Origin of the sequence: Thermophilibacter sp. ET337 (assembly GCF_024733715.1) — a bacterium.
Taxonomy (GTDB): domain Bacteria; phylum Actinomycetota; class Coriobacteriia; order Coriobacteriales; family Atopobiaceae; genus Thermophilibacter.
Genome location: NZ_JANRHO010000003.1, coordinates 107,997 through 223,339 on the forward strand (window position 1 = coordinate 107,997; position 115,343 = coordinate 223,339).

98 protein-coding genes, 1 tRNA gene and 1 riboswitch (2 of these 100 cut by a window edge) are annotated in these 115,343 nt (G+C 67.3%); of the genes, 46 read left to right on the forward strand and 53 right to left on the reverse strand.

Translation table 11 applies throughout. The annotated features are described in order from the left end of the window. The 3 genes from NW198_RS04050 to mscL form a co-directional block, all read left to right on the forward strand. Window positions 1–1,333: the 3' portion of a carboxypeptidase M32 gene (locus NW198_RS04050; protein ID WP_258340105.1), read on the forward strand. The gene continues 296 nt to the left of window position 1, outside the view; the window shows 1,333 of its 1,629 coding nt (coding positions 297–1,629); its start codon lies off the left edge, out of view; the stop codon is at window positions 1,331–1,333. Between the two features lie 62 nt (window positions 1,334–1,395). Continuing rightward, entirely contained in the window at window positions 1,396–1,869 is a 474-nt protein-coding gene (gene dtd, locus NW198_RS04055) for a D-aminoacyl-tRNA deacylase (protein WP_087314773.1), read from the forward strand. A 77-nt stretch (window positions 1,870–1,946) separates the two neighbouring features. After that, window positions 1,947–2,426 carry a large conductance mechanosensitive channel protein MscL gene (mscL, locus tag NW198_RS04060; RefSeq protein ID WP_087314775.1) on the forward strand — a complete coding sequence of 160 codons (480 nt, stop codon included), beginning with the start codon at window positions 1,947–1,949 and terminating at the stop codon, window positions 2,424–2,426. A 413-nt stretch (window positions 2,427–2,839) separates the two neighbouring features. Here the strand turns inward: mscL and NW198_RS04065 are convergent, their stop codons facing one another. Both NW198_RS04065 and NW198_RS04070 read right to left on the reverse strand, forming a co-directional pair. Beyond that, window positions 2,840–3,805: a type I phosphomannose isomerase catalytic subunit gene (locus NW198_RS04065; protein ID WP_258340107.1), complete on the reverse strand. Its 966-nt coding sequence runs from the start codon at window positions 3,803–3,805 to the stop codon at window positions 2,840–2,842. 136 nt (window positions 3,806–3,941) lie between these two features. Further along, on the reverse strand, window positions 3,942–4,223 hold the full coding sequence (locus tag NW198_RS04070) for a hypothetical protein (RefSeq protein WP_258340108.1): 282 nt from the start codon (window positions 4,221–4,223) through the stop codon (window positions 3,942–3,944). 138 nt (window positions 4,224–4,361) lie between these two features. Here NW198_RS04070 and NW198_RS04075 point away from each other — a divergent pair, with 138 nt between their 5' ends. Together NW198_RS04075 and glpK are read left to right on the forward strand one after the other, a co-directional pair. Next, window positions 4,362–5,327, forward strand: coding sequence for a lysophospholipase (locus NW198_RS04075; protein ID WP_258340109.1), 966 nt, complete (start codon window positions 4,362–4,364; stop codon window positions 5,325–5,327). A gap of 1 nt (window position 5,328) precedes the next feature. Further along, window positions 5,329–6,822 carry a glycerol kinase GlpK gene (glpK, locus tag NW198_RS04080; RefSeq protein ID WP_258340110.1) on the forward strand — a complete coding sequence of 498 codons (1,494 nt, stop codon included), beginning with the start codon at window positions 5,329–5,331 and terminating at the stop codon, window positions 6,820–6,822. Between the two features lie 74 nt (window positions 6,823–6,896). Here glpK and NW198_RS04085 read toward each other — a convergent pair whose 3' ends face one another. From NW198_RS04085 to asnS, 5 genes are all read right to left on the reverse strand, one after another. Continuing rightward, on the reverse strand, window positions 6,897–8,123 hold the full coding sequence (locus NW198_RS04085) for a CapA family protein (protein ID WP_258340111.1): 1,227 nt from the start codon (window positions 8,121–8,123) through the stop codon (window positions 6,897–6,899). 125 nt (window positions 8,124–8,248) lie between these two features. Next, window positions 8,249–9,109, reverse strand: coding sequence for a PTS glucose transporter subunit IIA (locus NW198_RS04090; protein ID WP_258340112.1), 861 nt, complete (start codon window positions 9,107–9,109; stop codon window positions 8,249–8,251). Window positions 9,110–9,135: 26 nt separating this feature from the next. Next, window positions 9,136–10,566: a 6-phospho-beta-glucosidase gene (locus NW198_RS04095; protein WP_258340113.1), complete on the reverse strand. Its 1,431-nt coding sequence runs from the start codon at window positions 10,564–10,566 to the stop codon at window positions 9,136–9,138. Window positions 10,567–10,677: 111 nt separating this feature from the next. Further along, a complete protein-coding gene (locus tag NW198_RS04100; protein WP_258340114.1) occupies window positions 10,678–11,166 on the reverse strand; it encodes a MurR/RpiR family transcriptional regulator in 489 nt (162 codons plus the stop codon). Window positions 11,167–11,277: 111 nt separating this feature from the next. After that, window positions 11,278–12,681, reverse strand: a complete 1,404-nt coding sequence (gene asnS, locus NW198_RS04105; protein WP_258340115.1) for an asparagine--tRNA ligase — start codon at window positions 12,679–12,681, stop codon at window positions 11,278–11,280. Between the two features lie 299 nt (window positions 12,682–12,980). On the opposite strand from asnS, the gene pyrE reads away from it, so the two are divergent. After that, window positions 12,981–13,643, forward strand: coding sequence for an orotate phosphoribosyltransferase (pyrE, locus tag NW198_RS04110; protein ID WP_258340116.1), 663 nt, complete (start codon window positions 12,981–12,983; stop codon window positions 13,641–13,643). An 88-nt stretch (window positions 13,644–13,731) separates the two neighbouring features. On the opposite strand, the gene NW198_RS04115 is transcribed toward pyrE, so the two are convergent. Beyond that, window positions 13,732–15,048 carry a polysaccharide deacetylase family protein gene (locus NW198_RS04115; RefSeq protein ID WP_258340117.1) on the reverse strand — a complete coding sequence of 439 codons (1,317 nt, stop codon included), beginning with the start codon at window positions 15,046–15,048 and terminating at the stop codon, window positions 13,732–13,734. Window positions 15,049–15,290: 242 nt separating this feature from the next. Continuing rightward, the gene (locus NW198_RS04120) at window positions 15,291–15,806 is read right to left on the reverse strand and encodes a nitroreductase family protein (protein ID WP_258340118.1); all 516 of its coding nucleotides are present in this window, start codon (window positions 15,804–15,806) and stop codon (window positions 15,291–15,293) included. 85 nt (window positions 15,807–15,891) lie between these two features. Here NW198_RS04120 and NW198_RS04125 point away from each other — a divergent pair, with 85 nt between their 5' ends. After that, the gene (locus NW198_RS04125; RefSeq protein ID WP_258340119.1) at window positions 15,892–18,480 is read left to right on the forward strand and encodes an RNA helicase; all 2,589 of its coding nucleotides are present in this window, start codon (window positions 15,892–15,894) and stop codon (window positions 18,478–18,480) included. Between the two features lie 189 nt (window positions 18,481–18,669). On the opposite strand, the gene NW198_RS04130 is transcribed toward NW198_RS04125, so the two are convergent. The 3 genes from NW198_RS04130 to eda form a co-directional block, all read right to left on the reverse strand. Beyond that, entirely contained in the window at window positions 18,670–19,560 is an 891-nt protein-coding gene (locus NW198_RS04130) for a hypothetical protein (RefSeq protein ID WP_258340120.1), read from the reverse strand. A 485-nt stretch (window positions 19,561–20,045) separates the two neighbouring features. Next, the gene (locus NW198_RS04135; protein ID WP_258340121.1) at window positions 20,046–21,047 is read right to left on the reverse strand and encodes a DUF362 domain-containing protein; all 1,002 of its coding nucleotides are present in this window, start codon (window positions 21,045–21,047) and stop codon (window positions 20,046–20,048) included. Between the two features lie 181 nt (window positions 21,048–21,228). Then, window positions 21,229–21,876, reverse strand: coding sequence for a bifunctional 4-hydroxy-2-oxoglutarate aldolase/2-dehydro-3-deoxy-phosphogluconate aldolase (gene eda, locus NW198_RS04140; RefSeq protein ID WP_258340122.1), 648 nt, complete (start codon window positions 21,874–21,876; stop codon window positions 21,229–21,231). Between the two features lie 131 nt (window positions 21,877–22,007). On the opposite strand from eda, the gene NW198_RS04145 reads away from it, so the two are divergent. Together NW198_RS04145 and NW198_RS04150 are read left to right on the forward strand one after the other, a co-directional pair. Next, window positions 22,008–24,137 (forward strand): ATP-binding domain-containing protein, encoded by a 2,130-nt coding sequence (locus NW198_RS04145; protein ID WP_258340123.1) that lies wholly within the window; start codon window positions 22,008–22,010, stop codon window positions 24,135–24,137. A gap of 166 nt (window positions 24,138–24,303) precedes the next feature. Beyond that, entirely contained in the window at window positions 24,304–25,554 is a 1,251-nt protein-coding gene (locus tag NW198_RS04150) for a helix-turn-helix domain-containing protein (protein WP_258340124.1), read from the forward strand. A gap of 132 nt (window positions 25,555–25,686) precedes the next feature. On the opposite strand, the gene NW198_RS04155 is transcribed toward NW198_RS04150, so the two are convergent. After that, window positions 25,687–26,499, reverse strand: coding sequence for a fructosamine kinase family protein (locus tag NW198_RS04155; RefSeq protein WP_087314806.1), 813 nt, complete (start codon window positions 26,497–26,499; stop codon window positions 25,687–25,689). Between the two features lie 84 nt (window positions 26,500–26,583). Between NW198_RS04155 and yihA the strand changes: the two genes are divergently transcribed. Next, window positions 26,584–27,174 (forward strand): ribosome biogenesis GTP-binding protein YihA/YsxC, encoded by a 591-nt coding sequence (yihA, locus tag NW198_RS04160; protein ID WP_258340125.1) that lies wholly within the window; start codon window positions 26,584–26,586, stop codon window positions 27,172–27,174. A gap of 132 nt (window positions 27,175–27,306) precedes the next feature. On the opposite strand, the gene NW198_RS04165 is transcribed toward yihA, so the two are convergent. The 3 genes from NW198_RS04165 to NW198_RS04175 all read right to left on the reverse strand — a co-directional run bounded on the left by NW198_RS04165 (window position 27,307) and on the right by NW198_RS04175 (window position 32,904). Beyond that, complete coding sequence (locus NW198_RS04165) at window positions 27,307–27,876, reverse strand: manganese efflux pump MntP family protein (RefSeq protein ID WP_087314810.1); 570 nt, start codon at window positions 27,874–27,876, stop codon at window positions 27,307–27,309. Between the two features lie 223 nt (window positions 27,877–28,099). Continuing rightward, a complete protein-coding gene (locus tag NW198_RS04170) occupies window positions 28,100–32,200 on the reverse strand; it encodes an FtsX-like permease family protein (protein WP_258340188.1) in 4,101 nt (1,366 codons plus the stop codon). 2 nt (window positions 32,201–32,202) lie between these two features. Beyond that, window positions 32,203–32,904 (reverse strand): ABC transporter ATP-binding protein, encoded by a 702-nt coding sequence (locus NW198_RS04175; RefSeq protein ID WP_087314814.1) that lies wholly within the window; start codon window positions 32,902–32,904, stop codon window positions 32,203–32,205. Window positions 32,905–33,050: 146 nt separating this feature from the next. On the opposite strand from NW198_RS04175, the gene NW198_RS04180 reads away from it, so the two are divergent. Further along, window positions 33,051–33,596 (forward strand): TetR/AcrR family transcriptional regulator, encoded by a 546-nt coding sequence (locus NW198_RS04180; protein ID WP_258340126.1) that lies wholly within the window; start codon window positions 33,051–33,053, stop codon window positions 33,594–33,596. Between the two features lie 127 nt (window positions 33,597–33,723). Here NW198_RS04180 and NW198_RS04185 read toward each other — a convergent pair whose 3' ends face one another. Then, on the reverse strand, window positions 33,724–34,569 hold the full coding sequence (locus NW198_RS04185) for a DegV family protein (RefSeq protein WP_258340127.1): 846 nt from the start codon (window positions 34,567–34,569) through the stop codon (window positions 33,724–33,726). Between the two features lie 27 nt (window positions 34,570–34,596). After that, window positions 34,597–35,055 (reverse strand): MarR family winged helix-turn-helix transcriptional regulator, encoded by a 459-nt coding sequence (locus NW198_RS04190; RefSeq protein ID WP_087314818.1) that lies wholly within the window; start codon window positions 35,053–35,055, stop codon window positions 34,597–34,599. A 716-nt stretch (window positions 35,056–35,771) separates the two neighbouring features. Here NW198_RS04190 and NW198_RS04195 point away from each other — a divergent pair. Genes NW198_RS04195 through NW198_RS04205 form a run of 3 tightly spaced genes read left to right on the forward strand, consistent with a single transcriptional unit; the run spans window position 35,772 to window position 38,881 of the window. After that, a complete protein-coding gene (locus NW198_RS04195) occupies window positions 35,772–36,347 on the forward strand; it encodes a hypothetical protein (protein WP_087314820.1) in 576 nt (191 codons plus the stop codon). Window positions 36,348–36,392: 45 nt separating this feature from the next. Further along, the gene (locus NW198_RS04200) at window positions 36,393–38,138 is read left to right on the forward strand and encodes an ABC transporter ATP-binding protein (protein WP_258340128.1); all 1,746 of its coding nucleotides are present in this window, start codon (window positions 36,393–36,395) and stop codon (window positions 38,136–38,138) included. Beyond that, on the forward strand, window positions 38,135–38,881 hold the full coding sequence (locus tag NW198_RS04205) for an energy-coupling factor transporter transmembrane protein EcfT (RefSeq protein WP_087314824.1): 747 nt from the start codon (window positions 38,135–38,137) through the stop codon (window positions 38,879–38,881). Before NW198_RS04200 ends, NW198_RS04205 begins: the two co-directional genes overlap by 4 nt. Window positions 38,882–39,072: 191 nt before the next feature. On the opposite strand, the gene NW198_RS04210 is transcribed toward NW198_RS04205, so the two are convergent. From NW198_RS04210 to NW198_RS04220, 3 genes are all read right to left on the reverse strand, one after another. Further along, entirely contained in the window at window positions 39,073–40,050 is a 978-nt protein-coding gene (locus tag NW198_RS04210) for a PepSY domain-containing protein (RefSeq protein WP_258340129.1), read from the reverse strand. A 122-nt stretch (window positions 40,051–40,172) separates the two neighbouring features. Continuing rightward, the gene (locus NW198_RS04215; RefSeq protein ID WP_258340130.1) at window positions 40,173–41,030 is read right to left on the reverse strand and encodes a hypothetical protein; all 858 of its coding nucleotides are present in this window, start codon (window positions 41,028–41,030) and stop codon (window positions 40,173–40,175) included. Next, window positions 41,027–41,770, reverse strand: coding sequence for a sigma factor (locus tag NW198_RS04220; protein WP_258340131.1), 744 nt, complete (start codon window positions 41,768–41,770; stop codon window positions 41,027–41,029). Before NW198_RS04220 ends, NW198_RS04215 begins: the two co-directional genes overlap by 4 nt. A 303-nt stretch (window positions 41,771–42,073) precedes the next feature. On the opposite strand from NW198_RS04220, the gene recQ reads away from it, so the two are divergent. Then, window positions 42,074–43,960 (forward strand): DNA helicase RecQ, encoded by a 1,887-nt coding sequence (gene recQ / locus NW198_RS04225; RefSeq protein WP_258340132.1) that lies wholly within the window; start codon window positions 42,074–42,076, stop codon window positions 43,958–43,960. 30 nt (window positions 43,961–43,990) lie between these two features. Here recQ and thpR read toward each other — a convergent pair whose 3' ends face one another. After that, window positions 43,991–44,518 carry an RNA 2',3'-cyclic phosphodiesterase gene (gene thpR / locus NW198_RS04230; protein WP_258340133.1) on the reverse strand — a complete coding sequence of 176 codons (528 nt, stop codon included), beginning with the start codon at window positions 44,516–44,518 and terminating at the stop codon, window positions 43,991–43,993. Between the two features lie 133 nt (window positions 44,519–44,651). Between thpR and NW198_RS04235 the strand changes: the two genes are divergently transcribed. After that, window positions 44,652–45,983 carry a DNA repair protein gene (locus tag NW198_RS04235; protein WP_204204646.1) on the forward strand — a complete coding sequence of 444 codons (1,332 nt, stop codon included), beginning with the start codon at window positions 44,652–44,654 and terminating at the stop codon, window positions 45,981–45,983. Window positions 45,984–46,111: 128 nt separating this feature from the next. On the opposite strand, the gene NW198_RS04240 is transcribed toward NW198_RS04235, so the two are convergent. Further along, window positions 46,112–47,626: an aminotransferase class I/II-fold pyridoxal phosphate-dependent enzyme gene (locus NW198_RS04240; protein ID WP_258340134.1), complete on the reverse strand. Its 1,515-nt coding sequence runs from the start codon at window positions 47,624–47,626 to the stop codon at window positions 46,112–46,114. A 147-nt stretch (window positions 47,627–47,773) separates the two neighbouring features. On the opposite strand from NW198_RS04240, the gene nth reads away from it, so the two are divergent. After that, entirely contained in the window at window positions 47,774–48,436 is a 663-nt protein-coding gene (gene nth / locus NW198_RS04245; RefSeq protein WP_087314838.1) for an endonuclease III, read from the forward strand. Between the two features lie 149 nt (window positions 48,437–48,585). Here the strand turns inward: nth and NW198_RS04250 are convergent, their stop codons facing one another. Together NW198_RS04250 and NW198_RS04255 are read right to left on the reverse strand one after the other, a co-directional pair. Next, window positions 48,586–51,090 (reverse strand): excinuclease ABC subunit UvrA, encoded by a 2,505-nt coding sequence (locus NW198_RS04250; RefSeq protein WP_258340135.1) that lies wholly within the window; start codon window positions 51,088–51,090, stop codon window positions 48,586–48,588. A gap of 1 nt (window position 51,091) precedes the next feature. Beyond that, the gene (locus tag NW198_RS04255) at window positions 51,092–51,511 is read right to left on the reverse strand and encodes a peptide deformylase (protein ID WP_087314842.1); all 420 of its coding nucleotides are present in this window, start codon (window positions 51,509–51,511) and stop codon (window positions 51,092–51,094) included. Between the two features lie 342 nt (window positions 51,512–51,853). On the opposite strand from NW198_RS04255, the gene NW198_RS04260 reads away from it, so the two are divergent. Together NW198_RS04260 and NW198_RS04265 are read left to right on the forward strand one after the other, a co-directional pair. Next, window positions 51,854–52,429: a tRNA (cytidine(34)-2'-O)-methyltransferase gene (locus tag NW198_RS04260; protein ID WP_258340137.1), complete on the forward strand. Its 576-nt coding sequence runs from the start codon at window positions 51,854–51,856 to the stop codon at window positions 52,427–52,429. 5 nt (window positions 52,430–52,434) lie between these two features. Further along, window positions 52,435–52,875: an acetyltransferase gene (locus NW198_RS04265; RefSeq protein ID WP_258340138.1), complete on the forward strand. Its 441-nt coding sequence runs from the start codon at window positions 52,435–52,437 to the stop codon at window positions 52,873–52,875. Here the strand turns inward: NW198_RS04265 and NW198_RS04270 are convergent. Beyond that, window positions 52,860–53,468 carry an alpha/beta hydrolase-fold protein gene (locus tag NW198_RS04270; protein WP_258340139.1) on the reverse strand — a complete coding sequence of 203 codons (609 nt, stop codon included), beginning with the start codon at window positions 53,466–53,468 and terminating at the stop codon, window positions 52,860–52,862. The genes NW198_RS04265 and NW198_RS04270 overlap by 16 nt on opposite strands. Before the next feature lie 166 nt (window positions 53,469–53,634). Between NW198_RS04270 and NW198_RS04275 the strand changes: the two genes are divergently transcribed. From NW198_RS04275 to NW198_RS04295, 5 genes are all read left to right on the forward strand, one after another. After that, a complete protein-coding gene (locus NW198_RS04275; RefSeq protein WP_258340140.1) occupies window positions 53,635–54,003 on the forward strand; it encodes a GntR family transcriptional regulator in 369 nt (122 codons plus the stop codon). Window positions 54,004–54,038: 35 nt separating this feature from the next. Further along, window positions 54,039–54,944: an ABC transporter ATP-binding protein gene (locus NW198_RS04280; RefSeq protein ID WP_258340141.1), complete on the forward strand. Its 906-nt coding sequence runs from the start codon at window positions 54,039–54,041 to the stop codon at window positions 54,942–54,944. Then, window positions 54,944–55,669, forward strand: a complete 726-nt coding sequence (locus NW198_RS04285; protein ID WP_258340142.1) for an ABC-2 transporter permease — start codon at window positions 54,944–54,946, stop codon at window positions 55,667–55,669. Before NW198_RS04280 ends, NW198_RS04285 begins: the two co-directional genes overlap by 1 nt. Before the next feature lie 116 nt (window positions 55,670–55,785). Beyond that, window positions 55,786–56,532: a S9 family peptidase gene (locus NW198_RS04290; protein ID WP_258340143.1), complete on the forward strand. Its 747-nt coding sequence runs from the start codon at window positions 55,786–55,788 to the stop codon at window positions 56,530–56,532. 79 nt (window positions 56,533–56,611) lie between these two features. Further along, window positions 56,612–57,976: a PFL family protein gene (locus NW198_RS04295; RefSeq protein WP_258340144.1), complete on the forward strand. Its 1,365-nt coding sequence runs from the start codon at window positions 56,612–56,614 to the stop codon at window positions 57,974–57,976. 256 nt (window positions 57,977–58,232) lie between these two features. Here NW198_RS04295 and NW198_RS04300 read toward each other — a convergent pair whose 3' ends face one another. Next, window positions 58,233–58,916 (reverse strand): hypothetical protein, encoded by a 684-nt coding sequence (locus tag NW198_RS04300; RefSeq protein ID WP_258340145.1) that lies wholly within the window; start codon window positions 58,914–58,916, stop codon window positions 58,233–58,235. 624 nt (window positions 58,917–59,540) lie between these two features. After that, window positions 59,541–60,464 (reverse strand): UDP-N-acetylmuramate dehydrogenase, encoded by a 924-nt coding sequence (gene murB / locus NW198_RS04305; RefSeq protein WP_258340146.1) that lies wholly within the window; start codon window positions 60,462–60,464, stop codon window positions 59,541–59,543. Between the two features lie 76 nt (window positions 60,465–60,540). Further along, a riboswitch (FMN riboswitch) is annotated at window positions 60,541–60,681 on the forward strand. Window positions 60,682–60,687: 6 nt separating this feature from the next. Here murB and NW198_RS04310 point away from each other — a divergent pair. The 10 genes from NW198_RS04310 to NW198_RS04355 all read left to right on the forward strand — a co-directional run bounded on the left by NW198_RS04310 (window position 60,688) and on the right by NW198_RS04355 (window position 76,533). Beyond that, window positions 60,688–61,263 (forward strand): ECF transporter S component, encoded by a 576-nt coding sequence (locus NW198_RS04310; RefSeq protein WP_087314868.1) that lies wholly within the window; start codon window positions 60,688–60,690, stop codon window positions 61,261–61,263. A gap of 16 nt (window positions 61,264–61,279) precedes the next feature. Continuing rightward, the gene (locus NW198_RS04315) at window positions 61,280–63,052 is read left to right on the forward strand and encodes an ABC transporter ATP-binding protein (protein ID WP_258340147.1); all 1,773 of its coding nucleotides are present in this window, start codon (window positions 61,280–61,282) and stop codon (window positions 63,050–63,052) included. Then, entirely contained in the window at window positions 63,042–63,845 is an 804-nt protein-coding gene (locus tag NW198_RS04320; RefSeq protein WP_258340148.1) for an energy-coupling factor transporter transmembrane protein EcfT, read from the forward strand. The genes NW198_RS04315 and NW198_RS04320 overlap by 11 nt, the downstream gene beginning before the upstream one ends. A 156-nt stretch (window positions 63,846–64,001) precedes the next feature. Then, entirely contained in the window at window positions 64,002–66,221 is a 2,220-nt protein-coding gene (locus NW198_RS04325; protein WP_258340149.1) for a hypothetical protein, read from the forward strand. Between the two features lie 9 nt (window positions 66,222–66,230). Continuing rightward, a complete protein-coding gene (locus NW198_RS04330; protein WP_258340150.1) occupies window positions 66,231–68,405 on the forward strand; it encodes a toll/interleukin-1 receptor domain-containing protein in 2,175 nt (724 codons plus the stop codon). A gap of 82 nt (window positions 68,406–68,487) precedes the next feature. Then, window positions 68,488–72,234, forward strand: a complete 3,747-nt coding sequence (locus NW198_RS04335) for a phosphoribosylformylglycinamidine synthase (protein ID WP_258340151.1) — start codon at window positions 68,488–68,490, stop codon at window positions 72,232–72,234. Between the two features lie 265 nt (window positions 72,235–72,499). After that, entirely contained in the window at window positions 72,500–73,465 is a 966-nt protein-coding gene (locus NW198_RS04340; RefSeq protein ID WP_258340152.1) for a DMT family transporter, read from the forward strand. A gap of 107 nt (window positions 73,466–73,572) precedes the next feature. Then, entirely contained in the window at window positions 73,573–74,832 is a 1,260-nt protein-coding gene (locus NW198_RS04345) for a serpin family protein (protein ID WP_258340153.1), read from the forward strand. Between the two features lie 92 nt (window positions 74,833–74,924). Continuing rightward, on the forward strand, window positions 74,925–75,500 hold the full coding sequence (locus NW198_RS04350; protein WP_258340154.1) for an RNA polymerase sigma factor: 576 nt from the start codon (window positions 74,925–74,927) through the stop codon (window positions 75,498–75,500). Further along, window positions 75,481–76,533 (forward strand): hypothetical protein, encoded by a 1,053-nt coding sequence (locus NW198_RS04355; RefSeq protein WP_258340155.1) that lies wholly within the window; start codon window positions 75,481–75,483, stop codon window positions 76,531–76,533. The genes NW198_RS04350 and NW198_RS04355 overlap by 20 nt, the downstream gene beginning before the upstream one ends. A 79-nt stretch (window positions 76,534–76,612) precedes the next feature. Here NW198_RS04355 and NW198_RS04360 read toward each other — a convergent pair whose 3' ends face one another. Continuing rightward, entirely contained in the window at window positions 76,613–77,791 is a 1,179-nt protein-coding gene (locus NW198_RS04360; protein ID WP_258340156.1) for an NADP-dependent malic enzyme, read from the reverse strand. 163 nt (window positions 77,792–77,954) lie between these two features. Beyond that, the gene (locus tag NW198_RS04365) at window positions 77,955–78,470 is read right to left on the reverse strand and encodes a hypothetical protein (RefSeq protein WP_258340157.1); all 516 of its coding nucleotides are present in this window, start codon (window positions 78,468–78,470) and stop codon (window positions 77,955–77,957) included. A 123-nt stretch (window positions 78,471–78,593) separates the two neighbouring features. Here NW198_RS04365 and galE point away from each other — a divergent pair, with 123 nt between their 5' ends. From galE to gltA, 9 genes are all read left to right on the forward strand, one after another. Further along, window positions 78,594–79,649 (forward strand): UDP-glucose 4-epimerase GalE, encoded by a 1,056-nt coding sequence (gene galE, locus NW198_RS04370; RefSeq protein ID WP_258340158.1) that lies wholly within the window; start codon window positions 78,594–78,596, stop codon window positions 79,647–79,649. A gap of 11 nt (window positions 79,650–79,660) precedes the next feature. Beyond that, window positions 79,661–80,704: a polyprenyl synthetase family protein gene (locus tag NW198_RS04375; protein WP_087314891.1), complete on the forward strand. Its 1,044-nt coding sequence runs from the start codon at window positions 79,661–79,663 to the stop codon at window positions 80,702–80,704. Window positions 80,705–80,735: 31 nt separating this feature from the next. Next, complete coding sequence (locus NW198_RS04380; protein WP_258340159.1) at window positions 80,736–81,647, forward strand: peptidoglycan-binding protein; 912 nt, start codon at window positions 80,736–80,738, stop codon at window positions 81,645–81,647. A 94-nt stretch (window positions 81,648–81,741) separates the two neighbouring features. Further along, window positions 81,742–81,816, forward strand: a tRNA-Gln gene (locus NW198_RS04385). A 61-nt stretch (window positions 81,817–81,877) separates the two neighbouring features. Beyond that, window positions 81,878–83,272 (forward strand): bifunctional UDP-N-acetylglucosamine diphosphorylase/glucosamine-1-phosphate N-acetyltransferase GlmU, encoded by a 1,395-nt coding sequence (gene glmU, locus NW198_RS04390; protein WP_258340160.1) that lies wholly within the window; start codon window positions 81,878–81,880, stop codon window positions 83,270–83,272. Then, window positions 83,273–84,271, forward strand: a complete 999-nt coding sequence (locus NW198_RS04395) for a ribose-phosphate pyrophosphokinase (RefSeq protein ID WP_258340161.1) — start codon at window positions 83,273–83,275, stop codon at window positions 84,269–84,271. A 112-nt stretch (window positions 84,272–84,383) separates the two neighbouring features. Then, complete coding sequence (gene pth / locus NW198_RS04400) at window positions 84,384–84,956, forward strand: aminoacyl-tRNA hydrolase (protein WP_087314899.1); 573 nt, start codon at window positions 84,384–84,386, stop codon at window positions 84,954–84,956. Window positions 84,957–85,106: 150 nt separating this feature from the next. After that, the gene (locus NW198_RS04405) at window positions 85,107–85,949 is read left to right on the forward strand and encodes a sulfide/dihydroorotate dehydrogenase-like FAD/NAD-binding protein (protein ID WP_087314901.1); all 843 of its coding nucleotides are present in this window, start codon (window positions 85,107–85,109) and stop codon (window positions 85,947–85,949) included. Beyond that, window positions 85,937–87,337 carry an NADPH-dependent glutamate synthase gene (gene gltA / locus NW198_RS04410; RefSeq protein ID WP_087314903.1) on the forward strand — a complete coding sequence of 467 codons (1,401 nt, stop codon included), beginning with the start codon at window positions 85,937–85,939 and terminating at the stop codon, window positions 87,335–87,337. Before NW198_RS04405 ends, gltA begins: the two co-directional genes overlap by 13 nt. A gap of 323 nt (window positions 87,338–87,660) precedes the next feature. Here the strand turns inward: gltA and NW198_RS04415 are convergent, their stop codons facing one another. The 5 genes from NW198_RS04415 to groES form a co-directional block, all read right to left on the reverse strand. Next, window positions 87,661–89,031, reverse strand: coding sequence for a nucleotidyltransferase domain-containing protein (locus NW198_RS04415; protein WP_258340162.1), 1,371 nt, complete (start codon window positions 89,029–89,031; stop codon window positions 87,661–87,663). Between the two features lie 25 nt (window positions 89,032–89,056). Continuing rightward, window positions 89,057–89,623, reverse strand: coding sequence for a helix-turn-helix domain-containing protein (locus NW198_RS04420; RefSeq protein ID WP_258340163.1), 567 nt, complete (start codon window positions 89,621–89,623; stop codon window positions 89,057–89,059). Window positions 89,624–89,795: 172 nt separating this feature from the next. Further along, window positions 89,796–90,884, reverse strand: coding sequence for an ATP-binding protein (locus NW198_RS04425; RefSeq protein WP_258340164.1), 1,089 nt, complete (start codon window positions 90,882–90,884; stop codon window positions 89,796–89,798). Window positions 90,885–91,094: 210 nt separating this feature from the next. Next, a complete protein-coding gene (gene groL, locus NW198_RS04430; RefSeq protein ID WP_258340165.1) occupies window positions 91,095–92,732 on the reverse strand; it encodes a chaperonin GroEL in 1,638 nt (545 codons plus the stop codon). Window positions 92,733–92,777: 45 nt separating this feature from the next. Beyond that, complete coding sequence (groES, locus tag NW198_RS04435) at window positions 92,778–93,068, reverse strand: co-chaperone GroES (protein ID WP_087314913.1); 291 nt, start codon at window positions 93,066–93,068, stop codon at window positions 92,778–92,780. A gap of 292 nt (window positions 93,069–93,360) precedes the next feature. Between groES and NW198_RS04440 the strand changes: the two genes are divergently transcribed. Continuing rightward, complete coding sequence (locus tag NW198_RS04440; protein WP_258340166.1) at window positions 93,361–94,485, forward strand: YobA family protein; 1,125 nt, start codon at window positions 93,361–93,363, stop codon at window positions 94,483–94,485. 47 nt (window positions 94,486–94,532) lie between these two features. Next, a complete protein-coding gene (locus NW198_RS04445; protein WP_258340167.1) occupies window positions 94,533–95,174 on the forward strand; it encodes a hypothetical protein in 642 nt (213 codons plus the stop codon). Between the two features lie 97 nt (window positions 95,175–95,271). Here the strand turns inward: NW198_RS04445 and NW198_RS04450 are convergent, their stop codons facing one another. The 4 genes from NW198_RS04450 to NW198_RS04465 all read right to left on the reverse strand — a co-directional run bounded on the left by NW198_RS04450 (window position 95,272) and on the right by NW198_RS04465 (window position 100,442). After that, the gene (locus NW198_RS04450) at window positions 95,272–97,212 is read right to left on the reverse strand and encodes an NAD(+) synthase (RefSeq protein ID WP_258340168.1); all 1,941 of its coding nucleotides are present in this window, start codon (window positions 97,210–97,212) and stop codon (window positions 95,272–95,274) included. Window positions 97,213–97,448: 236 nt separating this feature from the next. Beyond that, on the reverse strand, window positions 97,449–98,231 hold the full coding sequence (locus tag NW198_RS04455) for an amino acid ABC transporter ATP-binding protein (protein WP_275531471.1): 783 nt from the start codon (window positions 98,229–98,231) through the stop codon (window positions 97,449–97,451). A gap of 3 nt (window positions 98,232–98,234) precedes the next feature. Next, entirely contained in the window at window positions 98,235–99,395 is a 1,161-nt protein-coding gene (locus NW198_RS04460; RefSeq protein ID WP_258340169.1) for an amino acid ABC transporter permease, read from the reverse strand. Between the two features lie 111 nt (window positions 99,396–99,506). Continuing rightward, on the reverse strand, window positions 99,507–100,442 hold the full coding sequence (locus tag NW198_RS04465) for a transporter substrate-binding domain-containing protein (protein ID WP_258340170.1): 936 nt from the start codon (window positions 100,440–100,442) through the stop codon (window positions 99,507–99,509). Between the two features lie 190 nt (window positions 100,443–100,632). Here NW198_RS04465 and NW198_RS04470 point away from each other — a divergent pair, with 190 nt between their 5' ends. Next, window positions 100,633–101,919, forward strand: coding sequence for a serine dehydratase subunit alpha family protein (locus tag NW198_RS04470; protein ID WP_258340171.1), 1,287 nt, complete (start codon window positions 100,633–100,635; stop codon window positions 101,917–101,919). Between the two features lie 66 nt (window positions 101,920–101,985). Here NW198_RS04470 and NW198_RS04475 read toward each other — a convergent pair whose 3' ends face one another. The 14 genes from NW198_RS04475 to rplM all read right to left on the reverse strand — a co-directional run. Then, window positions 101,986–102,480 (reverse strand): methylated-DNA--[protein]-cysteine S-methyltransferase, encoded by a 495-nt coding sequence (locus NW198_RS04475; RefSeq protein ID WP_309147703.1) that lies wholly within the window; start codon window positions 102,478–102,480, stop codon window positions 101,986–101,988. Window positions 102,481–102,580: 100 nt separating this feature from the next. Beyond that, window positions 102,581–105,052 (reverse strand): tRNA (adenosine(37)-N6)-threonylcarbamoyltransferase complex transferase subunit TsaD, encoded by a 2,472-nt coding sequence (gene tsaD, locus NW198_RS04480; protein WP_258340172.1) that lies wholly within the window; start codon window positions 105,050–105,052, stop codon window positions 102,581–102,583. A gap of 163 nt (window positions 105,053–105,215) precedes the next feature. After that, window positions 105,216–105,662, reverse strand: a complete 447-nt coding sequence (locus NW198_RS04485) for a DUF3783 domain-containing protein (RefSeq protein WP_087314925.1) — start codon at window positions 105,660–105,662, stop codon at window positions 105,216–105,218. Then, window positions 105,662–106,249 carry an NADH peroxidase gene (locus tag NW198_RS04490; RefSeq protein WP_087314927.1) on the reverse strand — a complete coding sequence of 196 codons (588 nt, stop codon included), beginning with the start codon at window positions 106,247–106,249 and terminating at the stop codon, window positions 105,662–105,664. The genes NW198_RS04485 and NW198_RS04490 overlap by 1 nt, the downstream gene beginning before the upstream one ends. Before the next feature lie 68 nt (window positions 106,250–106,317). Next, on the reverse strand, window positions 106,318–106,716 hold the full coding sequence (locus NW198_RS04495) for a Fur family transcriptional regulator (protein WP_087314929.1): 399 nt from the start codon (window positions 106,714–106,716) through the stop codon (window positions 106,318–106,320). 107 nt (window positions 106,717–106,823) lie between these two features. Further along, entirely contained in the window at window positions 106,824–107,303 is a 480-nt protein-coding gene (gene tsaE / locus NW198_RS04500; protein WP_258340173.1) for a tRNA (adenosine(37)-N6)-threonylcarbamoyltransferase complex ATPase subunit type 1 TsaE, read from the reverse strand. Next, entirely contained in the window at window positions 107,300–107,923 is a 624-nt protein-coding gene (locus tag NW198_RS04505) for a uracil-DNA glycosylase family protein (protein WP_087314933.1), read from the reverse strand. Before NW198_RS04505 ends, tsaE begins: the two co-directional genes overlap by 4 nt. A gap of 49 nt (window positions 107,924–107,972) precedes the next feature. Then, entirely contained in the window at window positions 107,973–109,133 is a 1,161-nt protein-coding gene (alr, locus tag NW198_RS04510) for an alanine racemase (RefSeq protein ID WP_087314935.1), read from the reverse strand. A 16-nt stretch (window positions 109,134–109,149) separates the two neighbouring features. After that, window positions 109,150–110,760, reverse strand: coding sequence for an NAD(P)H-hydrate dehydratase (locus tag NW198_RS04515; protein ID WP_258340175.1), 1,611 nt, complete (start codon window positions 110,758–110,760; stop codon window positions 109,150–109,152). Between the two features lie 5 nt (window positions 110,761–110,765). After that, window positions 110,766–111,305 carry a holo-ACP synthase gene (gene acpS, locus NW198_RS04520; RefSeq protein ID WP_087314939.1) on the reverse strand — a complete coding sequence of 180 codons (540 nt, stop codon included), beginning with the start codon at window positions 111,303–111,305 and terminating at the stop codon, window positions 110,766–110,768. Window positions 111,306–111,307: 2 nt separating this feature from the next. Then, window positions 111,308–113,158: a glutamine--fructose-6-phosphate transaminase (isomerizing) gene (gene glmS, locus NW198_RS04525; protein ID WP_258340176.1), complete on the reverse strand. Its 1,851-nt coding sequence runs from the start codon at window positions 113,156–113,158 to the stop codon at window positions 111,308–111,310. Window positions 113,159–113,234: 76 nt separating this feature from the next. Beyond that, window positions 113,235–114,572 (reverse strand): phosphoglucosamine mutase, encoded by a 1,338-nt coding sequence (gene glmM / locus NW198_RS04530; protein ID WP_258340177.1) that lies wholly within the window; start codon window positions 114,570–114,572, stop codon window positions 113,235–113,237. A 163-nt stretch (window positions 114,573–114,735) separates the two neighbouring features. Then, window positions 114,736–115,131: a 30S ribosomal protein S9 gene (rpsI, locus tag NW198_RS04535; protein WP_087314944.1), complete on the reverse strand. Its 396-nt coding sequence runs from the start codon at window positions 115,129–115,131 to the stop codon at window positions 114,736–114,738. A gap of 3 nt (window positions 115,132–115,134) precedes the next feature. After that, window positions 115,135–115,343, reverse strand: the end of a protein-coding gene (gene rplM / locus NW198_RS04540) for a 50S ribosomal protein L13 (protein ID WP_087314946.1). Its footprint extends 232 nt past the window's final position; 209 of the gene's 441 nt are visible here — the last part of the coding sequence; the start codon falls outside the window, past its right edge — the gene reads right to left on this strand; it ends in the stop codon at window positions 115,135–115,137.

The window sequence follows — 115,343 nt, forward strand, 5'->3', positions numbered from 1 at the left end:
CTGTGACCCTGCCGTGGCGCCGCTGCTCGGTCGCCTGGAGCAGGAGCCCGAGCTCATCGGCGAGACCCGCATGGCGCAGGTCAAGATCCTCAAGCGCGACCGCGCCTCCCTCGTGGACGTGCCCGCCGAGGAGCAGGCCGCCTTCAGCCGTCTCACCGTCGAGGCCAACGACGTCTGGCGCCGCGCCAAGGCCGCCAACGACTGGGCGTCGTTCGAGCCCTACGTCAACCGCATCGTGGCGTCGCTTCGGCGCATGGCCGAGTTCAAGGACGCCGAGAAGGACCCGTACGACGTCTGGCTCAATGAGTACGAGTGGGGCACCGACCGCGCCTTCTACGACCGCTTCTTCTCGCAGGTGAAAGACTGCGTGGTCCCGCTGCTCGCCGACTGCATGGCCAGCCGCCACAAGCCGAGCCACGCCTGCGTGGAGGGCACCTTCGACGTGGAGCGCCAGTGGCGGCTCGCGGGAGACCTCGCACGTCTCGAGGGCCTCGACGAGGGGGCCCTCTGGATCGGGCGAACCGAGCACCCCTTCACCTGCGGGCTCTCGCGCGACTTTGTCATCGTGACCGGCCACGCCTACCCCGACAACGTGCTCTCCAACGTCTTCTCCATCCTCCACGAGGGCGGGCACGCCCTCTACGAGCAAAACGTCGATGCCGCCTACGCGGGCACCTCGCTTGCCGAGGGCACCTCGATGGGCATGCACGAGGCACAGAGCCGCTTCTTCGAGAACCTCGTGGGCCGCTCCGAGGCCTATGCGCCCACGCTGCTGGCCGTGCTGCGCCGCCACTTCCCGGGGCAGTTTGCCCGCGTGACGGCTCACCAGCTCTACCTTGCGGAGAACTGCGCCGAGCCGGGTCTGGTCCGCACCGAGGCCGACGAGCTCACCTACCCGCTGCACGTCCTCGTGCGCTACGAGATCGAGCAGCTCCTCTTCTCCGGCGAGGCCACCGCGGCCGACGTGCCGCGCCTCTGGGCCGAGAAGTACCGCGAGTACCTGGGCGTAACCGTCCCGGACGACGCGCGCGGAGCTCTGCAGGACACCCACTGGTCCGACGGCTCCTTCGGCTACTTCCCCACCTACGCGCTGGGGTCGGCCTTTGGCGCTCAGCTCAAGGCGGCGATGATCCGCGGCGGCATAGACTTCGAGGCGGTCTGCGCCTCGGGCGACCTCGCGCCCATCCGCTCCTGGCTGCGCGACAACATCTGGCACTGGGGCCGCGCCAAGGAATCCGGCGAGCTCATCGAGGCGGCGTGCGGCGAACCCTTCTCGGCCACCTACTACACCGACTACCTGACCGAGAAGTTCTCCGCCATCTACCGTCTGTAAATTGGGGACGTGTTTTTTCGTTCAGACGTTTTGGGACAGGTTTCCCAGCGGAGGGGCCGCGGATGAGAGCGCTCATACAACGCGTGGAACAGGCGTCGGTCGAGGTGGACGGCGTCGTGACGGGCAGCTGCGGCGCCGGCTACCTGATTCTGCTGGGCGTGGCGCCCCGCGACGACGAGGCCCTGGCGGAACGCCTCTGGCGCAAGGTGTCCGCGCTGCGCATCTGCGCGGACGACGCCGGAAAGACCAACCGCTCGCTGCTTGACACTGGTGGCAGCGTGCTCGTGGTGAGCCAGTTCACGCTCTACGCCGACGCTCGCCGCGGCAACCGGCCGTCATTCACCGGAGCGGCCGGTCCCGATCTCGCCGAGCGCCTCTACGACCGGTTCTGCGACCTCGCCGAGGCAGAGCTGGGCCCAGGGCGCGTGGGCCGCGGAGTCTTTGGCGCGGACATGCGCGTGAGCCTGGTCAACGACGGGCCCTTCACCGTCCTTCTCGACACCGACGAACTGGGCTGGGGCTCAGCCAGGGGTTGACGCGCGCGGCGCAGGTTGGGGCCTGATGATAGACTCGGTGGGCTGCACGTCAAACTTGCTGATAGAAAGGCCCTCGCATGAAGATCGTCGATGAGTTCAAGGAGTTCATCGCCCGCGGCAACGTCATGGACATGGCCGTTGGTATCATCGTCGGTGGCGCGTTCACCGCAATCGTCAACTCGCTCGTGACCAACGTCATCCAGCCGCTGATCACGCTCGTGACCACCGTCTCCAGCACCGCTACCGGCGGCGCGGCCGACGGCGCCACCGAGGCCATCAACAGCCTGCGCTGGCTCGTTCCCGGCACCACCGATCAGTACATCGACCTCGGTGCCTTCATCTCCGCCATCATCAACTTCCTGATCATCGCCTTCGTGGTCTTCTGCATGGTCAAGGGCCTCAACACCATGCGCGAGCGCATGGACGCCCTCGCTAAGAAGGAGGCCGACGAGGAGGCTGCCGAGGAGGCCGCGGCCCCGCACTGCCCGTACTGCCTCGAGGAGGTCAAGGCCGGCGCCACCCGCTGCCCGCACTGCGGCGAGAAGATCGAGGCCTAGGCTCCCCTCTCATTGCACGTTAGCGCCGCCCGGCACCGCGCCGGGCGGCGCTTTTCTATAGGTAGCTCCAAGTTTTCCGTGCAATCCTGTCCTTCAGTCCATATCGCCCGGTACCCGCATGCAAAACCCGCCCTCAATCCATCGGATTTCTGGGGCCCATCAAGCGTCCGGGACCTTCCTCCGAGAAAACCCGCAGGTCAGCTTCATATCAATTTTTATATTTTTATTTCGCCGGCCAAAATGAGCCATTTCTCCATGTCTTGGAGCACGATTTTGTATGAGCGGACCGGGAAAAATGGATTGAAGGGCACTTTTGCACACTTAAGAAGAACGCGGCCCGGGCAACCATGCCCGGGCCGCTTCACAAGACTCGAAACACCATGCTGCCCTAAAGCGGGCGGGCCAGCATAGAGCTACGGAAGGCGCGAGGTCACGAGCGTCATGTCGCCGGCAAACGTGAGCGTGCCGCAGCCGGCAGGCGCGAGGAAGTGCGTGCCGCGCGCGATTTCATGCTCCACCCCGGCCTCGGCGGCGCACACGGTGCCGGAGCCCTCGATCACGCTCACGCACATGAACGGCCACGGCTGCTCCACGTTCTTCTCGCCGGACACGCGCACGCGGTCCACGACGAAGTTGGGGCACTCCATGAGCTCGGTCATGCCGTCGACCTCGGGCGCGGTGACCTCACCGGACGCGGGCGCCTCCATGCCGTAGTCCACCACGTCGAGGCTCTGCTGGATGTGCAGATCACGCGGCTTGCCGTCATCACCAACGCGATCGTAGTCGTAGACGCGATACGTGACGTCGGAGGACTGCTGCGTCTCCAGAATCAGCGTGCCACCCTGGATGGCGTGGACGGTGCCCGGCTCGATGGGGAAGAAGTCGCCCGCGCGGCACGGCACGAGGTTGAGCATGTCTTCCCAGCGGCCCTCCTCGATCATGGCAGCGAGCTCGGCGCGGTCGTGCGCGCGCTGCCCGATCACGATCTTGGTGCCCGGGTCCACGGCGAGCACGTACCAGCACTCGCGCTTGCCCAGGCTGCCGTTCTCGTGCTCGGCGGCGTAGGCGTCGTCCGGGTGCACCTGCACGGAGAGGTTGTCCTTGGCGTCGATGATCTTGACCAGCAGCGGGAAGCGGTCGCCCTCGACGTCGCCGAAGAGCTCGCGATGCTCGTCCCAGAGCTCGGAGAGGTGCTTGCCGTCCCACGCGCCGCCGGCCACGACGCAGTCGCCGTTGGGGTGCGCGCTGATGGCCCAGCACTCGCCGATCGGGCCGTCGGGAATCTCGTAGCCAAACTCGGTCTCGAGCTTGCGGCCGCCCCAGATCTTCCCGTGGAAGATGGGCGTCGGGAAGATGAGGTCGCGCGTGATGTCGGACATGCTTTCCTCCTGCTCAAAGGATGGTTCAGACGATGTCATCTTACCCCGTCGGGCAGGAGGTTGGTGCCGGGCTTGGTGCTCATGTGACACTGGCGTCAGGTTAGTTTGTCAAGTTTGTTGGGAGGCGTCGTCACCCTCACAGGTGAGCGTGCCACCAGCCGTGTCGCCCCTCGCGCGCCTGGGCGTCCTCGGAAGGATGGAAACGGTCGCAAACGTTGGAGGTGCGCAGGTACTCCTCGCCAAACGGATCGATCGTCGGAACGAGACTGCGCGGGTCCTCGGCAAAGTGGTTCCCAGGGCTCGTGTGGACGTGAGGGTCCGTCAGCGTGAAGCCACGGCTGCATGCGCCACGGAACTTGCCGGTCTTCTTGTTGCGCGCAAAGGACGCGAAGATGCAGTCGGTGCAGTGAAAGCCCATGCGAACCCTCCCCTATCGTGCGCTCGAGACGGTATCGTACCCCAACGCGAGCGGCATATTCACGTCGGCGGGCGGAACCTCGAGGCTTGCGGGCAGTCGGACGAGGATACTGCTTACAGGGATTGATCGAGGAGGACCATGGGACATCAAGAGGCCAACCGAGAAGAGCTGAGCTTCCCCTCCGCGGACGGGCGCTCGACCATCCGAGCGCTCCTCTGGCAGCCAAAGCTCGCCGCCGGCGAGCGGCCGCGCGGGGTCGTGCAGCTCCTCCACGGCATGGCCGAGCACGTGGAGCGCTACGACGCGTTCGCAAACATGCTCGCCGAACACGGTCTCGCGGTCTGCGGCGACGACCACATCGGCCACGGCACCTCCTGCGACCCCGACGCCTACGGCTGCCTTCCGGCGCGCGGCGGCGCCGAGGCGCTCGTCGCCGACGAGCACACGCTGCGACGCGTCATGACCGAGCGCATGGGCGCAGACGTTCCCTACCTGCTCTTTGGCCACTCGCTCGGCAGCTATATCGCCCGCGTCTACCTGGCGGCGCACGGAAGGGGCCTCGCGGGCGTGGTCCTCAGCGGAACCGGCACCCTCCCCGTCGCCGTCTCGTGGGCGGGGCATGCCCTCGCGCGCCTCACCTGTGCCGTCCGTGGCGAGAAGTACCGATCAAAGCTGCTCGACGGCATGGGCGTCGGAGCCTATGCGCGAGCCGTCCCCGGCGCATCGGGCTGTGAGTGGCTCAGCCACAACGAGAAGAACGTGGCCGCCTACGTCGCCGATCCCCGCTGCGGGTTCATGTTCTCCGCGGGCGGCTACGCGGCGGTCACCAAGCTCACGGCGCGCGCCTGCTCGCTTTCGTGGGCCCGGCGCGCGCCTCACGACGTGCCCCTGCTCTTTGTCTCCGGCGCGGAGGACCCCGTGGGAGACAACGGCAAGGGGGTGCGGGCCGCGGCGAAGCTCGCGCGCCGCGCCGGGCAAAGGCACGTGGACGTGCGCATCTACGAGGGCATGCGCCACGAGATCCTCAACGAGAAGGACGGCGCGCGCGTCATGGGAGACGTGCTCTCCTGGATCGAGGCGCGGCTCGACGGGAAGGGACGCTAACATGGGCACCGAGAAGTACGTGATCGCGCTCGACCAGGGGACCACCTCGTCGCGTGCCGCGCTCGTCGACCGCGCCGGCCGCATGGTCGACGTCGTCCAGCGCCCCTTCCAGCAGATCTTCCCGCATCCCGGCTGGGTCGAGCACAACCCGCAGGAGATTCTCTTCTCGCAGCTCGGCAGCTGCACGGAGCTCATCGCGCGCCACGGGCTCACCGCGGCAAACGTGGCCGCCATCGGCATCGACAACCAACGCGAGACCACCATCGTCTGGGATCCGGCGACGGGGGCGCCCGTGTGCAACGCCATCGTGTGGCAGTGCCGGCGCACGGCCGAGATGGTCGAGCGGCTCTGCGGCGCGCCCGAGATGAGCGCCACGATCAGGGCGAAGACGGGCCTTCTGCCCGACGCGTACTTCTCGGCGAGCAAGATCGCCTGGATCTTGGAAAACGTTCCCGGAGCGCGCGAGCGCGCCGAGGCGGGTGAGCTGCTCTTTGGCACCGTGGACACGTGGCTTGTCTGGGTGCTCACAGGCGGCCTGGTGCACGCGACCGACCCCACCAACGCCAGCCGCACGATGCTCTACAACATCCACGAGGGTCGCTGGGACGAGGAGCTCCTCGCCCTCTTTGGCATCCCGGCCTCGATGATGCCCGAGGTGCGCCCGAGCTCCGGCCTCTTTGGCGAGACGAGCTACCCGGGGCTTCCTGCCGGCATCCCCATCATGGGCGTGGCCGGCGACCAGCAGGCGGCCCTCTTCGGGCAGTGCTGCTTTGCGCCCGGCGAGGCCAAGAACACCTATGGGACCGGCTGCTTCATGCTGCTCAACACCGGCAGCGAGGCCCGAGCGAGCGAGCACGGCCTCGTTACCACCATCGCCGCCGCGCCGCCGAACGCCACGGACACGCAGTACGCCCTCGAGGGCTCCGTCTTTGTGGCGGGCGCGCTCATCCAGTGGCTGCGCGACGAGCTGGGCATCATTCGCACCGCGGCGGAAACCGAGGCGCTCGCGCAAAGCGTGCCGGACACCGGCGGCGTCTACATCGTGCCGGCCTTCACCGGGCTCGGGACGCCCTGGTGGAAGCCCGACGCCCGCGGCGCGATCCTGGGCCTCACGCGCGGGACCACGCGCGCCCACCTCGCGCGAGCCGCGCTCGAGGCGCTCTCGTACCAGATCTGCGACCTCGCGGACGCCATGGCCGCCGACGCCGGCGGCGCGCTCGACGTGCTCAACGTCGACGGCGGCGCCTCGGCAAACGACTTCCTGATGCAGTTCCAGGCCGACCTGCTGGGGCGGGAGCTGCGGCGCCCCGCCAACACCGAGACCACCTCGCTCGGGGCGGCCTACCTGGCGGGGCTTGCCTCCGGGTTCTGGAGCGGCACCGACGAGCTGCGTGGCCTGCGCGAGACCGACGACGTCTTCCGCCGCACGATGGACCCGTCGCGCGCGGACGCCCTTCTCGCCGGCTGGCACGACGCCGTGCGCCGCGTGCTGTAGAGAGGCGAGACGGTGGGAACGGGCACGTGACAATTCAACCTGTCCTAATTGTCACGCGCCTACCCCCTTTTGGGTCACGCTCGCCAGACGAGCTCTCCCGCGACCGGGTCAAAGTCCTCGCCCAGCCGCTCCGAGCAAAACTCCACGCACCATGCGCGCGAGAAGCCCTCGCAGCCCTCGAAGGCGCGGATGCCGTTTGCCGCGGCAAGCTCCTCGGTGTAGTCCGCCAAGCGTCGGGTGGCGAAGCCCTCCCCCTTCGCCCGCTGCGTGACCAGCGCCGTGAGCCGGCACTCGTCGACGCGCGCGCCCGCGTCCGAGAAGGACGCGCTCACCTGGGCCATGCCGCCCACCATCGTGTCCATGCGGCTCTGGCCCGAGACGAAGTTGCCCACGGACCAGAACACGGGCACCGTCCGCCCGTCCGCTGAGGCCAGCACCTCGAAGGGCTGCAAAACGTGAGGATGGCCGCCGATGATGACGTCCGCACCCGCGTCGGCGAGCGTCTGCGCCCATCCGCGCTGGTCGGCGTTGGGCTCGGCGGCGTACTCGTCGCCCCAGTGCGGGCAGGCAACGATGAGGTCGGCGCCCGCCGCGCGTACGGCGGCGACGTCGGATGCCACGAGCTCCGCGTCCATCATGCGCACGCACCAGGGCTCCGGCAGCGGGACGCCGTTCATGTACGTGGCGTAGTTGAGCACGGCGACCGTGTGTCCCGCGCGCTCGATGACGGGCCGCTCGCCGGCAGCCTCCCGGCTGTCCGCGATGCCCGTGACCAACATGCCCGGATGAGCCGAGCGCCAGTAGGCGAGCTCGGCAGCTATGCCGTCCAGCCCGCGGTCGAGCGCGTGGTTGTTGGCGTGGAGCACCACGTCAAAGCCTGCGCCGACCTCCGCGTCGCCAACCTCCTGCGGGCCGTTGAAGCTGGGATAGCCCGAGAGGCCGAGCGCCTCGCCACCCAGGATCGTCTCCTGACTCACGAGTGCGAGGTCCGCCGCCTCAACGTCATCCGCGACGTGCGCAAAGAGGTGGGCGTAGTCTCGCGTCCCATCCTCGCCAAGGCCGCTCTCCTGCACGCTCGGATGCAGCAGGACGTCGCCGACCGCAAGCAGCGTGAGCCGCTCGCCGCCCTCGGGAGGCTCCGCTCCGGACGCGTCCGCCTCCGCGTGCGCACGGTCAAAGACCGTCCCCGGTGCGCGCCCCGTCTCAGGCGCCGCCGCGTGGGAGCATCCCGCCAGCGCCCCCAGCCCCGCAAGCGCGGCAGCCGAGAAGAGCGAGCGACGTGTGAGCATCATGCGGGCCATGGGGCCCCCTTCGCAAAAGCGGACGTGAGCTCATTGTCTCACACCCCGCCCGCCACACAAAACAAGAGCGCGGCCCCGCCTGCTCGCAAAGGCGGGGCCGCGACCCAAGGAGCTCGGACGCGAGGCTACATGACGACGGTCATCATCTCGTCGCCGTGGGCGACCGCGCGGGAGCCGGAGCACACGAGGCGCTGCATCGCGTCGGGGTTGGTCACGATGACCGGCGTGTCCAGGCAGACGCCGTGCGCGTCAAGGAAGGCGCGGTCGAGCTTCATGAGCGGCTGACCGGCGCGCACCGCGTCGCCCTGGGCCACGAGCGCCGTGATGCCCTCGCCCTTGAGCTCGACGGTATCCATGCCGATGTGAATCAGCAGCTCGATGCCCAGAAAGTCCGTCCCCGCCACGCCCACGAGGCCGGTGAAGTTGGGCTCGAGCAGGGCGGCTCCGATGGCCGCGCCCACGAAGGGGTTGGCGCCGAGCTGGTTGGAGACCGTGTAGCCCAGAAGCACCGGGAAGAAGTAGAAGCAGGCGTTGCCGGCAGCCGAGAGCACCAGGTACGTGGAGCTGGCATCCGAGAGTACGCCAAAGGTCACGAGCAGCGTGAGCAGGGCCTTGACCATGCCCGAGCCGGCCATGACCGGAATGAGGGGCGAGAAGGACCCCGAGATGAGCTTGAGCGCCACATCGGCGGGGCTCTGCTTCTTCTTGGCCGCCGACCCCTCGTTCTTCTCGTCCGCGGACATGCCCGCCGCGTCGAGGACCGCGAGGTGGTAGTCATGCACGGCAGCGCCGATGACTACCTGGAACTGACCGCCGCTCACGATGACCTTGAGGACATACGGGAGCCTCTCGATGGCGTCCTTCTTCGCCTTCGCGTCATCGGCGAGCTCAAAGCGCAGCCGCGTCGCGCAGTGCACGATCGAGCTCACGTTCTCTCGCCCGCCCACGAGCGCGAGGAGCTCTTTACCTTCCTTCTCGTACTTCATGCGTTCTCTTCTTTCTCGGGGTCGGCCTAGAGCTCTTCCCCGTTGGTCTCGATGACGTGGCGGTACCAGTTGAAGCTCCTCTTGCGGAAGCGCCGGCACGTCCCGGTGCCGTCATCGTTTCTGTCCACATAGACAAAGCCGTAGCGCTTGGCGTACTCGCCCGTGGTGAAGCTCACCGGGTCGATGCAGCCCCACACCGTGTAGCCGATGAGGTCCACGCCGTCGATCTCGACGGCGGCCTTGAGCTGCTCGATGTGCGCGCGCAGGAAGTCGATGCGCTCCTGGTCGTCGACCGTGTCATGCTCGTTCAGGGCCTCCACGATTCCGATGCCGTTCTCGACGATGAACTGCGGCAGGCAGTAGCGCTCGTCAAAGGCCTTGAGGATGTAGCGCAGGCCCTTGGGGTCGATCTGCCAGCCCCATGCGTTGGCGACGAGGTTGGGGTTGTCGACCATATGCGGGTCGGAGTAGGCAGTGGACTCGGAGATGTCCGTGGCGGCGACGTGGTTGACCACGTTGCTCATGTAGTAGGAGAAGCCGATGTAGTCCACCGTTCCCGTGGCGAGGTCCTGGCGGTCGCCCTCGGTGATGTCGAGCGGCTCCGAGAGGCCCTCCCACATGCGAGGCGCATAGTGCGGGTAGGCGCCACGGCACATGACGTCGGTGAAGTAGTAGGTGGAGTGCATCGCGTCGGCGGCGAGAAGAACGTCATCGGGGTGACAGCTAAACGGGTAGATCGCGTCCGCGGCGACCATGCAGCCCACCTTGAGGCGCGGGTCGATCTGATGCGCAAGCGCCACGGCGCGCTCCGACGCCACGAACTGATAGTGCGACGCCTGGAACATGGCGCGGCGCGGATCGGCGCAACGCGAGAAACGCACGCCGGAGTTGGTCCAGCCGTAGATGTCGTTGTCGGTGTTGTACTGGTTGTTGATCTCGTTGAAGGTCATCCAGTAGCGCACGCGGTCGTGATAGCGCTCAAAGCAGATGCGGGCGAAGCGCACGAAGAGGTCGATGAGCGCGCGGCTTTCCCAGCCGCCGTACTTCTCGACCAGCGCGAGCGGCATCTCAAAGTGACTGAGCGTCACCACCGGCTCGATGCCATGCGCAACGAGGCAGTCGAAGAGCTCGTCATAGAAGGCGAGGCCCTCCTCGTTGGGCTTGTCCTCGTCGCCCTCCGGGAAGATGCGCGCCCAGGCGATGGAGGTGCGCAGGCACTTGAACCCCATCTCGGCGAAAAGCTCGACGTCGTCGCGGAACGTGTGGTAGAAGTCGATGCCGTTGTGGTTGGGATAGCGCTCCCCCTTGACCACGCCGTCCGTGATCCGGCGCGGCACGCTGTTGGCCCCGGCGGTCATGACGTCGGCCACCGAGAGCCCCTTGCCGCCCTCGCGATAGGCGCCCTCGACCTGATGGGCCGCGAGCGCGCCTCCCCAGAGGAACCCCGCTTGTAGCATACCCTCCTCCTTGTCTTGGAAACACTCGTCAACAAGGATGGTATGTGGTTATCTACCTGCGGAAATATAAGTCCGACAAGATTGGCGCAACGTTATGCGCGGACAGGGGGATCAGGCGCGCGACGCCGTGACAATGCGTCGGCGACCGGCGAGAAGGAAGTTGTGGGAGGCGTAGCTCGCGACGGTCGCGTTAACGTCGCGAGCAAAGAAGTCGACGTAGGTCGTCATGGCGATGCGCGTGGCGATGGCGTCGAGCGCCTCGGGCGAGGCCTTGCGCTTGGTCTCCTCGATGACCTGCGCCTCGAGCACGGCGAGCTTGTTGAGGGCGTTCACAGCCGGCTCGTCGCGCACGATCATGGTGCTCGCCAAATCGAGGCTCTTGAGCTCGGAGACGATATTGACCTTGAACTCGTTGTAGTTCTCGAATCCGAGCTTCTTGCAGAAGCGCAGCACCGCCGTAGGCGAGGTGAGCGTGCGGCGGGCGAGCTCGCGAGACGAGAGCTTGGTGACCTCCTCGGGGTGGTCGAGCACGTAACGAGCGATGGCCTGCTCGTTTTCCGTCAGGCGCTCCGAGGAGCGCAGCGTCTCGAGCGTCTTCACGGGACCCCCTCGGCTCGACGTCCTTCTCGGCACTAGGATAGCCGAGGCCCGGCTCGGCCGAGAAGGTCCTTGGAACAGAAGGGGCCGGCGCGCGGCCGGCCCCAGGCTGAACTAGAAGTCCGCGTTGCCCACGGTGCGCGGGTGCGGGATGACGTCGCGGATGTTGTCGACGCCGGTGAGGTACATGACCATGCGCTCGAAGCCCAGGCCAAAGCCGGCGTGCTGGCAGCCGCCGTAGCGACGCAGGTCGAGGTAGTACTTGTACTGCTCGGGCTCCATGCCCAGCTCCGCGATGCGGCGCTCGAGCACGTCGAGGCGCTCCTCGCGCTGCGAGCCGCCCACGATCTCGCCGATGCCCGGCACGAGGCAGTCCACCGCGGCAACGGTCTTGCCGTCGTCGTTGAGGCGCATGTAGAAGGCCTTGATCGCGGCCGGGTAGTCGGTCACGAAGGTCGGGCGCTTGAAATGCTCCTCGGTGAGGTAGCGCTCGTGCTCGGTCTGCAGGTCAGAGCCCCAGTCGACCGGATACTCGAAGACGTGGCCGGAGGCGGCGGCATCCTGGAGGATCTGGATGGCCTCGGTGTAGGTGACGTGGGCAAAGTCCGAGGTGGCCACGTGGGTGAGGCGCTCGATCAGGCCCTTGTCCACGAACTTGTTGAAGAACTCCATCTCGTCCGGGCAGTGCTCCATCACGTAGTTGATCACGTACTTGAGCATGTCCTCGACGCATGCCATGTCCCCGGCAAGGTCGCAGAAGGCCATCTCGGGCTCGACCATCCAGAACTCGGCCGCATGGCGACGCGTGTTGGAGTTCTCGGCACGGAAGGTGGGGCCAAAGGTGTAGACGTCGCCAAAGGCCAGCGCGAAGTTCTCGGCCTGGAGCTGGCCGGAGACGGTGAGGTTGGCGGCATGACCGAAGAAGTCCTGGGACCAGTCGATCTGGCCCTGCTCGGTGCGCGGCGGGTTCTCGAGGTCGAGCGTGGTCACGCGGAACATCTCGCCCGCGCCCTCGGCGTCGGAGGTGGTGATGATCGGCGTGTTCACGTAGACGAAGCCGCGCTCCTGGAAGAACTGGTGGATGGCGAAGGCCGCCACGGAGCGCACGCGGAAGACGGCGCGGAAGAGGTTGGTACGGCTGCGCAGGTGCTGCTGGGTGCGCAGGAACTCGCGGGTCTGGCGCTTCTTCTGCATGGGGTAGTCCGGCGCGGAGGCGCCCTCCACCACGATGGTCGCGGCCTGGAGCTCAAAGGGCTGCGGGCGATCCGGCGTGAGCGCGAGCGTGCCCGTGACCACGAGGGCCGAGCCCACGCCCGTGGCGGCGATCTCGTCATAGTTGGCGAGCTTCTCGCGGTTCATGACGACCTGCAGGTCCTTGAAGCAGGAGCCGTCGTTGAGCATGACGAAGCCAAAGTTCTTCATGTCGCGGACCGAGCGGACCCAGCCCGCCACGGTGACGGTGGTGCCGCCGATCTGGTCCATGTCGGCAAAGAGCTGAGAGATGTGGGTGCGTTCCACGGAGGTTCTCCTTTTGCGAGACGAGGTTCTTCTCGATATGCCGGTCTAACTCTAGCGCAACGCGCGTGACGGCGCTTGCAGGGCCCGTGGCAAAGGAGCGTCGTGACGCCCGACTGGTAATCTTGCGTGACCAATTATGAGGAAATTGGTCATGTGAGATTACCAGTCTTGGAGTCAGAGGCCGGTCGCATCGCGCAGGTGCCCGCGTGGAAGTGGCTTCTCTCGGACGATGCGGGCGCCGCGGACAAGTAGAATCTAGTTACGCATACGACGCGGCTCGGCCGCCGGAAGGAGAGCATATGGAAGCCTACAAGCGCGAGTTCATTGAGTTCATGGTCGAGTCCAACGTCCTGAAGTTCGGTGACTTCACGCTCAAGAGCGGGCGCAAGTCCCCCTTCTTCATGAACGCCGGCGCCTACGTCACGGGCTCCCAGCTCAAGCGCCTGGGCGAGTACTACGCCCACGCCATCCACGATAACTTTGGCCTGGACTTCGACGTGCTCTTTGGGCCGGCCTACAAGGGCATCCCGCTGGCCGTGACCACGGCCATCGCCCTGCACGAGCTCTACGGCAAGGAGGTCCGCTACTGCTCCGACCGCAAGGAGGAGAAGGACCACGGCGCCGACAAGGGCGGCCTGCTCGGCACCAAGCTCGTCGACGGCGACCGCGTGGTCATGATCGAGGACGTCACCACCTCCGGCAAGTCCATCGACGAGACCTACCCCAAGGTGACCGGCGCCGCCAACGTTGAGATCAAGGGCCTCATCGTGAGCCTCAACCGCATGGAGGTCGGCAAGGGCGGCGTCGTGACCGCCCAGCAGGAGATCCAGGAGAAGTACGGCTTCCCCGTGGCGAGCATCGTGAGCATGGCCGAGGTCGTCGAGGCGCTCGACGGCACCGTCATCACGCCCGAGCTCAAGGCCGCGATCGACGCCTACTACGAGCAGTACGGCGTCAAGTAGCGCGCGACGAGAAGAGATGAGGAGGGCGGGCCGCCAGCAAGCTGCGCTGGCGGCCCGCCCTTTCTTTCAATCCGTCCCAGGTCGAGGGCTACTCCGCCAGGCTCGTCGCCCAGACGCAGTCCTCGGGCATGCGGGCGTTGCCCGCCGCGACGTCTGCCGGAATGCGACTGTCGAGCGCAAAGAGCTCAGAGAGCGTGACGAACTCGTAGCCCTGGCTCTGGAGCTTCTCCAAGATCTTGGGCAGGGCCTCGAGGTCCTGGTCGCGGTTGCCGCCACCGTCGTGCATGAGGATGATCGCGCCGCTCCAGATGCCCTCGGTGCAGTTGCTCACGATCGTGTCGACGCCCGGGAGCTCCCAGTCGAGGCTGTCGAGGTTCCAGATCACGGACGCCGAGAAGTTCCCGCCCGAGTTGACCCATGTCTGGGCGTCGAGCGAGCCGTACGGCGGGCGCAGCGTCGTGGTGTCACCGCCGCCCGCAGAGGAGATCGCGGAGAAGGCGTCGCCGATCTCGGAGCGCAGCGTGTCCGTGTCGATTGCCGTGAGCTGCTCGTGGTTTTGCGTGTGGGAGCACACCTGCGAGCCCTGGGCCTTGATGGCCTGCACGAGATTCTCGCGTCCGGGAATCTGCGAGCCCAGGCAGAAAAACGTCGCGCGGGCACCATGCTCGCTCAGGATGTCGAGGTAGCGCTGGGTGTAGCTGCTGGGGCCGTCGTCGAAGGTGATGGCGACGACCTTGCGGTTGCCCTCCGGGCGCGGGTTGATGCTCTCGAGCTTGACGTTTTGGACGGGCTCGATCACCTCGCCGGCGACCGTCTCGCCCGAGACGTCCCCGACCGTGAACTTCTGCCTGCCGACCTTGCCGTACTGGGAGACAAAGGTGATGGCACCCACGGAGTCGGCGGGCTCGAGCTGGGGCTGGACCTCGCGCTCCTCCTCGTGGGAGGCCTCGACGACGTCGGTGCCGTCACCGATGGTGATCGACTCGTTGCCCGAGGCGCGGAAGGACGCGGCGGCGCCCTCGTCGAGGGTCTCGCCGTCGACCGTGGCGGTGAACGCGGTCCCGCCGCCCTCCTCGAGCAGGTTGCCTCCAACCGAGACGAGGTTGCCCGCCTTGGGGGAGATGCCCTCGTCCTCCATGATCTGCTCGAGCGTCGCGCTGGCGCTCACGTCCACGCCCGTGCCGTTGACGATCACGCGCACGGTGCGGTTGAGCCACATCCAGACGCCGCCCCCCACGATGGCGGCGATGACGAGCAGGGCGAGAACCGCAACCAGACGGCTCTCGCGCGAGGAGCGCCGCGGCTGGCGCGGCCGACGGCCCGGTTGCTGACGACGGGAGGGAGTCTGCGCGCGCAGGTGCGGGGGCGCCACGCGCTGCTGACGGGGATAGTAGTTCTCGCTCATGTGATTCCGTCCGTTCGCGCGGGGACGAGAAGTGCCTTGTGTGGTGTGATTTCCCGCGCCACCCACAGCCTACCATCTTGGACCGCCGCCGTCCGTGACGTTGGCGTCATGTAAACCGAGGGTGACATCTGGGCGCCACCGGTTGGGAGCTTCTGTTAATTGGGGACAGTCCCCAACTTGCTGCTAATTGGGGACTGTCCCCAATTAGCAGAGAGTCCCCGATTGGCAGAAGACTCGAAGGCCTACAGGCGCGAGACGAGCTCCTCGGCGGGACGGCGCTTGAAGTGCATCGCCGCGGGCTCGTCACCCTCCGCGGGATAGCCGAGCGGGAAGAGCGCCACCAGGTCATAGCCTGCCATCTCGGGGAAGGCCTCTTTCACCGCGGGCGCGTCGAAGTGGCCGACCCAGGTGGTCCCCAGCCCAAGGTCGTGCGCGGCCAGCATGATGTGGGTGCCCACGATGGACGCGTCCACGTCGGCGAAGTTACGTCCGTCGTACTTGCGCACCCACGCCTCGTCGGGAGCGGCCCCCAGCACCAAGATCACGCGCGCCCCAAAGGAGAAGCGCGTGAGCCCGGAGAGGCGCTCCACGGCCTCGGGACTCTCCACGACCCAGAGGTGCCACGGCTGCTTGTCCACTGCGGTGGGCGCGGCGACGGCGGCGTCGATGAGCGCCTGGACCTTCTCGTCCTCCACGGGCCGGTCGGCGAATGCGCGACAGGAGTAGCGATCGTGCGCGAGCTGCAGGAAATCGGTCATGGGGACTCCCTCCTCTTGGTGGACACGTCGAGTATACCCGCGACGCACGGGGTAGAATGGAAGGCCCGCGAACGGAGGAGCACGCATGGCAGACGCATCCGCAGCCACGACCATCGATGAGGGGCCCAACGCCCCCGGCTCGCTGGGGAGGCTCATCCCCTGGCCGGACGAGTCAACCTATCCCAACATCCCCGCCGAGGAGGCGCTCGACCTCTTTTTGGGCTGGGTCGAGTCTCGCGGCATCGAGCTCTGGCCCCACCAGGAGGAGGCGCTTCTCAGCCTGGCCGCCGGCGACCACCTGATCTTGGGCACGCCCACGGGCTCGGGCAAGTCGATGGTGGCGCTGGGCATGTGCTTCATGAGCGTGTGCACCGACCGACGGGCCTACTACACCGCCCCCATCAAGGCCCTGGTGAGCGAGAAGTTCTTTGACCTCGTGGAGCTCTTCGGCCGCGAGAACGTGGGCATGATCACCGGAGACGCGGCCATCAACGCGGAGGCGCCGATCATCTGCTGCACGGCGGAGATCCTCGCCAATCAGGCCCTCCGCGAGGGCGAGACGTGCGACGTGGGCTGCGTGGCCATGGACGAGTTCCACTTCTACGCGGACCCGGACCGCGGCTGGGCCTGGCAGGTGCCGCTGCTCACCCTCCCCCACGTGCAGTTCCTTCTGATGAGCGCCACGCTGGGCGACACCTCCTCCATTGCCGCCGCGCTCTCCGAGCACACGGGAGGGCGCACGGTGGACACGATCGCGGACGCACCGCGCCCCGTGCCGCTCTCCTACGAGTTCGTGGACACGGCCCTGGAGGGCACGGTGGAGCTCGCGCTGCGCGCGGGCGAGGCGCCGCTCTACATCGTGCACTTCGCGCAGGACGCGGCGCTGGCGAGCGCGCAGTCCCTGGCGAGCTACGGCGTCTCCACCAAGGAGCAGCGCGAGGCCATCAAGGAGGCGATCAGGGGCACGCGCTTCACCACCACCTTTGGCAAGACGCTCCAGCGCCTGCTCGGCTGCGGCGTGGGCGTGCACCACGCGGGCATGCTGCCGCGCTACCGCCTGCTCGTGGAGAAGCTCGCGCAGCAGGGCCTGCTGCCGGTCATCTGCGGCACGGACACGCTCGGCGTAGGCATCAACGTGCCCATCCACACCGTGGTGCTCACCGCGCTCTCCAAGTTTGACGGACGCCGCATGCGCCACCTCAACGCGCGCGAGTTCCACCAGATCGTGGGCCGCGCCGGACGCGCCGGCTTTGACACCGAGGGCCACGTCATCGCTGAGGCCACCGAGTACGACATCGAGAACGCCCGCGCGCTCGCCAAAGCTGGCGGCGACCCCAAGAAGGCGCGCAAGATCAAGACGAAGAAGCCGCCCGAGGGGTTTGTGGGCTGGAACAAGCAGACCTTCGAACGCCTGGAGGCGGCCGTGCCGGAGCCTCTGCGCCCGCGCATGAAGGTCACCCACTCGATGGTGCTCGCCGAGGTCGAGCAGGGCGGCGACGCCTGGGCGCGCGTGCACAAGCTCATCGAGGACTCCGCGCAGCCGGCCGAGGAGAAGGCCGCACTTGCCACGCGCGCCGACGAGATCTTTGCCACGCTGCTCGACGCCGGCGTGGTCACGCGCGAGGAGGGCCTCGAGGGCGACGTCTGGTCCACCACCGTGGACCTGCCGGACGACTTTGCCCTCGACCAGCCGCTGTCACCGTTTCTGCTCGCCGCGCTGGAGCTTCTGGACCCCGAGTCGGAGACCTACGCGCTCGACGTCATCTCCATGGCAGAGGCCACGCTCGAGGACCCGTTCCAGATCCTGCGCGCCCAGCAGCGCGCCGCGCGCGACCGCGCGATGTCCGAGATGAAGGCCGAGGGCATCGAGTACGACGAGCGCATGGAGCGCCTGCAGGAGGTCACCTGGCCCAAGCCGCTCGAGGAGCTGCTCGACGCCGCCTTTGCCGAGTACTGCGAGAAGGTTCCCTGGGCGCGCGACTTTGCGCTCTCCCCCAAATCCATCCTGCGCGACATGGTGGAGACGGCGAGCGACTTCAAGGAGTACGTAGGCCGCTACGGCATCGCGCGCTCCGAGGGCCTGCTGCTGCGCTACCTCTCCGAGGCGTTCCGCGCCCTCGACCGCACCGTGCCGCTCGACAAGCGGGACGAGCGCCTGAACGACATCATCGCGTGGCTGGGACTTGTGGTGCGCACGGTGGACTCCTCGCTCGTGGACGAATGGGCCGCCGCCGGGGAGAGCTCCGCCGAGGGGCTCGACGCGGCACCGCCGGCCGCCGACGAGGTCGTGCGCGACCGCCGCGGCCTCACGCTGCTCGTTCGAAACGCCCTCTTTGCCCGTGTGCGGCTGGCGGCGTTTGGCAACGTGGACGAGCTGGGCAAGCTCGACGCCGACTGGGGCTGGCGCGCGCCCGTGTGGCAGCGCGCGCTCGATCGTTTCTACGAGGAGCACGAGGAGATCGTGCTCGACGGTGACGCGCGCTCGACCGCGTACTACACGATCGACGAGTCGGACGAGAAGACCTCCCATGTCTGGCGCGTGCACCAGATCTTCCGCGACTCCGATGACGACCGCGACTTCGGCATCTGGGGCGACGTGGACCTCGACGCCACGCAGGACGAAGGCGCCGTGGTGTTCTCGAGCTACCGCGTGGGCTTCGTGGACGACGAGTAGCGGATCACGACGGGTCGGTGCGGAGCATCCCTTTCCGCGCCGACCCGTCGGTGCGCTTCGGATGGAACATTCTCGCGTTGTAGGCAGTTTTTTCGAGCGGTCCCGATAGCCTGCCTTGCATCAACAATATTTCCGCAGGTAAGAGGATCGTCGCTTCGATATCCACTGGGGCCTCTTCTAAAAAACTGCCTACAACGTGAGCTTGGGCAATTTGACGGGCATTGTTCCTCGGAATAGGCGCGCCTCCGGATCGGTCAAGCGAGCATACAGGTCTTTCTGAGCGGCGCGCTCGTCAGCAGTATAGGACCTCTGCTCAATGCCAAACCGCTCCCTCACCATCCAGATGAACGTCTCAAACTTCTCGAACGTTCTCATCTGTCCCCAAGTTGCAGAGACTGTCTTGACCCCCATTGCCTCGAGAACGTTTCTACGCGCCTGCGTATGGTCGTAGCGATACTTTCCCGTATGGTACTCATAACTGTCGTATTCAATGTTTCCGCGAACAGACGGTAAGTAGATGTCCCCCTTGAAGTACTTTTCCCCTACGAGAGGACGAAGTCTCTCGTCAACGTCGATGCGCTGGTTGGCGACTATTTCCGGCATTGCCCAGCCACCATGCTCCGGGGGGAGAACAAAGGTGAGCGCCAGCAGGATTTCCATCGGGGAAGCCGTGCAGGGGACTACATATTGGAGGGCCTTCCGGGCAACGACGAGCCCGTGTACCTTCGAGAGAGAGTCGAGACACGTCCCCATCCTTTCTGGCAGAGTGAGGGTCTCTCGTTTTCCGGCATAATCTCTCCCCTTATCTGATATTGCGAACTCCGCACACAGATGACAACCGATTTCGACCATCCTAGTGAAGTCGCTTGTTGACGCGAGCTGCAGATATGTGAGCTCGGGAGAACAGACGCAGTTTGTGCCCGAAAGCTCGAAGAGCGATCCCGAGGGGAGGCCCGCCTTCCACACATGGGTGACAACGCTCTTGAGGTGGCGCTGGCTGGAGCGATCGGGAACGAGCACGTGCAGCGGGACATCCTCGGAGTAGCCAAAGGGGAGATGCGCTTCCTTAATCTCACTCATGTTTGCGCTCGCCCAGGCAAGATTCTTTCTCTCAGAACCGTTGGGAATGCACTCGTCCCCCGTCTTCGTAAGCCAGTAGCGCAACGCAGACTCATGACTCAAGCAAATTGGCATGTCTACCTCCCAGCTTGATGGGCTCGTAGGAGGCATCCTAATGACAGCGCCGATTTCCCGTCTGCCTCTCCTCTGCACGGGAGCTTCCCTCAATCTGCTACCCCAGCTAAATCGGTCAGGACAATTCACTGAGGCGTCGCGGAGGCGGAAATTGTTTCGGTGAGAGGCGCCCGTTTCGGGGCGTGCGGCTGTTGTAGGCAGTTTTTTGAAAGAGCCCGAGTACAGAGGCAGACCGCAAAGCCTCAGCCTGCACTTTCTCGGCGCATTATGCGTCTCTACAGTACCCTGCCCGAAAAAACTGCCTACAACAGTGGGGGCGCACAGCCCCACTTCCTGCGCACCCCATGGGTAGTAAAGTTATAAGTTAATTTCTAGCCCTCAAAAGGCACCACGTGGGCAACGGCGTCAGCCGGCTGGATGCGCGAGCCACCGTTGTCGAGGTCCACGAGCACGTAGCGGTCGTTGCCCATGCCGAGCTCCTTCATGTAGGAGAGCTGGCGCAGGCCGTGGCGGGTCTCCATGCGCTCCACAAGGGCGTGGCGGTCCTCCTCCCTCATGGCGTAGACCAGGTCGACGCAGGCCTGGTCAATCGCGAGGATGTCCGTGGAGGCGAGGATGCCCACGTTGGGCGTGACCACGGGCTCGGCCGCCGTGCCCTCGCAGTCGCAGGAGACGGACATGTTGCGCATCACGTTCACGAAGGTGATGCGCTCGCCGAAGTGGTCGCACACGGCCTTGGCCGACTCCATCATGCGCTCCATGAACTCCTCGTCCGAGATGTCCCACATGTCGTCGGAGCCGGGCGTGGTGTGAATCTCCTTCTTGCCGATCTTGCCGTCGGCGCAGCCGATGCCGATGTTCTTGGCCGAGCCGCCAAAGCCGCCCTTCGTGTGCCCCTTGAAGTGCGTGAGCACGAACAGGGAGTCGTAGTCGGCCAGGTGCGAGCCCATGTGCACCTCGTCGAACCACTTCCCGCCCGCCACGGGAAAGGGCGTAGCACCGTCCTCGTCCATGATGTCCACGGGCGCGAAGGTCCAGCCGTTGACCTCGAGGGTCGCGCGGTGCTTCTCGGTGGTGTCGCGGTCACCGGCGTAGTAGCTGTTGGTCTCCACGATGGTCGCGTCCGGGAGGTCGGCCTTCAGGAGCTCCGCCACCCACGGGCGCGGGATGATGTTGGGCCCGTGCTGCTCCCCGGTGTGGAGCTTGACGGCCACCTTGCCGGAGACGTTACCGCTCACCTGCTCGTACGCGCGGCGCAGGCCCGCCGCGGAGAGGTCGCGCGTGAAGTAGACGATCGACTCGTTGCCGCCGCGCTCCTCGTAGGGGACGTAGCGCTCGCCGCCGGTGCCGGGCTGCGGGTTCTTCTCGGCCATGATGCCTCCTTGTTTAGAGTTCCTGTGACTCGTAGTATACACTTTAGAGACGTATCGTCACTTGTTTTTCGGCAAACATGAGGACGCCCCGTCAGCAGGCATCGACGGAGCGTCCTCGAAAGAAGAGAGGTTCGGCGCGGCGCATGGCAGAGTCCGCCCCGAAGGGAGGTGGCAGCGGGTACTAGCCCCTGACCTCGCGGACCAGCGCGGCGGCCTCGCGCGTGAGCTCGAGCATACGGTCAAACGCGCCGGCACGGATGAGGTCGGGCTTGACCATCCAGGTGCCGCCGCAGGCAAGAATCGCGGGACACTCCAGATACTCGCGGAGATTGGCGGCGGAGACGCCGCCGGTGGGCATGAAGCGGTGTCCCACAAAGACCGAGGCCAGGGCCTTGATCGTGGCGAGACCGCCGTACTGGGCGGCCGGGAAGAACTTGGTGACCGCAAGCCCCTTGTTCACGAGCGCCGTGACCTCCGTCGGCGTGACGCCCGCCGGCAGCACCGGCACCTCGTTCGCAAGGCACCAGTCCACGACCTCCATGTTGTAGCCCGGGCTCACGATGTAGCGAGCCCCGGCGTCGACGGCGCGACGCGCCTGGTCGAGCGTGAGCACCGTGCCCGCGCCCACGAGCAGCTCGGGACACTTCTCGCTCATCTCGTGGATGGCGTCCGCGGCGCAGGCGGTGCGAAAGGTCACCTCGGCGGAGGGCAGGCCTCCCTCCACGAGCACGTCCGCCACCGGGAGCGCGTCCTCCACGCGGTCGAGCACGACCACCGGGACCACACCGATCTTCTCGACCTGCCGATAAAAGCCGTCCATGTAGCTCATTGCCATCCCTTCCCCCAAACGTGTTTGCCTTGAGTCTAGCGCGCCACGCGACCCCTTTGTCGTTGTGCCCGATCGGCGCTATGGCGTAACATTATTTACTCGATATTCCACGCGGCGGCAGGAGGAGGCGCATGGCCGAGAACCTCGAGAGCGCTCAGGGCGCCCACGCAGACGACCCCATCTTCCAGCAGGAGCAGGCTCACCTCTCCGAGCTCTACGCCAAGCTGCTGCAGATCCGCGACGAGATCTCCGAGGACCTCGAGAGCAACCACCGCGGCGCCAAGCAGGACCTCATCGACATGTCCGAGGAGGTGCGCCTGGACTTTGGCGGCGCGGACGAGACCATCGAGACGCTCGCCGCCATCGAGACGCTCAACTCCGTCATCGACGCCTACAATCAGTACCACGACTTCAACGTGGACAAGCTGCGCCGCGTGATGCTTCTGCTCATGCAGCCCTACTTCGCGAAGGTCACGCTCGAGATGCGCCCGGGCCGCCCGCCGCGCGACGTCTACATCGGCGCCGCGGGCATGACCGACGAGCGCAGCCGCCCGCTCGTGGTGGACTGGCGCTCCCCCGTCGCCGAGACCTACTACAACCAGGAGATGGGCCCCACCTCCTACCAGGTGGACGGCAAGACCCGCACGGTCAACCTCACGCTGCGCCGCCAGTTCGACATCGTGCGCGACCAGCTCAACATGTACTTCGACACCACGATCGCGATTCAGGACTCGCTGCTCCTGGGCGCCCTCAAGAAGCGTCACACCGAGAAGCTCCAGGCCATCACGGCCACCATCCAGCACGAGCAGAACGAGGTCGTGCGCCATGACGACGTGCCCGTCCTTCTCGTCAACGGCATCGCGGGGTCGGGCAAGACGTCGGTGCTGCTGCAGCGCATTGCGTTCCTGCTGTACCGCGAGCGCGCGACGCTCTCCCCGGACCAGGTGTGGCTCTTCACGCCCAACACCGTCTTCGAGAGCTACATCGACACCGTGCTGCCCTCCATGGGCGAGGCCAACCCGCAGACCGTGACCTGGCGCGCGTTCGTGGAGGCGCAGGGGGCCGGCGAGCGCGACCTGGGCCTCGACACCGACCCGGCCTCGCTGCGCCGCCTCGAGGCCGCAGCCGCCGACCTCGTGCTCGAGGCTGACGACCTGCGCGAGATCCGCGAGGGAGACGAGGTGCTGCTCAAGCCGGGGCAGATCCAGGGCGCCGTCGAGAAGTTCTCTCAGTTCCCGGTGGGACCGCGCTTCACCGCGCTCGTGAAGGACGAGCTGCACAGCCGCCTCGAGCGGCGCTTCACGCAGATGTCCAAGAGCGAGGAGCTGCAGGAGGAGATGCTCGAGATGGACATCGAGCAGCAGGTCGAGGTCTTTGGCGAGACCATCTCCCCCGACGACGAGGCGCAGACCATCGAGTACGCGCGCCGCCTCGTGGAGTTTCGCTACGCGGGCGCGCACGAGCGCATCGAGCGGCTCGAGTGGCTGCGCTTTGACCGAATCGGCATGCGCATGCTCGGCGCCAACGCGCTCTCCGCGACGGAGTGGCTGTTCCTGCGGCTCCTCTTTACCGGCACGGGCGACAAGAGCGCGCGCTTCGTCATGGTCGACGAGGTTCAGGACTACACCGAGGCCCAGCTCATGGTGCTTGCGCGTCACTTCTCGCGCGCGCACTTCCTGCTGCTGGGCGACGAGCACCAGGCCATCTTCGAGGGAACGGCCACCTTCGACCGCATCGCGGAGATCTTCCGCGAGACCCACGGCAGCGTTGACGAGTGCCGCCTGCTCACGAGCTACCGCTCCTCCCCGGAGATCACGGCGCTGTTCACCGGGCTTCTCGAGAAGGACGAGCAGCTGCGGCTCACCTCGGTGCAGCGTGCGGGCGTGGAGCCCGTCATCCGCTCGTTCGACGACCGCGAGGAGTACCTCGAGGCCCTGCGCGCCGCGGTGGCCGAGCCCGGCGAGGGCCTCACCGCCGTCGTGGCCGAGAGCGACGCGCGCGTGAGCTGGCTTGCCAAGCAGCTCGGCGACACCGTGACGGTCCTGGGCAAGCACGCGGCGCTGCCCGCGGAGGGCGTGGTCCTGCTGCCGCTGCGCGTGGCCAAGGGCCTGGAGTTCGACCACGTCATCGTGCCCGACGCGCAGGCCGAGGTCTACCCTGACGCCCCTCTCGCGCGCCGGCGCCTCTATACCGCGCTCTCCCGCGCCATGCACCGCGTGACCGTGCTCGCCCAGGGGCCGCTCACCCCGCTTCTGCGATAACGGCACCTACCGGCTGGAGCTGACAGTCACGTCAGGTTGACAGTCACGTCAGGTTATATTGTCACGCCTCAGGCGCGTGACAATATAACCTGACGTGACTGTCAACTCGGCGACCGCAGGGAACGTGAGACAATAGGGCAACAACCGGCGCAGGCGAGGAGGTCCCATGTTCAGCCCCTTCCGCAGCGAGCAGGGCACGCCCAAGACGATCGCCGAGGTCGACTACGCCGACCTCGAGCAGCTGCGTGACCTCGAGGAGGGCTTTGCCCTCGAGCTCAAGCAGACCTTCTCGCCGAGCGTCCGCCGCAAGATCCCCAAGATCGTGGCCTCGTTTGCCAACTCGCGCGGCGGCTGGCTCGTCATAGGCGTCTCCGATGCCGAGAAGGACGTGTGCCCCGTGCCCCGTCCCGGGGCCGACGTGAGCCAGGTCATCGGCGAGCTCTGCCGGCGCCACGTCTCCCCCGCGCCGCGCTTTGTCGCGCGCTTCCTGCCCGACCCCGCCAACACCGAGCAGGGCGTCATCCTGGTGCAGGTCCTCGAGGGGGACTTCCCGCCCTACGTGGCCGACGGCATCGTGGAGATCCGCGAGGGCTCCACGTCCGGTCCCGCCGCGGGCTCCGCGCTCGTCGACCTCTACGACAAGGCCACGCGCCGCCGGCTCGAGGTGCGCGCCTTCTGCAAGCGCACCGTCTACTACCCCATGCCCGACGCCCGGCGCAAGGAGCTGCCGCTCTTCAACCTCTACCTCTTTAGGATGGGGCGCGACTCCGAGGAGGCCTTCTCGCGCGACCGCTCCAACGAGACCGCTGCAGCGATGCGCGTGGCGTTTGGACAGCAGGGGCTCGACTGCCGCATCCAGCACGCCCACGACAGCCTCGTCTTTCGCATCCCCGCACGCGACGAGACCGTGGTGCCTCACTCCGCGATCGAGCTCTTCCCGGACGAGTCGATGAAGCTCTCCGTGCCGGCGGTCCTGCTCGAGGGGCGGGAGCGCGACCGGGCACTTGCCACGATGACGCGCCGCGCGCTCTTCCCGCCCGCCGAGAGAGCGCGCCTCATCGACGCCGCGGCGACGCTCAGCCGCGTGAAGCGCATGGCGACCTTGCTCGATCGCTACGTGCGCGTGCGCGACATCCCCTGGCAGGAGTATGCCGTCGCCTACGAGCTCGAGAACATGGCAGGCGTGACCCTCTGGTCCGACGACGAGACCTATCTCCGCTATGCCGAGAAGCACGGCGTTCTCTACTGCGCGACCACCGACTGCCTCTCGCGCGTACGCTATCTCAGCGACGGAGCGCACGACACCTTCCGCGCGCGCCAGTTTGCGGGGAGCCACTTCTTCGAGGCCTGCGGCCTGCCGCTCGGCTCGCCCGATCCCGAGGACAACGAGCTCGTGGACGCCCTGCTCCGTTCCTGAGCCTGTGAATTGGGGACAGTCCCCGTGCGGTTGACGATCACGCCAAGTTGACAATCACGTCAGGTTATATTGTCAACCGCACGGGCTGACAATCACGTGTGGTTGACAATATAACCTGACGTGATTGTCAACCTATGCGTAGCGACGCGCCATCGCCACCGTCTCGTCCAGATACCAGCCACCAAAGAGCACGCAGTGCAGAAGCAGCGGCGCCAGCTGGTGGAGGCCCACGCGCTCCCGCCAGCCATCCGCAAGTGGCGAGGCCTCGTCATAGCCGAGAAGAACCTCCTCCAGCAGCGGGTGCCCAAAGAGCGCGAGCATCGCGAGGTCCGTCTCAGCATGGCCGCCGTAGGCCATGGGGTCGATCAGGACGCTGCCCGTCGGTGCGGCACGATTGCCGTCCCAGAGCACGTTCCCGGACCAGAGATCGCCGTGAAGGCGTGCGCAGGGCACGCCCGCCGCACGCACGAGCTCGGGCTGCGGCGCATCAAACTCCCCTGCCGTCAACCGCGCGGCCACCCGCTCAAAGAGCCGCAGTTCAGATGGGCCAAACTCACCGCTATCGACAAGGCTGCGCACGTAGTTCATGACGCGATGCTCGGCGAAGAACGCGCCCCAGCTCGCCGCGGCATCCTCGCGCGCCACGTAAGGCGTGCGGGCGCGCCCGCACCACGGCTCTCCCGTCCAGCCCTCCGGGGCGCAGCCGTACCACGACGCGCCCGCGGCATGCATGCGCGCCAGCGCCGCGCCCGTGCGCCGAGCCGCCGCGACCGAGGGCGCCCCGGTCCTCACGCGCTCCTCGACGAGCTGGTCCTCGCTCACGCTCAGCACGCGCACGACGCGGACCCCGCCGTTCTTCTCGGCCTCCGCAAGCCAGCGCAGCGCCGCCGCCTCACCCGGAAGGTTGTCCCCGTACCCAGCGGCCTTCACGAACGTCTCCTGCATCTCCGCCCCCTTTGTGCAGCTTTTCTAGCCTCCTGAGGTCCACGGGTACAATAGTGCCCCAAGCAGACGACCGAAAGGACCATCATGGCCGGCAGCATCAACTATCAGCTCGCGCGCTTCGAGGCGTCGTACGGCACCGTGGCACAGCTTCCCGCCTCCACCACGCCCGAGGTGGCGGTGGCCGGCCGCTCCAACGTGGGCAAGTCGTCGCTGCTCAACAAGCTCTTCAATCGCAAGGGTCTGGTCAAGGTCTCGAGCACGCCCGGCAAGACGGCCAACATCAACTTCTTCGACGTCGACGGCATCCGCTTCGTGGACCTGCCCGGCTACGGTTTTGCCAAGGTGTCGCAGAAGGAGAAGCAGCGTTGGGCCAACCTCATCTCCGGCTACTTTGCGCAGGAGCGCAGCTTCAACCTCGTGATTGCGCTCGTCGACATCCGCCACGACGCCCAGAAGCTCGACCACGAGATGGTCGGGTTCCTGCGCGAGAGCGAGCTGCCCTTCGTGGTGGCGCTCACCAAGGCCGACAAGCTCGGTCGCTCGAAGCAGATGCAGCAGGCCGCGACCATTGCCAAGCAGCTCGGCATCGACCGCGAGCAGGTCGTGATCACCTCGTCCGAGACCGGTCAGGGCATCGACGAGCTCCGTCGCCGCATCGCCGACGCCTGCCTGTGAGCTCGGGGCGGGCTTTCTGCTGATTGGGGATGCAAATTGGGGACGTGTTATTTCGTGCAGACGAAACAACGTCTGCACGAAATAACACGTCCCCAATTTGCATCCCCAATCAGCAGAAAGCCCGCCCCGAGCTCACAGAACGCCGAGGTGCTCGAGCAGGACCTTGAGGCCGATGAGGATCAGCACGACGCCGCCCACGACGCTCGCGGGCTTCTCGTAGCGCGCGCCAAAGAAGTGCCCCACCGCCACGCCCGCAAACGAGAGGCAGAACGTGATGACGCCGATGAGCGAAACCGACGCCACGATGTCCACGTTGAGCGCCGCGAACGAGATGCCCGCCGCCAGGGCGTCGATCGACGTCGCCACCGCCAGCACGAGAAACTCGCGCAGGTCGATGCCGCTCGTGTCCTCGCACCCGCATTCGTCCTCCTCGTGGAAGGCCTCCCAGAGCATCTTTCCGCCGATGAAGGCGAGAAGGACAAAGGCCACCCAGTGGTCGACCGGCTCGATCAGCCACATGAACTGCGTGCCCAGCGCCCAGCCCATGAGCGGCATGAGCGCCTGGAAGCCCCCGAAGAAAAGCGCCAGCACCGCGGCCGTGCGCAGGTTGAGCTTCCGCATCCCCAGGCCGCGGCAGATCGAGACCGCAAACGCATCCATCGACAGCCCCACGGCGATGAGCACCAGCTCGACGATTCCCATGACGTCCCCTCTCCTTGGCGTCAAACAAAAAGACTCGCGACAAGGGCCCTCCCCCTCGTCGCGAGTCTCGTTGATTAAGGCGCGCCAGGCGTTTTCCGCCAGCATGTTGACGTGCCGCACGCCCTAGGGCGTGCCACTACTCCCTCGTGGACGGCCATCATAGCACAGGGGCGCCGCGCAGGGCCGCGGCGGAGCGGGCGCGGCGGGACGGCACGCGCATTGCCTACTCTGCGGACTTGAGGGCGCCGACCATGTCGATGCGGTCGAGCGAGCGATTGGTGATGAGGTTCACGGCCACCGTGAACACGAACGCCAGCACCGCGGAGATCGCGTACGTGAGCGGGTCCACCACCACGTCGAAGTAAAGCGACGGCATCCGCAGGATCCAGGTGAGCGAGCGCGCGAGGGCATAGCCGAGCGGCATGCCGAGCACCACGCCGATGCCCGTGAGGATGAGCGTCTCCTTGTTGATGTAGCTGTGCACCTCGGGTCGCTTGAAGCCCAGGACCTTGAGCGTCGCGAGCTCGCGCTCGCGCTCGGAGATGTTGGTGTTGGAGAGCGTGAAGACCACGGTGAACGCAAGGGCGGCGGCAAGCACGATGACCACGTAGACCACGGTGTTGATGAGCGTGAAGGCGCTCGAGAAGTCGCGCACGAGCTTGGCCGTGGAGACCACCGAAAGCAGGCGGTCGTCCTGCGTGAGGCGCTCGGAGAGCTCGATCTGCTCCTCGCTCGCGCCCGCAAGATGGGCGAGCACGCCGTTCATCTCGCACTTCTCGCCAAATGCGTCCTCGTAGGCGTCCGCGGTCATGAAGATCGTGTTGCTCAGGTAGTTGAGCGCGATGCCATCCACCCGCACGGCCCCCTCGGCGAGCGTGGAGTCCTGCAGCGCCAGCTCGTCGCCCACCGCAAAGCCCATGACCTGCTCGGCGTTCTTGGTGATGACCGCGCCGCCGTCCGTGAGCGCAAGCTCGCGGCCGCCCTCGTCCTCGAGCTGCGCGTAGCCCGCGAGGTCGGCGGCCTCGGACATCACCACGAGCTGCACGGTCTCCTTGTCGTCGCCGTAGCTCACCGTGAGGCTGTCGATGTAGACGCGAATGAGGTCCTCGACCTCGGGGTCGGCCTCGAGGTCGGCCACCACCTCGTCGAGGTCGTCAGCGGAGCTCACAGCCATGAGGTCGTAGCGGGTCACGCCCGCGTCGCCGTACTGGCGAGGCGAGAGCGAGAGCACCGTGTCGCGGATGCCAAAGCCCGTGATGAGCAGCGCAACGCACCCCGCGATGCCAAAGGTCGTCATAAGGAAGCGCCGCTTGTAGCGGAAGAGGTTGCGCGCCGTGACCTTGTTGAGGAAGCTGAACCTGTTCCAGACGGGCGCGATGCGCTCGAGCAGGATGCGCGAGCCCGCGCGCGGCGCCTTGGGCCGCATGAGCTCTGCCGGGGACTCCTTGAGCTCCTGGCGGCAGGTGAGAACCGTCGCGCCCACGATGCCCAGCGCAAAGAGAGCGAAGGCCACGGCAGAGCTCGCCACGTCAAAGCCGTACATGAAGCCCGGCAGCGCATACATGGTCGAGAAGATCGTGAAGATGATGGCGGGCAGCACGACGAAGCCGAGCACGTTGCCCACGATCGCTCCCACGACACAGGCCGCCAGCGCGTAGAGCGCGTACTTGGAGAGGATGCGGCCGCGCGAGTACCCGAGCGCCTTGTAGACGCCGATGAGCCCGCGCTCCTCCTCGACCATGCGCGTCATGGTGGTGAGGCTGATGAGCACCGCCACCACAAAGAACACGACGGGAATCACGGTGCCGATGGCCTCGATCGAGGAGGCGTCGGAGTCCACGCTCGCGTAGCTCGAGAGGCTCGAACGGTCCTGGACGTACCACGTGGCGTCAGGCAGGTCCTCGATCTCGGCGCGCGCGTCGGCGATCTCGGCGAGGGCGTCGTCGTGCTCGGACTCGAAGGTGGCGCGGGCGTCGTCGAGCTCAGCCTGGCCGTCGGCGATCTCTGCCAGGGCATCGTCGAGCTGCTGCTGCGCGTCCGCGAGCTGCTCCAGGGCCTCGGCCCGCTGGCGGTCGAGCTCTGCCTGGCCCTCCTCGAGCTCCGCCCAGCCGTCCGCAAGCTCGCGCTCGCTCTGCTCGAGCGTGGCCTGAGCGGAGACAAGCTGGTCATAGGCGTCGCGCAGGTCCTGCCAACCCTCGTCGATGATGGCCTGCTGCTTGGAAAACTCCGTCTCGGCAGTGGTCTTTGCCTGCTCGATGCCGGCGTCAAGCTGCGCGAGACCGTCGTTTGCCTGAGCGAGGCCCGCCGCGGCCTGGACGCGGCCGCCTGCCAGCGCGGCGGCGCTCTGTTCGCTCGCGGGGTCGGCAGAGCCCAGAGCGATGATCTGCTGGAGGCCCGCCTGCGAGCTCTCGAGGCTCGCAAGCTGCCCCTGGATGGTCTCGACGCCCTGCTGCGCGGCGTCTCGGGAGGCCTGGAGCTCCGCGCGCTGCGCCGTGAGGCCGGTGAGCGTGGCCTGCAGCTGCTCGCGCTGGGCGAGAAGCGCCTCGAGCTCCGGGCTCCTCTGCGGCGCTGCCGCCTCGGCTGCCGCGCCCACCTCGGACCCCTCCGCGCCGGACGCCTCCTCGGGCTCCTCCGCGCCACCCGTCTCGCCGGGAGCTTCCGGCTCGCCCGTCTCGCCCTGCTCGAGCGCCGCTATCTGCGCGTCAATGGCGTCGAGCGCCGCCTGGGTCTGCCCAATGCCCGCGTCGAGCTCTTCGAGCGCGGCGTCGATGGTCGCGATCTGGCCCGTGAGCTCCTCGGCCTGTGCCTGGAGCTGACCGGACATCTGCCCCAGGGACTCCGAGACGGGCGTCAGCGCGGAGGCCGCCTGGCCCATCGCGCCCGCAAACGCGCTGACCACCGTCTCAGCGCTGCTCTCGTCCGCTGTCTGCACCTGCTCCCAGGCCCCGCGCACCTGCGCCGCGACGCCCGAGAGCGCCTCGCCGGCCTCGGGCAGCGAGCCCGCCATCGCGTCGAGCCCGTCGGCCATCTGGGTGACGCTGCCGTCGAGGGTCGCTATGGTCTGCGTCAGGCTGTCCACGGTCGCCTCGACCTCGGCGCGCTGCGCCTCGAGCTCCGCGATCGTCGTGGCGTAGAACTCGTCGCGCGCTGCGTCGAGCTGCGCCTGACCGTCCCTCAGCTGCTGCTCGGCGCCTGGGAGCGCCGCGTTGTACTCCTCGATGCCGGCGGCGAGCTCGGCCTTTCCATCGGCGAGCTGAGCGGCTCCGTCCTCGAGCCGCGCGCGCCCGTCGTCAATCTCCGCCTGGGCGTCGTCGAGCTGGCCCAGCGCGTCGGCGCGCTGCTCGTCAAGCTCTGCCTGACCGTCGGCCACCTCGGCGCGTCCGTCGTCGAGCTCCGCCTGGCCGTCGGCGATCTCCTGTTCGGCATCCGCGAGCTCCTCGAGCGCCTCGGCCTCCGCCTCGTCGACCTCCTCGGTGGCGTCCGCGCGGATGCCCTCCCCGCGCACCCGCTCGCGCTCGCCGCGCGCGTCCTCGACGCGCTGCTTCACGGCGTCGACGATCTGGTCGTACTCGTCGGAGTAGCACAGCGGCTCGCTCGCGCCCTCGACGATGAGATAGGCCACCGTGTACGCCTCGGCCGTCGCGCATTCGGGCGTCACGAAGAACGAGTACTGCGACCCGCCGCTCGAGCGGAACGACATCGTCCCCTCGCCGGCGTTGACGTCCATCGGGTCGAGCACCGACCCCACGATCGTATAGTCGCGGCGCTCGAAGACCTCCGTCGAGCCGGAGTCGAGCGCGTCGAGTCCCTCGCCCTTCTCGCCCGCCGCGGCGTCCTCGTCGTCATCGGCGCCGTGGAAGGTCACCGTGTCGCCGATGGTAAGGCCGGAGTCCTTGAGGTAGCGCTGCGTGACGGCGATCTCGTCCTCGCTCTCGGGCAGGCGCCCCTCGAGCACGAGCGGCTCGTTCATGCCGGAGGGCGAGAGCGCCTTGACGTCGACCTTCTCGGAGACCGAGCCCACCGTCGTGTAGGCCGTCTCCACGTAGCCGCCCTCGGCGGCCTCCACGCCCTCGAGCGCGGCGAGCGCCTCCACGTCCTCGTCCGTGAGGCCGAGGGTGGACTGCACACGCACGTCGAAGAGGCTCTGCTCGTCAAAGAACGCGTCGGCCGAGTTGCGCAGGTCCACGCAGGAGGCGCGCAGGCCCGTGAGCATCGTCACGCCGAGCGCCGTGATCGCGGCGAGCGCCACGAAGCGCTTGAGGCTCCCGCGAACCGTGCGCAGGATGTCGCGCGTGAAGGCGCTCTGTGACGCGGCCGACGACATGGTTACCACTCGATCTCGGCGATAGGCGTGGGATCGTCGTTGGTCGTCATGCTCGTCACGCGTCCGCTCTTGAAGCGGATGAGACGGTCCGCCATGTCCGCGAGCGCCGCGTTGTGCGTGACGATGATGACGGTTATGCCCTCGTTGCGGCACATGTCCTGCAGGAGCTGCAGGATCTGCTTGCCCGTCTGGTAGTCGAGCGCGCCGGTGGGCTCGTCGCACAGAAGCAGCTTGGGGTTCTTGGCCATGGCGCGCGCGATGGAGACGCGCTGCTGCTCGCCGCCGGAGAGCTGCGCGGGGAAGTTGCTCAGGCGCTCGGCCAGGCCCACCTTCGTAAGCGTCTCCGCGGGGTCGAGCGAGTCGGGGCAGATCTGCGTCGCAAGCTCCACGTTCTCGAGCGCGGTGAGGTTGGGCACGAGGTTGTAGAACTGGAAGACAAAGCCCACGTCAGCGCGGCGGTACAGCACGAGGTCGTTCTCGCTCGCACCGGAAAGGTCGCGGCCGTCCACGCGAACGGTGCCCGAGGTGGCGCTGTCCATGCCGCCCAGGATGTTGAGAGCCGTGGTCTTGCCCGCGCCCGAGGCGCCCAGGATGACGGCGAGCTCGCCCTGCTCGACGGTGAAGCTCGCACCGTCGAGGGCGTTTATCTTGGCGGAACCCTCTCCGTAGGTCCGCACGACGTCTAGGAAGTCTATGTAGGCCATGCCGGCTCCGATTGCTCGACAGCGTGTTGTCTAATCGAAGTATACTGGGGTTGGCGGGAGATAAGAACCACCGCTCGACACGCGGCGCGCAAGTGTCGTGGAAAAGGGACCGCTCCCGTTCCGCATTTCCAGAGATGGAGGGCGCCATGAGAAAGCAGCCGCAGGTCACGGAGCAGACAAGGGCCAATCTCCGTCAGGCGTTCTGGAAGCTCTACGCCGAGAGGCCCGTGGAGAAGATCTCGGTCCGTGAGATCACCGACCGCGCCGGCTACAACCGCGCGACCTTCTACCTCTACTACCACGACGTCTACGAGCTGCTGGCAGAGATTGAGGACCAGGTGCTCGGCGTCATTGAGCGCCTGGTGAACGAGCGCCTGCTCAAGGGCGACCGCCTCGACTTCTCCCAGCACATGGGGCTCATCCTGCGTCTGGCCCAGCGCTCGCGCGACTACACGCGCGTCCTGCTGGGCCCGCACGGTGACCCGGCGTTCACCCAGCGGCTCAAGGGCATCCTGAGCCCGCTCATCGACCGCTTCTTCCTTCCCGAGGAGCCTCTCGGCCAGCAGGCGGAGCATATCGTGCGCGAGTTCTACCTCTCCGGCATCGTGGCCACGATCCGCACCTGGACCGCCGAGGAGGACCCCATGCCCATAGAGCAGCTCATCGGCGTCATCGTCAACGTCGTACTATAGGGTCCGCCCGCCAGCCGCCGACCGCCCCCGCGAGCCGGGGACATGCGCGTTGGGGACAGTCCCCTACGCGCATGAGTGGGACAGACATCCCGGAGGCGTCTGTCCCACTAGGAAGAACGAAAACCGGCTAGTTCTTGGCAAAGAACGCGAGCGCGATGGCGCCCGGCCCCACATGCGTGCCGATGGTGGCGCCCACCGAGGTGATGGGCAGGTCCTCCTCGGCCACCTTGCCCTCCCAGATGGCGCGGTTGTCGTCCAGGTACTTCTTCAACAGCTTCTGGGAGAGGCCCGTGTAGCCCAGCAGCACCGGCATCGTGAAGTCGATGCCGTGCTTCTCGACCTGCTGGTGGAGCTGGTTGCGCCCGTTCTTGGAGCCGCGCGCCTTGCCCAGCATCACGACCTCGCCGTCCTCGACGCCCACGACGGGCTTGATGGAGAGCAGCTCACCGATGGCGCCCACGCTCTTGGGGATGCGGCCGCCGCGCTTGAGGTACTCGAGCGTGTCGAGCAACGCGAGCAGGCAGACGCGGTCCACGACCGCCTCAACCTTCTCCGCAACCTCGACGGCGCCCAGGCCCTCGTCGACGAGGCGCAGCGCATAGAGCACGAGAAGGCTCTGGCCGATGGTGACGTTCTTGCCGTCGACCACGTGAACCTCGGGATAGTCCGCAGCGGCGGTGACGGCGCTCTGATAAGTGCCGGAGAGCTTGGAGGAGAGCGTGATCACCACGGCCTCCTCGCCCGCAGCACGCACCCGCTCGAAGGCCTGCTGGTAGGCATACGGGGTGGCCTGGCTCGTTTTGGGCAGCTCGTCGCTCTCGATGAGCAGCTCGTAGAAGCGTTCGTTGGTGAGGTCGACGCCGTCTGCGTACGTGGTCTCGCCAAAGGTGATGCCCAGGGGGAGCACCGTGAGGCGGGAGTCGAGCTCGCCCGGGAGGTCGATCCCGGAGTCGGTGATGATGCGGACGGACATGGCGCTTCCCTTCTGTCGGACGGCGGCCTACTGGCCGTCTCGCCCGTACGTCTTGAGCTTCTCGAGAATGTGGTTGAGCGAATCGTACATCTGCAGGCGCTGACGTGCGGCAAGCCCACCGCCAGCCTCGTCGAGCACTCGGTGAATGATGTCGTCGAGCGGGCGCGCGGCCTCTCGTCCCTTCTCGGTGAGGCGCACCGGGGCACGATATCGGGAGGCATCCTCGTCCTCGGCGTCACCCACCTCGACGAAGCCATCTTCGGCGAGGTGCGCCACGGTGCGCGACATCGCGGCGCGGCTCACGTCGACCAGGCGAGCGAGCTCGGAGGCGGTGAGCCCCTCGGGGTACTTGACCAGGTAGTAGAGGCACATCACGTCCGAGCCGCGAAAGCCCAGGCGCTTGGCCTCTGCCGTCTTGATGCGCTGAATCTCTTTTCCGAGGGCGCTGATGATACCGACGAAGTCCTCGAACCGCGTCCCCCTCACGTTGCCTCTCCCCCTCGTGCTCACACATGTTAACTAATTAACATTATGGCCGAGCACGACCTTGCTTCAAGTGCGGCACGCGATATTCACACGACTCTTGAGGCTGCCCGCTTGCACTTTTGCCTCTCAATCCATATTGCTGCCGGGCCGCAGACAAAACTGTGCTTCGATCCATGAAAAAATGCGCCTCCGCTGAGGGGCTGACCAGAAAAACTGCAGGTCGCGCTTCAGCCACTGTCCCCAATCTCTACCGCAGACCGATCGTTCGCCCATTTTTCCATGGATCGAAGGCGGCTTTTGTTTCTTGAGACGGACGAAAATGGATTGGAAGGCCAAATTGCAGACTTGCGAGCTTCTAGAGACCGCCCAGCACAGCCCACGACCGCGCTCGATTGTTTCGGACCAGAAAACTCCCTTGCGCGCGCGACGGGGCACGCGTATCTTGTCCACAACACATACGTCCCTCGACCAGAAGCGAAAGGAGCGCCGGAGCATGAGCAACGTCGTCAACGTCAACGTTCGCACGTCCATGAACTGGTGGTGGCGCAACTTTTCCTCGCTCGGTCGATGGTGAGTCTCACGCGCCATATCCATTTGCGCTGAAAGGGCTCCCGGAAGACCGGGAGCCCTTTTCTTGTGACGCCATCATCGCCGGCCACCAAAATGCACGCCGACAAGAACCTCGATCAAGAACCTCTCCCAGAAAGGAAGTCACCATGTCCGAGAACACCGCCACCCAGACCGCCGCCCGCACCGTCGCCACCGCCGACCACGGCAAGCTCGACATCCAGGCCCTCGTCCTTCTCGCCGTCCTCCTGGCCGCCGGGTTCATCCTCAACTTCACCGTGGGCAAGGCCATCTCCGGCATCTCCGGAGGCCTCATCAGCCCCGAGTTCATCATCTCCGCCTTCTGCCTTACCATCCTCGTGGTGCGCCCCAACATCGGCCAGGCGCTCGTGATCGGCCTCATCTCCGCCGCCGTCATCCAGGTCACCACCACCTCGCCCTTCATCGACTTTGCCGCCGAGGGCATCGCCGCGATGCTCATGGCGCTCATCGTCGCCGCTGGCATGGCCTCCCCCGCCAAGAAGTTTGTCCCGCTCGCCGGCTCCTTCGTCACCACCGTGGTCTCCGGCGTCATCTTCATGCTCATCAAGATCGCCATGGTCGGCGGCGCGGCCGAGCTCGCCGCGGCGATGCTGCCCGTGGTCCTGCTCACCGGCGTCTTCAACGCCATCCTCGTGAGCGCGCTCTATCTGCCCATCAAGGCCGCCCTCAAGCTCAACGACTAATGGGTCAAAAGGGGACTGTCCCCTTTTGACCTAAGAAAGGTCACCATGGCCCAGCCCTCCCCCATCATCCGGCTCGACGACGTCTCGTTCTCGTACGGCGCGTCCGCGACTCCCGCGCTCGACCACGTCTCCCTCTGCATCGCGCCGGGGGAGTTCGTGGGCGTGATCGGACCCTCGGGAGCCGGCAAGTCCACGCTCGCCGCCGCCCTGTCCGGCGCCATCCCCCATCACTATCGCGGACAGCTCTTCGGGGCCGTGACCGTGGACGGAAGCGACACCTGCGAGGTCACGCTCACGGACATCTCTCGCGTCGTGGGCAGCATCAACCAGGACATCGACGCCCAGATGGTCGCCTCCGTGGTGGAGGACGAGCTGCTCTTTGGCCTCGAGAACTTCGGCGTGCCCCACGACCAGATTCCCGACCGCCTCGCCAGCGCGCTCGAGACCGTGGGCATCGCCGACCTGCGCGAGCGCGAGATCGCGACGCTCTCCGGCGGCCAGAAGCAGAAGGTCGCCATCGCCGCCATGCTGGCGCTGCGCCCGCGCGTGCTCGTCCTCGACGAGCCCACCGCCGCACTCGACCCCGTCTCGTCGAGCACGGTCTTCGAGACGCTGCGCGCGCTCAACCGGGACGCCGGCATCACCGTCGTGGTCATCGAGCAGAAGGTCGCCCTGCTCTGCGAGCACTGCGACCGCATCGTCGTTATGGACCGGGGCCGGGTCGCCTTTGACGGCACGCCGCGCTCGGTCTTCTCGCACGGACGCAACCTCAGGGCGCTCGGCGTGGACAGCCCCCGCGTGGCGCGCATCTCCAACAGTCTCGCCGAGCACGGCGTCATCGAGCCCGGGGCGCCCTGTCTCAGCGTGGCCGAGGCGCGCGACCTTGTGGCCGACCTCGTCCGCGGACAAGCCGCAGGCGAGAAGAACGCGGCGGCAGGCATCCCCGCAAAGCCCCGCACCGCCCTGCCCGCCGACCCCGTGGTCAGCTTCCGCGACGTCAGCTTTGCCTACCCCGGGAGCCGCGCCACCGTGGAGCACCTCAGCTTCGACGCGCGGCCCGGCGAGATCGTGGGCGTCGTCGGACAGAACGGCGCCGGCAAGACGACCCTCACCAAGCTCCTAAACGGGCTGCTCAAGCCCGCCTCCGGCGAGGTGCTCGTAGCCGGCCTCGACACGCGCGACACCCCCACGAGCCGCCTGGCCGCGCACGTCTCCACGCTCTTCCAGAACCCCGACCGCCAGCTCTGCAAGGACACCGTCCTCGACGAGGTCGCCTTTGGGCTCGAGCTCACGGGCGTCGGAGCGGGCGAGGCCCGCGAGCGCGCACGCTCCGTCGCCGAGCGCTTCGGCCTGCCCCTCGACGCCGCGCCCTTCTCGCTCTCCCGCGGACAGCGGCAGATGGTCGCCCTGGCCTCCGTGGTCGTGATGGAACCGGAGGTGGTCCTTCTCGACGAGCCCACGAGCGGCCTCGACTACCGCGAGTGCATGACGGTCATGGAGACGGTGCGCGAGATGGCCGAGAAGGGCTGCGCCGTCGTCATGGTCTGCCACGACATGGAGGTGGTCTCGGATTTTGCCGAGCGCGTCATCGTCATGGCCGACGGGCGCATCCTCGGGCAGGGTCCCGCGGACCAGGTCTTTGCGGACGCCGGGCTCATGGCCCGCGCCGACGTCGAGGCGCCGCAGGTCGTGCGCCTTGCCGCCGAGCTCGCGCGCGACGTCTCGCCCGCCTTTGCGGGGGCCTCCCAGGTCTCCGACATCGTCGACACCGTGGAGGGGATGCTCAAGTGACCAGCGTCATCGACTACGTTCCCGGGGACACCCTGCTCCACCGGCTCAACCCCGTGACCAAGCTCGCCCTGGCCGCCGCCATCATCGCGGCGACGCTGCTGGCGGACACCTACCCGCTGCTGCTCGCCCTTCTCGCCCTCACGTTTGCGCTCGCCGCGTACGCCGGCGTGCCCGGACGGCTTGCGCGCCTGCTCAAGCTCGTGGTGCCCCTCGGCGTGGTGATGTTTGTCTTCCAGCTGCTGTTCACCCGCACCGGTGACGTTGTCTGGGGCTTTGTGACCACCGACGGCCTGCTCACGGGCCCCAAGGTATGTCTGCGCCTCATGGGCGTGGCGCTGCCGCTCGTGCTCATGCTCATGGTGACCAGGCTCACCGACCTCGCAAACGCCTGCGTCGAGGTGCTGCGCGTCCCATATCGCTACGCGTTCACGTTCACCACTGCGCTGCGCTTTGTCCCCGTGTTCTCGCAGGAGATGAACGCGATCATGGAGGCCCAGACCGCCCGAGGCGTGGAGTACGACACGCGCAACCCCATCCGCAAGCTGCGGCTTATGCTGCCTCTCTGCGTGCCACTGCTCGTGAGCTCCGTCGGCCGCACCGAGGCCACGGCGCTTGCCGCCGAGCAGCGCGGCTTCTACCTGCGCACGCGCGAGAGCAGCTACCGACGCTACCCGCTCGTGGCGCGCGACTGGGCGGTCCTTGCCCTCTGCGTGGCGCTCGTGGCCCTGGGCGTGGTGCTGTAGGGCGGGGCCGAGCCGTCCCGGGCGCCACCCCAGCCCGGCGATTTAGTGTACAAAATCAGATTTCACTATCTATATATGCAGGTGATTTTTCCGAACAACTCTGATTTTGTACACTAATCCCCCCCCCGCAAGGGGTGACACAAAACGACCCCGCCCATGAGGACGGGGTCGCGGGGGAGCTGAGGCTCGGGCTAGTCATCGTCGCGGTCGTCATCCCAGTCGTCGTCGCGGTCGTCGCGGTCGTCATCCCAGTCGTCGTCCCAGTCGTCGTCGCGGTCGTCATCCCAGTCGTCGTCGCGGTCGTCGTCCCAGTCGTCGTCGCGGTCATCCAGGTCGTCGCGGTCGTCGTCCCAATCGTCGTCGCGGTCATCCAGGTCGTCGCGGTCGTCGTCCCAGTCGTCGCGGTCGTAGCGGTCCTCGTGCCAGTCATCCCAGTCGTCGCGGTCGTCCCAGTCGTCATTGCCGTCGACGTCGGCCTCGAGGACCTTGCCCGTGCGGGCGTCAACCTCGTACTCATACTCGACGCCTCCAGACGTGAACTCCATCTCGTACACGCCGTCATCCAGCTCGTACTCGTGGTCGTTGAAGCTCGCCTCGGTCAGCCCGAGCTGGGAGAGCACGATGTCCTTCGCCGCATCGAGACCAATGTATCCGCGGTCGTCGAGCTGCTCGGGCGCCACCGTCAGCGCGTCGGAGGCAAGGCCAAAGCCGCCCACCGTTGCGCGCACATCGTCCTCGATTCCCCGCAAGAAGTTCTCCCCGGGATAGCTCGAGCCCTGCTGAAGCTTCACGATGACGTTGCGGTCGTGGCCGTCAACCGTCTGATTGAAGTGCCCTGCCTCGTAGATCTCCTCCACCAGGTCGGAGACGACCTCCCGGCACTGGCGCCCCTCGTAGCCCCCGTATCCGCTCGTCACCCCGCGGCCCTCGTCGTTCACGCCCTCGACCTCAGTGACGAGGCCATCGTCGTCATACTCGATCTCAATCTCGGGATTGACGCTCAGAAGCAGGGTTCCCGCCGCCTGGGACGCCTGGGCGATCGGGGTCTCGCCGGCACCGTCCGCCGTCTGCGTCGCAGCGGGCGTCGTCCCGCAGCCCGCCAAAACCGCCGTGAGGGCGATGCCCATGGTCGCGCCGGTCAGGATGTTCTTCAGGCTCGTGGTCTTCATGGTGTCCTCCTTGGGTCGTAACCTCTGTTTTGCCTTGCAGTGAGAGGTTGCGCGGGCGCCCCACCAAAACCGGGGTCGCTCAGAAAGAAAAATCCGCCAGGCGAGAAGAACGTGCGACGCAGCTAGTCGTCATCGTCGTCCCCATCTTCGTCATCGTCGTCCCCATCGTCGTCATCGTCGTCCCCATCGTCGTCATCGTCGTCCCAGCCGTCGTCATCGTCCTCGTCGTCATCGATGGCCTGGGGAGCTTGTGGCGCGGGCGGATTGGGCGCGGGCGCTGTATCGGTCTCGGGCGGAACCGGCGCGACTCCGTCGTCTTCGTCATCGTCAAGATCGTCAAAACCGTCATCGTCCCAGTCGTCCGCATCGTCAAGGTCATCGTCGTCGGACGCGCCGCCAACCGGCACCCCCGATCCCTCGACCACCACGCGATGGTCGAGGTGAACCTCCAGCTCGATCACGAGCCGGTCCTCGGTCGCCGTCTTCCACTCCTCGTCATCCGATTCGACCGTCAGCTCGATCGTGCCGCCGTCCCCAAGGTAGCCCTGCTCCTCGGCCCTATTTGCCAGGTCGTCCGAGACGTCGTCGATCGTCCTTCCGTAGAACGAGAACCCGCTCACCAGCGCCTCGCCGTCAGCGTTTTCTCCCTCCACGTCCACGACGCGGTCAAAGCGGTTGACCTCCATGCTCACCTCGGGGTTGATACGCATGTAGACGGTGCCAATGGGTAGGCGCCACACGACGCCGCCGGCGATGACGGCGACGACGAGACACGCCGCGGCGGCGATCAGTCCCACGCGCCTGCGCGTCCTTCTCGCCTTCCGCGCCTCAAAGGCGAGCAGCTGACCCTCATCAAAGATGACGACGTCATCGACCTCCTGGCCGACTTCGTATCCGAGGTTGGGAACCCGCACGAAGCGCCCCTCCTCGTCGAGCGCCACGGCATAGCTCGCAGCGCACTCCAAGATCAGGTAGCTCATCGACCGTCACCTCCCCCGCTGCCCACGATTTTGCACAGGTGGCCACGAATTATTTCGAACCCGTTGGTGTAGGCAAGCAGCAGCGCCACGAGGTAGGTTCGATGGCGCTCGAGCGTCTTCTTCTCGACCCCAGAGCCGCGAGCAAGATCGGAAATCGGCAGCTTCTTGGTGGCAAGGAGCCGCTCCAGGAGGCCGGGGTTGGCACGGGCATGCTCGAGCGCCCGCCCGCACGCCTCGAGCGTGCGCTGCTGGCGCGGGCAACTCTCGGTCACGTCAAAGAGCGAGATGCCGAACTCCTTGAGCTGCGCCGTGAACTCCGCGATTTCCGCCCGGCTCGCAAGGCGCGCCTCGCGCTCCGCGATCTCGTCCTTCTCGGCAGCAAGCCTCTCGACAAGCGGGCGGTCGTCCTCGTCGTCGGCCGTCGACCGACGCTCGTCGAGGGAGAGAACCTCGGCGTGACGGCGTTCGCGACGCCTGAAGTCAATCAGGCGGTTCTTGATGCTCAGGGCCGCAAGGGGAAGAAATGCGCCCCGGGATCGATCGTATGACATAACCGCCTCGTGGAAGGCAAACATGGCAATCCCCAGCTCGTCGTCGCGCCCCTCCCGCGGAGGCCGGCCCATGAACTTGGCCGTCTCCGCCTTGATGAACGGAAGGTAGCTTCGCACCAGCTCGTCAGCGGCGCGCGGGTCCCGCTTGGCCGCACGGACGCGAACGACTATCTCCCTGTTCTCTCTCATCGTCTCCCCTCGACAACAGGATGCGAAGGCACCGCTCCAAAACCGGGGTCGTTTGCAGAAAATGCCTGAAAGGTTCAGGTTACCGGCCCCATGCCGCAACAACGTAAGCCCCGTGTAAGAAGCGGCGGGCGGCAAAACCGGGCTCGCTAGTATGCCCTCTCCGCAAGGCTTTTCTCGCCAACTGGGCAAATGCGAGGGAGCAGTCACGAAAGGCATACTAGCGAGCCCAGAGACGACCACAGCGCCTTTCTGTCCGGGCCAAGGCGCATAATGGGGCGAGAAGAACCCGACGACAGGAGCCCCATGGCGGACCTCACGCCCCTCGACATCCTGCGCACCACCTTCGGCTACTCGAGCTTCCGCCCGCACCAGGCCGAGATTGTGGACGCCGCGCTCGCCGGACGCGACGTGCTGGCCGTCATGCCCACCTCGGCGGGCAAGTCCGTCTGCTACCAGGTGCCCGCCCTCGCGCTGGCCGCGCGCACGGGGGGCCTCACGCTCGTGGTCTCCCCGCTCATCTCCCTCATGGCCGACCAGGTTGGTGCGCTGCGACAGACGGGCGTAGCGGCGAGCTTCCTCAACTCCACCCTCTCCGCGGGCGAGCGCGCAAGCGTGCTCCACGGCATCGCCTCGGGCGCGCTCGCGCTTGTCTACGTGGCACCGGAGCGCCTCGACGACCCGACCTTCCTCGAGACCGTCGCCGCGCGCGGCGTTGGCCTGCTCGCCGTGGACGAGGCTCACTGCATCTCGCAGTGGGGCAACGACTTCAGGCCCAGCTACCAGCGCATCATTGAATTTCTCGAGGCACTTCCCGCACGCCCGCCGGTGATGGCGCTCACGGCAACGGCCACGCGCGCCGTGCGCAAGGACATCGCCGCGGCGCTCGGACTCTCCGACCCGTTCACCGTCATCGCGAGCTTTGACCGGCCAAACCTCTCCTTCGCCGTGTCCCGGCCGCGGGGCGGCGCCGAGAAGGACCGGATGCTCGTCGCCTTTGTCCGACAGCGCGCCACGCTCTCCGGCATCGTCTACTGCTCGAGTCGGCGTGCCGTTGAGGAGGTGTGCGACCTGCTGTGTGACGAGGGGCTCGCGGCCACGCGCTACCACGCGGGCCTCCCCGCCGAGGAGCGCGAGCGCAACCAGGAGGACTTCCTCTACGACCGCTCCCGCGTGATGGTGGCCACCAACGCCTTTGGCATGGGCATCGACAAGTCCAACGTGAGCTACGTGGTCCACTACAACCTGCCGCTCAGCCTCGAGAACTACTACCAGGAGGCGGGGCGCGCCGGACGTGACGGCACCAAGGCGGAGTGCCTTTTGCTCTACTCCCCCGGCGACGTGCACACGGCGGAGTTTCTGCTCTCGCGCAGCGAGCCGCGCGAGGGCCTCACGCCCGAGCAGATAGAGACGCTTGCCGAGCGCGACGCCGAGCGCCTGCGCCAGATGGTCTTCTACGCCACCACCACCGAGTGCCTGCGCGCCCACATCCTGCGCTACTTTGGTGAGGAGGCTCCGGCCTACTGCGGCAACTGCGGCAACTGCCTCACGGACTTCGAGGAGGTGGACGCCACCACCGACGCCCTCAAGGTCGTGAGCTGCGTGGCGCGCATCGCCCAGCGAGGACGCAGCGCGGGGGCGTCGATGATCGTGGACGTGCTGCGCGGCTCGCGGGGCGAGAAGGTCCTGCGCCGCGGCTTTGACACCCTCTCGACCTACGGGATCATGGCCGACGTTCCCGCGGCGCGCGTGCGCGCCATCCTGGATGAGCTGGTCTTCCGCGGCGTTCTCGCGCGCACGGGCGGGGACTATCCGGTGATCGCGCTCACGGCGGCGTCGGGAGCGTTTCTGCGCCGCGAGGCCCCCTGGGACGAGCCGTTCGTGCTCAAGGTCGCAAAGGGCGCGCCACGCGTCGAGCGCGCTGTCGCCGCGCCTGCCAAGACCCGCGCCGCGACGGACGTCTCCGAGCTCGACGAGGCGGGTCAGGAGCTCTATGCCCGGCTTTCGGAGCTTCGGGGCGAGCTCGCGCGCGAGCAGGGCGTGCCGTCATACTTCATCTTCTCCAACGCCACCCTCGTGGACATGTGCGCCAAGCGGCCGAGAAACGCAGACGAGCTGCTCGGCGTCTCCGGCGTGGGCGCCAAGAAGGCCGAGCGCTACGGCGAGCTCTTCCTCGAGAAGATCAACGGGTAGTAGCGGGGACTGGGTTGACAGTCGCGACTGTCAACCCAGCTCCACGGTATAGAGCGGCTTGTAGCGAGCGCCATCCGGATCGAGGATGCTGCGGAACAGCGTGACGCGCGTCGCCTCGTCCGGCAGCGGGAAGGCCAGGTCCCCCAGTGCCCCACGAGGCACGCGTGCCCGTCGGGCCAAAGTGACGTGCGGCAGGAAGTCCTTCTCGTCATAGGCAAGCCCGCGGGCGGAAAGCTCCCCGCGCACCCGCGCGGCAAGGTCCATGAGCCGGGGGTCCTTCTCGATGCCCAGCCAGAGCGTGGCGTCACGGGAGCGCCCAAAGGTGCCGAGGCCCGTCGCACGCAGCCGCACGGGGCCCGCGCCCGCGCACGCCGCGTCGAGCGCAGCCATCGCCGATCGCGCCTCCGCCTCCCCCACCTCGCCGAGAAACGCCAGGGTGAGGTGGTGGTTCTCGCCCGACACAAAGCGCCCCGCACACGCGGCCTCGAGCCCGCGCGCAAGCCCCGCGACCTCGTCCGCAAACGCCTCCGGCAGCTCCAGCGCAATGAACGCCCTCATTTCTCCCTCCTTCCTTTCTCACACGGTATCAGAACAAGTGTTGCAGTGTTTGTGACCGACGCGCAAAGGGCAATTGCTGTCCGGCGGACGGGGCATCATGGGATGACGACAAGAACGCGCGTTTGGAGCAAGCATCGTGGAGAGCGCCTACCTCTGCATCGACCTCAAGTGCTTCTATGCCTCGGTCGAGTGCGTGGACCGCGGGAAGGACCCCTTCGAGCACCGGCTCGTGGTGGCGGACCCCACGCGCGGCCCCACCACCATCTGTCTCGCCGTCTCGCCGGCCATGAAGGCGGCCGGCGTGCGCAACCGCTGTCGCGTCTTCGAGATTCCAGACGGGATCGATTACGAGATGGCGCCGCCGCGCATGCGCCGCTACATGGAGGTCTCGGCAGACATCTACGAGCTCTACCTGAGGTACTTCTCGCCGGAGGACATCCACGTCTACTCCATCGACGAAGTCTTCATCGACGTGACCCCCTACCTCGCCCTCTACGGCAAGACGCCACGCGAGCTGGCCACGATGCTCATGGACCTCGTGCTCCGGGAGACGGGCGTGTGCGCCACGGCGGGAATCGGCACCAACCTCTTTCTTGCCAAGGTGGCGCTCGACATCACGGCCAAGCACGTGGACGACCACATCGGCGAGCTCGACGAGGCCCGCTACAAGTGCCTCATCTGGCCGCACCGCCCCATCACGGACGTCTGGGGCATCGGCCCGGGGATCGCGCGGCGCCTCGCCCGGATGGGCGCGCACGACATGGGCGGCGTGGCGCTTCTTCCAGAACAGGCGCTCTATGACGAGTTTGGCATCAACGCCGAGCTGCTCATCGATCACGCCTGGGGCGTCGAGCCCTGCACGATGGCGGAGATTCACGCCTACAGGCCCAAGGCGCACTCGCTGGGCTCCGGGCAGGTCCTCATGCGCGACTACAGCTTCGAGGAGGCACGGGTGATCCTGCGCGAGATGGTAGACGGCCTCGTGCTCGACCTCGTGGACAAGGGCCTGGTCTGCGGGCACGTCTCGCTCTTTGCGGGCTATGCCCGCGAGCGCCTGTCAGAGGCCGAGAAGAGCGCGCCCGCGCAGGTCTTCACCGGCGAGCACGGGACGCGCGTGCTGGGCCGCCATGACGAGGCAGCCAACGCCTCGCGCAAGCTCGCCGAGGCGACCAGCTCCCGCGAGGCGCTCACCGCGGCGTTTCTGGCGCTCTTCGAGGAGATCGTCGACCCCAATCGAGCCGTCCGGCGCATCAACATAGCCATGGGCGAGCTTGTGCCGGAGGAGTACGCGGAGCTCACGCTCTTCTCGGACCCCACGGCGGACTCGGACGAGAAGAGCCTCGCCCGAGCCACGATGGCCGTGAAGCGTCGGTTTGGCAAAAACGCGCTTGTGCGCGGGATAAGCCTGCGCCCGGAGGCCACGGCGCGGGAGAGAAACCAGCAGGTCGGAGGACATCATGAGTGACCAGCAGCCAAGGCGTCGCGTCGACCGCGCGGCGCAGTTCATGCCGTTTGCCGCGCTCACCGGCTACTACGACCTCATCCGCGAGCGCGCCGCCGCCCACGGCGCGCCCTCGGACGGAAGGTGCTCCCCTACGCCTGGCGATAGTGCGCGAAGAAGTCCGCAAGATCCGTCATCGCCTCGCGCAGAACCTCCATGCGCGGGAGGTAGACGATGCGGAAGTGATCGGGCTCCGGCCAGTTGAAGCCGCCGCCGCGCGTGATCAGGATGCGCTTCTCGTGCAGCAGATCAAGGGCGAACTGCTCGTCATCGGTGATGTTGAACTTCTTCACGTCGATCTTGGGGAAGATGTAGAACGCCGCCTTGGGCTTGACCGCCGTGATGCCGTCGATGGCGTTGAGCGCCTCGTAGACGTAGTTACGCTGCTCGTAGACGCGCCCGCCCGGCTCGACGTAGCGCTCCACGCTCTGATAGCCGCCGAGCGCCGTCTGGACGATGGACTGCGCCGGCACGTTGGAGCACAGGCGCATGTTGGAGAGCATGTTGATGCCGTAGATGAAGTCGCGCATGCAGCGCTTGTTGCCCGAGAGGACCATCCAGCCGATACGGTAGCCAGCGACCATGTGAGACTTGGAAAGGCCGGAGAACGTGACGCACGGCAGATCAGGTGCGAGGGCGGCGATGGAGATGTGCTCGTGGCCGTCCATGCACAGACGGTCGTAGATCTCGTCCGAGAAGATCATGAGCTGGTGGCGCCGCGCGATATCCACGATCTGCTCAAGCACCTCGCGCGGATAGACCGCGCCGGTGGGGTTGTTGGGGTTGATGATGACGATGGCCTTGGTGTTGCTCGTGACCTTGGCCTCCATGTCCGCGAGGTCGGGCGTCCACTCGGCCTGCTCGTCGCAGAGGTAGTGCACCGGGGTGCCGCCCGCGAGCGTGGCGCACGCGGTCCAGAGCGGGTAGTCGGGGCTCGGGATCAGAATCTCGTCGCCGGTGTCGAGCAGCGCGTTCATGCAGAGCTGGATGAGCTCAGAGACGCCGTTGCCCGTGTAGATGCCGTCCATGCTCACGTTGGGCAGATGCTTGATCTGCGCGTACTGCATGATGGCCTTGCGCGCGGAGAAGAGGCCGCGGGAGTCCGAGTATCCCTCGCAGTCGGGCAGCTGCTGGCGCATGTCGTGCACGACCTCGTCGGGCGTGCGGAAGCCAAAGGGCGCGGGGTTGCCGATGTTGAGCTTGAGGATGCGCAGGCCCTCGTCCTCCATGCGGGCCGCCTCGTCGGCCACCGGGCCGCGGACGTCGTAGAGGACGTTGTCGAGCTTGTTGGACTTCTTGAACTCACGCATAGTGGCGCTCCTTTTTGTGGACGTGCTGGCAGAGGGGGTCGTGGGGGCGGTCTCAGGCCGCGCGGAAGCTCGCGCGCCGTCTGCCGTGGCAAGCCACGTCTCCGGGACGCCCAAGATGTCCGCCAGCAGGCGAAGCGTCGTCGCACGCGGGACGACCTTACCGCTCACGTATTGGCTGACCTGGCTTTTTCCCAGGCGCTCGCCACGCTGCGCCGCAGCGTGGATGAGGTCGGCCTGCTTGAGGTTCTTCTCGCCCATCGCCCGCCGAAGGCGGTCCGCAAAGGTCTCCTGGAGCATCCGGCCTCCCGTAGTTCAATTCTGGCAACAAGATTGAACTTCTCCTGCAACAAGTTCAATATCGACACTCTATCACAGATTTAAATTGAACTTTGGAATAACATCTGAACGCCGTATCATCGTCGCAGGACGTCCCGAGGAGGATCGATGCCCAGAGAGACCAAGCAGGCCAAGATCGACCGCGCCGTCGAGGTGTGCCGACGCCTTGACGAAAAGTACGGCCCGGTCGAGTGCTTTCTCGACCACGCGAGCCCCTTCCGCCTGACCATTGCCGTCCTGCTTTCCGCACAGACCACCGACGCCCAGGTCAACAAGGTGACGCCGGCGCTCTTCGAGCGCTTCCCCACGCCCGAGGCCATGGCCGCCGCCTCGCCCGCCGAGGTGGCAGAGTACATCCACAGCCTCGGCTTCTATAAGTCGAAGGCGCGCCACTGCGTCGAGTGCGCCCAGATGATCGTCTCCGAGTTTGGCGGGGAGGTCCCGCACACGATGGAGGAGCTCACGCGCCTGCCCGGCGTGGGGCGCAAGACCGCCAACATCGTGATGAACGTGGGCTTTGGCATCGTCGAGGGCATCGCGGTGGACACGCACGTCAACCGCATCGCTCACCGCCTTGCGCTCTCGCCCAAGACGCACGAGAAGGAGCCGCTCAAGACCGAGCAAGACCTGCTCAAGCTGCTGCCGCGAGAGCTCTGGGGGCCGGTTAACCACCAGTGGATCAAGCACGGGCGCGACACCTGCTCGGCGCGCGCGCCCAAGTGCGACGGCTGCGTCCTCGAGGACATCTGCCCGAGCGCCCACCGCTGCTAGGGCTATCTGTAAATTGGGGACAGGCTTTCTGCTAATTGGGGACGTGTTATTTCGTGCAGACCGTTTGGGACAGGTTTGATGGACAAACCTGTCCCAAACGGTCTGCACGAAATAACACGTCCCCAATTAGCAGAAAGCCTGTCCCCAATTTACAGATAGCGGCCCGTGACGCTCTGCTCGCATGCCGCGACCTGCTCGGGCGTGCCTGCGCACACAATGCGGCCTCCCGCATCGCCCCCTCCGGGCCCCATGTCGATGACCCAGTCGGCGGCGGCGATCATGTCTAGGTCGTGTTCGATCACCACGACCGTGGCGCCGTTGTCGATGAGCCGCTGCAGCACGCCGAGCAGCACCTCCACGTCGAGCGGGTGCAGCCCGATCGTGGGCTCGTCAAAGACGAAGAGCGCGTCGGCCTGGTTGCGCGTGAGCTCGCTCGCGAGCTTGAGGCGTTGGGCCTCGCCGCCTGAGAGCGCCGGCGTGGCCTCGCCCAGCGTGAGGTAGCCGAGGCCTAGGTCGTGCAGGACCTCGAGCTTGGCCTTCGCCGATCGAAGACCCGTCTCCGCCAGCACCTCGCGCGCCTGGTCGACGGTATAGGACAGCAGCTCGGGCAGGCTCACGTCACCCGACAGCCTAACCTCCCATGCCTCGCGGCCGTAGCGTGCGCCGCCGCAGTCCGGGCACGGGATGTCCACGTCCGGAAGAAACTGCACGTCAAGCGAGATCTGCCCCGTGCCGTCGCACGTGGGACAGCGCAGCGACCCGGTGTTATACGAGAACGCCCCCGCCTTGAGGCCGCGCTCGCGCGCCTCTGGGAGCTTGGCGTAGGCGCGCCGCAGGTCGTCGAGGACGCCGGAGTAGGTCGCCACCGTCGAGCGCACGTTGGCGCCGATGGGCGTCGCGTCGATGAGGTTGGCTCGGCGCAGACCCGCGGCGTCAACGGAGCGCACGTGAGCCGGCAGCGCCTCCCCTACGATGGCGGCGCGCAGGCCGGGCACCAGGCTCTCCAGCACGAGCGTCGTCTTCCCCGAGCCCGAGACGCCCGTCACCGCCGTGAGGCGCCCCCGCGGGATCTCCACCGAGAGCGGGCGCACGGTGTGGATGGCATCGGTCTCAATCCGAAGGGCGCCTGTCGAGAAGACCTCGCTCGCCGCCACCCGCTCCCGGGCGCGCACCTGCCGGGCGCCGGAGAGGAAGGGGCCGATTCGCGACTCCGGGCTCTTCTCGACCTCCGCGACGCTGCCCTGGACTATGACGCGCCCGCCATCGGCACCCGAGCCCGGGCCGATCTCCACGAGATGGTCCGCATGGCGCAGCACGCGCACGTCGTGGTCGACCAGCACGACGGAGTTGCCGTCCGCCAGCAGGTCGTCCACCACGCCGAGAAGTCCCTCCACATTGGAGGGATGAAGGCCGATCGAGGGCTCGTCCAGCACATAGAGCACGCCCGTGGTCCGATTGCGCACGGCACGGGCGAGCTGGACGCGCTGGCGCTCGCCCGTGGAGAGCGTCGAGCTCGCCCGATCGAGCGAGAGGTAGCCCAGACCCAGCTGCTGGAGGCGACAGATGGGCTCGTCGGTCTCCGCGCAGATTGTCCGGGCCATCTCGCGCAGGTCGTCCGGAACAAGCTGCGGCACCGTGGGCACCCACGTCGCGAGCTCATCGAGCGTCAGCGCTGTCGCATCCGCGAGGTTCATGCCGTCGATCTCGGGCCCGCGCGCCGCCGCCGAGAGGCGCGTGCCGCCGCAGTCCGGGCACACGTCCTCGCGCAGGAACCGCGACACGCGCGCGAGGCCCTTCTCGTCCTTGGCCTTGGAGAGCGCGTTCTTCACCGTGTTCACCGCGCTGTAGTAGGTAAAGTCCATCTCGGCGAAGGACTCGCCATTCTTGGCCCTGTAAAGGATGTGCCGCTTCTCCATGGGCCCGTGGAAGACAATCTCGCGTTCCTCGGGCGTGAGCTGGTTGAACGGCACGTCGGTGCGCACCCCAAAAGAGCCGCAGACCTGCTTCATGAGGTCCCACATGAGCGAGCCCCACGGCAGGACCGCCCCGTCGTCGATGGAGATACTCTCGTCGGGCACGAGCGAGGCCTCGTCGACGGTGCGGACGACGCCGGTGCCCCCGCAGGTGGCACAGGCACCGCCGCTGTTGAAGGCGAGATCCTCCGCGCCCGGCCCCATGAACTCGACGCCGCAAACGGGGCAGCGCGTGGCGCGCCCGAGCGCCACGTCCATGCTCGGCGGCACGCGGTGCCCGTTGGGGCACACGTGACTACCGAGACGCGAGAAAAGAAGGCGCAGGTAGTTGAGGAGCTCGGTAGAGGTGCCAAAGGTCGAGTGCACGCCGGGCACAGCAGGACGCTGCCGCAGGGCAAGCGCCGCCGGAACGTGCAGCACCTCGTCCACCGTGGCGCGGCCCGTCTGGGCGATGCGCCGCCGCGTGTAGGTGGAGAGCGCGTCCAGGTAGCGGCGCGACCCCTCCGCATAGAGCGTGCCCAGCGCGAGCGAGCTCTTTCCCGAGCCGGAGACGCCGGCGATCCCCACGAGCTCGTTCAGGGGGATGTCCACGTCGACGTCCTTGAGGTTGTGGACGCGGGCGCCCCGCACCTCGATGTGGTCCGGGGCGGGACGGGGCGCCGTCAGGGCGCGCGGGGGCATGCTAGACCAGCTTGCCCTTGCAGTGATCGACCATGTGCTGGATCATCTGGGCAGTCCAGCCCACGTAGTCGCGACGACGGGCCCTGAGCTGGCCGTCGACGAGCTCGTCGAAGGACACCTTGATCTTGGCGAAGCGTGTGACCTTGGAGACCTCCTCGTGCGTGAGGCAGCTCTCCTCGACCTTGGCGCCGCCCAGGCCCATGAGGACCTTGGGGTTGTACATGACGTGGACCTCGTCCTTGTCGTCCTGGAAGGCGATGATGGCCTTGGTCACGCCGATCTGGTTGGCGGCCAGGCAGACCGCGTCGTCGATGGCGGCAAGCGTGTCAACGAGGTCCTGAGCGACCGGGGCGTCCTCAGCGGTCGCGAGCTCGCACGGGGTGGAGAGGATGGCGTCGTCGTGCACCAGGTCCTTGATCATGAGAATCCCTTCGAACTTCATGTGCGGTTTTGCTGCTCACGATAGTATAGCCATGTCACCCAGACACGTCGCCGCATGCACTTTTGCCCTTCAAGCCATAACTGGGGTCTGCGGAAAACAAAACACGCCTTCAATCCATGAGGTTTTGGCCCTTTCGGACAAGAAAAGTTTATGAGGGCCAACTCTTATCTGGGAAAACGCTGCCGATGCCGCGAGATGCCACCCCTCTTGAGGCTAAATCCCATGGATCGAAGGCACGTTTTGTTCTCGGCAAGCCAGTAATATGGACTTAAGACCAGTTTTGCAACCCGCCCAGTGCCCCTCAATACGAAGCGAGGTCCCATGTTCAACGTCGTGCTCGTGACGCCGGAGATTCCGGCGAACACGGGAAACATCGGGCGCACCTGCGTGGTCACGGGGTCTCGTCTTCACCTCGTGTGCCCGCTTGGATTCTCCCTGGACGAGAGGTCGCTGCACCGAGCGGGGCTCGGATACTGGGAGAGTCTCGATGTCACGGTACATGAGAGCTGGGACGCGTTTCTTGACGTCGTGGGACCGGACGCGCACCTGCACCTTCTCACCAAGAAAGCCCGACGCACCTACGTCGAGGCCCGCTACCATGACGGCGACTATCTCGTCTTTGGCTGCGAGAGCACGGGGCTTCCCGAGGGGCTGCTGGCTGCGCACGCAGACCGCTGCGAGCGCATCCCCATGCTGCCCGACGCTGCCTCGCTCGAGAACGCCCAAAGCTGGGGTGCGTCGGATGAGCGCTGCGACCACGCCGCGCTTCTTGCCCAAGACGTCTGCGGCAACTTCGTGAACCCAGAGGATTACCGCATCAGTGCGCTCAACCTTTCCAACGCCGCCGCCATCGTGCTCTACGAGGCCCTGCGCCAGACCGGGTTTCAAGGGATGTGAGGAACATGACCCACTGTCACACCGTCGCCGACCGCACGCCCGAGCTTGTGGAGCAGCTCGTCGACGTATGGGAGCGCTCCGTGCGCGCCACGCACACGTTCCTCTCCGAGGTCGAGGTCGCCCAAATCAAGCCGTTCGTCCCGCAGGCGCTCGCAGGCGTGGAGACGCTCGTCACTGCCGAGAAGGACGGTGTGCCCGTGGGCTTCATGGGCGTGGAGGGCGGCCGCCTGGAGATGCTCTTCCTCGACCCTGACGTCCGCGGCCAGGGCCTCGGCCGCCAGCTCCTCGAGCACGGCATCGAGCGCCTTGGCGTGACCGAGCTCACCGTCAACGAGCAGAACCCGCAGGCAGTGGGCTTCTACGAGCACCTGGGCTTCTCGACCTATCGCCGGACGGAGCTCGACGAGCAGGGGCGTCCCTACCCGCTGCTTTACATGCGGCGATAGCCGAGGCTCGCCTCCCCCAGCTGGAACGCGTCGAGCGCGGCGAGGCCGGCGGCGAGACGCTCCCCCACGTGCTGCATGTGGTTGCCAGGGCCGAGCGACACGTCCACCTTGCAGCCGCGTGCGCGCAGAATCTCCGCGCACGCGGCGAGGTCCTCCTCGACGTGGCGAAACGGCAGCCCCGCGCGCTTCTCCTTCTTCCCCACCGAGAAGTACGCGTAGCGCCCCGAGCAGTCCGGCGCATTTGCGCGCAGCCAGTCGACCCAGCCCTCGTACCAGACCGAGCCAGAAAGGCACGCGCACGCGCAAAGACGCGGCTCGCGCGCGAACGCGTAGAGCGCGAAGAGCCCGCCGAGCGAGTAGCCACAGATGGCATGGGGTCCGGGCGCCCGGTCGAGCTGCTCGGCGAGCGAGGCGAGCGTCTCGTCCGCATGGCCGCCAAAATCCCTCTCACCCGGGCGCAGCGAAGGCGCGGGCCACGGCGTGAGCGCATCGCCCCAGTCCGCAACCGGCACGCTCACTGCGCGCGACCGCAGCCCCTTGGCCGCCTCCGCCACGGGAAGCGGGTGCTCTGATGAATCGATGACGTAGATCACGCAGCTCCTTCGCTCAAGCGGCCAGGCCCATTGTCGCAGAGACTCCGCCGGAACTTTTCCAAATTCCCCCTTGCACTGTGTATAGGTGTGTATATACTGTATTTACCGGGTATACACGGTTGGCTCGTGGGAGACGTCCTGGCGAGCCGGCACGGAAGGACGCGATTTGGACATCATCATCTCCAACTCCAATGGCAAGCCCATCTACGAGCAGATCATCGACCAGATCAAGGCGGCGATCGTCTCGGGCGAGCTCGCGGAGGGCGAGCAGCTCCCCAGCATCCGTGCCCTGGCCAACAGCCTGCGTGTGAGCGCGATCACCACCAAGCGCGCCTACGCGGACTTGGAGGCGGCAGGCCTCATCGAGACGGTGCAGGGCAAGGGCACCTACGTCGCCGGCGGCAACGCCGAGCTCATCCGCGAGGAGCAGCTGCGCCAGGTGGAGGCCCACATGACGCGGGCCGTGGACGCCGGGCGCGCGATGGGCCTCACAGACAACGAGCTCTCCGAGATGTTCTCCCTGGTACTGGAGTGACGCGCGAGAAGGACCTCGCGCAGAAAGGACGTCACATGAGCACGGGCATCGCCAGCGGCACTCTCATAGAGGCCCGCGGACTCACCAAGCACTACGACGGGTTCTCCCTAGAGGGCGTGAGCCTCACGGTGAGCGAGGGCGAGGTCGTGGGCTTCATCGGCCAGAACGGCGCCGGCAAGTCCACCACCATCAAGGCTCTTCTCGGCCTCTTCCCCACCGACGGCGGCACCTCGAGCGTGCTCGGCGTACCAAGCGACGAGCTCTCGCGCGCGTCCGGCGCGGCGGTGAAGGAGCAGGTCGGCGTGGTCTTTGACGCGATCTCGCTGCCGGAGCACCTCAAGGTCGCTGACGTGGGCCGCATCTACGAGCGCGCCTACGCCACCTGGGACGCGCGCCGCTTCGGACGCCTTGCCGCCGAGTTTGGCCTGGACGCCAAAAAGACCGTGAAGAGCCTCTCGCGCGGCATGGGCATGAAGCTCTCTCTTGCCTGCGCCCTCGCGCACGGGGCGCGCCTGCTCATCCTCGACGAGGCCACGGCCGGCCTGGACCCCATGGCGCGCGACGAGGTGCTCGACCTGCTGCGCGACTTTGTGGCGCAGCCCGGCCACGCCATCCTCATGAGCAGCCACATCACGAGCGACCTCGAGCGCATCGCGGACCGCATCGTGTGTATCGATGCCGGGCGCATCGTCTTTGACCTGCCCAAGGACGTCATCACCGACGAGATGGGCGTCGCGCGCTGCCGCGTGGCGGATCTCGAGAAGATCGCGGACTCGGGCGTCGTCCCGAATGCCGGACTGCGCTACCTGCGCCACGACTACGGCATCGACGTGCTCGTCCCCGACCGCTTTGCCTTTGCGGAGAGCTTCCCGGAGATCCCGGTCGACCGCATGACCATCGACGACTACATGACCCTGACGCTGAAGGGCGGTGTCCGATAATGAAGCGCGCGTTCCTCCTTGAGATGACGATCTTCCGCGACTACGCCCGCCAGCTCGTGGGCCTGGGGCTTCTCGTGAGCCTGTGCATCGGGCTCGGCATGCAGACGCCGCTCGCGATGCCGGCCACCCTCACCTGCATGTTCTTTATGATGAGCGCGATGGGCCTGGCCGCCTACGACCAGCTCAACCATTGGGAGCTCTTCCGGCTGACGCTGCCGCTCTCCCGGCGCGACGTCGTGCTCGGCCGCTACGCCGCCATCGTGACGTTTGGCCTCACCGGCATGGTCGTGGGCGTGGTCGCAGCGCTCGCGGCGACGGCCGTCGTCTCAGCGATCGGCCTGCCCGGCGAGGTCGGCGAGGCGTTCGCGTTCGATCCGGGCATGCTCTCCGTCATGGCCGTCGTCACCTGCTTCACCCTGCTCATCGGCTCCGTGGTGGCGAGCATCGTGACGCCGCTCTACTTCCGCCTGGGCCAGACGCGCGCCACGCAGATCCTGCCCACGGTGATCGTGCTGCTCTTCGTGGTGCCGGTGGTCATCCTGGGCAACAGCGGCATGCTCGACGGCGGCATTCCCGGCATGGAGCTTCTCTCCGCCGCGCTCGAGGCGCTCGACACGCCGGCCGGCATGACCGTGGGCTGCATCGTTCTTATCGCCCTGTCGGCCGTGGCGCTGGCGATCTCCGCAGCCGTCTCGCTCAAGCTCTACGAGAAGCGCGAGCTGTAGACCGCCCTTCCTCCGCCTCATAGTACGCATAGCTCTAGTTTTGCCTAAAATCCAACTGGGAATATATGAAAGTCAACCGAACTGTGCGTACTAGCATTCCAGCAAGCGAGGGCGTCATGGCACACATCACCGAGAAGGACCTCTGGGCGGAGCACGACGGTATCCGCGTGTACGGTCGGCTGCGCGTGCCGGACGCCGCCGCTCCCCTGCCCGCCGTGATCTGCTCGCCGTTTTTCAGCGGCGACCACGAGACGGCCGGGGAGTGGGCCGCGCCGCTCGCGGAGGCGGGCATCGTCACCTGCGCGATCGACTTCTTCGGCGGCACGCCGCACTCGCGCTCGGGCGGGCGCACCACCGAGATGTCCGTCTGCACGCAGGCAGCCGACCTCTCCGCGGTGCTCGACGTCGTGCGCGCGCTGCCCGAAGTGGACCCCGACCGCATCTACCTGCTCGGCCAGAGCCAGGGCGGCTTCGTGAGCACGATGGTCGCCGACGAGCGCCCGGCCGACGTGGCAGGCCTCTTCCTGCTCTATCCCGCGCTCGTGATCCACGACGACGCCGTCGGGCGCTTTGGGTCCCCGGACGCCGTGCCGCAGACGTACGAGATGTGGATGGAGCTCGGCCGCCGCTATGCCGTGGACGCCCTGGCCTGGGACCCGTTCGAGCATATGAGCTACCCCGGCCCCGTGCGCATCTGGCAGGGCGACGCCGACCCGCTCGTGCCGCTCGCCTACGCTGAGCGCGCGGCGCGCACCTACGCCAACGCCGAGCTCGAAGTGGTCCACGACGCCGGGCACGGCTTCTACGGCATCCGCATGCGGCGCATCACAGAGCAGATCGTCGCGTCAATCACGGGCGCGTAGCCATTCTGCCGCGAGGGGCCCTCACCGCCTTTCACCTATAATGGGCAGCTGCAACCATCCGCGCGAGAAAGGCGCCTTCATGGACATCACGCCCCAGGAAGTGGCCGAGACCCTCTCGATGGTCTCCGAGCAGAACCTCGACCTCCGCACCATCACGATGGGCATCTCGCTCGCGGGCTGCGCGGACGAGGACATGGCCCGCATGTGCGACAAGGTCTACGACCGCATCACCCACACGGCCGAGCGCCTGGTGGAGACCGCCGACGACCTCGAGGCCGAGTACGGCATCCCCATCGCCAACAAGCGCGTCTCGGTGACGCCGATCGCCCAGATCGCCGCCGGCTGCCCGGACGAGGACCTCTCCCCGCTCGCGCACGCCATGGACCGCGCGGCCGAGACCCTCGGCATCGACTTCATGGGCGGCTTCTCCGCCCTCGTCCAGAAGGGCATGGGCGACGCCGACCGTCGTCTCATCGCGTCCGTCCCCGAGGCGCTGGCCACCACGGACCGCGTCTGCTCCTCGCTCAACATCGCCTCCACGCGCGCCGGCATCAACATGGACGCCGTGCTGCTCTCGGCCGAGACCATCCTCGAGTGCGCGCGCCGCACCGTTGACATCGACTGCTACGGCGCCGCAAAGTTCGTCGTCTTTGCCAACATGGTCGAGGACTCGCCGTTCATGGCGGGCGCCGTCCACGGCTCCGGCGAGGCGGACGCCGTCATCAACGTTGGCGTCTCTGGCCCCGGCGTCATGGCCGCGGCGCTCGCAGAACTGCCCGAGACCGCGAGCCTCATGGACGTGGCCGAGAAGATCAAGCAGACCGCCTTCAAGATCACCCGTGCCGGCGAGCTCATGAGCCGCGAGGCGAGCCGTCGCCTTGGGGTCGAGAAGGGCATCGTGGACCTCTCCCTGGCGCCGACGCCCGCTGCCGGCGACTCCGTGGCCCAGATCCTCGAAACCATCGGCGTGGGCGAGTGCGGCGGCCCCGGCACCACCTGCGCGCTCGCGCTGCTCAACGACGCCGTGAAGAAGGGCGGCGTCATGGCATCCTCGAGCGTGGGCGGCCTCTCGGGCGCCTTCATCCCCGTCTCCGAGGACGCCGGCATGATCCGCGCGGCCGTCGACGGCGCCCTCTCCCTCGAGAAGCTCGAGGCCATGACCTGCGTGTGCTCCGTCGGCCTGGACATGATCGCCGTGCCCGGCGACACCTCGGTGGAGACCATCGCCGGCATCATCGCCGACGAGATGGCCATCGGCGTCATCAACACCAAGACCACGGCGGTGCGCCTCATCCCGGCCATCGGCCGCAAGGAGGGCGACATGCTCGAGTTTGGCGGCCTGTTTGGCTCCGCACCGGTCATGCCCGTCAACCAGTTTGCCGGCAGTGTCTTCGCGCACCGCGGCGGCCGCTTCCCCGCCCCGCTCAACTCGCTCAAGAACTAACCTCCAAGACAGCGAAAGGCGCGCGGGTCGAGGTTCTTCTCGGCCCGCGCGTTTTTTGACCCGAGGTTCTTCTCGGCCCGAGGCCCTTATCGGCCCCCAAACTCCACACGCGGTGGTTCTTTCTCTAATTCGTATTAATCCTACCCGGGGTTTTCCGTTACCTAAACAAAAGAGAAACACCACGTGTGGAGTTTGGGGCCGAGAAGGATCGTGGCCGAGCGCCCCTGCCGAGAATAACCTCGAGCCGCGGGCTCCCTCACGCATTCCGGCTCGGCATGAGCTGGGCATAGAGGCATCGGCGGCGCAGCGCCTGGACATCGCTGGGCTCTTCGAGCGGCGTGCCGAGCGCGCATGCGAGCTGCCGGGCAAGAAGCTCGACGTCGGCCAGAGAGCGCACGACCCGCGGCGTCACCCTGAAGACGCGATAGCCCAAAGATGTCAGGATGTTGGCCCGAACGGCGTCGCTCCTCGCATCGCGCCCGACAGCCGCATGAAACTCCGCGCTGTCGTACTCCAACGCCACGCCATGGTCGAGCCAGAGATAGTCCGGGGAAACCTGGTCGACGTCCGCGAGAATGCCACGGTGGGCGGAAACATCAATGCTGGCATTGAGGCGGGGCCGCACAAGACCAAAGCCACCGTAATCAACCGGCAGCGTCAACAGCAGCGCGAGCGCCGTCTCCATGGGGGACGCCGACCCGTCAAACGCAACATCGGCAACGATTCGTGCGCGGGATGCCGCGGTATTGTGTCCCGCGCTTTCCGCCATGGCCGCAAGGCCCTCCATCGTCATGATCGCCGGGACGTGATAGAGGGTCTTCTCGCCCGGGGCTCCCAGCCGATACGTGCCCGCGAACTCACACGCCAGCACGGCCGCCGCAACGATCCTGCGCTCGTGCTCCCGCACCAAAGGGTGGTCCACCGTGGGCCGCTCGTTCACGCCTAGCTCCCTCAGCGTCCTTGTCTGCGCCTGGACCGCGGACACGTGCGCATCAAGAAGCCCTTCCAGGCGAGCGGTCGCTCCGCAAAGCTGAATGATGGTGAACTCGGGGCCGCTCAGCAGGACAGTGTCTTGCAGCACCCAAAAGGCCCCGACGGGCACGTCGGGCGACCACACGTGAAATCTCGCACGCCTGCCGGCGCTTCTCATCTGCTGAGAGGGAACAAGGAGGTGAACGGGCTCGTCGCAAATCCCCCAGGCCCGCATGTCGGAACTTTCGCACAGTCGCGCGAAGCCCCGCTGAGTCGAGACGCACTGGGCGGCCGGCAACCTCTGCGAATCCGCTGGCCACGTTGACGTGGGCACCCTTCGATCTCCAGAGAGACGCCTCAAGGCATCGCGGGCGCTCTCATGACACAGAAAGGCACGCATGCGCCACCGCTTTCTGTCTCAAACTCCACACGTGGTGATTGTTTTTCTCGTCTGTTCTGATTTTATCAGGTCATTTACGGGAAGTCCGAAGAAAAGAAACACCACGTGTGGAGTTTGAGCCCAGAGGAGCACGATGCGAGAAGGGCCTCGGGCGAGAAGAACCTCAAGCGAGAAGAGCGCGCGGCCCGCACGCTACTCCAGGAAGCGCACCTCCGGCTCGAGGCGCACGCCAAACTGGCGCTCGACCTCGTCCTGGACGTGCTCGATCACGGCATGGACGTCCGCCGCCGTCGCGCCGCCGACGTTCACCACGAAGCCGGCGTGCTTCTTCGAGACGGCCGCGCCGCCATGCTGGTATCCCTGCAGCCCGGCATCCATGATGAGCTTGCCGGCGAAGTAGCCCTCGGGCCGCTTGAACGTGGACCCGGCACTCGGGAGGTCGAGCGGCTGCTTCTCCTCGCGCTGGCGCATGAGGTCGTCCATCGTCGCGCGGATCTTCTCGGGGTCCCCGCGCCTCAGCGAGAAGGTCGCGGAGAGCACGACCATGCCGTCGGAGGCAACGCGGCTGCGCCGATAGCCCAAGTCGAGGTCGTCCGCGTCGACCGTCTCGATACTGCCGTCCGGCATGACCACGCGCACGCACTTGAGGACGTCCGCGACGCAGCCGCCGTACGCGCCCGCGTTCATGAAGCAGGCACCGCCCACCGAGCCCGGGATGCCGCAGGCGAACTCAAGCCCGGTGAGCCCGAGCTCGCAGGCCATCTCGGAGGCCTCGCGCAAATCCACGCCCGCCTGGCACGTCATCTCCTCGCCGTCCACGGACACGCCCGTGAGGCCGTCGGCAACGGCGACCACGACGCCGCGGTAGCCCGCGTCAGAGACGAGCAGGTCGGACCCGCGCCCGAGGACAAAGCGCCGGGCCCCGGCCTCGTCGCAGGCGCGCAGCACGTCGCGCACCTCGTCAAAGTCCTCGGGAATCACGTAGAGGTCGGCGGGACCCCCCACCTCAAAGGTGGTGTGCTCGCTCATGGGCTCCATCTCGAGCACGTTGTCCTCGCCGACGATGGCGCGCAGGCGCCAGGCAAGCGGCTCTCTGCCGCCGTCACTCTCGGGCATGGCTTCCTCTCTGTGGTCTGGCAGGCGGTTTCAAGTATAGCAGCGCGCCCACGGGCGATTAGTGCTACACTCGCGCTGTCAGTTTCAGGGCGGGGTGAAAGTCCCCACTGGCGGTGACGGAGGCGTGCGCGCCCCGAAGTCCGCGACCCGCGAATACGCGGCTGACCCGGTGAGATTCCGGGACCAACGGTCACAGTCCGGATGGAAGAAACGGAGGCCTTCAATGGCTGCTTCCACGCATGTCTCGCATGACGCTCACTCCACCACCGCCGGCGGCGCCTGGTCCACCCGTCGCATCGCGACGACCGCGCTCTTCTGCGCGCTGGCGTTTGTCCTCACCTTCGTGGAGATCCCCATCTTCCCGCCGGCGCCGTGGCTCATGTACGACCCCTCGGGCATCGTCGCGTTTGTCGCCGCGCTCGTCTTTGGGCCGAGCACCGGGGCCATCGTCGTCATTCTCCCGTGGGTCCTGAAGACGCTCTTCACCTTCAACGTGTGGGGCCATGTGATGGCGATCGTCGCCGGCGTGGCGCTGTGCGTCCCGGCGGCCCTGATCGCTCGTCGCCTGGGCGGCGCGCGCGGGCTCGCGGCGGGCATGGTCGCCGGGGCCGTCATCGCGCTCGCGGCGTGCATCGTCGGCAACATCATCGTGACGCCGCTCTACACCGCGGTCTCCACGGCAGAGGTCGTCGCCATGATCGTGCCGATCCTGCTGCCCTTCAACGCGCTCAAGATCGTCATCAACTGCGTCGTGACGGCACTCATCCAAAAGCCTGTCGCGCAGGTGGTCTCCAAGTAGAGCTGGCGAGAAGAACGTGAGCCCCCGGCCCGCCCCCATACGCCTATCGCACGTGCGCCTCGTCTACGAGGGGGACGTTGTCGCCCTGGACAACGTCTCGCTCGAGGTCGCGCGCGGCGAGCGCGTATGCGTGCTCGGCGCCAACGGCTCCGGCAAGTCGACGCTCGCCTCCGTGATCTGCGGTCTTCTCGCCCCTGACGGAGGCGAGGTCGAGCTCGTCGGCGAGCGCGTGTGCGCGGACGGGCGGCCCGACCTCGAGGCGTATCGTCGCGCCCGCCGCTCCCTGGGACTCGTGTTCCAGAACCCGGACGACCAGATCGTCACGAGCGTCGTGGAAGATGACGTCGCCTTTGGCCCGGAGAACCTCGGGCTCCCGCGCGAGGAGATCGCCGCGCGCGTCGCGCGCGAGCTGCACCGCGTCGCGCTCGACGACTACGCCAAGGCGGACCCGTCGCGCCTCTCGGGAGGACAGAAGCAGCGCGTCGCGATCGCGGGCGCCCTTGCGATGGAGCCCGCCGTGCTCGTGTTCGACGAGCCGGGGTCGTTGCTCGACGTGCGCGGGCGCGCCGCCATCCTGCGCGTGATGGGGCGACTCGCCAAGGCGGGGACTACGCTCGTCCACGTGACGCACTTTATGGAGGAGGCGGTCGACGCGGACCGCGTCATCGTCCTCGACCACGGCAGGGTCGCGCTCGAGGGCACCCCCGACGAGGTCTTTGCCCGCGGCGCCGAGCTCATCGAGCTGGGCCTCGAGGCGCCCTTCGCCGCGCGCCTCTCGCAGCGCCTGGGACTTCCCTGGACCTGCAGCGAGCAGGGCGTGGTGGACGAGCTCTGCACGTTGGGGACAGTCCCCAACGTGCAGAAAAGCTTGACGGACGGGCGCCCGCAGCACATCAAAGATGTGCATGAATTGGGGACTGTCCCCAACGTGCAGGTCGAGCGGGTGTCCTTCTCGTACAGCGGCCGCTCCCAGGCGCTCGAGGACGTCTCGCTCGAGATCCTCGAGGGAACCTCCACGGCCATCGTGGGTCAGACGGGCTCGGGCAAGTCGACGCTGCTGCGCCTGCTCTGCGGCCTCGAGGTGCCCGACTCCGGCCGCGTCGTCGTCGCCGGAAACGACACGTCCACCCGACGCGGCCGGAAGGCCGTGCGCCGCGTCATCGGCTACGTGATGCAACACCCCGAGCGCCAGCTCTTCGCCGAGACGGTCGAGAAGGACGTGGCCTTTGGCCCACGCAACCTGCATCTCTCCGAGGGCGAGGTCGCTCGGCGCGTGGACGCCGCCCTCGAGCTCGTCGGCCTCTCGGAGCGCCGCGACGCCTCCCCCTTCACGCTCTCGGGCGGCCAGCGGCGCCTCTGCGCCCTCGCCGGCATCCTCGCCATGGAGCCCGAGGTGCTCATCCTCGACGAGCCGACCGCCGGCCTCGACCCGCGCGGCCGCGCGATGCTGCGCCGCGTCCTCGCGCGCCTGCGCGAGCGGGGCATCACCCTCGTGCAGGTCACGCACTCGATGGAGGACGCCGCCCGCTCGGACCGCGTGATCGCCCTCGACCAGTCGCGGCTCGTCGCCGCCGGCACGCCCCGAGAGGTCTTCTCGCCCGCAAACGAGCGGCGCCTCGTCCAAAGCGGCCTCGGCATCCCGCGCTCGCTGCGCGTGGCCCGAGAGCTCGAGCGACGTGGCTGGCCCGCGCTCGGCGAGCCCCTCACCACCGACGAGCTGGTCGGCACGATATGCGCAAAAGGGACCGCCCCCTTTCCGCAATCGGGAGGTGAGCTGAGTGGCGCTTAAGATCTCGATCGGGCAGTACTACGCTGCGGCGTCCCCCGTCCATGCACTCGACGCGCGCGTCAAGCTCTGGTGCGTGCTCGCGGTTCTCGTGGGCACCTTCTGCGTCTCAAACGCCGCCCAGCTCGCGGCCGTCGCCGCCTTTGTCGCGGCGGTCCTTCTCATTGCCCGGGTGCCGGCGGGGCGCGTGATCGCCTCCGTCCGACCGCTGCTGCTCTTCCTGGCCGTGCTCTCGCTCTTCAACCTCTTCTTCGTGCGGACGGGCGAGGTCATCTTTGCCCTCGGCCCGCTCTCCGTCACGGGCGGCGGCGTCCTCGCGGCCGCTCTCTACACCACCCGCTTTGCCCTCGCACTCGTGACGGGCTCGCTCATCATGCTCACGACCACCCCAACCCAGCTCGCCGACGCCTTTGACCGCATGCTCGCCCCGCTCTCGCGCGTGGGCCTGCCCGGCCACGAGATCGCCATGGTCTTCTCGCTCATGATGCGCTTCGTCCCCACGCTCGCCGACGAGGCCTCCGCCATCATCGACGCGCAGTCGCTGCGCGGCGGCGCCTTCGACGAGGGCGGGCCCGTATGCCGCGTCCGCTCGATCGTGCCCGTGGTGGTGGCCCTGCTCGCAAGCGGCCTGCGCCACGCCGACGGCCTCTCCCGTGCCCTCGACGCCCGCTGCTACGAGGGCGGGGCCGGGCGGACCCACTTCCACGAGCAGCGCCTCGGGGCTCGCGACGCCCTTGCCGTCGCGCTGACGGCGGCGCTCATCGCGCTTCTCGTCTTTCTCGCGACGCCCCTCTAGCCGGCTCGTGCAGGAAGGCGGAGAAGGACCTTCTGCCTCTCGCCCGCCGCCAGCCCCGTCCGAGCGACGCGCGACCCGCTCGTCGAGCCACAGACCGGGCTGCGGGAAGTCTCGCCCGCATGTGCTACGATGCGGCCACCGAGCAAAGGAGGTCCAATGAGCTCCGACCCGACGACCCGCCGCGTCATCATTGCCTCCTGCGACGCCGACGCCCCGCTCGCTCGGGAGGCCTCAGAGGCCGCGCTGCAGCTCGGGTGCAGCGTCGTTTCCCCCGACGACCCCATGCAAGAAGCAGACCTCTGCCTGATACTCATGTCTCAAAACGCGCTCGCCGACAAGGACTTCTTGTCGCGGGCTCGCACGCTCGCGGCAAGCGCCGCAGCGCTCATCCCCGCACGCATGGATGACGTTGCCCCGGAGCTCGCCGGCGCCCCGGGAGACCGAATCCGTGAGGTCAACTGGGCGGACTTCTCCTCGCTCGAAACCGCGGAGGAACGCTCAAAGCGCTGGCGAGCCGTGCTGAGCTCAAACGTTGACCTCTACGACGCCTTCTATGCGCTTGACGCCCGCGCCTCGTGCTGGGACGACGCCGGACGCGACAAGGGGCACCTCCTCGTAGATCCCGCGCAGGCGCGTGAGGCGCAAGAGCTTCTCCTCTCCATGCGTGACGACCCGTTCAACGTCCCGGACGCGACCATGGAGGCGTTCGTGGCGGAATCGTCCCGTCACGCGAGACGTCTCCAGCGCAGGCGCTGGTTCCAGTACCTTCGGGTCGGCGCCGCAGTCGTTGCCGTCGGCGCCGCCATCTATGCCGGCAACGCCCTCATCTCAAGGCAGATCGAGGCAACGAGGTCACTTCTTCAGGAGCTCGCCCTGAGCGAGAAGGACGACCCGGCGCTCTTCACGCTCAAGGCGCTCTGCAACGCCGACGTCTACGGCGCCCAGACCGACGCCACCGCGCGCGACACCCTCACGGGCCTCTCCGAGAACTGGGACGTTGCCCGCCTGGGCTGGGCGGACCTTCAAGAGGGCGGCTGGCAGGGCGAGGCGATCCTGACAAACGACGCCAATACCTGCCTCGTGCGCGGCGCCGGCGGGACGCTCCAGCGCTGGAACCCGCAAACCGCGAAGCCCCTTTCGACATGGCAGGTCTCCAACGGAGACTCCTTCGTCTTCGACGCCACCGAAGACGGCGCCGTCGTCGCGGTCGCAGACGGCGATGGCGTTGCGCTCTACGACAAAACGGGCGCCAGGACGGCAACCATCGAGGGCGCCCCTGCCTCCGTGAGCGCGCTCGCCCTCTCGGAGGACGCCTCGCAGCTGCTTTGCCAGAGCGGAGACGCAATCGCCCTCCTCGAGCTCGACGAGGAGGGCGGCCCGTCCTTCTCGTCACAGTTCGACGAGGTGCTCGCACTGAGGCGAACCGAGCGAGGGCTGCGGGCTCTCGTCGTGGCGGGCGATCGCCTGCAGCTCATCGACCCAACCTCCGACTCAAGCGTGCTCGACGCTGCGCTACCCGAGGCGCAGATGCTCTCCGGGGCCATCGGGCCGCAGGACACGGTCGTGGTGTGCGCCGACGGCGCCCTGATCGTCGGGACGCCCGAAACCGGCCTCGACAACCTCGGTGCCACCACCTATGACCTTCCCCGCGCGCTCGCCCTCGGGGATGAGGTGCTCGTGGTCGCGACCGAGCAGGCGGGGGTGCAGGTGGTGGACCTGCCCTCGGGAGCCCCGCTCGGAACCATCGCCACGAGCATGGTGGGGACCTGCTATCTGGACGTGTCGAACGAGCTCGTTGCCAGCGGAAACGGCTGGACGACGACGATCTGCTCGCTCGAGCCCATCGCCCCGCGAGACGAGCCTCCCGCCGGAGCCCACGTCTGCACGGACCTGTCGGACACGAGCGACCTCGTAAGCGTCTCGGTCTCCGCAGACGGGGACCTCGCCGCCGCCTGCGAGGAAGGCGCCTGCTCGCTCGACGCGAGCGGCGTCATGGGCGAGCCGACCTCCTTCTCCGCAGTTGCCGCAGCGGAGGGCTCGTTTGCCGCCGGGACCGAGTCCGGCCAGGTCGTGGCCTACACCTTCACCTCCGCGGGCACGTTCGTGCAAACGAGGGCCTGGGAGTCGCCCACCGGGGAGCCCATCACGGCGCTCGGCTGGACCGACGACCTGCAGAGGCTTGTCGTCGAGTCGGGAGGGCGCTGGTGGACCCCCTACTCCAACTCGCTGGCCCTGGGCATCGACGGCATCCGCGATACCGTCAGGGCTCGAGTGCCCGCCGGGTGGGGCGAGGAGACCCTCTCCTTCTATTTCCCCGAGGACTTTGTGGCGTCGATGGGCCTTACGGCCTCGGTCCCGGCACCCCAGGCAAAGTAGGAGGCCACCATGGGACACGTCTTCATCTCCTACTCGAGGAAGCAGTCCGCCATCGCGGACAGGCTCGAGGCCGCGCTCTCCTCGCGCTCAGTGGCACGCGAGCCCGTGAGCGTCTGGCGCGACGTGAACGACCTGCGTGCCGGAGAGTCGTGGGACGCGCGCATCGTCGCCGCAATCCGCGGTGCGAGCCTCGTCGTCGTGCTGCAGTCAAGCGACTGGCGAGCCTCCCAGCCCTGCCAGAAGGAGCTCGCCCAGGCCCGCCATTACCGCAGGCCCATCCTCGAGCTCGATGCTGCCGCCCTGTCCCGTGAATCAATGGATGCGGCGAGCCCGGACGGCATCACCCGCGGCGCCGACGAGATCGCAGCCCAGCTGAGGCGGCTCGCCGGAAGCTCAGAGGTGACCGCCAACCTCGAAGTCCGCGCCGCGGCGTGGGCCGAGGGAGGCAGACGGGGCAGGGACCTCATGCGCGGAAGGGCGCTCTCCCGGATGCTCAAGCTCGCCAGGTCCGCAGACCTCTCGGACTCCGCCCGCCTCTATCTGCGCCAGTCCGCGCGCGGACGCAGGCTGCGCCTTCTCATGGGCGCGCTCGCCATCGTCGCCGTCATCGTGGGCGAGGTGGCGCTTCGCGTCCCTGCCGAGTTGCAGCGACAGCTCGAGGAGCAGGCGGTTGACTCGCTTCGGCTCGCCGACGCCACGAGCGAGGTCGCCGCCGTCGTGCGGACCGACCCGAAGCGGGCCCGCGAGCTCGCGCTCTCGGCGGCCGGCGACGGGGACGCTCGCAACTACGCCGCGCTTCTCGCCTGCCAGCTCGCGCTCACGACGCGCCTGCCCCAGGAGCTCTCGGACAGCGCCGACTTTGCCTTTCCGGACGAGCCCCGCCCCGAAGACGCCGCCGGCGACATGGCCGCACGCGCCGTTCCCGGCTCGACCCGCATCGGGCTGACCCGTCGAGGGCAGGCCTCGCCGCACGCATACGCCAACCCCGGGTTCATTGCCTTTGACCTTGCGCTCTCCCCCGATGGGCGCCGACTTGCGGCACTCAGCGAGCAGGGCGTCATCGTCTATGAGACGGATCGGGGTCAGGAGCTCATGGTCCTCGGCGGCGCAACGCTGCCCATGGGCAGCACGCTCTCTTGGAGCGCAGACGGAACGCGCGTGGCGGCCCATGCGCCCGAAGGGCGGACCTTCGTCTGGGACGCCATGCTCGAGACGAGCATCATCGCAGACACGGACCTGTGGTTCATGGACGTCGCCGAGCTCGGCGACGGGCGCGCGGCGTTTCTCTCGCGCGACGGGACCGTCGTAGTGATAGATGCCTCGGGCGAGAAGCCCCCAGAGATCGTCGACGTCCTCTCGTCGACCCAGGCGACGAGCATCGCACGGGCCTCGGAGAACGCCGTCTACGTGGCGGCCCTCGACGAGAGCGGCGACAGCCGACTCTGGCATCTTGACCTCGGAACGGGCGAGAGCTTCACCATGTCGCTCGAAGACGGCTACCAGCCCCTCTACGTTGCCGCCTCCCCAAGCGGCGTCGGCCCCGTCGCAGTCTCGGACGGCTCCACCCTGCTTCTTCTCGATGCGACCTCACTCCAAAGCCTTGCCACCATAGAGACCGGCGGCATCCTCGCCATCGAGGTCGACGAGGAGGGGCGCACGTTTGCCGGGGCGGGCACCACGCTCATCTGCGTCGAGCCCGGAGAGACCTCTCCCATCACGCCCCAGGGAGGAGTCGTCCCCGGCGCGCAGGCCCGCTCTCTTGCCGCCACGGGAGACGGGACCGTCCTCGCCGTCGGATACGGCACGCCCCGCGGCGGCGGATCTCGACTCGTCGGGTACGAGGAGGGCGTGTGGAGGGCCTCTTCGGGCCTCTACCCCTACTCCATCCCGCTTTCAGGCGCATGCTCGGCACGCGCCAGCGCCGTCTCCTCGGACGGGAGCCTCTTTGCCGTGGGGCTCTCCGATGGGACGGTCGCGTTTCTCGACGGCGCGGGATACTCCTCCTACGCCTCGCACGAGCTCTCCGGCGAGATTCGCGGCATCGTCTTTGCGCCGGACGGCAGGAGCGTCGTCGTGGCGACGCGTGACGGCCTCATCGCACGCGTCGCCGTCAACGAGGAGGGGCTCTCGCTCCCCTCGCTCCGCGACGCTCTCCAGGCGGGCGTCGGGGGTTCTACCGAGTAGGCCAATGGCGCCGCGAACGGTAGGTTTTTGCCGTAGAATGGTGGCGTTCATCACTCCTTCAGCAAACGGGAGGTAGCCGCGCATGGTCTCACGCATCTACGTTGAGAAGAAGCCGGGATTCGACGTCGAGGCGCAGCAGCTCAAGGCCGAGCTCGCAAACGTCGTCGCCGAGGGGCTGGCGCAAGACGCCCGCCTTCGCATCGTCAACCGCTACGACGTCGAGGGCATCGACGAGGAGCTCTTCGAGCGCTGCGTGCCCATCGTCTTCAGCGAGCCCCAGGTGGACCTCACCTCGCGCGAGCTTCCCGCGAGCCAGGGCGAGAAGGACGTTCGCGTCTTCGCCGTGGAGGCGCTGCCCGGTCAGTTCGACCAGCGCGCCGACTCCGCCGCCGAGTGCGTCCAGCTCGTCAGCCAGGGCGAGCGGCCCACGGTGCGCTGCGCCAAGGTCTACGTGATCGAGGGCGCCTGCACCGACGAGGCGCTCGCCGCCATCAAGCACTACGTCATCAACCCCGTCGAGGCGCGCGAGGCGAGTCTCGACGAGCGCGCGACCCTGCGCCAGAGCTACCCCGAGCCCGCCGACGTCGAGGTGCTCGACGGCTTCCTCGAGCTCGACCAGGCGAGCCTTCAGGCCTTCATCGACGAGCGCGGCCTGGCGATGGACCTCGCGGACATCACGTTCTGCCAGAGCTACTTCGCCGGCGAGGGCCGCGTCCCCACGATCACCGAGATCAAGATGATCGACACCTACTGGTCCGATCACTGCCGCCACACCACCTTCGGCACCACCCTCGGCGACGTGCAGTTTGACGACGAGGTCGTGGCCGCCGCCTTCAACCGCTACCTCGAGATGCGCCACGAGCTCGGCCGCGACGCCAAGCCCGTGTGCCTCATGGACATGGGCACCATCGGCGCCAAGTACCTCAAGCACACCGGGCAGCTCAAGAACCTCGACGAGTCCGAGGAGATCAACGCCTGCACCGTCAAGGTGAAGGTCGACGTCAACGGCACGCCCGAGGACTGGCTGTTCCTCTTCAAGAACGAGACCCACAACCACCCCACCGAGATCGAGCCCTTCGGCGGCGCGGCAACCTGCATCGGCGGCGCCATCCGCGACCCGCTCTCCGGCCGCAGCTATGTCTACCAGGCCATGCGCGTGACCGGTGCGGCGGACCCCACCGTGCCCGTCTCCCAGACCATGGAGGGCAAGCTCCCGCAGCGCAAGCTCGTCACCACCGCGGCGGCGGGATACTCCAGCTACGGCAACCAGATCGGGCTTGCCACCGGACAGGTCAGCGAGCTCTATCACCCCGGCTACGTGGCCAAGCGCATGGAGATCGGCGCCGTGGTGGGCGCCACACCGGCGTCCCACGTGCGCCGCGAGTGCCCCGCCCCGGGCGACAAGATCGTGCTTCTCGGCGGGCGCACCGGACGCGACGGCATCGGCGGCGCCACCGGGTCCTCCAAGGCCCACAACGTCGAGTCCCTCGAGAAGGACGGCGCCGAGGTGCAGAAGGGCAACCCGCCCATCGAGCGCAAGCTCCAGCGCCTCTTCCGCCGCGAGGACGCGTGCCGCCTCATCAAGCGCTGCAACGACTTTGGCGCCGGCGGCGTCTCCGTTGCCATCGGCGAGCTCGCCGACGGCCTGGACATCGACCTCGACCTCGTTCCCAAGAAGTACGAGGGCCTCGACGGCACCGAGCTCGCCATCTCCGAGTCCCAGGAGCGCATGGCCGTGGCCCTGGCACCCGAGGACGTCGACGAGTTCATGCGCTACGCGCACGAGGAGAACCTCGAGGCCACGACCGTGGCGACGGTCACCGCCGAGCCCCGCCTGCGCATGCGCTGGCGCGGCAACGTCATCGTGGACGTGAGTCGCGAGTTCCTCGCCTCCAACGGCGCCCCCAAGACCACATGCGTGCGTGTGGAGGCTCCGCAGGAGTTCGAGCGCACCTGGGCCGGCGAGACCGTGGCCGAGAAGATGCGCTCGCTGGTCACCGACCTCAACGTCGCCTCCAACAAGGGCCTCTCCGAGCGCTTTGACTCCACCATCGGCGCCGCCACGGTCCTCATGCCCTTTGGCGGTCGCACGCAGCTCACGCCCCCCATGGCGATGGTCGCCAAGCTCCCTGTTGACGGTGAGACCACCACGTGCTCGGGCATGGCCTGGGGCTTCAACCCCTACCTCATGAGCGCCAACCCCTTCACCGGCGCCTACCTCTCCGTGGTGGAGTCCGTCGCGCGCATGGTCGCCGCCGGCTTCGAGCACGAGAGCCTCTACCTCACGTTCCAGGAGTACTTCGAGCGCCTGCGCGACGACCCGCGCCGCTGGGGCAAGCCCACCGCGGCCCTGCTCGGCGCCCTCATGGCCCAGGTCGACCTCGGCATCGCCTCGATCGGCGGCAAGGACTCCATGTCCGGCAGCTTCGAGGACCTCGACGTGCCGCCCACGCTCGTCTCGTTTGCCACGGGCCTGGGCGTCGTCGACCACGTGACCTCCCCCGAGTTCAAGGGCAGCGGCCACCGCGTGCTGGTCATCGTCCCGGACTACGCCGACGACGGGCTCACGCCCGACCACGAGGCGTTCCTCGCGACGCTCTCCCTCGTCGAGGGCATGGTGGCGCGCGGCGAGACGCTCGCCGTCTCTACCCCCGGCTACGGCGGCGCCGCGGAGGCCGCGTTCAAGATGTGCGTCGGCAACCGCGTGGGACTCGAGGTCGCCCCGGCCTTTGGCGCGGACGCCCTCTTCTGCCCCTCCTACGGCAGCTTCCTCGTGGAGCTTACCGATGACGCCCCGCTGCCCTCCGCCCCGAGCGGCGTGACGGTCTCCACCTTTGGCACGACGACCGATGCCTACCAGCTCAGCGTCTCCGGGGAGTCCGTTGACCTCGCCGAGCTGCAGGAGGCCTGGGAGGGCGCCATCGAGTCCGTCTTCCCCTACCGCGCCGAGGGCGAGCAGGTCGACGTCATCTCCTTCGACGTTGCCGAGAAGGGCGTCTCTCGCCCCGCGCCCGCCGTCCACGTGGCGCGCCCGCGCGTCATCATCCCGGTCTTCCCGGGCACCAACTGCGAGTATGACACCGCGCACGCCTTCGAGCGCGCCGGCGCCAAGGCGGACGTCTTCGTGATCAACAACCTCACGCCCGAGGCCGTCGCCGAGAGCACCCACGAGCTGGCGCGTCGCATCCGCGAGAGTCAGATCGTCATGATCCCGGGCGGCTTCTCCGGCGGCGACGAGCCCGAGGGCTCCGCCAAGTTCATCACCGCCTTCTTCCGCGCGCCCGAGGTCACCGAGGCGGTGCGCGACCTGCTGCAGGCTCGCGACGGCCTCATGCTCGGCATCTGCAACGGCTTCCAGGCCCTGGTGAAGCTCGGCCTCGTCCCGTACGGCGACATCGTCCCGATGGACGACACCTGCCCCACGCTCACGTTCAACACCATCGGCCGCCACCAGAGCCGTCTGGTGCGCACGCGCGTGGCGTCCAACCTCTCCCCTTGGCTCTCCAAGTGCTCGGTGGGAGACGTCCACAACATCGCGATCTCGCACGGCGAGGGCCGCTTCGTCGCCTCGCCCGAGATGGTCGCCAAGCTCGTGGCCGGCGGCCAGGTCGCCACGCAGTACGTGGACGAGAGCGGCGTGCCGGGCATGAGCCTCGACGTCAACCCCAACGGCTCGGTCCTCGCGATCGAGGGCATCACCTCGCCTGACGGCCGCGTCCTGGGCAAGATGGGCCACACCGAGCGCTCCGGCGCCGGCCTCTACAAGAACGTTCCGGGCAACGCCTACCAGCCCCTCATCGAGGGCGGCGTGGCGTACTTCACCGAGTAGCCCGATCCAAGAGCATCCTCACGGGCGGGACTCTCCGGGGGTCCCGCCCGTTTTTTCGCTCCCGTCGCCCCGCCTCTGCTCACCGCCGGGGGGCAAACTCCACACGTGGTGGTTCTTCTCAATCCCTAAACACTGTTTATCTGCGCTTTCTCTCTACTCAGTTAGAAAGAGAAACACCACGTGTGGAGTTTGGCGATGAGAGGTGGCTTGCCCAAGACAGCGCTGCTAGGATGGCATGCGGAAAACCGGGGAAAGCGAGAAGAACGTGGTCGCAGCAACGGCAGACAAATCGAGAAGGACGCCCTTCATCGGCACGCTTCCGGGCGTGGTGCTGGCGTGTCTCGCCTCGTGCTTTCTGTGGGGCTCGGCGTTTCCGTGCGTGAAGATCGGCTACGAGCTGTTTGCCGTCGACGCGGCGGACGTGCCGTCGATTCTGGCCTTCGCGGGCACGCGCTTCGTGATAGCGGGCCTCATGGTCGTCGCGGGCATGAGCGTAGTCCGGCGGCGAGCCTTCCTGCCCGGGCGGCGCGATCTGCCGGCCATCGGCACGCTCTCGCTCTTTCAGACCGTTTTGCAGTACGTCCTCTTCTACGTGGGCCTCGCCAACTGCGAGGGCGTGACGAGCTCCATCCTGGAGGCGAGCAACTCGTTTCTCTGCGTGCTCCTGGCGGCGCTGGTCTTTCGCTTTGAGCGACTCACGGGTCGCAAGGTGCTGGGATGTCTCGTGGGCTTTGCGGGCGTCGTGCTCGTCAACGTGACCGGCGAGTCGGGGGGCCTGAGCTTCACGCTCGAGGGCGAGGGCATGGTACTCGCGTCAACGCTCGCCGCGGCCGCCTCGAGCAATCTCGCCAAGCGCTTCTCGCGCGAGCACGACCCCGTGCTGCTCTCGGGCTGGCAGTTTGTCCTCGGCGGGGCGATCATGCTCGTCGCGGGCCTCGCCGCGGGCGGACACGTGGCGCCGGCGGATGCGACCAACCCGGCCCCGGCGTTCATGCTCCTCGCCTATCTGGGATTCATTTCCGCGGCTGCCTATTCGCTATGGTCGCTCGCACTGGCCGCAAACCCCGTCTCGCGCGTGGCGGTCTTTGGCTTCATGAACCCGGTCTTTGGCGTGCTGCTCTCCGCGGTCCTTCTCGGCGAGACCAACGTCGTGAGCCCTGCCGTGGCCGCGGCGGCCCTCGTGCTCGTGAGCCTGGGCATCGTCATCGTGAACCGCCCGGAGAAGCTCTGACGCGCCGCCGCTGACCGAACAAGCCCCCCCTTACCGAGCACCATGCCTCACGGTCGCAAAAGACGGGGATACTCAAGGCACGTATCCCCGCGACGGAGGGAGTGCCCATGAGACGCCTGCGCCGACTTCTTGTCCCCGCCCTTCTCGCCTGTCTTCTTCCGCTGGGACTCGCCGGCTGCCAGCAGGCGCTCTCGCTCACGGCAACCGACCTCACCGCCAGCGTCAAGCCCGCCTCGGAGGCCTCGGTCGAGATGGCCGACGCAACGGTCGCCTACGACTTCGCGCTCGACCTGCTCCGCGAGAGCACGGCCGAGGCACCCTCGAAAAACGCGCTCGTCTCCCCGCTCTCGGTGCTCCACGCGCTCGCGATGGCGGAGAACGGCGCGGACGGCGAGACGCTCGCGCAGATGGAGCGGACCACCGGCATGAGCGTCGAGGAGCTCACGGACACGCTCCAGGCCCACCTGCAGCTTTCGAGCTCCTATGACGGGCCCCTCTCGCTCGCCAACTCCGTCTGGCTGCGCGACTCCGGCGGCCTGTCCGTGGAGAACGCCTTCCTCGAGGCGTGCGGCGGCCGGCTTGGCGCGCAGGTCTTCTCGGCACCCTTCGACGACTCCACCGTGGCCGACGTCAACGCCTGGATCAGCGAGAAGACCCATGAGATGATTCCCGAGATGCTCAGCCAGCTCTCGGACCAGACGCAGCTCCTTCTGGTCAACGCGCTTGCGTTCGAGGGCTCGTGGGAGGAGCCCTTCGACTCCGCGCTCGTCACGCCGGACACGTTCACCTGCGAGGACGGCACCGAGCAGGACGTGGACATGATGCACTCCACCGAGAGCTCCTATTTCGAGAGCGACCTCGCCACCGGCTTTGCCAAGCCCTACGAGGACCACGACTACCGCTTCGTGGGGCTGCTGCCCAACAAGGGGGTCACGGTGGCGGAGCTGCTGGAGAGCCTCGACGGGGAGGGTCTGGAGCAACTGCTGATCCCGGTGGAAAACACCGTCGCGCGCATCGGCCTGCCCAAGTTCACGAGCAGCTACGACGTCGAGCTCTCAGGGGTCCTGAGGTCACTCGGAATGACGGACGCCTTCGACGCGGGGGCCGCGGACTTCTCGCGCATGGGCAGCTCGGACGCCGGGCCGCTCTTCATCGGCGGCGTGCTGCACAAGACGTTCATCGACGTCGACGAGGAGGGCACGCGCGCCGCGGCGGCAACGGTCACCACGATGGACGGCGCCGCCGCCCCTATCGAGGAGGAGCCCGAGGTCAAGGAGGTTGTCCTGGACCGACCCTTTGTCTACCTCATCGTCGACGCGCACACGATGACGCCCATCTTCACCGGCACCCTCATGTCCGCCGAATGAGCCAAAAGGGGACAGTCCCCTTTTGACCCATTTTCGTCAGGCGGGAACAATATGCTCCACTCGCGCATGTTAGGGGCAAGGAGGTGAGGGGCATGACCGCCAAGAAGATCAAGCGCACCGAGAAGTTCATGCGGCATGCGATGGCCGCGCACGGCAACTCGGTCTATCTCGTCGCCCTCGCGCAGACGCGCTCCGAGGCTGACGCCCAGGACGTGGCACAGGACGTCTTCTGCCGCCTGCTCACGGACGGCACCGCGTTCACGGGCGACGAGCACCTGAAGGCCTGGCTCTTGCGCGTGACCGTCAACCGATGCCACGAGCTCCGCCGCGCGCCCTGGAGCCGGCGGGTGGAGAGCGCGGACGACGCGGGCCGAGAGCTGCCGGCGCCGGGCGCGTCCACCGAGGACGCCGCCCTGGCAGAGCTGCGCGCCGACCCGGTCTGGCAGGCGCTCCGGGCCCTGCCGGAGAAGCTCCGTGTGGTGGCGCTGCTCCACTACGTGGAGGAGTGCACCACCGAGGAGATCGCCCGCATCGTGGGCAGCCCGCCGGCGACGGTGCGCACGCGCCTGCACCGGGCACGCAAGCAGATGAGAGAGACGCTCGAGTCCCCCACGAGCACCACAACGATTCCCGCTCAGGAGGAGAGCTATGGACAGGCACACGCTTGAGCAGTTCCGCACGCGGGCGCGCAGGGTCACGCTGCCCGAGAACGTGCGCGAGTCGGTACTGGACGAGATCAGGGTCGAGAAGAACGAGCGCGCTCGCGGCACGCGACAGCCGCGTCGGAGCATGACGCGGCGCGCGGCTGTAGGCGCCGGGCTCGCCGTCCTGGGCGGCGCCGCCGCACTTCTCGCCCTCTCCGTGATCGTGCGCCCCGGCGAAGACGCGCCCGCGACGACAGAGGGCAACTGGTTTGTCCTCAAGGCCTACGCCGACGGCGTCTCCCAGGGCGAGGGCACCGTCCTGGCCCAGCGCAGCATCAGCCTCGCCGGGTCGCTCGGCGGCAGCGAGAGCTCCGGCTGGTACGCCGCCCACAGCATCGACCTGCGCTGCGAGGGGGCCGACATCGACCGCATCGACTACGCGCTCGAGGGGGAGTTCGTAAGCCCCGAGGGACAGCCGGACGAGGAATTCACCGAAAACGCCGTGTGGTTTGACGCGCTGTACAGACGGCCCTACGAGGTGGGCGAGGGAGAAGCCTATCCCGACCACGGAGGGACGGGCGCGGGCTTCAGCGTCTCGTACGAGGAGCAGCAGGCCGACGAGGAGAGCTTCAACCGCCAGGTCTGGACGAGCTTTCCGACCGACGACGAGATTCGCGCGGCGCGCGCCGCGAAGGACGCCCTGCCGATCGACGCCGCCACGCTCGAGGACGAGCTGGCGCGCCAGCAGGCGCTCAACAGGTTCCGCTTTGTCCTCGAGCGGAGAAGCGCCGACATCCTGGCCCAGACCACGCTCGTGATGACGGTCACCTTTGCCGACGGGAGCGAGCAGGTCAAGCGCTATCGCATCTCCCCGGCCGAGAACTTCGACGAGACGTATCAGAGCTATCTCGACCGCCGGGCGCGCAACGGCGCGATCCTCAGTTATTACCGCAACGCCGAGCCCAAGCCCGAGGAATACCTCGAGGCACAGGAGGCGACCGACGGGCTCTACGCCAACTGGCCCGACCTCTACACCATCACCGAGGTCTCCGAGTAAACGCCGCCGCCCCGACGTCCTTCTCGCGAAGGAGCGTCGGGGCGGCACATGATACGAAGGGACTGTCCCTTCGTATCCTTTAGAGGCGGGCGACGCCGCTCTTGCGGGCGGCCTCGGCCACGGCGGCGGCGACGGCGGGCGCCACGCGCTCGTCGAAGGCGCCGGGGATGATGTAGTCGGCGGCGCGGTGCTCGTCGTCCACGAGGCCCGCGATCGCGTAGGCCGCGGCCTCCATCATGTCGTCGTTGATGTCGGACGCGCGCACGTCGAGGGCGCCGCGGAAGATGCCCGGGAACGCGAGCACGTTGTTGATCTGGTTGGGGAAGTCAGAGCGGCCCGTGGCGGCCACGGCGGCGCCTGCCGCGAGCGCCTCGTCCGGCATGATCTCCGGCACGGGGTTGGCGCAGGCAAAGACGATCGGGTCGGCGGCCATCGTGCGAACCATGTCCTGGGTGAGCACGCCCGGGGCGGAGACGCCCACGAAGACGTCGGCTCCGCGCACGGCGTCGGCCAGCGTGCCGGTGACGCCCTCGCGGTTGGTCCACGTGGCGATCTCGGCCTTCTCGGGGTTGAGGCCGGCTCGGCCCCCGTAGATGGCGCCCGTGCGGTCGCAGATGATGACGTCCTTGACGCCCATGCGCTGCATGAGCTTGGCGATGGAGATGCCCGCGGCGCCGGCGCCGGAGAAGACCACGCGCACGTCGGAGAGCTCGCGGCCGGTGAGGCGGCAGGCGTTGATGAGCGCGGCGCAGGTCACCACGGCGGTGCCGTGCTGGTCGTCGTGGAAGACGGGGATGTCGCAGGACTCCTTGAGGCGGCGCTCGATCTCGAAGCAGCGCGGCGCGGAGATGTCCTCCAGGTTGATGCCGCCGAAGCTGCCCGCGATGAGCTCGACGGTGCGGACGATTTCGTCGACATCCTTGGAGCGCACGCACAGCGGGAACGCGTCCACGTCGGCGAAGGTCTTGAACAGGGCGCACTTGCCCTCCATGACCGGCATGCCCGCCTCGGGGCCGATGTCGCCGAGGCCCAGCACCGCGGTGCCGTCCGTGACCACGGCCACCAGGTTGCCGCGGCGCGTGTAGGTGTAGGAGTCTTCCACGTTCTCGGAGATCTTGAGGCACGGCTCGGCGACGCCCGGCGTGTAGGCCACGGCCAGCTCCTCGGGGCTGGTGATCGGCGCGCGGGTGATCACCTCGATCTTGCCCTGCCACTCGCGGTGCTTGTCGAGCGCGTACTGCTTGGCGTCCTCGGCCATGGAAACTCCCATCTCACGGGGCCGGTCGTGCGCCGGCCGTCTTGGCGATAAGAACCACGTGCAAGTGTAGCCATTTTGGCCCGCAAGGCGGCGGCTCGCGACAATTCGGACAGGTCCGTAACGGATGGGACGCTCACCGCGACGATTTGGACGGTCCGTGTGGTCACGCCAGCGCGATCGCGCCGAGCCAGCCCCAGCGCGGCTCGGACGCCACGCCGTATGCGGAGAGCCACAGCTCGAGCGGCACGCGGCGCACGCTGCCGCCCGCGCAGTCCATGACCGCGCCGTCGCCGACATAGAGCCCCACGTGGCCATGGTCCCAGCCGCCCGCCCCGTACGGGTCGCGGCCCGTGGCACAGATCATTCCCACGAGCAGGTCGCGCGTGTCCGTAAGGTGGCAAAAGCCCTCGTAGAGCTCGCGCGCGTCACCGCTCACGTAGCCCATGCCCAGTCGCGAGAACGCGCGCTCCACCCATGCCGCGCAGAGCCCCTCCCCCATGGGCGCCGTCCCGTACGCGCACTCTACGAGCCGCCGCTGCAGCGCCCCGGCGTCCATGAGCGCCTGTGGGTCTTTGCCCGCCGGCACCTCTCGCCATGCGGGCTCGCCAAAGATCGTGGTCCGCCCGTCTTCCGCAAGCAGTCCGCGCGCGGCTAGCGCCGCCAGAAGCCGTTTTCTCACCGCGCCTCCCCGATGGGCCCAAGGGGTCTGTCCCCTTTTGACTCTACGGCAGCGGACGGCCGACGTATACTTGAAAGTTAGGGGGAAAGACCGTTAGGAAGAGTCAGCAACGAAAGGACTTCCATGAGCGAGAAGATCGCGCCCCAGGACACCCGCGTGCTCGTAACGGGCGGCGCCGGCTTCATCGGCAGCCACACCGTCGTCGAGCTTCTCACACGCGGCTATCAGGTCGTCATTGTCGATGACCTCTCCAACTCCTCCCCCAAGGTCTGCGACCGCATCAAGACCATCGTCGGTCCCGAGGCCGCCGCGCGCCTCGCTTTCGTGGAGGCCAACGTCAACGACCGCGCCGCCCTCGAGAAGATCTTCGACGAGCACCCCATCGACCGCGTGATCCACTTTGCCGGCTTCAAGGCCGTCGGCGAGTCCGTGAGCAAGCCCATCGAGTACTACGCGAACAACATCGGCAGCACGCTCACCCTCGTGGACGTCATGCGCGAGCACGGCTGCAAGTCCATCATCTTCTCCAGCTCCGCCACCGTCTACGGTGATCCGGACAGCCTGCCGCTCACCGAGCAGAGCCCCAAGAAGCCGGCCACCAACCCCTACGGCTGGACCAAGTGGATGATCGAGCAGATCCTCACCGACCTCCACACGGCCGACCCCGAGTGGGACGTCGTGCTGCTCCGTTACTTCAACCCCATCGGCGCCCATCCCTCGGGCCTCATGGGCGAGGATCCCAAGGGCATCCCCAACAACCTCGTGCCCTACGTCGCGCAGACCGCCATCGGGAAGCGCGACGCCGTGCACGTCTTTGGCAACGACTACGACACGCCCGACGGCACCGGCGTGCGCGACTACATCCACGTCTGCGACCTCGCGTCCGGCCACGCCGCGGCGCTCGCCTGGATGAACGGCCGCACGGGCGTGGAGATCTTCAACCTCGGCACCGGCACGGGCACCTCGGTGCTTCAGATCATCGAGGCCTTCTCCGCAGCCTGCGGGCACCAGATCCCCTACGTCATCGAGCCGCGTCGCCCCGGCGACGTCACCGCAAACTACGCCGACTGCACCAAGGCGCGCGAGGAGATGGGCTGGGAGGCCAAGTTCAACATCGAGGACATGTGCCGCGACTCCTGGAACTGGCAGTCCAACAACCCCAACGGCTACGAGGGCTAGGCGATAAGACCATGGGAGAGCGTTTCGTCGCGTATCTGAAGGACCGCCTGCCCCTCGTCGAGGGGGCGCTCGCCGATGCCGCCGCCACGCCGCTCACGGACGGCGCGTCCGCCGCGGACCTGAGTCGATACCTCTACGAGCCGCTCTCCCGCTTCACCGCCTCGGGCGGCAAGCGCGTGCGCCCCGTGCTCGCGCTGCTCGGCGCCGAGGCCGTCGGCGGCGACGCGCGCGACGCGCTCTCGTGCGCCGTCGCCGTCGAGCTCTTCCAGAGCGCGGCCCTCATCCACGACGACATCGCGGACGAGGGCGAGCTGCGCCGCGGCGAGCCGTGCCTGCATCGCGTCGAGGGCGAGGGCCTGGCGATAAACGCGGGCGACCTCGCCCTCACGCGCGTCTTCGAGGTGGTGCTCGGCGACGAACGCCTCGACGTCGAGCGCAAGGTCCGCGTGCTCTCCGAGCTCGCCCGCATGGAGCGGCACACCCTCGAGGGCCAGGCCCTCGACCTGGGATGGGTGCGCGACCGCCGGTGGGACCTCTCCACCGAGGACTATCTCTACATGGTGCGCAGCAAGACCGCCTGGTACTCCGCCGCCATCCCGCTCTACGTGGGTGCCCTCGCCGCGGGCGGCACGAGAAGCGCCGCCGACGGCCTGCTCGAGGTGGGCCTCACGGCGGGCGTGGCCTTCCAACTGCAGGACGACCTGCTCAACCTCGTGGGCGACGGCGAGGCCCAGGGCAAGGACTTCCGCTCGGACGTCACCGAGGGCAAGCGCACGCTCGCCGTCGTCTGGGCGCTCGAGCATCTGGACGAGAGGGACGCGGCCGAGCTCGTCGCCCTTCTCGGCTCCCACGCGACCGACCCCCGCGAGCTCGAGCGCGCCGTCTGCCTGATCGAGCGCGGCGGCGGCATCGAGAAGTGCCGCGCGCTCGCCCGCGAGCTCGCCGAGGAGGCAAAGGCGCGGGTCGCGGCCCTCGCCCGGGACGCTCACATCTCGGTTGAGGCTCAAGACCTGCTAATCTCTATGGCAGACTTCTTCGTGGAGCGAGCCCTCTAGGCTCGTGCCACGTCAGACGCAAGGAGAGGCAATGGAACCCATTCAGGAAGGCGCGAAGGGCGCCGCGGTCGAGGACATCCAGGACCGTCTTGGCACGCTCGGCTACGCGATCGACGCCGCCGAGACCGGACAGTCGACCTTTGGCCCGTCCACCGCGACCGCCGTGGCGCGCTTCCGCCTCGACCATGGCCTCTCCCTCGGCAAGGACGTCGACACCCCCACGTGGACCACGCTCGTCGACGAGTGCTATCAGCTCGGCGACCGCACCCTCTACCTGCGCCTCCCCAACTTCCATGGCAATGACGTCAGGCAGCTCCAGGAGCGCCTCAACATCCTCGGCTTCTCCTGCGGCCCGGTCGACGGGACCTATGGGGTGCACACCGAGGCCGCGGTCAAGCTCTTCCAGGAGAGCATTGGGGTCCTTGCCGACGGCATGGCCTTCCCCGACACCTTTGACGCCATCGAGCGCCTCAAGCACGTCTGGGCCGGCAAGCCCGCCGCCGGACCGCACCCCCAGGGCGGCATGGGCTTCGCCCGCGCGGCGAGCGTCCTCGAGCTTGCCCACATCTGCATCACGGCGGACGACCCCATCTCACGCAACATCGCGGGCCGCATCTGGAATCTCGCGCACGCCACCGTGGACGACTGCGCCCTCGATCTGCTCGACTCGCCCGAGGACGCGACGTCCGGGTCGCTGATCGTGCTCTCGACCGCGCCCTTGCCCGAAAACGTGGCCTCCGGCATCGGCAACGTCCTGCTCGACGACTTCGAGACGCTTCCGCTGCGCCTGCGCACCGCCATCCAGAGCTCGAGCGCCACGCCTCCCGCCGCGCGCATCGAGGTGCCCGTGGGCACCGGCGCCTTCACCACCGGCGACGCCCAGACCTATGCGGTGCTGCTGCTCGACGCCATTTGCGCCGCCTTCGAGGGCATCGACCTGTAAGTTGGGGACAGTCCCCAATTTACAGAGTCCCGCCGTCTCGTCACCCGCCGGCGAGGTCCTTCTCGTTTCCTGATACAATCTCAGGCGGCGGCACAGGGGTATCGTCCAATGGTTAGGACAGTGGTTTTTGGTGCCATCAATGTGGGTTCGAATCCTACTACCCCTGCCAGCCGCCGCCTTGGCGTTATCATGTTTCTGTAAAGGGACACACGTCGCTTGGAGGCTCATCCATGCCCATGACCGCGATTATCCTCGCCGCCGGCGAGGGAACGCGTATGAAGTCCCGCCATCCCAAGGTCATGCACAAGCTTCTCGACCGTCCGCTCGTCTCCTGGGTCACGCGCGCCGCGCGCGAGGCGGGGGCCGAGCGGATTGTTGTTGTCGTGGGACACGGAGCGGACGAGGTGCGGGGCCATCTGGCGGGCGAGAAGGACGTCGAGTGCGTCGAGCAGACCGAGCGCCTGGGAACCGGGCACGCCGTGCGCGTGGCGCTCGAGGCGACCGGCATCTCCGCGGGCCCGCTGCTCGTGCTCAACGGCGACGGACCGCTCGTGGAGCCCGACACCCTGCGCCGCCTGATCGCGCCCGTCGCAGACGGCGGCTCGGCAGCGGCCATCCTCACCTGGACGCCCGAGGACCCCACCGGCTACGGTCGCCTCGAGTTTGACGCCGCGGGGTCGGTCGTCCGCATCATCGAGCAGAAGGACTGCACGCCCGAGCAGGCCGCGGGTCTCACCGCATGCAATCCCGGCTTCTACGCCTTCGACGCAGAGCAGCTTGCCGCCCACATCGGCGAGCTCTCCACCAACAACGCCCAGCACGAGTACTACCTCACGGACATGGTCTCCGTCCTGCGCGGGCACAGCCTCAACGTGGCCGCCGTGAAAACCGAGGACGCCGACGAGCTGCTCGGCGTCAACGACCGCGCCCAGCTCGCGGAGCTCACGCGCCTCGCCCAGGAGCGCATCAACGAGCGCCTCATGAGCGAGGGCGTCACCATGCTCGACCCGCGCACCGTCTGGGTCGGCCCCGACGTGACCGTCGGGCGCGACACCGTCCTTCTCCCCATGACCATGCTCTGGGGGTCCACGACGGTGGGCGAGGAGTGCGAGATCGGCCCCAACACCCGCCTCACCGACTGCACCGTCGCCGACCACGTCTCGCTCGAGGAGACGGTGGGCGTCGACGTGACCATCGAGCGCGACGTCACCTGCGGCCCGCGCGCCTACCTCCGCGGCGGCGCGCACGTGCTCGAGGGCGCGCACGTGGGAACCCACGTGGAGATCAAGAACTCCACGATCGGGCGCGGCTCCAAGGTGCCGCACCTCTCCTACATCGGCGACTGCACGATGGGCGCCGGCGTCAACATCGGCGGCGGCTCGATCACCTGCAACTACGACGGCGTGCACAAGAACCGCACCACGATCGGCGACAACGTCTTCGTGGGTTCGGACACCATGATGGTCGCGCCGGTCACGATCGGGGACGGCGCGCTCGTGGGCGCCAGCTCCTGCGTCACCAAGGACGTCCCTGCCGACGCGCTCTACCTCGAGCGCGCCGAGCAGCGCATTGTAGAGGGGTACGCCTCCCGGCGACTCGAGAGACTCAAGAGAGACGAGGCCTAGATGTACGAGAACCTGAGCGAGCCCATGCCGCTGAAGAAGGAGATCAAGCTCTACACCGGCACGGGCAACCCCGCGCTCGCCGAGAAGATCTCCGAGATCTTGCACCTCGAGCTCCAGGGCCTCAAGATCGAGAAGTTCGCCAACGGCGAGATCTACGCCCGTTTTGACGAGTCCGTCCGCGGCGACGACGTGTTCTTCATCCAGTCCCTCTCGGGCTCGAACGTCAACGACCTCCTGATGGAGACGCTCGTCGTGGCCGACGCCGCCAAGCGCGCCTCGGTCTCCAAGTTCACCGCGGTGCTCCCCCACTACTGCTACGCGCGCCAGGACCGCAAGGCCGCGGCCCGCGAGCCCATCACCGCCCGTCTCGTCGCCAACCTCCTCGAGGCCGCCGGCGTCGACCAGGTCATCACCATCGACCTTCACCAGGGCCAGATCCAGGGCTTCTTTGACGTCCCGGTGACCCACCTCACCGCCCTCTACCTCATCGGCGACTACTTCAAGGCCAAGGACTTCGACTGGGACAACACCGTCGTCGTCTCCCCCGACATGGGCCGCGCCAAGGTCGCCAAGCGCCTCTCCGACTATCTCGGCTGCGAGGTCGCCATCGCCCACAAGAGCCGTCCCAAGCACAATGCGTCCGAGGTCATGGGCATCATCGGCAACATCGAGGGCAAGACCTGCATCGTCAACGACGACATGATCGACACCGCGGGTACCCTCTGCGGCTCAGTCCGCAAGCTCAAAGAGATGGGCGCTGGCGACATCTACGTCTCCGCGACCCACGGCATCTTCTCCGGCAAGGCCATCGAGCGTCTCCAGGACGCCCCGCTCGTCGAGTGCGTCGTCACCGACATCATTCCCTGCGAGGTCGCCAACAAGCCTGGCTCCAAGATCAAGCAGATCTCCGTTGCCAACGAGCTCGCCGAGGCCATCAACAGCGTCTACATGCGCCGCTCGGTCTCCGAGATCTTTGGCGGCCAGGGCGCCGAGATCTAACTGCACGTTTGGGACGTGCTATTTCGTTCAGATAAAAAGGGACAGGTTTTCTGAAAGCCTGGAGCACATGCGGGGTCGTCTTCGGGCGGCCCCGCGTCCGTGAAGGAGAGTCATGCCCGCACAGAAACCCGCCGCGAGGCCGGGCACCATCAAAATCGTCTGCGGCCTCGGCAACCCCGACGCCGAGTACGCCCGCACCCGGCACAACGCCGGCTTTGCCACCATCGACGCCGTGGCCGCGCGCCGGGGCGTCCGCTACTGGAAGTCCGAGGCCGGCGCCCAGGTCGCCCAGATCACGATCACCGACAAAGATGGCGAGAAGCGCGAGGTCCTTCTCGCCAAGCCCATGAGCTACATGAACACCTCGGGCGGGCCGCTCTCCAAGCTGGCGCGCGCCCACCACGTGCGCCCCGAGGAGATCCTCGTGGTCCACGACGAGGTGGACCTGCCCGCCGGGGAGGTCAAGCTCAAGCTGGGCGGCGGCCTCAACGCGCACAACGGCCTGCGCTCCATCGCCGACAAGCTCGGCAGCCGCGACTTCGCGCGCGTGCAGTTTGGCATCGGACGGCCGCCCGGGCGCATGCAGGTGGCCGACTACGTGCTGCGTGAGCTCAAGGGGAGCTTCCTCGAGGACTTCGAGCTCACCGTCGAACGCGCGGCGGACCTCGTGGAGCGGTCCCTGTAGACGCCCTGCCAAAAGACGTGCGCCGCCCGCCGTTCTTATCGCCCGTCCGTGAGGGAATGCGCAGCCACTCGGGTACAATGAGGGGTGTTGGAAAGGCCCTGCCAGGAGCCGGGCCGCCAAATGAGGGAATGCAGGAGAGGAGTGCGGTTAATGTACAAGATCCTCGAAAAGACGCAGTTCTCGGAGAAGGTGTTCAAGTTCCGCATCGAGGCGCCCCGGATGGCCAAGCACGCTCACGCCGGCCAGTTCCTGATGGTGCGCGCCAACGAGACGGGCGAGCGCGTCCCGTTCACGCTTGCGGGCTGGAACGCCGAGGAGGGCTGGGTCGAGTTCATCTTCATGGTGATCGGCAAGACCACGGAGATGCTGTCCACCTACAACGAGGGCGACTCCATCAAGGACGTCACCGGCCCGCTGGGCGTCCCCACCGAGATGGCGGACGGTCCCTGCGCGGTCATCGGCGGCGGCGTCGGCTTGGCCATCGCCTATCCCGTTGCCCGCCACCTGGTGGAGACCGGCCACGAGGTCCACGCCATCATGGGCGCCCGCACCAAGGACCTGCTGCTGCTTGAGGAGCAGTTCCGCGAGCTGCTGCCGGACGACCACATCCACATCACCACCGACGACGGCTCCTATGGCGAGAAGGGCGTGGTCACCGCGCCGCTCGAGCGCCTGCTCCAGGAGAAGGCCGTCTCCCAGGTCTTCTGCGTCGGCCCCGTGCCGATGATGAAGTTCTCCGCCCTCACGGCCGAGAAGTACAACACGCCGATCACCGCGTCGCTCAACCCCATCATGGTCGACGGCACCGGCATGTGCGGGTGCTGCCGCGTGGAGGTCGACGGGCAGACGAAGTTCGCCTGCGTCGACGGCCCCGACTTCGACGCCACCAAGGTCGACTGGAACGACCTTCGCGCGCGTCAGGCCGCGTATCTCACCGAGGAGGGCCAGTCCCTCAAGGCCTATGAGGAGGCGAACTGCGCATGCCACAGGTAAACGGTCGCTTTGTTCCGGACATGAAGTCCCCGCGCACGCCGGACAACGAGGAGCCGGCAGCCGAGCGCGCGTGCGACTTCCGTCCCGTCGACAAGGGCTTCACCAAGGAGATGGCGCTGGCCGAGGCCGAGCGCTGCATGGACTGCAAGAAGCCGTTCTGCGTTGACGGCTGCCCCGTCAATATCAACATCCCCAAGTTCATCGAGAAGATCCGCGAGGAGAAGTTCGGCGAGGCGCTGGACATCATCCGCGAGGACTCGATGCTCCCCGCCATCTGCGGCCGCGTCTGCCCGCAGGAGAACCAGTGCGAGGGCAAGTGCATCCGCGGCAAGAAGGGCGACCCGGTGGCCATCGGCCAGCTGGAGCGCTTCCTCGGCGACCAGCCCGAGCTTGCCTCCAAGCCCAAGATGGCCCCCAAGAACGGCAAGAAGGTCGCCGTCGTGGGCTCCGGCCCGTCCGGCATCACCTGCGCCGGCGAGCTCGCCCGCAACGGCTTCGACGTCACCGTCTTCGAGGCCTTCTTCACCGGCGGCGGCGTGCTCGTCTACGGCATCCCCGAGTTCCGTCTGCCCAAGGCCGTCGTCAAGCGCGAGATCGACGGCCTGGAGGAGATGGGCGTCAAGTTTGAGTACAACTCCGTCGTGGGTCGCATCACCGACGCCGAGGAGCTCTTCGCCGAGGGCTTCGACGCCATCTACATCGCCACGGGCGCGGGCCTGCCCAAGTTCCTCAACGTTCCGGGCGAGAACCTCCCCAACGTCTTCTTTGCCAACGAGTACCTCACGCGCGTGAACCTCATGAAGGCCAACCGCTTCCCCGAGTACGACACCCCCACCAAGCATGGCAAGAACGTCGTGGTCTTTGGCGGCGGCAACGTCGCCATGGACGCGGTGCGCACCGCCAAGCGCCTGGGCGCCGAGCGCGCGATCATCGCCTACCGCCGCACCGAGGACGAGATGCCCGCCCGCCGCGCGGAGCTGCACCACGCCAAGGCCGAGGGCGTCGAGGTCATGCCGCTCGTTGCGCCGCTGGAGTTCGTGAAGGGCGAGGACGGCGCCGTCTGCGCCGTGCGCGTCCAGAAGATGGAGCTCGGCGAGCCCGACGCCTCCGGGCGCCGTCGCCCCGTGCCCATCGAGGGCGCCGTCGAGGAGATTCCCTGCGACGTGGCCATCTCCGCCATCGGCACCAACGCCAACCCGTTTGCCAAGATGATCGGCGACATCAAGCTCAACAAGTGGGGCTACATCATCGCCGACGAGGACGGCCGCACGTCCGACCCGCGCATCTGGGCCGGCGGCGACATCGTCACCGGCGCGGCCACGGTCATCCTGGCCATGGGCGCCGGCAAGACGGCCGCGGCGAGCATCACGAGGACGCTCGTCGGGTAGCGAGAAGAACCTCGCGCTGTAGCTGACAGCCCCGCCGATTTCCACGCAGGAGTGCGCTTCGCGAAACTCCTGCTTAGGAAATCGGCGGGGCCTTTCGTTGCCGCGGCCGAGGTTCTTCTCGTCTGCGACCGCCGAAGGCGTCTAACGGGTTTGGCGGGTCCGTGCCCGCACTTCTCTGCGCCTGCCACTGAGTGCGGGCTAGAGCGCACTCGATGCGCGCACTTGAGCGCAAGACTTGAGAGGCGGCCTGCACTTCTCGGCCCATCACCGAAAAATCGCCCGCACTCGATGCCCGCACTTATGAGTGCGGGCCGCACGATCCGTCACTCCCAGCCGGGGTCCTCGAGGTTGCGGAGGTGGAGGAGGTAGTCGAGGAGGCGATAGGTCTTCTTGACGAGATCCTTCTCGCTGACGCCGCGCTCGACGACGTACTCGTCAAAGAGACGGCTGCTCGTGGTCTCAAGGTAGCCCGTCGTGAGCTCCATGAGGATACGCGGCTCGAAGATCCCAACGCGAACGCATTTCCCCTCTTCAAGATAGGGAGCATTACGCTCCGTGTCCAAGATACGGTAGGCAACAAACTCCAGTTCAGAGCCATCGATCCCCAGCTGAGTCTCAATGTTGTAGCGCATGGCCCAGAGCCTGGTCTGCGAGACCTTCTCCAGGGGCATGCGCTCCACGTCAAGATGCCCCTCGAGCCAGACGCGCAGCTCCTCGGGAGACTTGGTTCCGGGCACGATCTCATGGTCGGGCCACCAGGGGATGCGCGGCGCCGCGTCATCGAGCTCTGCGCGCGCCGTGCCAATTGGCACGTCCAACGAGCATCCCTCGCAGAACTCCTCGTACGTGCGCGGGCTCGTGACGGGCACATCCATGCTCAGCACGTTGTCGCACTTGGCAAAGAGCAGGGTGCCCAGGCTCTCCTTCGCCCACGTGAGAAAGCGGGTGTCCAGCTTTGCGGCAAGGCCGTCGTCGGCGTTGACGAGAAACGCATCGAGGACGTTAAGGATGGCCTCGGCAGCCTCCAAGAAGTCGCCGCGCCCCAGACTGGCGTAGATTGCCTCGAGAAGCTGATAGTCCTCGGCAGGAATCACCTCGTTGATCTTCTTAAGGCCGAGAAATGCATAGCGCCGGTCGTAGAGGCTGCGTACCAGCACCGAAAGCTCCCCCACAGCGTCGCTCATGATCTTGGCAGCCCAAGCGTCGTTCCTGCGCCCGTAGGCGCAGCTCGCCTCCACAAGGCAGTAGAGCACAGACGAGAAGTGCCGGCAGAGCTCCTCGTCCGTCACGTCGGCGCGCGTGGGCGTCACGTTCGTGAAGAGGCCCGCCGGGTCACATATCGCAACGACGGGGTCAAGACCGCCGACCTGCTCGGGCTCGGCCACGTAGAGGTCCACGTGGAGGGCATCGGGGAAAATCGCGACCTTCTGCGGCAAGCCGAAGTCGACGTCCTCGATGAACACGACGTCGCCATACGCGGCGAGGTAGTGCTCGCGCCGCTCCAGCACCGCATCACGGTTCTGGGGAGAGACGACGAGGTAGAGGTCTATGTCGGAGAACTCGTCCGCGTCACCGCGGGCAATCGAGCCCTTGAGGAGAACCGCCTCGCACAGGCCGTCGGCGACCGCCGCGTCCGCGATGCGAGCGATGGCCTCATCAAGGCGCGCGATGCTTGTGATACGCTTCTCGTCCAACGTCGCCCCTCCCCAAGTCCGCGACCTACTCCAGCGAGATGGTCACGTGGTCGCCGTTGCCGCAGTCGACATCAAGAAGCGTGCCCTTCTCGCCGTGCTTGATTGCCTCGGAAACAAGGTTCAGGTCAACGTCGGCGTTGTTTAGGTTCAGGTTGACGTTACCGGGCATCTTCTTTCCGGCCCCGAGCACAAAGCTCGCAAGGCCGAGCGGAACGTTGATGTTGACGTCATCGCCGTCGTCGCCGTCGTGAACCTGAATGTGCAGGGAGTGCGGGCGACCACCGCAATCAGGGCGCGGCGCGGACTCCGGCTCCGGCTCGAACGCGGCGCCGGGCTCCGCGGGCGCCACCGCCCGCGCCGGCACAACGTCGCGCACGATGGGAGCCACGCCCAAAAGCTGATCCACGCTCACGCCAAACGTCTTGGCGAGCTCCGGCAGCAGCATGATGTCGGGCGCGCTGAGATCATTTTCCCACTTGCTTACCGCTTGCGCCGTCACGCCCATCTTCATGGCAAGGCGTTCCTGCGTCATGCCGTACTCCAGGCGCAGCCGTGCGATGCGGCGTCCCAGCGTCTCGTTCTTCTCGTCCATGGTCGGCCCTTTCCTCGGGTTCCTGCTTGCGGCTCTCACTGTGACATCCCCCTCGGTTGAGTTCCACCAACCATCTGACGAGTTCCATGGTACGTTATCTACCAGCGAGAACAACCACTGGTTGTATCGCTATGCCTGCATCGATGCGCAATGGCGCCGTGCCAGCGACCTTTCACCCGACGTCTTCCCCGTGCTCGTGCAGGTACTCTCTCATATACGGGACGGCAAAGGACACCTTACCGTAGCCAGCGGCCTCGATGAGGGCCGCATCTATGAGACGCTTGCGGTACGAGCTCGTGTCCTTTGTCGTGAGGCCCATAAAGCGAGAAACCTCGGCAGTGGGCGCGGGATGTTCCTCACAGCGTGCCATCGCGGTGAGATACTCCACCTGGCGGTCGGGTAGCCTTCTGAGCGCAGGACCAATGACCATGGAGTCAAAGTTCTCGCGCGCCCTGGCGATGCCACGTTCCGCGTCCTCCCCCTCGATGGCAGCGGCATTCCGACGCGCCGCCGCCTGCCACGTATAGTACCCAACAAGCTGCACCATGAAGGGATAGCCCGCCGCCGCCTTAGTCATGAGCTCGGCCGCGTCCCTGCGCAATACGCCGCCCGCCCGCGCAACGGTATCCTCAAACGACATCCCAACCTCATAGTCGGAGAGTCGAGAGAGCTCCGTGTGCTTCGCGCGCTGCAGGAAGGTGAGCGCATCGGCCCCAACTGCATCGTCCACCGCGGTGGGCAGACCCGCAAATGCAAAGGCGACGTTTGCTTCTTGCCGAATGAGCAGCTGAATCTCGTTGCCGAGCACGCGAAGCTCATCGATGGGCGCGTCTTGAATCTCGTCAAGCGTCACAAACAGTCCCCCGCGCTGCGACGCCCGGAGCATCGCCTCTCCCAGCGACGTGGGGGACTTGGAAAGGTTGATCGACCCTGCCTGCACACCAAAGACCGACGGAGAAACCGAGACGGAAGTCAGGATCGGATCGCGAGTAAGCGCCGTAAGGATCCTCTCGCAGAAGCCCTTGTTTGCCGCAACGTCAACCACCGTAAAGCCGCGGTCTCGCGCAATGCCCCCCATTGCATTGAGCAGCACGGTCTTACCCACACCGCGCACGCCGGACACGCGCATAAGCCGCTCCGGCGAACCCGGCCCGTTATCTAAAGCGTCAGTGAAATCGTCGAGGATAGCATCTCGACCAATGAGCTCAGGAGGATTCATGCCCGCAGTGGGCTTGAAGGGATTTCCGCGCCTTTGTGACATGAAACCTCCCTGACCTCAGATCTAACAAGTCGAGCAGATTCTAACAAGTCGAGCAGATTCTAACAAGTCGAGCAAGCCCCCATCGATCGAGGACCTTCAAGGTCTAAACAGAGAAGGGTCGCCCCGGGTGTTCCGTAGAGAAGTTTCACGAAGTGCACTTCTCGAAGGAACACCCGGGGCGACCCGTCAGCTACTGGTTAGACCTTGAGCCTAGTACATGCCGCCCTGGCCGCCCTGGGCAGCCGCCGCGGAGATGGCCTCCTCGATGGTGGTGTTCTTGGGCTCGTCGGAGACGGTGGCCTCAGTGATGAGGATCAGCGACGCCACGGAGGCGGCGTTCTGCAGCGTGACGCGGCAGACCTTGACCGGGTCGAGCACGCCCATCTCGATCATGTCGCCGTACTCGCCGGTGGCGGAGTCGAGGCCCTGGCCGGCAGGCAGGCCCTTGATCTTCTCGGCCACGACGGAGCCCTCGAAGCCAGCGTTGTTGGCGATGGTCTTCACGGGCGCCTCGAGCGCCTTGCGGACGATCTCCACGCCGATCTTCTCGTCGGAGTCGACGGTCTCGACGCCGTCGAGCACCTTGGAGGCCTCGAGGAACGCCACGCCGCCGCCGGCGACGATGCCCTCCTCGACTGCCGCGCGGGTCGCCTGCAGGGCGTCCTCGATGCGGTGCTTGATCTCCTTGAGCTCGACCTCGGTCGCCGCGCCGACCTTGATGACGGCCACGCCGCCGGCGAGCTTGGCAAGGCGCTCCTGGAGCTTCTCCTTGTCGAAGTCGGAGGTGGTCACGTCGTACTCGGCCTTGATCTGGGCGATGCGCTCGTCGATGGCCTCCTTGGAGCCGGCGCCGCCGACGATGGTGGTGTCGTCCTTGGAGATCTTCACGGACTTGGCGCGGCCGAGCATCTCGGCGGTGACGTCGGTGAGCTGGACGCCGAGCTCCTTCATGGCGACCTGGCCGCCGGTCAGGATGGCGATGTCCTCGAGCATGCGCTTGCGACGGTCACCGTAGCCGGGAGCCTTAACGGCGCAGACGTTGAGGACGCCGCGGAGCTTGTTGAGAATCAGCGTGGCCAGGGCCTCGCCGTCAACGTCCTCGGCAATGATGAGCAGCGGCGCGCCCTGCTTCTGGACAGCCTCGAGGATCGGCAGGATGTCCTGGATGTTGGAGACCTTCTGGTCGGTCATGAGGATGTACGGGGAGTCGAGCTCGGCCGTCATGGTCTCGTTGTTGGTGGAGAAGTACGGAGAGATGTAGCCCTTGTCAAACTGCATGCCCTCGACGGTGTCGATGTCGATGCCAAAGGTCTGGGACTCCTCGACGGTGATGACGCCGTCCTTGCCCACGACCTCCATGGCGTCGGAGATCTTGTTGCCAATCTCGGGGTCGGAGGCGGAGATGGTGCCGACGGAGGCGATCTGCTTCTTGGTGGAGACCTCCTGCGCGTTCTTGCGCATCTCCTCGACGACGGCGTTCACGGCCTTGTCGACGCCGCGACGGATGGCGATGGGGTTGGCGCCGGCGGCCACGTTGCGCAGGCCCTCGTTGACGATGACCTGGGCGAGAAGCGTGGCGGTGGTGGTGCCGTCACCCACGGCGTCGTTGGTCTTGGTGGCAACCTCCTTCACGAGCTGGGCGCCCATGTTCTCGATGGGGTCCTTGAGCTCGATCTCCTTGGCCACGGAGACGCCGTCGTTGGTGATGGTGGGAGCGCCGTAGGAGCGCTGCAGGGCCACATAGCGACCCTTGGGGCCCATGGTGGTGGTCACGGCGTCAGCGAGGGTGTTGACGCCCTTGGCGAGCTTGGCACGAGCGTCGGTGCCAAAAAGAATGTCCTTAGCCATTGCTTAGTCCTCCAAAATCATTGGTTCTTCTCGCGAAACGCGAAGCTAGTCCTCGATAACGGCGTAGATGTCGTCGGCGCGCAGGAGCAGGAAGTCCTCGCCGTCGATCTTGACCTCGTTGCCGCCGAACTTGCCGTAGTAGACCTCGTCGCCGACGTGCACGTCGATGGCGATGCGCTCGCCCTTGTCGTTGAGCTTGCCAGCGCCGACGGCCACGACCTGGCCGCGCTGCGGCTTCTCCTGGGCACCACTCGAGATGTAGAGGCCCGTCGAGGTCTTCTCCTCCTTGGGGGCCGGCTTCACGAGGACGCGATCACCCAGCGGCTTAAGAGTCATGTTCAAGAACCTCCTTCTGAGGCGCCCCTGCGGGCGCGGCTCTGCGACGTCCGGACAATCCGGCGACGCGCTATCCAACGTTCAGAATCATACCCAGACGCGCCGACTTATACCACCTCGCGTGAAAAAATCTTCCAAGACGCACTTAGATTTTCTGACTCTGAACGAGGCAGGCGAGAAGGGCCGTCGCGTTGCGAAAAAGACGGTGGAATCCCCGGACGTTTTGCCTGCGGCCCGGTACTATAGGGAACACTGATAATGCAGGACCACCGTTCCCGGGGAGGGCAGACCCATGTCGATCCGCGTTCGACGCCTCATGCAAGCTCTGTGCGCCTGCGCGCTCGCCGCCCTTCTCGCCGCCTGCGCCAAGTCCGAGCCGCCCGCCGGCACCGTGCGGACGGAGACCGAAGACGCCGTGGTCAACGCGGCCATGCTCACGCACGGCTACAGCTGGGACGGCGTCGCGAGCGACCCCGTCGCGCCGACCGAGCTCGCGGACAGCGACGTTCCCGACCTCGCGGTCTCCGGGACCGCCGAGGTCCGCGCGTCCTTCTCGCAGCCCGCAAGCGAGGTCGAGGTCGTGCGCTACGCAGACGACGGAACCCTCGAGGGGGTCGAGTGCGCGCTCGAGGACGGAGCCGCGACCTTTGTGGCAGAGTCGGGCTGGCGCTACTACGTCGGAGCCTGGTTCGAGGGAGGAGACGCGGGCTATCTCTTTGACGCCAAGGGGGCCGAGGGCGAGGGGGCCGATATGGACGAGTTCGTGAGCACGGCGATGGTCGTCACGTTTGGCGACGGCGAGGTCCTCTTTGTTGACCAGGACACCGGTTCCCCCTACTACCCCACCCTGCCCGAGAGCGCTCCCGAGCTCACGGCCGGCAACATCGTGCGCGTGACCGGCAACGGCATCATGCTGCAGAGCTACCCCGGTCAGTACCCGGGCATCACCAAGGTCGAGGTGGTCGAGGAGGGCTCGCCCGCGGACGCCGAGAAGTACGACGAGCTGGTGGCGCAAATCTGGCATCCCAAGGACCCCGCCGAGCTGCCGTACGCGTCGCTCGAGTACACCACGGAGCTCGCGGCGGTCTCGCTCATGCTGCAGAGCTATGGCTACACCTGGAGCTACGAGGAGAACGGCGAGACGACCGCCATCTCCGCCGACTCCGCGCTCCCCGCCCAGCTCGCGGCAGACGAGCTGCCCGACGTGAGCGTCGACGCGCCCACGGAGGTGACCGCGAGCTTTGACGTCCCGGCCACGGGCATCGAGGTCACGCGCTGGAGCGAGGACGCGCTCGACGCCGAGGGCGAGCCGGTGGAGACCGACGGCCTCTCGTTCACTGTTGAGCCCGGGTATCGCTACGCACTTCTCGCCACGTTTGACGCCGGCGCGGTCACCTACGTCTTCACCGTCCGATGATGCGAGATGAGGGCCGCCCCATCTCACGCCAAGCAGAAGGAGAGATTATGAGAAGAACCAAGACGCCGCTCGTGCTCGGCTCGGCGCTTGCCCTTACGTTCGCCCTCGGCGCGACCGCCTGCAACCAGCAGCCGCAGGCACAGGACACGCCGGCCGAGGAAGTCACCGAAAGCCAGCAGGTCGAGGACGCCCCTGCCGATGACGCCGCTGACAACGTCCCGAGCACGACGGACGAGGTCGGCACCGCGGGCGACCCCGCCAACCCGCCCCAGGCAACGCTCGTCTGCGGGTCTGAGAGCGTCTACCCTCTCACCTGCAGCTCCACCTGGACCTTTGAGCAGGACGGCGAGTCCATGACCGTCACGACCGACGCTCCGCACCCCGTGCAATACGACGCGGACGGCATGCCCACGGCCAACGTGGACGAGCCGACCGAGGTCACGGCGAGCTTTGACGAGCCCGCCACCTACGTCGACGTGATGCGCTATGCCGAGGACGACCTCGCGGCGGCCGCCGAGGAGGCGGGGTCTGCGCAGGACGTCGCCGCGAGCGACGTCGTCGGCGAAATCATCGATGCCAACCTCGGCGAGGACGGGACCGTGGGCCTCACCGTGGAGCCAGGCTACCGCTACGCGCTCGAGGTTAGCTTCGAGAACGGCATCTGTACGTACGTCTTTACCGTCCGCTGATGCGCTCGGAGGGGGAGCGGGGGCGACGGTCAATTTGTGCGACTTGATCTGACGTGCGTGAGAGCGGGACTACCCCGCTTTCACGCACGTCTTCGCATCACAGTGTCTCGAGCTCGGCGAGCCAGAGCGCGGAGCAGGCGTCCGAGGGCATGCGCAGATCGCCGCGCGGGCTCACTGCCGCCGAGCCCACCTTGGGGCCGTCGGGCAGGCAGCTGCGTTTGAACTGCTGGGCAAAGTAACGGCGGTAGAAGACCTTGAGCCAGGAGAGGATCGTGGCGTCGTCGTACTTCTCGCCCAGAGCATAGCGGGCGAGACGGTAGACCTTGGCCGGGTTGGTGCCGCGGCGCAGCACCTCGTAGAGGAAGAAGTCGTGCAGCTCGTAGGGACCCACGAGGTCCTCGGTCTTCTGCGCGATCTTGCCGTCACCCGCGGCGGGGAGGAGCTCCGGGGAGACCGGGGTGTCCAGCACGTCAAGAAGGACCTCGGACTCCGCGACGTTTCCGCAGGTGTCCGCCACGTAGCGCACGAGATGACGCACCAGCGTCTTGGGCACGCTCGCGTTGACGGCGTACATGGACATGTGGTCGCCGTTGTAGGTGGCCCAGCCCAGCGCCAGCTCCGAGAGATCTCCCGTGCCAATGACGAGCCCGCCCTCCTGGTTGGCGACGTCCATAAGGATCTGCGTGCGCTCGCGTGCCTGGGCGTTCTCGTAGGTGACGTCATGGACCGACTCGTCGTGCCCGATGTCGGCGAAGTGCTGGCGCACCGAGGGCCCGATGACGACCTCGCGCAGCTGCACGCCAAGGGCCTGCGAGAGCAGGGTGGCGTTGTCATGCGTACGGTCCGTGGTGCCAAAGCCCGGCATGGTCACGGCGATGATGCCGCGGCGATCAAGGCCGAGAAGGTCAAAGGCCCGCACGGTCACGAGCAGCGCGAGGGTGGAGTCAAGGCCGCCGGAGACGCCGATGACCGCCTTGCTCGAACGCGTATGCGCGAGACGCTTGGCGAGGCCGTGCGCCTGAATGGCAAAGACGTCCTCGCAGCGCTCCGCTCGACGGGCGGGGTCGGACGGCACGAAGGGATGCGGGTCTACCCAACGGGTGAGCGGGGTCTCGCGCGAGGCGACGTCCGCTCCCAGCGAGAAGGGCACGACGGCATAGCCCGCCTCCTCCGGCGCGGCGGCGCACTCGAAGGTGGACATGCGCGTGCGCTCCTGCGCGAGGAAGCGAACGTCGATCTCGGAGACAGCGCGACCGTCGCCGAACGGCTTGCCCTCCGCGAGCAGCCGCCCGTTCTCCGCCACGAGGTCGTGCCCGGAAAAGACGAGGTCCTGCGTGGACTCGCCGGCGCCGGCGCTGGCGTAGACGTAGCCGCACAGCAGGCGCGCACTCTGGCCGGTAACGAGGCTGCGGCGATAGTCCGCCTTGCCCACCACGGCGTTGGACGCGCTGAGGTTGCAGACGAGCGTGGCGCCGGCCTGGGCGTGCGCGATCGAGGGCGGCGCGGCGACCCAGAGGTCCTCGCAGATCTCGGCAGCCACCACGAGCTCCGGAAGCTCGAGGCACGAGAAGAGCAGGCTGGTGCCCATGGGCACGTTCTTCTCGCCGCCCACGGAGACGGGGATGGGGTCAACGGGGCCGGACACGAAGTGGCGCCCCTCGTAGAACTCGTTATAGGTGGGGATGTGGGTCTTGGGCACAAGCCCGAGCACCATGCCATTCGAGACGACGGCGGCGCAGTTGTAGAGCTTGCCGCCCGCGCGCACGGGAACGCCCACGAGCAGGAGGGCGTCAAGGTCCGCCGTAGCGGCGGCAAAGCTCGAAAGCCCGTCGTCCGCGGCACGGATGAGGGCATCCTGCCAGAAGAGGTCCTCGCAGGTGTAGCCCGTGAGCGCGAGCTCGGGCAGCACGATGACGGCGGCGCTATCCTCCTCGGCGGCTCTTCGCGCCGCCGCCACGCAGGACTCCACGTTGAAGGCAACGTCCGCGACGCGCACCTCCGGCGTCACCGCCGCGACCTTGACGAACCCGTCCACCATCGAAATCCCCTCTCTCAAGGGCCGGAATCTGCCTTGCATCGTATCACGCGGCAGTTTCCCGCGATGCCGTTGGCCATTTTCCCGCCAAGTGAGCGGCAAGAAACTGGGCGGCCCCGACAACGGAACCGCCCAGCAAAAGAATCGCAGCTCGGATTGGCGCTAAAGAGCCCGTCGAGCGCCTCCCCCGTCCGCGACCGCACACTTGAGACCAAAAATGCCAGCGGCGGGGCGATCGGCTACCCCTCGAGGTAGCGGGCAAGGAACTCGCGAGTACGCGGGTGCTCGGGCGCCGTGAAGAGCTTCTCGGGTGCGCCCTTCTCGGCGATGACGCCCTTGTCCATGAAGACGACCTCGTCGGAGACGTTCTTGGCAAAGGCCATCTCGTGCGTGACCACGACCATCGTCATGCCCTCGGCAGCAAGCCGGCGCATGACCTCGAGGACCTCGCCCACGATCTCGGGGTCGAGCGCCGAGGTGGGCTCGTCGAAGAGCATGAGGTCAGGCTGCATGCAGAGGGCGCGCGCGATGGCGACGCGCTGCTTCTGGCCGCCCGAGAGGTTGTTCACGTCCGCTCGTGCGAAGTCTGCCAGGCCCACCGACTCGAGGTGACGCATCGCCACCTCCTGCGCCTCGGCCTTAGCGCACTTCTTGAGGGTCACGGGCGCAAGCGTGCAGTTGTCGAGTACGTTCATGTTATTGAACAGGTTGAAGCCCTGGAAGACCATGCCGATCTTCTCGCGCAGGCGGTTCACGTCCACATGCTCGGCGGCGAGGTCGGCGCCGTGGAACCACACGTGGCCGGCGTCGGGCGTCTCGAGCAGATTGATGCAGCGCAGCAGGGTGGACTTTCCCGAACCAGAGGCGCCGATGATGGTGACCACCTGGCCGGGCATGACGTCGAGGTTGATGTCGCGCAGAACCTCGAGGTCACCGAAGCTCTTGCGCAGGCCCTCGATGCGAACCATGGGCTCGACGGCAGCGGCGGCGGAGGCCGCGACGTTCAGGTTCTTCTCGCTCATGGCTTACTCCTCCACCTTCACGGGCTGGTCGGACGTGCTGCCCATGGTCTCGGCCTTCACGTTGAAGCGCTTGGCAAACTTGCCGAGCAGCCACGACGCGACCGCCGTCATGATGAGGTAGAACACGGCGGCCACGAGGTAGGCGTTGAGCTGCTTCCAGTAGATGCCCGCCACCGTGGACGCGGCGAAGGCCAGGTCGAACACGCCGATGACGGAGAGGACCGACGAGTCCTTGATGTTGATGACGAGCTCGTTGGAGAGGCCGGGGATGGCGAACTTGATGCCCTGCGGGAAGACGACCCGCACCATGGCCTGCCACTGCGAGAGGCCCAGCGACCGCGCCGCCTCCATCTGCCCCTTGTCCACCGACTCAATGCCGCCGCGCAGCACCTCCATCATATAGGCGGTGGAGTTGAGCGACACCACCACGAGGCCGGCCACAAAGCGCGACCAGATGGCGTTGGTGTCGGTGACGCTGAGGCCAAAGCTGCTCACGAAGGCAAAGCCCGCATAGTAGATGATGACGCCCTGGACGAGCATCGGCGTGCCGCGCACCACGGTGCTGTAGACCTTGGCAAACCACACGCCGACCTTCTTGAAGAAGCGCACGCAGTCGTTGTCGGAGCGGTCGACCTGCATGATGCGCGCAAAGACCAGCAGCAGCGCCAGGAAAAACGCTATCAGGGTGCCAAAGACGGCCAGCTCGATGGTCGTGATGATGCCGGTGATGTAGGTGTCGCGGCCCTGTTGGAACATGTAGAGCACCTGGGCGAGCATGTCCTCGGGCATCTTCTCCGCGGCGGCGGCCACCTGCCAGGCGCTCGCCAGGCCCATGACCCAGCGGTCGACGAGAAGGACGGCGGTTATCGCCCAGATCACGTAGGAGCCCACGCGCAGCGCACGGGCCACGGCCGGCTTGGTGAACGGCGCCGTCTCCGCGTAGTTGTGCCAGTGGGTCAGCTTGAAGAGCAGCGCCACAGCGGAGAGCACGAGCCACGCCACCAGGACGTAGTACATCACGAGCTCGACGGTGAAGGCGTGCGCCAGGAAGGAGAGCTCCGGGCGCGGCGAGCTCGAGAGCAGCATGCCGAGAAACGCCACGACGCTCGTGCCCAGCAGCACGTAGCGGTGGTCGCGCGTCACGAAGTCACGCAGTTTAGACATTCAGGGCTCCTTGCGGTTCTTGTCGTTCTATCGCCGTGAACGGGACGAGGGCCAAGGCCCCCGCCCCGCTCGGGTCGAAAATGATTCAAAAGGGGACTGTCCCCTTTTGAATTACGCAGGCTGACGGTCCATGCAATCCTGCCACATCTCGAGGCGCTCCTCCTCGGTGATGCCGGCGATGATCTCGTTGAGGCGGTCGAGCATCTCGTCCTGGCCCTTGGCGATGGCCGCGTTGTCCGGGTTGCTCGGGTCGGAGAAGCCCTCGCCCTCCTCGAGCTCGACCTTCATGAGGTCGGGGTAGTTCTCGAGCAGGTTGGGCAGCGACATCGAGGAGAACGTGATGGCGTCGCAGGTGCCGTTCTCGATGGCGTCGACGACGAGCGGCACCGTGGCGACGGGCGTCATGTGGTTGACGTCGGGGATCTCCTCGATGAGGTCGTCGTAGAAGGTGTCCTTCTGGCCGAGGACGGAGGCGCCGGAGAAGTCGGAGAGCTTGGTGGCGTCGGCGTAGTCGCTGTCCTTCTTGACGACGATGATGACCTCGTCGTCGATGTAGGAGTCGGTGAAGTCCGCAGACTCGGCGCGCTCCGGGGTGACGGACATGCCGGCGCAGATGATGTCGATGGTTCCGTTGTTGAGGGAGTCAACGAGCGCGCCAAAGTCCATCTTCACCGCGACGGGCTCCATGCCCAGCTCCTCGGCGATGCGCTTGGCGATCTGCACGTCGTAGCCGTCGGCGAAGGCGCCCTCGACGTTCTCGATGGGGATGGTGGTGTCGGACTCCTCGGTCGCCTGCCAGTTGTAGGGGGCGTAGGCGGCCTCCATGCCCACGCGCAGCGTCACGCCGTCACCGAGGGTCGCGGCGCCGTCGGCGTCTGCGGCGGGCTCGTCGGTCGCGTCGGTGTCGTCGGCGGTGGGCTCCTGCGCGGCGGGGCCGCAGCCGGAAAGGACCATCACGCCTCCCATGCCCGCCACGAGGCTCGAGAGCTTGAGGAAGTCGCGGCGAGAGACTCTGTCAGATACGTACACGTGCGGGGTGGCCTTCATGGTGGTTCCTTTCCCTTTTTGAGTAATCCCCTTCCGCGCGACGCAACCGGAGGGGACCCATTCCCCTCCCCCTTGCAACTTAATGCGAGAAAGTTACGCGCACGTCGGCAGGATACCGCGGGACGAGAAGAACCTCGAGCTGATACCATCGTGGGAAACATCGCCGTAACGGGTTGCCCAGGAGGCCTTCATGGACCAGGAAAGCTACGACGCCTACGTCGCCATCCTCGAGGAGGAGCTCGTCTGCGCGATGGGCTGCACCGAGCCCATCGCCGTGGCCTACTGCGCCGCGCTCGCCCGGCAGACGCTCGGGGAGCTTCCGGAGCGCGTGGACGTTGCGGCGAGCGCCAACATCATCAAGAACGTGAAGAGCGTCGTCGTGCCCAACACGGGCGGGGCGCGCGGCATCGAGGCCGCCGCGGCGGTGGGCGTGGTCGCAGGGGACGCCGAGGCCAAGCTCGAGGTCCTTGCCGGCATCACCGGAGGCGAGATCGAGGAGATGCGCGCCTACCTCGCCGAGCACGAGGTGAGCGTCACGCCCTCCGAGCGCCCGTGGATCTTCGACATCCAGGTGCGCGTCTCAAGCGGCTGCCACACGGCCTTCTGCGAGATCGCCGGCGCGCACACCAACGTCATTCGCGTGGAACGCGACGGCGAGGTCCTTCTCAGCGAGCCCTTCGAGGAGGGCGCGGGCGAGAAGGACGCGGGGACGGACCGCGACTGCCTCTCCATCGAGAAGATCGTCCAGTTTGCGGACGAGGTGAACCTCGACGACGTGAAGCAGGTGCTCGGACGACAGATCGCGTGCAACACCGCCATCGCACAGGAGGGTCTCCGCGGCAGCTGGGGCGCGGGCATCGGCAAGGTGCTTCTCGAGGCGTACGGCGATGGCGTGGCCAACCGCGCCAAGGCCTGGGCGGCCGCCGGCTCCGACGCGCGCATGGGTGGCTGCGAGCTTCCCGTAGTCATCAACTCCGGCAGCGGCAACCAGGGCCTCACGGCAAGCGTCCCCGTGATCGTCTACGCCCAGGAGCTGGACGTCTCCCACGAGGAGCTACTCCGGGCGCTCGTGGTGTCCAATCTGGTGACCATCCACCTCAAGACGGGCATCGGCCGCCTCTCCGCCTACTGCGGCGCAACGAGCGCGGGCGCGGGCGCGGCGGCCGGCATCACCTACCTCTACGGCGGGCGCGCCGACGAGATCGCGCATACGGTGGTGAACGCCATCGCCATCGACTCCGGCATGGTCTGCGACGGCGCCAAGGCGAGCTGCGCGGCTAAGATCGCGAGCGCGGTGGAGGCGGGCCTTCTGGGCATGCAGATGCAGCGGCAGGGCAAGCAGTTCTTTGGCGGCGACGGCATCGTGGTCAAGGGCGTGGAGAACACGATACGCAACGTGGGCGTTTTGGCCGCTCAGGGCATGCGCGAGACCGACCGCACGATCATCGAGCTCATGTGCGGGAGCGGCGCGTGCTGACGTCTCCTTCGGCGCGGGCGCGGATTGCGGACGGTTTCTCGTCCCAAAACGTCCGGAAGCCGCACGTCAACGGGCAGGGGCGGTGCTCTCCAGCTCAAGCTCCAGCAGCGCACACTTGCGGTCGAGGTCGCCGGCGTAGCCGGTGAGGGAGCCGTCCGCGCCCACCACGCGGTGGCACGGGATGATCACGCTGACGGGGTTCTTGCCCACGGCGGAGCCGACGGCGCGCGGCGAGCTACCCAACGCCGCCGCAAGTTCGCCATACGTGCGCGTTTCCCCATACGGGATGGCGAGAAGCGCGTCCCATACGCGGCGCTGGAACGCGGTGCCGCGCGGCGCCAACGGAACGTCCGCCGCAGACGGACGTTCCTCTGCGAAGTACGCATCCAGCCAGCGGCGCGCAGCAGCCAGCGCGGGCGCCTCAAGCTCCACGTTCTTCTCGTCATCCTCCAGTCCGCGAGCAAAGTAGCGCTGACCGTAGAACCACGCGCCCGCCAGACCGTCACCGTCTGCCGCAAGCAGCATCCTCCCAAGAGGGGACTCGTAGTCGCAGGCGTACATATCGGCCACCAATCCTCCAAGCTGCACTATAAGAGTGCGATTTCCTGAGAAAAACGCGCCGTCCGAGCACATCCCGATGAAAAGGGACTGTCCCTTTTCATTACTCCCAGGTAGGCGGGACGGGGGCGTTGGGCGTGGCCCAGGTGCCCAGGGCCGCATTGGGGTCGGCGTCCAGGGTGAGCGGCGAGAAGGACCCGGCGTTGTAGCTCCTCAGGGCCGCGATCCCGATCATCGCCGCGTTGTCGCCGCAGGCGCGCATGGGCGGCACGGTCACGCGCACGCCGCGCTTCTCGAGCGCCTTCTTGTACGCTGCGCGCAGACCCGGGTTGGCCGCCACGCCGCCGCCGACGCAGAAGTCGGCAACACCGGTCTCCTCCACGGCGGTCACGGCCTTGGCCACCTGAACGTCGATGACGGCCGCCTCGAAGCTCGCCGCAAGGTCGGGCAGGTTGATGGGACGACCGGCGCGGTTCTCGCCCTCGATGTAGGTGATGACGGCGGTCTTGAGGCCGGAGAGGCTGAAGCTGTAGTCGCCGCTGTGCATCATTGCGCGCGGGAAGTGAATGGCCTTGGGATTGCCCTGCGCGGAGAGCTTGGAGATCACAGGGCCGCCGGGGTATCCCAGGCCGAGCGCCTTGGCCACCTTGTCGAAGGCCTCGCCCACCGCGTCGTCGATCGTGGCGCCCAGAAGCACATAGTCGCCCCAGGCGCGCACATGCACGAGCATGGTGTTGCCGCCGGAGACGATGCTCGCCACGAAGGGGGGCTCGAGGTCCGGCGTCTCGAAGAGGTTGGCCATGAGGTGGCCCTCGAGGTGGTGCACGGCAATGAGCGGCAGGTCGGCGGCCGCGCAGAGGCCCTTGGCAAAGGCGACGCCCACCACGAGCGCGCCCACGAGGCCCGGCCCCGCCGTGACGCCCACGGCCGCGAGGTCGGAGGGCGCCAGCGTGTCCACGCCAAAGTGCTCGCCGGCTCGGGCGAGGGTCTCCTCGAAGACGCCCACGATGGCCTCGGCGTGCTTGCGGGAGGCGATCTCGGGCACCACGCCGCCAAAGCGCGCGTGGAAGTCGATCTGCGTGGCGACGACGCTCGCGCACACGACGCCGTGGGAGTCGGTCACGGCCATGGCGGTCTCGTCGCAGGAGGACTCGATCGTGAGGATGAGCGGGCTGGCGGCCGCCAGCGCGGCGCGCGCCTCGGGCGAGCGCTCGCCGGGCACGATCGGCCACGGGCGAATCGAGGGCGCCGGCTCCGGACGGCCGGTCTGGATCACGGCGTCCGCCGCGAGCGGCAGCGGCGCGCGCAGGATGAGGGCGTCGTGCGCGGGCTCGCCGGCGGCCGCCGGATAGTAGCCCGGGCGACGGCCCTCCTCCGCGAGACCGAGCACGCCGTAGAGCGCGCGGGCAGGCTCGTTCTTCTCGTCAACCTCGAGCGAGATCGTCTGCGCCCCGAGCATCTGCGCGTCGTAGGCCACGCGGGCCACGAGGCGGCAGGCGATGCCCTCGCGTCGGCGCGCCGCGTCCACGACGACCTCCTCGACCTCGAAGTCAGCCCCCGCGAGCACGCCGCCCGCGAAGCCGATGACGGTCCCCTGGTCGTGCGCGACCCACCAGCTGCGGCCGGGCTGGGAGAGCTCCTCGTAGAACATCCGCTCCGTCCACGGCGTGTGCGCGGAGCCCTCGTAGGCGCTGGCCTCGAGGGCGGCCACGGCGGCGGTGTCGTTCACCGTCATCGGACGCAACTGCAGATGAATGCCCGCAAGCGCGTCATCCACGCCGGTAAGCTCAACAGTCGCCGGCTTCTTGAGGCCAAGGCGCGTTCGCTCGGCCTCCTCGGCGTCAGAGAGACGGGTGTAGATGGGAAGGACCAGCGCCGGGTCTCCGGGCTGGGCGGACGCGCCTTCAAACACCCCGGCCTCCACGGCAGCGCGCAGAAGCCCCTCTCCCGTGGGGTACCACGCCTCCTCGGGCGAGAAGGACGTGAGCCCCGCAGCCTCAAAGCGCCCGCGGTACTTGACCAGCCCGTTGCCCGTGAGCGTGAGGTCGGCGGCGTCGGCACGCCCGACCCAGGCCGTCACGCAGGCATCGGCCTTGAGCACGGTCTCGGCCGGGAAGGTGCGGTGTGCGCCAGCCTCGTCCAGCTCGTAGATGCCCGGGTAGACCTCGCCGCGCATGGCGTCGCCCGCCACCGCGAGCGTCCCTCGGGCGCCGGCGGCATGCGCCGACCACGCCATCGCGTCGAGCGCGGAGGTCCCATAAAGTGGCAGGCCTAAGCCGCACGCGAGTCCCTTGGCCGTGGCGATGCCGATCCGCACGCCCGTGAACGAGCCGGGGCCGCGCCCCACGAGTACCGCGTCGAGCTCGCCCATCGAAAGGCCGGCGTCGGCGAGCGCCTCCCGCGCCGTGGTCACGAGCTCCACGTTTGCCTGACGGCGGCAGAGGTGGTCGCGGGCAGCGAGCACCTCCACGACACCGTCCGCGCCCACGCGCCCGACGGCGCACGCCAGCATGTCCGTGGACGTGTCCAGCGCCAGGACGGTCTTCTCGGCAGGTTTGACGTTCTTCTCGCTCATGCGCAGCTCTTCTCGCTCAGGGTTTCAACCTGCTAAGTGTAGCGCGGAGCGATGCTCGCAGGGAATGTTTCAAAACGATGAACCCCACACGTGGTCGCTCTTCACAAAAGCTTTCCTGCGAAAACGCCCGCCGATTAAACTAAAACAGAGACCACGTGTGGGGTTAGTCCGAGTCTGCCCGGGCGGAAGTGGCCGCATGCTCGCCAGCCACCGCCTCGATCAAACGCACGAGCGGCCAGGCGCGGTTGACCTTGTTGAGCAGCGCCTTGGGCCCCACCACGCACCCCGCCTCGCGCGAGCGGGCGAGAAAAACGTTGACCTGTGCGTCCGTAAGTCCGCAGAGCAGGACAAACTCATCGCACTCCGGCGTCGGCCCCTCATAGGGCATCGGCGTCTGCCGAAACCCCGGAAGCCGCGCGAACGCGCCCGCCGGATCGCCCAGCCGCTCGGGCAGCGCCGTGCGCGCCACCACGCCCATCTCGCGCAGCACCCCGCGGACCGCCGCGCCCTTCTCGGAAGAGGGGTCAAGCCCCCAGAGCACCGCGCACGGCGCGGGCCCCGAGGGCTTGACCTTCTTGCGGGCAGCCTTTTTCTGAGGCTTGCCGGCCATTAGCCGAAGTAGCGCTCGAGCAGGCCCTTGAGAGCCTTGCCGTGGCGGGCCTCGTCACGAGCCATCTCGTGGACGGTGTCGTGGATGGCGTCGAGGTTGTTCTTCTTGGCGCAGGTGGCGAGCTCCGTCTTGCCCTGCGTGGCGCCGAACTCGCAGTCGACGCGCCAGGCGAGGTTGGCCTTGGTGGAGGCCTTCATGTTGGGCTCGAGCTCCTCGCCGAGCAGCTCGGCGAACTTGGAGGCGTGCTCGGCCTCCTCGTAGGCGGCCTTCTCCCAGTACAGGCCGATCTCGGGATAGCCCTCGCGGTGGGCGATGCGGGCCATGCAGAGATACATGCCGACCTCGGAGCACTCGCCGTTGAAGTTGGCCTTGAGCTGCTCGAGGATGTAGGCCTTGTCCTCGTCGGAGATGTCGGGGTTGTCCTTGACGGTCTTGCCGTAGATGCCGTACTCGTGCTCGGCGGCGAGCTTGAGCTCACCCTCGACCTTCTCGAACATGCTGGCCGGAGCCTTGCAGACCGGGCACTCCGCCGGCGGCTCGGCGCCCTCGTAGATGTAACCGCAGACCTTGCAGACCCACTTGTCCATGGTGACCTCCTCGTTGTTGACGTGCGGCGAGGCGTGGCGCCCCACCGCCCTCTCCTATGCTCTCGGCCCTAGGCCGTAGAAGCCAAACCCTGCTGGCACGCGGGGCAGACGCCGTCGAACTGCAGCGCATGGCCGGTGATCTGATACCCCGTCACCCGCGCGGCAGCCTCGTCGACCTCCCCCAGCACCGGAATCATCACGTCGTCGACGCGCCCGCAGCAGGTGCAGCGCACGTGGTAGTGCGCAAACGCCTGATGGTCAAAGTGGTCGGCGCCGTTGTTGATCTTCACGCGGCCGATCAGGCCCTCGTCCGAAAGCCTGCCCAGTGTACGATAGACCGTGGCGCGGCCGATGCTGGGATGCGAGGCGTGGACGGCCTCATACACCTCGTCAGCGGTGGGATGGTTGGCCAGACGGCGCAGCTCGTCCTCGATGATCGTGCGCTGAACGGTGTTTCTGCCAGACATGCCTCGCCTCCTCTCGTGCTGAGAAGACTATAGCATATTGATACTTGTTCTCAATTGAGATTTTTTCTCAATTTTGGACGAGAAGGACATCCTCCAGCAACCGAGCGCTACAGCGCGGCAAGCAGCTCCTCGCCCCGGGCGTCATGCGCGACGAGGCGGACCTCGCGCGGGGGCTCCTCCCCCGGCGCGGCCTCGTCATCGAGGCGCGTCACGAAGACGTCCATGCGCGCGTCACCGATCTCCTCGGAGAACTGCTCGCCCCACTCGATCGAGCAGACGCCGTCGGCGCCCAGCACGTCGAAGATGCCCGTGTCCTCGAGCTGGTCGGGGTCGTCCAGGCGATAGAGGTCAAAGTGGTAGAGCGGCATCTCGGCGCCCTCGTAGACCATCTCGATGGTGAAGGTGGGGCTCGTGACGTCGCCCTCCACGCCCATGCCCGCGGCGACACCCTTGGTGAGCTGGGTCTTGCCCGCCCCGAGGTCCCCCGTCAGCACCAGCACGTCACCGGGGACGAGCAGGCGCCCCAGGCGCTCCCCCAGCGCGATGGTCTCGTCACGCGAGCACGTCTTGATGATCTTCTCGCTCACCGTACCCCTCCCTCGGGCTCGACGGGATGCTCGGCCAGCCACGCGCCGACCATCCGCAGGTCCGCCTCGAGCAGCGGCTGCCAGTCGGAGTGGTAGATGCAGGCGGCCGGGTGGAAGGTCGGGCAGACCACGAAGTGGCCCGTCTGATAGAGCTGGCCGCGCAGCGACGTCACGCCCTTGTTGGTGCGCAGGACAAACTGCGAGGCGAAGTTGCCCAGGCACACGATGACGTCGGGCCAGATGGAGCGAATCTGCTCGCGCAGGAACGGCGAGCAGGCCTCGATCTCCTCGGGCTTGGGGTTGCGGTTTCCGGGCGGCCGGCACTTGACCACGTTGGCGATGTAGATCTCGTCGCGCGTGAGCCCCGCGCAGCCGAGAAGGGCATCGAGCTTGTGGCCGGCGGCGCCCACGAAGGGCTCTCCCTGCAGGTCCTCGTTGCGGCCGGGGCCCTCGCCGACGAACATCACGCGGGCGCGCGGGTTCCCGACGCCAAAGACGAGGTTGGTGCGCGTTGCGCCCAGCGGGCAGAGCTGGCAGTCGCCCATGAGGTCGCGAATCTCCTGGAGCGAGACCTCGCGCGGCCGCTGGTGCTCGTGACCGGGGATGTGCATGACGGACATGAGGTCGAGCCCCCTTCTCTCCGCGGCCGTGCGACGACCGCCGGACCCGCTAGGTGTAGATCTTCTCAAGGCGCATCCCAAAGTCGCAGACAACCTCATAGTTGATCGTGTTGCGCAGCTGGGCCATCTCGTCCGCGTCGATGGACTCGTTGCCGTCCGTGCCGATGAGGGTGACCACGTCGCCATATTCCACCGGGCGCGACGGGCGGTAGGCGCGGGCGCTGTTGACGTCCACCGCAAACATGAACTGATCCATGCAGATGTTGCCCACCTGCCGGCAGCGCACGCCGCCCACGAGCACGTCCATGTTGTTGGAGAGCTCGCGCGCAAGGCCGTCGGCGTAGCCGATGGGCACCGTGGCGATCTGGATGTTTTGCTTGGGCACGCGATAGGTGAGGCCGTAGCCCACGCCGTCGCCGACGTTGGGGTAGAGCACGCGCACCACGCGGCCTCGAACGCTCATGACCGGCTCGAGCTCGATCCGGGGACGCGTCACGTCGGCGGGGTGCAGGCCGTAGAGGCCGATGCCCACGCGGCACATGTCGAAGTGGCACTCGGGGTGCAGCACGGTGCCGGGCGTGTTGTCGCAGTGGACGAGGCCCGTGTCGAGCCCCGCCCCGCGCAGCGCCTCAACCGTCTCGCGAAAGCGGTTGAGCTGCAGGGCGAAGTCCCAGTCGTCCAGGACGTCGGCCGTGGCGAAGTGCGTGAAGGTGCCCGCGCACTCGAGGCCGCGGTGGAAGTCGATGGTGCGCCGAAGCTCCACGGCATCCTGACGGCGGACGCCGATGCGCGTCATGCCGGTGTCGACCGCCAGGTGATAGCGGGCCACGCGACCTCGCGAGGCAGCGGCCTCGCCCAGCGCAAGGGCGAAGTCGGCCGTGTAGACCGCCGGCATGAGGTCATAGTCGACGAGCGTTCCCACGCAGTCGACGGGGGGCTCGGAGAGGATGAGGACGGGCCACTCGATGCCGCCCTCGCGCAGGGAGATGCCCTCACGCACCGTGGCGACGGCGAACTGGTCTGCCCCGGCGGCGTGCATGGTCTTGGCGCACGGGACGGCACCGTGCCCGTAGGCGTCGGCCTTGACGACGCACATCATCTGCGTGCCGCGCCCGATCTGGCGCCTGAAGGAGGCGGTGTTCCTCCTCAGGGCAGCGAGGTTCACCTCGACCCAGGACCAGCGGGTTTCCGGACTCGCGTGATTGTCCATGTCCTCCTCCTCGCCGCTAGGCCAGCTCGTCCGCTTCCGGATACATGACGTGCTCGTCAACCGCGTCTTGGGCAAGGCCGATCACGTCGATGACGTCGGTTGCCATGACGGCGCGCGTACCCCTCCGCTCGGCGGCCAGCGAACCCGCGTAGCCGTGGACCTCGCAGACATAGGCGGCGAGAAGGGCGAGATCGACGCCGCCGCCGTGCTGGGCGAGGGCCGAGACCATCATGCCCGCCAGCACGTCCCCGGAGCCGGCGGTGGCGAGCGCGGCCGGGCCCGGCTTGGGCATGACCGCGCGCTCCACGCTCACGCAGCCGGTCGCCGTGCCCTTGGTGACGACGACGAGCTCGGAGCCCCCGTCCGACCAGACGATCTTGCGCGCCGCCTCGAGCTGGTCGACGAGCGAGTCGGGCGGGTTGGACGGAAGCCCGACGAGCCGTCCGAGCTCGTGGCGGTGCGGCGTGAGGATGAGGGGCGCGCCGCGGCGCGTGACCTCGGGAAACTCGGGCAGGGCACCGTCGGTGAGACGGGAGAGGCAGTTGAGGCCGTCGGCGTCGACGACGAGGGGCGCGCTGGTCTCGAGCAGCTTCGAAACGATCGCTGAGGTTCCGCTCGTCGTGCGCATTCCCGGACCAACGAGCACGGCCGAGGCCCGCTCGGCGAGCTTGGCCACGACGTCGCGCGCATCGGCCGAGATGGTCCCGTCGGACTCCTCGGGAAGGGGGACCACGGGGATCTCGAGCAGATGGGACTGTGCCACGTAGGCCACCGAGGCCGGGACGGCCAGCGTCACGTAGCCGGCGCCCATGCGCGCGGCGGAGCGGGCGGCCATGATCGCGGCCCCCGGGAAGCGCCTCGACCCGCCAACGACGAGCACCGAGCCACGCGTGAACTTGTCGACCGCCATCGAGGGGGTCGGGAGCACGTCGAGGTAGTCGATGAGGTCGGTCCTCCAGGCAACGGGATCGGCGTCGATGACGAGGCGCTCGGTCTGCTCCGCGAGCGGCGCCACCACGATCGCGCCGCACACGTCACGGCCGTCGTCGGCGAGCAGGCCGGGCTTGAGGGCGAGCATCGTGACGGTCATGTCGGCGACGACGCAGCTCTTCGAGGCGTGCCCGGTCTGGGCCGAGAGGCCGCTCGGGACGTCGACGGAGACCACGCGCGCCGAGCACGCGTTCACGCAGTCGATCCAGATGTCGAAGGGGGCGCGGACGTCCCCGTGAAAGCCCGTGCCCAGCATGCAGTCGAGGACGGCGTCCGCAGTCTCCAGCAGGCTCTCGAGCTCGTCGCGCGAGGGGCCGACCATGGGTTGGATTCCCGCGCGCACGGCGCTCTGGGCGACCTGCCGGGCAAGGTCGCCGGCGAGCTCGTCCGGGTCGACCGGCGTCACGACGGTGACGTTGGCGCCGTGGGCGTGCATCGCTTCGGCGGCGACCCAGCCGTCGCCGCCGTTGTTTCCAAGGCCGGCGAGCACCACGACGTTCTCGACGCCGCCGAGCTCCATGACCTCCTGCGCCGCGGCGCAACCGGCGCGGTGCATGAGCTCGGAGACGCTCACCCCCTCGCGCGTGAGGGCGACCTCGACGCACTTGACGTCCTCGATGTTGAGTACCGGCTGCATGTCATCTACTCCTTCGTAGCGTTCTTCTCGTCACGGCGCTCGTCGATGCCGCTCAGCGCCTCCTCCTGCACGCGCTCGAGCTCGTCGAGCACCGAGCGCGCCTCCTTGAACGAGGTTGCGAGCGCGCGGGCCGCCTCGTCACGGGCCGGCGGCACGGGGCGCACGTCATCGGTCACCGCGATGGCGTTGGCCACGGCAACGTCGTGGGTGTGCGAGATGGAGAGCGCGATCTCACGCACCCCGCGCTCGCGGGCGATCTCGGCGGCACGCCCCGCGAGCACCGCGCGCGGCCGGCCCGACTCGTCGCGCGAGACGGAGACGTCACGCAGGCCAACGCCGTCCGAAAAGCCCGTGCCCAGCGCCTTGAGCACGGCCTCCCGCGCGGCGAACCGTGCGGCATAGTGCTCTGCGGGACGCGCGCTCTTCTCGCAATATGCGCGCTCCTCCTCCGTGAACACGCGCCTCACGAAGTTGGGCCGTCGCGCGATGACGCGCTCCATGCGCTCGATCTCGAGCATGTCCACGCCGATGCCTGCCGTTGCCATAGCTACTCCACCGTAACCGATTTCGCAAGATTGCGGGGCTTGTCAACGTCACACCCGCGGAGAAGGGCAACGTGGCGCGCGAGCATCTGCAGGTGGACCACGGCGACGATGGGAACGAGCAGCTCGTCCGGCACATGGGGAATCCACAGGACATGCTCCACGAGAGAGGCGACGGCCTCGTCGCCGTCCGTGGCAACCGCCACGCACACGGCGCCGCGCGCGATGACCTCCTGGATGTTGGAGACCGTCTTATCGTGGACGCGGTCCTCGGGGACGATGGCGACCACGGGGAAGCCGGGCTCGAGCAGGGCTATGGGCCCGTGCTTCATCTCGCCGGCGGGATAGGCCTCGGCGTGGAGGTAGCTGATCTCCTTGAGCTTGAGCGCGCCCTCGAGGGCCGTCGTCGCGTTGACGCCACGACCGAGGAAGAGGGCGGAGTGCGCACGGCGGAAGAGCTGCGCGGCGCGCTTGTCCTGCCAGGAGCGCGAGATGACTTCGCGAATGAGGTCGGGAATGCGACAGAGGTCCCCGTAGCGACGCTCCACCTCCGCGCGCTCCATCTGACCCTGAGCCTCGGCCAGGCGCAGGGCGAGAAGCGCGCTCGCCACCATCTGGGCCGTGTAGGCCTTCGTAGACGCCACGCACACCTCGGGGCCCGCCTGGACGTAGAGCACGCCGTCGGACTCGCGCGCCGCCGTCGAGCCGAGCACGTTGGTGATCGCAAACACCTTGCACCCCATCCCCTTGAGGCGCCGCGCCGCGGTGAGCGTGTCGGCGGTCTCGCCGGACTGGGTGATGACGACCCCGAGCGTGTGGGGAGTGACCAAGACGTCGTTCTCGTAGTTGAACTCGGAGGCGTAGTCGCAGATGACGGGCACCTTCGCCCACGTCTGGATGAGGGTCCGGGCGATGAGGCTCACGTGATACGAAGTTCCGCAGGCAATGAGGTAGACCCGGTCGACCGAGGCAAGCTCGTCGCCTGTCATGGAGAGCTCATCGAGGGTGACGCCGTGAGCCCCCATGCGGCCGGAGAGCAGGCGCTCGATCGCCTCCGGCTGCTCGGCGATTTCCTTGGCCATGAAGTCGGCGTAGCCGCCGAGCGTGGCCGCAGAGGCGTCCCAGTCGATGTCTATGGTCGAGGGAACGTCGACCTCGGCGCCCTCGGCGTCGAAGACCGTGACCCGCCCCCCCTGCTCCAGCCGAGCGAGCTGGCCGTTCTCAAGCTGGATGACATGAGAGGTGACGCTTGCGAGAGGCGTGACGTCCGAGGCGGCATACGCCCCCTCCGAGGTCGAGGCGACCACGAGCGGGGACCCGTTCCGCGCGCACACAATCTCGCCCGGCGCGTCGGCGCACACCACGGCAAGCGCCCAAGAGCCCTCGAGGCGGCGCACCGCGTTGCGGACGGCTCCCACGAGGTTGCCGGCGGAGGGACCCGCCCAAGCGTCCTCGATGAGGTGGGCGATCACCTCGGAGTCGGTCTCGGAGACGAGCGTGTGACCACCTCTCTGCAGATACGCCCTCAGCTCGCGGTAGTTCTCGATGATGCCGTTGTGAACGACGGCGATGCGCCCGCTGCAGTCCCGGTGAGGATGGGAGTTGCGGTCGGTCGGCGCCCCGTGCGTCGCCCAGCGCGTATGCGCGATGCCCGTCGTCCCGACGAGGTTGGCCGTCTCGCAGCGCTCGACGAGCGTGGCGACACGGCCCGCGCACTTGACGCCGTGCAGGGCGCCGTCGGTCCCCAGCACCGCGACGCCCGCGGAGTCATATCCCCGATACTCGAGCGTCTTGAGACCCTCGAGCAGGTAGCCAATTGCCTGGCTACTGCCGGTATAGCCAACGATTCCGCACATGCGGAGCCTCCTCGTGTCTGCGTCTGGGGCACGTCACGATTCTAGCAGCCCGAGGGGCGACGTGGCGTTTTCTCACCTAGGCTTGAAACGGCTTGAGCGCCTCGAGCACGATGGCGTTGGCCTTGCGGCAGAGCTCGTCGGTCGGCGCCTCGGCGAGGGTGCGCACGAGCGGCTCGGTGCCGGACGCGCGCACGAGCACGCGGCCCTGACCGGCAAGGAACTCCTCGGCCTGCTTGACGGCGGCAAGGACGCCCTCGTCGCTCATGGCGGCGTCCTTGTCGCTCACGCGCACGTTGACGAGCTCCTGGGGGTAGAGCTTCACCGGGGCGCACAGCTGCGAGAGCGTCTCGCGCTCGGCCCGCAGGACCTCCATGATGCGCAGAGAGGTCATGATGCCGTCGCCGGTGCACTCGATGTCGCCAAAGATGATGTGGCCGGACTGCTCGCCGCCCAGGCTGTAGCCGTTCGCGCGCATGCAAGCATAGACGTTCTTGTCGCCCACCGCGGTCGTCTCGTAGGAGAGGTGCGCCTCGTCGAAGGCCTTGAACAGGCCGTAGTTGCTCATGACCGTGGGAACCACGGTGCCGGCGGTGAGCCGACCGTGCTTGTTGAGGTAGACGCCACAGATGTAGAGGATCAGGTCGCCGTCGACGACGTTGCCGCGCTCGTCCACGGCAAGGCAGCGGTCCGCGTCTCCATCGTAGGCAAAGCCCACGTCGAGGCCCTGCTCGACCACGTGTCGGCGCAGGCGGTCGATGTGGGTGGAGCCGCAGTCCACGTTGATGTTGAAGCCGTCGGGGCTGTTGTTGATCACACGGACGTCGGCGCCAAGGGCGTCGAAGACGGGCTTGGCCACGGAGGAGGCCGCACCGTTGGCGCAGTCGAGGCCGACCTTGACGCCCTGAAGCGAGAAGTTCGCGCTCGCGATGAGGTGCGCGATGTAGCGGTTGCGACCCTGCATGTAGTCGACCGTGCAGCCGATGGCGTCGCCGGTTGCCAGCGGCACCTCGCTCTTGCCGTCGATGTAGTCCTCGATGAGCTCGAGGACGTCCTCGTCCATCTTGTAACCCTCGTCGTTGACGAGCTTGATGCCGTTGTCGGTGTAGGGATTGTGGGACGCGGTGATCATGACGCCGCAGTCAAACGCGCCGTCGACGACCTCGTAGGAGACGCCGGGCGTGGGAATGACGTGAAGCATGTAGGCGTCCGCGCCAGAGGCCACCAGGCCCGAGACCAAGGCGGACTCGAACATGTAGCTCGAGCGGCGCGTGTCCTTGCCCAGCACGATGCGGGCCTTCCTGCCCTGGCGCGCCCCGTAGTACCAGCCCACGAAGCGACCGATCTTGTAGGCGTGCTCGACGTTGAGGCCCTCGTTGGCAACGCCACGGAAGCCGTCGGTGCCAAAGTACTTCATTGCCGTCCCCTTTCACGCGCGGAACGCCCGGCATCGCCGAGCGGCATAATCCTCGTCCTATCCTACTCTCGACGGGCAGCCGGGCCCCGCGCGTCGCACCGTTTTACAAAAAATGGACCCCCGGACGAAACCGAGGGTCCATGATGACGCAACAAACGTGCCGTTAGCGCTTGGAGAACTGCGGGCGCTTGCGGGCCTTCTTGAGGCCGTACTTCTTGCGCTCGACCGCGCGCGGGTCACGGGTGAGGAAGCCGGCCTTCTTGAGGTCCTCACGATACTCGCCGGCGTCGAGAAGGGCGCGGGCGATGCCGAGACGCAGCGCGCCGGCCTGGCCGGTGATGCCGCCGCCGTCGCAGTTGGCGAGGACGTCAAAGCGCTCGGCGGTCTCGGTCAGGCGCAGCGGGGCAACGGCGTTGTCCACGAGCTGCTGACGGCCAAAGTACTCGATGGCCTCGCGGCCGTTCACGACGACCTTGCCGGTGCCGGGGACGAGACGGACGCGGGCGACGGCCTCCTTGCGGCGACCGGTGCCGGTGTAAACAACGGTGTTCTCAGCCATCGGTTAGGCCCTCCAATCGATCTGGACGGGGTTCTGGGCCGTGTGCGGGTGCTCGGGGCCGGCGTAGACCTTGAGCTTGGTGCCCTGCTTGCGGCCGAGGGTGGTCTTGGGGAGCATGCCCTTGATGGCGTGCTCGACGACGCGCTCGGGGTGCTTCTCCATGGCCTCGCGGAAGCTCTCGAGCTTGAGGCCTCCGAGGTAGCCGGAGTAAC

Coding starts and splice junctions, on each gene's coding strand:
- dtd (WP_087314773.1), top strand. CDS start 1,396: ATGAGAGCGCTCATACAACGCGTGGAACAGGCGTCGGTCGAGGTGGAC.
- mscL (WP_087314775.1), top strand. CDS start 1,947: ATGAAGATCGTCGATGAGTTCAAGGAGTTCATCGCCCGCGGCAACGTC.
- NW198_RS04065 (WP_258340107.1), bottom strand. CDS start 3,805: ATGTCCGACATCACGCGCGACCTCATCTTCCCGACGCCCATCTTCCAC.
- NW198_RS04070 (WP_258340108.1), bottom strand. CDS start 4,223: ATGGGCTTTCACTGCACCGACTGCATCTTCGCGTCCTTTGCGCGCAAC.
- NW198_RS04075 (WP_258340109.1), top strand. CDS start 4,362: ATGGGACATCAAGAGGCCAACCGAGAAGAGCTGAGCTTCCCCTCCGCG.
- glpK (WP_258340110.1), top strand. CDS start 5,329: ATGGGCACCGAGAAGTACGTGATCGCGCTCGACCAGGGGACCACCTCG.
- NW198_RS04085 (WP_258340111.1), bottom strand. CDS start 8,123: ATGGCCCGCATGATGCTCACACGTCGCTCGCTCTTCTCGGCTGCCGCG.
- NW198_RS04090 (WP_258340112.1), bottom strand. CDS start 9,109: ATGAAGTACGAGAAGGAAGGTAAAGAGCTCCTCGCGCTCGTGGGCGGG.
- NW198_RS04095 (WP_258340113.1), bottom strand. CDS start 10,566: ATGCTACAAGCGGGGTTCCTCTGGGGAGGCGCGCTCGCGGCCCATCAG.
- pyrE (WP_258340116.1), top strand. CDS start 12,981: ATGGAAGCCTACAAGCGCGAGTTCATTGAGTTCATGGTCGAGTCCAAC.
- NW198_RS04115 (WP_258340117.1), bottom strand. CDS start 15,048: ATGAGCGAGAACTACTATCCCCGTCAGCAGCGCGTGGCGCCCCCGCAC.
- NW198_RS04120 (WP_258340118.1), bottom strand. CDS start 15,806: ATGACCGATTTCCTGCAGCTCGCGCACGATCGCTACTCCTGTCGCGCA.
- NW198_RS04125 (WP_258340119.1), top strand. CDS start 15,892: ATGGCAGACGCATCCGCAGCCACGACCATCGATGAGGGGCCCAACGCC.
- NW198_RS04130 (WP_258340120.1), bottom strand. CDS start 19,560: ATGAGTGAGATTAAGGAAGCGCATCTCCCCTTTGGCTACTCCGAGGAT.
- NW198_RS04135 (WP_258340121.1), bottom strand. CDS start 21,047: ATGGCCGAGAAGAACCCGCAGCCCGGCACCGGCGGCGAGCGCTACGTC.
- eda (WP_258340122.1), bottom strand. CDS start 21,876: ATGAGCTACATGGACGGCTTTTATCGGCAGGTCGAGAAGATCGGTGTG.
- NW198_RS04145 (WP_258340123.1), top strand. CDS start 22,008: ATGGCCGAGAACCTCGAGAGCGCTCAGGGCGCCCACGCAGACGACCCC.
- NW198_RS04150 (WP_258340124.1), top strand. CDS start 24,304: ATGTTCAGCCCCTTCCGCAGCGAGCAGGGCACGCCCAAGACGATCGCC.
- NW198_RS04155 (WP_087314806.1), bottom strand. CDS start 26,499: ATGCAGGAGACGTTCGTGAAGGCCGCTGGGTACGGGGACAACCTTCCG.
- yihA (WP_258340125.1), top strand. CDS start 26,584: ATGGCCGGCAGCATCAACTATCAGCTCGCGCGCTTCGAGGCGTCGTAC.
- NW198_RS04165 (WP_087314810.1), bottom strand. CDS start 27,876: ATGGGAATCGTCGAGCTGGTGCTCATCGCCGTGGGGCTGTCGATGGAT.
- NW198_RS04170 (WP_258340188.1), bottom strand. CDS start 32,200: ATGTCGTCGGCCGCGTCACAGAGCGCCTTCACGCGCGACATCCTGCGC.
- NW198_RS04175 (WP_087314814.1), bottom strand. CDS start 32,904: ATGGCCTACATAGACTTCCTAGACGTCGTGCGGACCTACGGAGAGGGT.
- NW198_RS04180 (WP_258340126.1), top strand. CDS start 33,051: ATGAGAAAGCAGCCGCAGGTCACGGAGCAGACAAGGGCCAATCTCCGT.
- NW198_RS04185 (WP_258340127.1), bottom strand. CDS start 34,569: ATGTCCGTCCGCATCATCACCGACTCCGGGATCGACCTCCCGGGCGAG.
- NW198_RS04195 (WP_087314820.1), top strand. CDS start 35,772: ATGTCCGAGAACACCGCCACCCAGACCGCCGCCCGCACCGTCGCCACC.
- NW198_RS04200 (WP_258340128.1), top strand. CDS start 36,393: ATGGCCCAGCCCTCCCCCATCATCCGGCTCGACGACGTCTCGTTCTCG.
- NW198_RS04210 (WP_258340129.1), bottom strand. CDS start 40,050: ATGAAGACCACGAGCCTGAAGAACATCCTGACCGGCGCGACCATGGGC.
- NW198_RS04215 (WP_258340130.1), bottom strand. CDS start 41,030: ATGAGCTACCTGATCTTGGAGTGCGCTGCGAGCTATGCCGTGGCGCTC.
- NW198_RS04220 (WP_258340131.1), bottom strand. CDS start 41,770: ATGAGAGAGAACAGGGAGATAGTCGTTCGCGTCCGTGCGGCCAAGCGG.
- recQ (WP_258340132.1), top strand. CDS start 42,074: ATGGCGGACCTCACGCCCCTCGACATCCTGCGCACCACCTTCGGCTAC.
- thpR (WP_258340133.1), bottom strand. CDS start 44,518: ATGAGGGCGTTCATTGCGCTGGAGCTGCCGGAGGCGTTTGCGGACGAG.
- NW198_RS04240 (WP_258340134.1), bottom strand. CDS start 47,626: ATGCTCCAGGAGACCTTTGCGGACCGCCTTCGGCGGGCGATGGGCGAG.
- nth (WP_087314838.1), top strand. CDS start 47,774: ATGCCCAGAGAGACCAAGCAGGCCAAGATCGACCGCGCCGTCGAGGTG.
- NW198_RS04250 (WP_258340135.1), bottom strand. CDS start 51,090: ATGCCCCCGCGCGCCCTGACGGCGCCCCGTCCCGCCCCGGACCACATC.
- NW198_RS04255 (WP_087314842.1), bottom strand. CDS start 51,511: ATGATCAAGGACCTGGTGCACGACGACGCCATCCTCTCCACCCCGTGC.
- NW198_RS04260 (WP_258340137.1), top strand. CDS start 51,854: ATGTTCAACGTCGTGCTCGTGACGCCGGAGATTCCGGCGAACACGGGA.
- NW198_RS04265 (WP_258340138.1), top strand. CDS start 52,435: ATGACCCACTGTCACACCGTCGCCGACCGCACGCCCGAGCTTGTGGAG.
- NW198_RS04280 (WP_258340141.1), top strand. CDS start 54,039: ATGAGCACGGGCATCGCCAGCGGCACTCTCATAGAGGCCCGCGGACTC.
- NW198_RS04285 (WP_258340142.1), top strand. CDS start 54,944: ATGAAGCGCGCGTTCCTCCTTGAGATGACGATCTTCCGCGACTACGCC.
- NW198_RS04290 (WP_258340143.1), top strand. CDS start 55,786: ATGGCACACATCACCGAGAAGGACCTCTGGGCGGAGCACGACGGTATC.
- NW198_RS04295 (WP_258340144.1), top strand. CDS start 56,612: ATGGACATCACGCCCCAGGAAGTGGCCGAGACCCTCTCGATGGTCTCC.
- murB (WP_258340146.1), bottom strand. CDS start 60,464: ATGCCCGAGAGTGACGGCGGCAGAGAGCCGCTTGCCTGGCGCCTGCGC.
- NW198_RS04310 (WP_087314868.1), top strand. CDS start 60,688: ATGGCTGCTTCCACGCATGTCTCGCATGACGCTCACTCCACCACCGCC.
- NW198_RS04325 (WP_258340149.1), top strand. CDS start 64,002: ATGAGCTCCGACCCGACGACCCGCCGCGTCATCATTGCCTCCTGCGAC.
- NW198_RS04330 (WP_258340150.1), top strand. CDS start 66,231: ATGGGACACGTCTTCATCTCCTACTCGAGGAAGCAGTCCGCCATCGCG.
- NW198_RS04335 (WP_258340151.1), top strand. CDS start 68,488: ATGGTCTCACGCATCTACGTTGAGAAGAAGCCGGGATTCGACGTCGAG.
- NW198_RS04345 (WP_258340153.1), top strand. CDS start 73,573: ATGAGACGCCTGCGCCGACTTCTTGTCCCCGCCCTTCTCGCCTGTCTT.
- NW198_RS04350 (WP_258340154.1), top strand. CDS start 74,925: ATGACCGCCAAGAAGATCAAGCGCACCGAGAAGTTCATGCGGCATGCG.
- NW198_RS04355 (WP_258340155.1), top strand. CDS start 75,481: ATGGACAGGCACACGCTTGAGCAGTTCCGCACGCGGGCGCGCAGGGTC.
- NW198_RS04360 (WP_258340156.1), bottom strand. CDS start 77,791: ATGGCCGAGGACGCCAAGCAGTACGCGCTCGACAAGCACCGCGAGTGG.
- galE (WP_258340158.1), top strand. CDS start 78,594: ATGAGCGAGAAGATCGCGCCCCAGGACACCCGCGTGCTCGTAACGGGC.
- NW198_RS04375 (WP_087314891.1), top strand. CDS start 79,661: ATGGGAGAGCGTTTCGTCGCGTATCTGAAGGACCGCCTGCCCCTCGTC.
- NW198_RS04380 (WP_258340159.1), top strand. CDS start 80,736: ATGGAACCCATTCAGGAAGGCGCGAAGGGCGCCGCGGTCGAGGACATC.
- glmU (WP_258340160.1), top strand. CDS start 81,878: ATGCCCATGACCGCGATTATCCTCGCCGCCGGCGAGGGAACGCGTATG.
- NW198_RS04395 (WP_258340161.1), top strand. CDS start 83,273: ATGTACGAGAACCTGAGCGAGCCCATGCCGCTGAAGAAGGAGATCAAG.
- pth (WP_087314899.1), top strand. CDS start 84,384: ATGCCCGCACAGAAACCCGCCGCGAGGCCGGGCACCATCAAAATCGTC.
- NW198_RS04405 (WP_087314901.1), top strand. CDS start 85,107: ATGTACAAGATCCTCGAAAAGACGCAGTTCTCGGAGAAGGTGTTCAAG.
- gltA (WP_087314903.1), top strand. CDS start 85,937: ATGCCACAGGTAAACGGTCGCTTTGTTCCGGACATGAAGTCCCCGCGC.
- NW198_RS04420 (WP_258340163.1), bottom strand. CDS start 89,623: ATGGACGAGAAGAACGAGACGCTGGGACGCCGCATCGCACGGCTGCGC.
- NW198_RS04425 (WP_258340164.1), bottom strand. CDS start 90,884: ATGTCACAAAGGCGCGGAAATCCCTTCAAGCCCACTGCGGGCATGAAT.
- groL (WP_258340165.1), bottom strand. CDS start 92,732: ATGGCTAAGGACATTCTTTTTGGCACCGACGCTCGTGCCAAGCTCGCC.
- groES (WP_087314913.1), bottom strand. CDS start 93,068: ATGACTCTTAAGCCGCTGGGTGATCGCGTCCTCGTGAAGCCGGCCCCC.
- NW198_RS04440 (WP_258340166.1), top strand. CDS start 93,361: ATGTCGATCCGCGTTCGACGCCTCATGCAAGCTCTGTGCGCCTGCGCG.
- NW198_RS04445 (WP_258340167.1), top strand. CDS start 94,533: ATGAGAAGAACCAAGACGCCGCTCGTGCTCGGCTCGGCGCTTGCCCTT.
- NW198_RS04450 (WP_258340168.1), bottom strand. CDS start 97,212: ATGGTGGACGGGTTCGTCAAGGTCGCGGCGGTGACGCCGGAGGTGCGC.
- NW198_RS04455 (WP_275531471.1), bottom strand. CDS start 98,231: ATGAGCGAGAAGAACCTGAACGTCGCGGCCTCCGCCGCCGCTGCCGTC.
- NW198_RS04460 (WP_258340169.1), bottom strand. CDS start 99,395: ATGTCTAAACTGCGTGACTTCGTGACGCGCGACCACCGCTACGTGCTG.
- NW198_RS04465 (WP_258340170.1), bottom strand. CDS start 100,442: ATGAAGGCCACCCCGCACGTGTACGTATCTGACAGAGTCTCTCGCCGC.
- NW198_RS04470 (WP_258340171.1), top strand. CDS start 100,633: ATGGACCAGGAAAGCTACGACGCCTACGTCGCCATCCTCGAGGAGGAG.
- NW198_RS04475 (WP_309147703.1), bottom strand. CDS start 102,480: ATGTACGCCTGCGACTACGAGTCCCCTCTTGGGAGGATGCTGCTTGCG.
- tsaD (WP_258340172.1), bottom strand. CDS start 105,052: ATGAGCGAGAAGAACGTCAAACCTGCCGAGAAGACCGTCCTGGCGCTG.
- NW198_RS04485 (WP_087314925.1), bottom strand. CDS start 105,662: ATGGCCGGCAAGCCTCAGAAAAAGGCTGCCCGCAAGAAGGTCAAGCCC.
- NW198_RS04490 (WP_087314927.1), bottom strand. CDS start 106,249: ATGGACAAGTGGGTCTGCAAGGTCTGCGGTTACATCTACGAGGGCGCC.
- NW198_RS04495 (WP_087314929.1), bottom strand. CDS start 106,716: ATGTCTGGCAGAAACACCGTTCAGCGCACGATCATCGAGGACGAGCTG.
- NW198_RS04505 (WP_087314933.1), bottom strand. CDS start 107,923: ATGTCCGTCATGCACATCCCCGGTCACGAGCACCAGCGGCCGCGCGAG.
- alr (WP_087314935.1), bottom strand. CDS start 109,133: ATGGACAATCACGCGAGTCCGGAAACCCGCTGGTCCTGGGTCGAGGTG.
- NW198_RS04515 (WP_258340175.1), bottom strand. CDS start 110,760: ATGCAGCCGGTACTCAACATCGAGGACGTCAAGTGCGTCGAGGTCGCC.
- acpS (WP_087314939.1), bottom strand. CDS start 111,305: ATGGCAACGGCAGGCATCGGCGTGGACATGCTCGAGATCGAGCGCATG.
- glmS (WP_258340176.1), bottom strand. CDS start 113,158: ATGTGCGGAATCGTTGGCTATACCGGCAGTAGCCAGGCAATTGGCTAC.
- glmM (WP_258340177.1), bottom strand. CDS start 114,572: ATGAAGTACTTTGGCACCGACGGCTTCCGTGGCGTTGCCAACGAGGGC.
- rpsI (WP_087314944.1), bottom strand. CDS start 115,131: ATGGCTGAGAACACCGTTGTTTACACCGGCACCGGTCGCCGCAAGGAG.